Source organism: Tabrizicola sp. (assembly GCF_030373185.1).
In the GTDB taxonomy this organism is placed as follows: Bacteria; Pseudomonadota; Alphaproteobacteria; order Rhodobacterales; family Rhodobacteraceae; genus Tabrizicola.
In genome coordinates this window covers 449,711-559,040 of record NZ_JAUCZH010000004.1, presented here as the reverse complement: position 1 = coordinate 559,040, position 109,330 = coordinate 449,711, and the positions used below count along the sequence as shown (strand labels likewise).

Here is a 109,330-nt window from a genome sequence, read left to right as displayed (position 1 = left end):
CGACACCCTAGAAGACGGCCCTGCCGGCCTCAAGCAAGGTTCTTCTGACAGCGCCGTTGCGAAGATTGGCGACAAATTCCGCGTCCTCGACTTGACGGAACCTGGCACCCGAGCCGCCGTCGCAACGGCTACGACAATCAAGGCCTTGTACGAGAGCGACGCAGCTGCGGACTACCTGGCCTAGGTCGCGCTCACTTCCGATGCCAGTCGCGCTTTCGAAGCAGATGCCAAAGCGAACCTCATCATCGCGGTTGGACAAGGTTTTGTTGGCTTTCCAGGATCTTGCGGCTCTGAACCGAAAGTGGTCCGGTTAACAGGTCTGGAGAATGTCGGCCCGGAGAGAATGCGTGCCCGCATTTCGGGGCGGGGGCCGGTTAACATCCCCACCCGCATAACCCCCGAAAACAACGGAAAAATCCGGCCGCGGCCGGATCGGGAGAACGCTTTCGCTGGGTTAAGTGGCGGAGGAGGTGGGATTCGAACCCACGGTGGGCTTTCACCCACGTCGGTTTTCAAGACCGGTGCGTTAAACCACTCCGCCACTCCTCCGACAATCGCGACATATGTGCAGGCAAGTGATTCTGAAAGGGAGCATAAAGGGCGAAATCCGCTGATCGTGAAGGGGCCAGCCCGCCTCTGCCCTTTCCACCGGCCCCACAAGCCGGTATGATTATGCTAATGGCATGCGTGCCTGGACCGGACAAGGGCGACAAAGCTCGGGTGGCAGCACCTCCGGACAGGCGGGGCAACGAGAAGCGCGGCGTTCAGACTGCGCGGTTTTGAGGGCGGAAGATGGCACAGGCAGCACTTCGGCACATGATGTTCACTCTGGCAACAGCAGGGGTTCTTATGGGCTGCGTGGAAGGTTCGGGAACCGGATCTGGCACAACATCGGCCCCAGCGGTCCCGGCCAAGTCCGGCACCGGGGCTGACATCGAAGCGCCAGAAGTGTTCCAGACAACCGACAGCGCCCTTTGGGATGGCCGCCCTTCGCTGGGTGGCATCTGGGTTGCCTCGCCCAACGCGACAGACCCGGAGCGGGTGGTGATGTTCAACCCGGCTACCGGAAAATCTGTCACGGGGGCCTTGTTCAGGCGTGAGCGCGACAATCCCGGTCCTACGCTGCAAATGTCATCAGATGCGGCAGAGGCGCTGGGGATGCTTGCCGGTCAGCCGACCCAGATCCAGGTGACCGCGCTGCGCCGCGAGGTTGTCAAGGAAGCCGCCGCCCCGGAACCAGAGATTGCCGACGACGCCGACAGTTCGGAAGCGGCCGCCACCGCTGCGGCTACAACCGCCGCACTCGCTGCCGCGGATTCGGTTGGCGAAACCTTAAGCCCGGAGCCTGACAAGGCGAAAGACCCGGAAACCGCGGCCCTGCCGGATGGAGCCGAGCCTGCCACAGCCGAGCCTGCCGCAGAGGAGCCGCCCGCGCGCAAGACATGGAAAGAGCGCCGGGCCGAAGCCAAGGCTGCCCGCGAAGCAAAGAAGGCAGCGGCTGCAACTGCCGCCGCCGCAAGCATGGAACCTGCGGCCTCTGCCGAGGGTGCCGGGGTCGTTGCCGTAGAGACGGCGCCGATTGATGCGGGTTCTGCGCCGATACCAGCAACGGTTGCGGCCGAACCGGTAGCAAAGCCAGAGCCTGTGAAGACCCGCAGACAGCAAAGGGCGGAAGAAGCCGCTGCCGCGGCGGAAGCCTCGGCAACAGAGGCCCCCACGGCAGCCGTAGCGGCCGGAAGATCGATCATGGTCGCCTCGTTCTCGAAAGAGGAAAACGCGGCACGCGCCGTGGAGGCTTTGGCAAAGATCGGGGTAAGCGCCCAGCCGCGCAAGTCCGAGACCAACGGCAAGGTAGTCTGGGGGGTTGTTGCCCTTGGCGATGAAGCCATGCTTGCATCCATCAAGGCAGCGGGCTTTGCCGATGCCTATTTCCTGAAATGACCCTGAAGCGTCCAATGATCAGACATCTGCGCTCCCTTCTTGCCTGCCTTGCAATCGCGCTTGCCGCCCTGCCGGCGCGCGCTTTCGAAACAGCCGCCAGCGCAGCATGGGTCTATGACATGACGACCCAGACGGTCCTGATGGACAAGAACGCGGACGCCCCCCTGCCCCCTGCCTCCATGTCGAAGCTGATGACCATCAACATGCTGTTTGAAGCGCTCCGCGACGGGCGCGTGACGATGGAGACGGAATTTGCCGTATCCTCGCGCGCCAAGGCGATGGGTGGCTCGACGATGTTTTTGCAGGAAACGGATAGACCCACGGTGAGTGACCTGATTCACGGCATGATCGTGAATTCCGGGAACGATGCCTGTGTCGTGGTGGCAGAAGGGCTTGCCGGCACCGAAGAAGCCTTTGCCGCCCAGATGACCGAGCGTGCGCGGGCGCTTGGGATGACTTCAAGTACCCTTGCGAATTCGAGCGGCTGGCCGCACCCGGACCACCGCATGTCGATGCGTGACCTTGGAATCCTTGCCCAGCACCTGATCGAGGACTTCCCGGACTACTACACGATCTTCGCCGAGACGGAGTACGACTACAAGAACCGGGCGCCAGACAACCGCTTCAACCGCAACCCGCTTCTGAAGCTTGGGATCGGTTCGGACGGGCTGAAGACCGGCCATACCCAGGAAGCTGGGTACGGCCTTGTCGGTAGCGCAAGACAGGGTGACCGTCGGGTGATTTTCGCCATCACCGGCTTGCCATCCGAAAAGGCCCGCGCCGAAGAGGCAGAGCGCATTGTTGCCTGGGCCTTCCGGCAGTTTTCCGAAAAGACCGTCGCCCGGACAGGTGTCCGCGTGGCCGAGGCCGAGGTCTATCTGGGCGATGCCGACACCGTCGGCCTCATTCCCGCCGAGGATGTGCGGCTTCTGGTCCCCGCGCTGGTGCAGGGGGGCATGTCCGCCGAGGTGGTCTACAAAGGCCCCCTGATCGCCCCGGTCCGGGCTGGAACAGCCGTTGCTGAACTGATCGTCCATGTCCCGGACCTGCCCGACCGCCGCTTCGCCCTGGTGGCAGAGGCCGATGTCGGCAAGGCCGGCTTCTTGCGGCGCGTCACGGCCGCTGGCTGGTCGCTTTATGGCCGCTACTTTGGGTTGCCGGCCAGCTGAATGTCCGAGCTTTTCCTCAGCTTTGAAGGCATTGACGGGTCAGGCAAATCAACTCAGGCCCGCCGCCTTGCCCAGAGGCTGCGCCAAGAGGGGCATGCAGTCACCCTGACCCGCGAACCCGGGGGCAGTCCGGGGGCCGAGGAAATCCGCCGCCTGGTGCTGGAGGGTGACCCGGACCGCTGGTCGGCAGAAACCGAAATCCTCCTTTTCACCGCCGCCCGCCGCGACCATCTGGAAAAAACCATTCGCCCGGCTCTGGCCCGCGGAGAAATCGTGATCACCGACCGGTTTGCCGATTCAACCCGGATTTTTCAGGGCATCACCCGGGGCGATCTGTCAGCCACCGTGGACCGATTGCATGACCTGATGATCGGGGTGGAACCCGACCTCACCCTTCTTTTCGACCTTGACCCTGCAACTGGTCTGGCCCGCGCTACCGCCCGCGCAGGAACCGAACTGCGGTTCGAGGACATGGGACTTGCCTTCCAGCAAAAAGCCCGCGCGGGGTTCCTTGCACTGGCCGCCCGCCACCAGCGCTTCCGCGTGATCGACGCCGATGCGGACGCCGATACCGTGGCAGATCGGGTCTGGAAAGCAATGCAAACCCATTTGGCTTGAAAGCCGCCGCCTTGAAGTGCCGCCGTTTCGGGGACATCGAGCCCCCTCGACGGCCCTGCCGGGGTTCGTCACGATGCAAGAGTGGCGGTTTTCGCGCGGAATGAAGTGGCAAGATCAACCGCCGCCCCCTTCCCCCTGCCCCCAACCCTGTGCAATCTGCGCCCCATGGCTGACGCGAAGTCCGATCCCTTGCCCGAACCCGACCGCCTTGAAGGCGCCCCCCACCCGCGCGCGACGCAAGGGCTGTTCGGCCATGCCGCACAAGAAGCGGATTTTCTTGCCGCTTTCGCCACAGGCAGGCTCCATCACGCCTGGATGATCACCGGCCCCAAAGGCACCGGCAAGGCCACGCTTGCATGGCGTCTTGCCCGCTTTCTGCTGGCCACGCCCGAAGATGACGGCGGCATGTTCGCAGCCCCGCCGCCAGACACGATTGATATCCCGCCAAGCCACCCCGTGGCCCGGCGCTTGTTGCAACTGGCCGAGCCGCGAAACTTCCTGCTGCGCCGCGGGCCGAATGACAAGGAAACCGCGCTATCCCAGGTCATCTCGGTCGATGAGGTGCGCAAGATGAAATCCTTCTTCGCGCTGTCTGCTGCGGATGGCGGCAGGCGCACCGCGATCATTGACAGCCTTGACGAGATGAACACCGCCTCGGCCAATGCGCTTTTGAAATTGCTGGAAGAACCGCCCGCCAACGTCACGCTTTTCCTTGTCGCACATCAACCCGCTCGACTTTTGCCCACCATCCGGTCGCGCTGCCGCGAGCTGCGCCTGTCACCACTCGGGCCACAAGACCTTGCCGATGCTCTGACACAAGCCGGGGGGGAGGTCGCACCCGAAGACCGCGCGGCACTGGCCGAACTGTCCACCGGATCGGTGGGCGAGGCCTTCCGCATGACCAACCTTGACGGGCTGAAGCTTTACACCGCCCTTGTGCGCCTGTTTGCCACCCTGCCCCGGATGGATCGGCCACAAGCCCTTGCGCTTGCCGAACTGGCGGCGGGGAAGGGTCAGGCTGAAACCTTCGATCTGCTGGTCACCCTGATCGACCTTTTGCTTGCCCGCCTTGCCCGCCACGGTGTCACCGGCCACCCCGTCCCCGAGGCCGCCCCGGGTGAGGCAACCCTGCTGTCCCGCCTGTCGCCGAACCCCACTGCCGCCCGTGCCTGGGCTGATCTTGCGCAAAGCCTTTCGGCACGCGCAAGGCGGGGCAAGGCAGTCAATCTTGACCCTGCCGCGCTTCTGATGGATATGCTCCTGAAGGTCGACGAGACGGCGGGTTCCCTCGCCCAGAGGTAACTCCCCCCGTGGCAAACACAGCATCCCCCACCCTGCCCGATCTGGTCGACAGTCATTGTCATCTCGACTTTCCCGACCTTGCCGCCGACCATGTCGGCGTGATTGCGCGCGCAGTGGCAGCAGGCGTCAACCGCATGGTCACCATCTGCACCCGCTTGCGTAACGAACCAATCGTCCGTGCCATAGCCGAGGCCCACCCGCAGGTTTACTACGCCGCCGGCACCCATCCGATGAGCGCGGCAGAAGAACCCCTTGCCACCGTGGACGAGTTTGTCGCCCTTGCCCGCCACCCGCGCCTTGTCGGGATCGGTGAGACGGGCCTAGATTACCATTACACCGCCGACAGCAAGGCCATCCAGCAAACCTCGCTGCGCCTCCATATCGAGGCGGCGCAGGCGACCGGTCTGCCGCTGATCATTCACGCCCGCGACGCCGATGAGGACATGGAGACGATCCTTGCCGAAGGCATGGCAAGACAGCCCTACTCTTGTGTGATGCATTGCTTTTCATCCGGCCCTCGTCTGGCCGAAGCGGCGCTGGAGATGGGCTTTTACCTTTCGATCTCGGGTATCGCGGCATTCCCCAAAAGTCAGGCGCTGCGCGATATCTTCGTCGCCGCACCGCTGGACCGGCTGCTTTTGGAAACCGACAGCCCCTACCTTGCCCCGCCACCCCATCGCGGCAAGCGCAACGAACCCGCCTTTGTCGCCCATACCGCACGGGCCATGGCCCCGGTCTTTGGCCTGACGCTGGAAGATTTCGCCGCCCGGACCACCGCCAACTTCGACCGGCTTTTCACCCGCGCCCGGCCAGCAAAGGCGGCTGCGTGATGGCGCGGCTGGCGTTCACCATCCTTGGCTGCGGGTCATCGGGTGGCGTGCCACGCCTTGGCGGCGACTGGGGCGCATGCGACCCGGCAAACCCGAAGAACCGCCGCCGCCGCTGCTCGCTTCTGGTCACCCGCGAAACCGGGGCTGGCACGACCCGCGTCCTGATCGACACCTCGCCCGACATGCGCGACCAGCTCCTTGACGCGGGCGTCGGCACGCTTGATGCCGTGGTCTACACCCACAGCCATGCCGACCACATGCACGGGATCGACGATCTGCGCCAGATCGTCTTCAACCTGAACCGCCGCCTGCCGATCTGGGCCGATGGCCCGACGCAGGAATCCCTGCTGTCGCGCTTCGGCTATGCCTTTGTCCAGCCAGCAGGTTCACCCTATCCGCCCATCCTTGATCTTCTCTCGCTTGACGGCCCGGTGACGGTCACGGGAGATGGTGGCCCGATCACGCTGACCCCCTTCCGCGCCGAGCATGGCAGCATGGACGCACTTGGCTACCGCATCGGCCCACTGGCCTACCTGCCCGATGCCGTCGCAATCCCCGAAGAAAGCTGGCCGCTGCTGGACGGCCTCGATTGCTGGATCGTCGACGCCCTGCGCCGCAAGCCGCACCCGACCCATGCCCATCTTGCCATGACGCTGGACTGGATCGCCCGCGCACAGCCTGCCCGCGCGGTGCTGACCAACATGCACATCGACCTTGACCACGACACGCTTCTTGCCGAACTGCCGCCCCATGTCGTTCCGGCCTACGACGGAATGACAGTCACCTATGATGACTGATCTTCAATCTTCCTCTCTGAGAAAATATCCCACGGGGGTGCGGGGGTGTGAAACCCCCGCTCTGCGGATCAATTGAGCGCGCTCCTCGACGTCATCCTCCCGGTCTTCCTGATCATCGGCTTCGGCTACGCCGCCGCAAAACGGGGGCTGTTCGGCGAAAGTGCCGTGGACGGGGTGATGCGCTATGCGCAGAACTTTGCCGTGCCGTGCCTGTTGTTTCGGTCCATCGCCGGGCTTGACCTTGGATCGGCCTTCAACCCGGCGCTGATGCTGTCATTCTACATCGCAGCCTTCGCAAGTTTTGCTGTCGGCATGACCGGCGCGCTTGTGGTCTTCAAGCGGCCCCTGACCGATGCTGTGGCGATCGGCTTTGCCTGCCTGTTTTCAAACTCGCTCCTCCTTGGTCTGCCGATCACCGAACGCGCCTTCGGCTCCGGGGCGTTGGTCGGCAATTACGCCATCATCTCGATCCACGCGCCGTTGTTTTACGCCTTCGGGATTGCGATGATGGAATGGGCGAGGGTGCGCGGCTATGGGGTGTCACCCGGGTCGTTGAGCCTCAAGATCGGCCGGGCGATCGGCACCCAGCCCCTTGTGATCGGCATCGCGCTTGGCTTTGTGGTCAATCTGGCGGGCTTGGGGCTTTACGCCCCTCTGTCCGCCGCCGTCGACATGATCGCCTCTACCGCGATCCCGACTGCGCTTTTTGGCCTTGGGGGTGTCCTTGTCCGTTACCGGACCGAAGGCGACCGGGCGACCATTGCAATGATCTGTGGCTGTTCGCTGATCCTGCACCCGGGGCTGACATGGCTTCTGGGCCAGCATGTTTTCGATCTGGACCGTGACGGGATGCGGTCAGCCGTTGTCACTGCCGCGATGGCGCCGGGGGTCAATGCCTACATGTTCGCCCATCTCTTCGGGGTGGCCAAACGGGTCAACGCCTCGGCGGTGCTGGTGGCAACGGCGCTGTCCATCGTGTCGGTCTGGGGCTGGTTGCAGATCCTGCCTTAGCGGCCCGTCACCCCCCGCAACCGGTCTGACCGGCGGCGCAGCAATTCCACCGTCGCCAGAAGCAGGGTCGAGATCACCACCAGGATCGTCGCCACCGCCAGAATGGCCGGGCTGATCGCCTCGCGGATACCGTTGAACATCTGCCGCGGGATGGTTTGCTGGTCCGGCCCGGCGATGAACAGGACCGCGACCACCTCGTCAAACGAAGTGACGAAGGCAAAGAGCGCGCCCGAAATCACCCCCGGCAGGATCAGCGGCATGATCACCTTGAAAAACACCGTGCGCGGGTTCGCCCCCATCGATTGCGCGGCGCGGATCAGGGACTGGTCAAAGCCCGATAACGTGGCCGTCACCGTAATGATGACAAAGGGAATGCCAAGGACGGCATGGGCGACGATCACCCCAAGGTGCGAGTTTGCAAGGCAGCCCTTTTCCGACAGGAAAAGCCCCACCGTCGACTCCAACGCGCCTCCGGGCGGCACGCAGGCCTGGGCGTAGAAAAAGCTCATGCCGACCGCGATGATGATGATCGGCACGATCATCGGCGAAATCAGCAGCGCCATGATCAGCCGGCGATAAGGCATTTCCGGCCGCGACAGCCCCAGCGCTGCGATGGTACCCAGAGTGGTCGCCAGAATGGTCGCCCAAAGCCCGACCCAGAACGAGTTCTTGGCCGCCTGTACCCATGTCGCCCGTTCCCAGACCTGGCTCCACCACAGTGAATCGCGTGGCCCATCAGCGTTCGGGTGGCCAAGGGTCAGAAGCGCGTCATACCAGCGCGTGCTGTAGCCATCGGGATCGAAGGTCAGCATCCGTTCGGTAAAGGTGAAATAGGGCTCGGCGTTGAACGACAGCGGAATGACCACAAGGATCGGCGAGATCAGGAACACGAAGATCAGAACGCAGATCACCCGGTAGGTGTAATACCATACGCGTTCCAGCGGCGAGGCATAGGTTGGCAGGGCCATCGGTTCCGTCTCCTCAGCCGAACTTCAGGCGGTCGATGCCGACGAGCCGGTCATAAATCCAGTAAAGCGCCAGGATCGCGGCCAAGAGCATCGCGGCAATGGCTGCGGCCAATGACCAGTTCGACTTCGACATGTGGAACGCGATCAGGTTGGAAATCAGCTGGCCATCCGCGCCGCCGACAAGTGCAGGCGTGATGTAGTAGCCAACCGCAAGAATGAAGACCAGAAGCGACCCCGCCGCAATTCCGGGCAGCGTCTGCGGCAGGTAGACCCGGCGGAAGGTCGTCCAGGACGTCGCACCAAGGCTGCGGGCGGCACGGGCGTAGCTTGGCGGGATCACCTTCATCACCGAATAGAGCGGCAGGATCATGAAGGGCAGAAGCACATGGGTCATCGCGACGATGGTACCGGTCATGTTGTACATCATCGACAACCGACCCTTGTCATCCACCAGCCCCATGGCAACAAGCATGTTGTTGACCACACCCTGTTCCTGCAACAGCACGATCCACGAGGTCGTGCGCACCAGAAGCGAGGTCCAGAACGGCAACAGCACCAGAATCATCAAGAGCGCAGATTTTGCCATCGGCAAGGTTGCCAGCAGGTGCGCGACCGGAAAGGCCAGAAGTAGGCACAACACCGTGATGATGCCAGAGATCAGGAAGGTCTTGAAGAACAGGTAAAGATAGATCCGCTCCTTGTCCTCGCCCCGCGCCCAGCCTTCATCCGTCAGCTTGCGGTCGGCGGCCACCAGATAGAATTCCGGCGTGTAGACATGGCTGGCCGATTCCATCCCACGCCAAAGCGCCGGACTGCCCCATTTGGCATCGGCGGCAAGAAGCGCCTCCTTGAAGGGGGGCTGAAGGTCGGCTGCGGCGCGGGCGCCAGCCTTGAACAGGCTGATCGTGCCGGAAACGGAATAATTGACCCGGGTTCCGGCAATGCCGGTGGTCCGTTCAACCTGCATTCGCGCCAGATCATCGACCAGCGCGGCATAGGCCGCCTCGGGTGGATCGGCGGGATCAAAGCCGGGGTTTTCCGCGAACCATGCCCGCAGCGCCGGGGCGGAATTGGCAAAGCCGTCATGTTCGAAGGACCGTTTCAGCATGTAGCCGATCGGCACAAGGAAGGTCAGCAGGACAAAGGCCAGCAGCGGCAAGACCAGCAGGAAGGCCCGGCGCTTGGCGCGGACCTGCGCCTCGGCAAGAGCTGCCTTCAGCGGGCGGCCATCGGCAGTAGTCAGAAGTGTCGGGGTCGCCTCGGCCATCGGCTTTTGTCTCTTTTATAAGCAGGAACCGGGCGCGAGGTGACCTCGCGCCCGGGTATTTGCGATTACTGCGCCAGCCAGGCCTGGAAGCGCTCATTCAGTTCCGAGTCGAAGTCGACCCAGAAGTCGGCCGAGGTTTCAAGCGCGTTGGTCAGGTTCTCCGGTGCGGTCGGAAGGTGCGGCGCCATCACGGTCTTGCCATCCTTGAAGATGATCTCTTCCAGCATCGACGACTTGCGGGCCGGACCGTAAGAGATCTGCTGGGCCGAAGCGCGCAGACCTTCGGTCGAGGTGGCGAAGGCAATGAATTCCATCGCATCAGCCATGTTCGGGGCGCCCTTCGGCACGACAAACATTTCGTTCTCGTAGATCTGGCCGTCCCAGACGATTTCGAAGGGCTTGCCCTCGTTCTGAGCAGCGGCGAAGATCCGGCCGTTGTAGGCGGTGGTCATCACGACCTCGCCATCAGCGAGAAGCTGCGGAGCCTGGCTGCCGGCTTCCCACCAGACGACCTGATCCTTGATAGTGTCAAGCTTGGCAAAGGCACGGTCCACACCTTCGGGGGTGCGCAGCAGGTCGTAGACTTCGGCCGCCGGCACGCCATCGCCCATCAGCGCCAGTTCCAGCACCGCCTTGGCACCCTTGCGCAGGCCGCGCTTGCCGGGGAACTTCTCCAGGTCGAAGAAATCGGCAACCGAGGTCGGGCCTTCGGGCAGCTTGGAGCTGTCATAAGCGAAGACGTTCGACCAGATGTCGGTCGACACGCCGCATTCGGTCACAGCGCCGGGAAGAAAGTCTTCGGCCGCCGGGGTGCCATCAGCGCCGGCGGGCAGCAAGGACATATCGATTGGTTCCAGAACGCCCTCGTCGCAAAGGCGGATCGCGTCGGCATATTCCAGCGACGCGACGTCGATCGTCACGTTGCCGGATTCGACCATCGCCTTGATCGGGGTTGCCGGGTTGTCGCTGTCCACCATGATCGTGGCTTTGCCAGTGGCGGCGACGAAGGGCTTCACGAAGGCTTCGGTCTGGGCTTCGCCGTAAGCGCCGCCCCAGGACATCACCGTGATGTCTGCATTGGCGGCAAAGCCAAAGCTGACAAGCGAGGTTGTCAGGATCAGAGTCTTTTTCATTGTAGTCTCCCTGTGTTGGATCAGTTCAGTTCGGGCCGGTCGTCAGGCCCGTCATCAAGGGTCAAGCGCGCGGGCATCCTGGGGATGCCAGCCCACCTTGATCTTCTGGCCGGCGGTCAGACGGGTCTGCCCCAGCGTATTGCGCATTTTCATCACGAAATCATCGGACCCAGCCACCCGCAAGACGGCGCGCAGGATATCGCCCATGTAGATCACTTCCACCACCTCGGCTTCGATGGTGTGGGCGCCCTCGGGCATCATCTCGGGCTTGAATTCCACCCGCTCTGGGCGGATGGAGACCAGCGTCTGCTGCCCCTTTTCCTTGATATTCACGGCAGTCGCGTCGATCAACTCTCCGGTGCGCAAACGGACCAGCGCCTTGTCGCCCGTCAGTTCCTCGATGGTGCCAAGAAGCTTGTTGTTCTCGCCGATGAACTGGGCAACGAAGCTGTTTTCGGGGCGTTCGTAAAGATCGGCCGGGGGGGCAAGCTGCTGGATCTTGCCATCGTTGAACACAGCCACGCGGTCAGACATCGTCAGCGCCTCGCCCTGGTCGTGGGTGACGTAGACCACTGTAATCCCAAGATTTTCGTGCAGGTGCTTGATCTCGAACTGCATGTGTTCGCGCAGCTGCTTGTCCAGCGCGCCCAAGGGTTCGTCCATCAAGACCAGCGCGGGATCGAACACCAGCGCCCGGGCAAGGGCGATGCGCTGCTGCTGGCCACCGGAAAGCTGGGCCGGGCGGCGGTTGATGAAGCTGAACATCTGGACCATGTCCAGCGCGCGCTTGACCTTTGCCTCTCGGTCGGATTTCGACATGCCCCGCACTTCCAGCGGGAAGGCAAGGTTTTCGCCTACTGTCATGTGCGGAAACAGCGCGTAGTTCTGAAAGACCATCCCGATGCCGCGCTTGTGCGGCGGCACCTGATTGATCGGCCTGCCATCCAGCCTGATTTCGCCACTGGTCGCGGTCTCGAACCCCGCCAGCATCATCAGACATGTGGTCTTGCCCGAACCCGAAGGCCCAAGCATGGTCAGAAACTCACCCTTGGCGATGGAAAGATTCAGATCCTTCACCACAAGGCTTACGCCATCATAGCTTTTCTGAACGTGATCAAACGCGACGTAAGCGTCGTTTCGGGGCTCAACCGTCACCCGTGTCTCCCTGTTTTACGTGACGCTTTGCGTCTTCTTTTCTGCGTAAACTAAAACGAAAGGCCGCCGCCTTTGCAACGCACAATCCCGCTTTTCGCACAACAAACCGGAAGTGCAGGAAAATCGGGCAGGATCGCCCGCCATTGCCGGTCATTTGAACGGAAATCGACGGTCAGGCAGGAAAGTTTCCGACCTGTGGGACACGAAATGCGCCGCGCGCCGCAAAAGTGCCGCCAAGCGGTAAAAAATGCGAAGGACGCGAGGTTGCCCCCGCGTCCTTTGCTTGTCGTCCGGCAGAACCTGGTGCGGATGAAAAGACTCGAACTTTCACTCCGGTTAAGGAACAGCGACCTCAACGCTGCGCGTCTACCAATTCCGCCACATCCGCATGAGGCTCTACCGTGGACGAGCGCTGTCTAGCGGCAGTCGCAGGCGATGAAAAGGGGGATTCTCATCCCCCCTTCACGAAGTCGGTCCCAAATGCATCAGAAGCTGGAGAAGATCAGGAACGGCAACCGCGCCGCCATGATTGCGGCCTGCGCCCCGGCGTTGACCACGGATGTATCCTGCGCCCCGGGCTGTTGATCAGCCATGACGACGGCCACCGATTCTTCGATCAGTTCGGGTTCCGGGACAACGACCGGAACGGCCTCGACAATCTCGACTGGCGCGGATTCGGCAGGCGCCACAGCTTCGGGGGCCGGAGCGACATCGAACAGCGGAAGGGCCGCTTCCTGCACATTGGCTTCCGGCACAAGCTCTGCGGCACGGCCATTGATCGTATAGGCGGCCTTGCGGATCAGGCTGTCACGCCCGGGAAGGCCCGGGGCCACGACCATCTGCCCCTGCCCCATTGCATCAAGCGATATCTGATACCAATCCATCGCCAGATCGGGCCGTTCGGTCGCGCCAAACCCCCGGGCAAGGTGATGGCCCGGATATTCAGCATAGCCGCGTTCCCCCATCGCGACGAGAAGAAGCGACGACCCGATCGCCACATTCATGTCATCCTGCGCATAGCCCACCCCAAGACAGACCTTGGCGGTGCCGGACAACTGGGCCGGCGACATGCCAGAGGACAGGATGAACCCTTCAACCCCGGACAAGACGGCATCAGCCGGTTTCAGCGAAAGGGCGGCAACATGGTCCTTCAGGACAGGACCGAAGGCCGCGCATTGTTCGGCGATCTGGGCAGGGGTGAAACCGGCGATCTGGGCCGTCAGTTCGCTGCCCCGGGCCATGGCATAGCTGCGGGCAAGGCAAAACTGTTCGCCCAGCGCGAAACTTGCGTCCTGCATGCCGTCGGTCGTGGTCATACCGCCATTTGCCGCGGTGGTCAGGCTGATGGCATTGCATTCGGCGGCGAGCGACCCTTTGGCACCTGCGGGGTTCATGAAAGACGGCAACGCGGGCGCTACTGCCGTGGCCGCCATGACCTCGGGTTCCGGCTCGGGCGCGGTGGCCACCTCTGGCGCTTCGGAGACAAGCGCCGGCAAAGTTGCAAGCGTAGCCGCGGCACCTGAGCCGGGCAGAGGCTGACCCGGAACACCAGCCATTTCGTCACGCTGGGCAATAAGAACCGCCTTCAGCCCGTAGACGCTGCCTGCCACGGCAGAGGCAATCACCGGGCCGCCCGCCACGGCACGGTGGTAAGAGGTGACAAGAATTGTGCGTTCATGTTCGCTCAGTTCCCCCGTCGCGGGATAACCGATAAAGGCCTGATACTCCCTGATCGCCGCCCGCGATTTCGGGCCGATCGCGCCATCGGGCGTGCCGACCGGATAGCCGAAGTAGTTCAGCGCGGTCTGAACCTCCCGGTTCGCTTCGCGCTGCGCGGCAGACATCGTGGGTTTGGTCGACTTGGTGGCCGACTTGGTCGATTGCGCTGACTTCTTCTTGTTGTTCTCATTGGTGACGGCGCTGCCGATGATGCCACCGATAAGCGCACCGGCGATGAAATCCTTGCCATCGGCCAAGGCCGGGGCTGACAAGGGGGACAGTGGCGTCAGCGCGACGGATGCCATCAGCGCGGTGGTTGCAATTGCCTTGACCTTCATCACATCTCTCCGAAAAGGGTAGGGTTCAAACTACGTAAAGTGTAACACGGCTTTGCCGTGGCGGAAGGCAGGAATTCCGCAACAAAGGGGGTGGTTGGTGGTGGACTGGCGGCTGATTCCGGGGCTTTCGCCCTATCTGGAGACCGTGACCGCCATGGAGGCCCATGTCGCCGCGATGAACGAAGGCCGCGCCGGCGAGGCGATCTGGCTTCTGGAACACCCGCCGCTCTACACGGCTGGCACCTCGGCGAGGGTCGAGGATCTGGTGCAGCCGGACCGTTTTCCGGTCTATCCGGTCGGGCGTGGCGGGCAATATACCTATCACGGGCCGGGGCAGCGCGTGGTCTACTGCATGCTGGATGTAAAGGCACGCGGGCAGGACGTGCGCTGCTTTGTCCGAGAGTTGGAACGCTGGGTGATCGACACCTTGGCCGAGTTCAACGTGACCGGCGAAATCCGGCAGGGCCGCGTCGGCGTCTGGGTGCAGCGCCCGGACAGGCCGGGACCGGATGGCCAGCCCACGGAAGACAAGATCGCTGCCATTGGCATCAAGCTGCGCCGCTGGGTCAGCTTCCACGGCATCTCGATCAACGTGGAACCCGACCTGTCGCATTTCGACGGAATCGTACCGTGCGGAATCCGGGAACATGGGGTCACAAGCCTTGTGGATCTTGGTCTGCCAGTGACGATGGCCGACCTTGACGCCGCGCTGATGGCCACACTTTCCAAGCGGTTTCAGGGGGTCTGCCCGTAGCATGTTGCCGCATATCCTGCGGTTGCTATTGCATAACAGACCCGTTTTTCCCCATGTTGACCGGTAAGCAGCGACTCGTTGCTCCGTGACATGCGAGGACATAATGACGAAATTCATCCTTCTGGCCGCCACCGTCGTCGCGCTTGGCGCCCCGGCTTTCGCTGCGGACCCTGCGGCGGGCGAAGATGCGTTCAAGAAGTGCAAGGCCTGCCATTCGGTCGTGGCCCCCGACGGCACCGAGATTCAGAAGGGTGGCCGCACCGGTCCGAACCTTCATGGCGTGATCGGGCGCGCCATCGCGTCAGACCCGGACTTTCGCTATGGCGACTCACTTGCCGCCCTTGGTGCCACAGGCGCTGTCTGGGACGCAGCAAGTTTTGCCGCCTACACGGCTGACCCGGCGGGCTATCTGAAATCTGCACTGGGTAATGACGGGGCCAAGTCGAAGATGTCCTTCAAGCTCGCGTCGGGCGGTGAGGATATTGCGGCCTACCTCACATCGGTTTCTCAGTAATCAGCGGTCAGGCAACCTGAACGCTTTCGGGCGCGCCCCTTGCCGGGGACGCGCCCGAAGTGATTCCATCCGCGGCTTTGTTCCCGATCGGACCGGGCATGATCCGGGCATGATCCGGGTAGCCACGTCAGGCAAGTTTTCTGCCCCCTGCGGCAAAGTCATGCATTGCGACAACGGTCCGGCACGATTAAAGACGGGGATACAAGGGAACCGGGCGGGCCGTCTTTCGGTCCGTCAACCGGCATGACGCAATAAGACCAAAGCGGGAGACGCCAATGGCGGACGCAGCCATCCACGGCCATGAGCACCACAAACCCGGGTTCTTTACCCGCTGGTTCATGTCGACAAACCACAAGGACATCGGGATTCTCTACCTGTTTGCCGGTGGGCTTGTCGGCCTGATCTCGGTCATCTTCACCGTCTACATGCGGATGGAGCTGATGGAGCCGGGCGTTCAATACATGTGCCAGGAAGGCATGCGCCTGACGGCCGCCGCCGCTGGCGATGTCTGCACCCCGAACGGCCATATCTGGAACGTGACCGTGACGGCCCACGGCATCCTGATGATGTTCTTCGTGGTCATTCCCGCGCTGTTCGGCGGTTTCGGCAACTATTTCATGCCGCTGCAGATCGGTGCGCCGGACATGGCGTTCCCGCGGATGAACAACCTGTCGTTCTGGCTGTTCATCGCCGGCACCTCGCTGGCTGTGGCCTCGCTCTTTGCCCCCGGTGGCGGTGGTGACCTTGGCACCGGTTCGGGCGTGGGCTGGGTGCTTTACCCGCCGCTATCGACCACCGCCGAAGGCGGTTATGCGATGGACCTTGCGATCTTCGCGGTCCACCTGTCGGGTGCCTCGTCGATCCTTGGTGCGATCAACATGATCACCACCTTCCTGAACATGCGCGCGCCGGGCATGACCATGCACAAGGTGCCGCTGTTTGCCTGGTCGATCTTCGTGACCGCGTGGCTGGTCCTGCTGGCGCTGCCGGTGCTGGCCGGTGCGATCACCATGCTTCTGACCGACCGCAACTTCGGCACGACCTTCTTCTCGCCCTCGGGCGGCGGTGACCCGGTGCTTTACCAGCACATCCTTTGGTTCTTCGGCCACCCGGAAGTCTACATCATCATCCTGCCGGCCTTCGGGATCATTTCCCAGGTCATCGCCACCTTCTCCAAGAAGCCGATCTTCGGCTACCTGCCGATGGTCTATGCGATGGTGGCAATCGGGGTGCTGGGCTTCGTGGTCTGGGCGCACCACATGTATACCGCCGGTCTCAGCCTGACGCAGCAAAGCTACTTCATGCTGGCCACCATGGTCATCGCGGTGCCGACCGGCATCAAGGTGTTCTCGTGGATCGCAACGATGTGGGGCGGCTCGGTAGAGTTCAAGACACCGATGCTTTGGGCCTTCGGCTTTCTGTTCCTGTTCACCGTCGGTGGCGTGACCGGGATCGTGCTTTCCCAAGCGCCGGTGGACCGGGCCTATCATGACACCTACTATGTCGTGGCCCACTTCCACTATGTGATGTCGCTTGGCGCCGTGTTCGGGATCTTCGCCGGGGTTTACTTCTGGATCGGCAAGATGTCGGGACGGCAGTATCCGGAATGGGCGGGCAAGCTGCACTTCTGGATGATGTTCATCGGCTCGAACCTAACGTTCTTCCCGCAGCACTTCCTTGGACGTCAGGGCATGCCGCGCCGCTACATCGACTACCCCGAGGCGTTCGCCTACTGGAACTGGTTCTCGTCCATCGGTGCGTTCATCTCTTTCGCCTCCTTCGTGTTCTTCATCGGGATCGTGGTCTACACACTTCGTTGGGGCCAGCGCGTGACCGAAAACAACTACTGGAACGAATACGCCGACACGCTGGAATGGACCCTGCCTTCGCCGCCGCCCGAGCACACGTTCGAGCAGCTGCCAAAGCGCGAAGACTGGGACAAGAGCCACGCCCACTAAGGCGCAGCATACAGACCAAGAGGCCCTGGGATATGTCCCGGGGCCTTTTGCATTTGGGCGCAACTCCCACAAGCCTGCACTGATGACGCAAGCAAAAGCGGCGGCGCATGCGGCATCAGGGGGCATTTACCCTGCAAACTCCTGCGCTATTTTCCGCGATCACAGCAAACATGGCTCAAGTCCTGCACCATGCCCTACGAATGGATCCCCGCCCCGGCCGACCGTCAGCGCCTGCATCTGTGGCCACACAGATCGCTGACCCAGCGCGGCTTTGTCTGGTTCGTCGGTGGCACGGCCGCACTGATCACGGTGCCACTGGTCGGCGTGCTGGGGTCACCCGTGGTCTGGGCGCTGTTGCCGTTTCTTCTGGGGACAATCTGGGCCATCTGGTTTGCCCTGCGCAAGAACGGCCGCGACCGCGATATCGTCGAGGATCTGACCCTGTCGCCCGATCACGTCACCCTGACGCGCCACGGCCCCAAGGGCGAGCGGCAGGACTGGGAAGCAAACCCCTACTGGCTGCGCGTGACGCTGCACCCCACCGGTGGGCCGGTGCCGAACTACCTGACCCTGAAGGGCGAGGGGCGAGAGGTGGAACTGGGCGCGTTCCTGTCCGAGGAAGAACGTATCGCCCTAAGCCGTGACTTGAGCGAAAGACTGGCCGCGCTACGCTAGCCGCCCCTTGACCAGCGCGCCGACCGCGCCGAAATCCATCTGGCCGGTATACTTGCCCTTCAGCGCAGCCATGACCTTGCCGCAGTCCCGGATGCTGGCCGCCCCGGTTTCAGCCACGGCGGCAGCGATGGCGGCGTCAATCTCTTCGTCCGAAAGCTGGCGCGGCAGGAATTCCTGAATCACGCCGATTTCGGCCAGTTCCTTTTCCGCCAGTTCCAATCGGCCACCCTCTTCGTAGGCGCGGGCGGATTCCTGACGTTGCTTGACCATCTTGCCCATGATCTGAAGGATTTCAGGCTCACCAACCTCGCCTGCGTCGGCTTCGCCACGCAGGGCAATCTCGCGGTCCTTGATGGCGGCGTTGATCAGGCGAAGGGTAGACAGGCGATCTGCCTCTTTCGCTTTCATCGCGTCCTTCAAGGCCGCTTGCAAACGGTCTCGTAGCAGCATCGGTCATCCATCCCCATGGTTTTTCCCCGAAGTTCGCACCATAGCTTGAACCCCCGCCAACCGCAACCGGGGCCATCTTTTGCAAGCCTTTGTTTTTTAAACACAAAGCTTTTGTCACGCAGCCTTGACCCCACGCGGCCCTGCCCTTAGGTTCGCGCCAATTTGCCGAAGATGGAGTCGTGTCATGCCTGCACCGCAGAAGCCTACCGCCTGCCTTGCACTTGCCGATGGCACGCTGTTTTACGGGCACGGCTTCGGTGCCACGGGTGAGACGATCGCCGAACTGGTGTTCAACACCGCGATGACCGGCTATCAGGAAATCATGACGGACCCGTCCTATGCGGGTCAGGTCGTGACCTTCACCTTCCCCCATATCGGCAACACTGGCGTCACGCCCGAAGACGATGAGACGCAGACCCCCTCCGCCGCCGGAATGGTCGTCAAATGGGATCCGACGGAACCCTCGAACTGGCGCGCGACCGGGAATCTGACCGCCTGGCTGACCAAGATCGGCCGGATCGGCGTGGGCGGGATAGACACCCGCCGCCTGACCCGGGCCATCCGCCAGCAAGGCGCGCCGCATGTGGCACTGGCCCATGACCCCGAGGGCAGGTTCGATATCGAGAAGCTGGTCGCCAAGGCACGGGCGTGGAAAGGTCTTGTGGGTCTTGATCTGGCCAAGGACGTGACCTGCGCCCAAAGCTACCGCTGGGATGAAAAGCGCTGGGCCTGGCCGGAAGGCTATACCCGGCGCGAAGGTCCGGGCCTGCGCGTCGTCGCCGTGGATTACGGCGCGAAACGCAACATCCTGCGCTGCCTTGCCTCGGTTGGCTGTGAAGTGACCGTTCTGCCCGCCACCGCCACCGCCGAAGACGTGCTGGCCCTGAACCCCGAAGGCGTATTCCTGTCGAACGGCCCCGGCGACCCGGCAGCGACGGGGGCCTATGCGGTGCCGATGATTCAGGACGTGCTGGCCAGGAACCTGCCGGTCTTCGGCATCTGCCTTGGCCATCAGATGCTGGCCCTGGCGCTTGGTGCCAAGACACGCAAGATGAACCACGGCCACCACGGCGCTAACCACCCGGTGAAGGATCTGACCACCGGCAAGGTTGAAATCACCTCGATGAACCATGGCTTTACCGTGGACGCCGACACCCTGCCCGCTGGCGTGGTGATGGAAACCCATGTCAGCCTTTTTGACGGCACCAACTGTGGCATCGCCATGGTGGATCGGCCGGTGTTCAGCGTACAGTACCACCCCGAGGCCAGCCCCGGCCCGCAGGACAGCTTCTACCTCTTTGAACGCTTCGCAGCTGCGATGCAGGCGCGCCGCGCCGCCTGAAGCCCTGTTAACATCGCATTAACCCGGCGGGCGCATGCTGCGCATTTGGCAATGGCCAGGGGCAGCGCATGGCAAGGGCAGAGCGTCAGATCTTCGCAGAGGCAGCGGTTGGGCAAACCAGCCCACTCCGCGCAGACTTGCCCTCGGGGCAGAACTCCTGCGGACCGGGGCGGTGTCAGCCGATGACATTGTCTCGGCATTGGCGCATCAGGGGCGCGAAGCAGGACGGCTGCCTGAAGTGCTGCGCGCGCGAGGCCTTGTCGTCGAACGCGATCTTCTGGATGTCGAGGCGCGCAATTGGGGGATCCGGGTCATCGACCTTGCCGCCACCCTGCCCGACCCGCGCCTGATTGATGCTGTGGGCGCGGCAGATTGCCTGCGCTACGATCTTGTGCCTTGGCGGCAGGTAGGGGGCGTCACCGTGGTCGCGCTGTCACGCCCGGAAATGTTTCGCCAACTTCGCCCGATGCTGGAGGCGCGCCTTGGCCCGGTCAGTGCCGGGCTGGCCTCTGAACGTGCAATCGTCGCGGCCATCCATGCCTGTCGCGGCCCACGCCTTGCCCAGGCCGCCGAAAACCGGGTTTCCGCAGCGGAAAGCTGCCGGGGGTGGCCCAAGATCTCTCGTGCGCCACGAATTCTGACCGGCATCGTCGCGGGGTTGAGCCTTGCCCTTGCAGCGCCTGTTGGCTTCGGGCTGGCGGTCGTGGCATTTGCGCTGGTTTCTCTGGCGCTGATCGTCGGATTGAAGTTCGCCGCTACGCTGGCAGCGCTGATTCCACCTGCCGTTGAAATCGGACCGGCGCCGGATGGCATCCCGCCCATCGTTTCAATCATCGTTGCGCTCTACCGCGAAGGTGACATCGTCGGCCGGCTGGTGCGCAGGCTGGCGCGGCTGGACTACCCCGAGGAATTGCTGGATGTCATCCTTGCGGTTGAAGCAGACGACCATGTCACGCGCAACGCCCTAGCCACGGCAGAGCTGCCGCGCTGGATGCGGGTGGTTGTTGTCCCGGAAGGGAAGGTAAAGACCAAACCGCGCGCGCTGAACCATGCGCTTTACTACGCCAAGGGTGCCATCATCGGCGTCTACGACGCCGAAGACGCCCCCGATCCGGATCAACTGCGGCAGGTCGTGGCACGGTTTCACCGGTCCGGCCCCGAAGTTGCATGCCTGCAAGGCGTGTTGGACTATTACAACCCCCGGACCAACTGGCTGTCACGCTGCTTCACTATCGAGTATGCGGGCTGGTTCCGGTTGATACTGCCCGGCATCGCGCGGCTTGGTCTTGTGGTGCCACTTGGTGGCACAACCCTGTTCTTTCGCCGCGAGGTGCTGGAGTCTCTGGGCGGCTGGGATGCCCACAATGTCACCGAAGACGCCGATCTTGGGATTCGCCTTGCCCGCCACGGCTACCGGACAGAGTTGATCGCCACCGTCACCGAGGAAGAGGCGAATTGCCGCGCGTTGCCTTGGGTGAAACAGCGGTCTCGCTGGATCAAGGGTTACATGATGACATGGGCGGTCCACATGCGCGCGCCGGGACTGCTGTGGCGACAGCTTGGCCCACGGGCCTTTCTGGGCTTTCAGGTGATGTTTCTTGGCACGATCGCGCAGTTTCTTCTGGCACCTCTGTTGTTGTCCTTCATGGTTGTGCCTTTCGGCATTGCCCATCCGCTTTTTGACGTCCTGCCCTCGCCCGCCGTATGGACGATGGCAGGGATCTTCATCCTGTCCGAGATTGCGAACCTGATGATCGGCATGATCGGCACCAGCCGGACGCGGCATGGGCTTAGCCTGTGGTGGGTGCCGACAATGAAGCTCTATTTCCCCCTCGCCTCGCTCGCGGCCTACAAGGCCTTGGTTGAATTGGCGACGAAGCCCTTCTTCTGGGACAAGACCACGCATGGGCTGTTCGACCATGTGCCGGAAAAATCCTGACTGAAGCAAAACTGGCTGGCCGAAAAATGGCCAGCTACCGAAGCATGTGCCTCAATCACTTCCGGAAACGGTCGCGGGCTTCGCATCAACTTCTGGCCCAATGGGGCTTCAGCGCAACCGCAATTCACCTGCATCAACCCGAAGCCGGGTTTCAAACGCGCGGCTGATATGCGTCTTAAGCGCCTCGTAGGCGGCGTCGCCATCACCGGCCTCGATCGCAGCGACGATATGGTCATGCTCATCCAGCGCCACCTCATCCCGACCTTCCGCCGCGAATGAGGTATTGGCCATCAGCGCCATCGACCGATGCACCAGATCAAGCTGCTGGACCAGATACCGGTTGTGGCTGGCCAGATGAATCTGCTTGTGAAACCGCTTGTTCGCCCGTGACAAGGCGCGCGGGTCTCCGCCCACCAGCGCCCGATCCTCGGCCACCATGCTGCGCAAGACCCGGACTTCCTCAGGCGTTGCATGCCGGGCCGCCAAACGCGCTGCCAGCCCTTCCAGTTCGGATCGCACCGCGTAAAGTTCGGCCAACTGGTTGTGGTCAAGGCTGGCCACGATCAGGCTGCGCCCGTCGCGCGTCAGCATCGACTGCGTTTCCAACCGCTGCAATGCCTCGCGCACCGGGGTGCGCGAAACCCCGAGCCGTTCCGCAAGTTCGCTTTCAACCAGACGGTCGCCCGGCTTGTAAAGCCCGGCGTCAATCGCCTCGAGGATCAGGGTATAAGCGTCCTTCTGCACCGTCCGGCCTTCCTTTACTGCGCGCCGGACCCTAGCGCGCCGGACGCCCTGCAATCAACCCTTCCCAAGACCCGGCACAGAGGCTAGATCAGGCCCATGCCAGAACAGGATTTCGCACAGGTCACGACTTGGGTCTTTGACCTCGACAACACACTCTATCCCCCACACATGCGCCTCTTTGACCAGATCGAGGTGAAGATGACAGATTGGGTGATGACGGCGCTTAATGTGGACCGCGCCCGGGCCGACCACTTGCGCGCGCATTACTGGCAGACCTACGGCACCACCCTGGCCGGTCTGATGACGGAACACGGCGTCGATCCTGGCCCTTACCTGAACGAAGTCCATGACATCGACTTTTCGGTCCTGGCCCCCGACCCGGACCTTGCGCAGGCCATTCGCGCCCTGCCCGGCAGGCGGATCGTCTATACCAACGCCTGCGCCCCTTATGCCGAAAAAGTCCTTTCCGCCCGTGGCCTTGGCGGGCTTTTTGACGCGGTATACGGGGTCGAGCACGCGAATTTCCACCCAAAGCCCAGCGCCCGCGCCTTTGAGACGGTCTTTGCCCAGGACGGCCTGACCACGGCCGCGGCCGCAATGTTCGAAGATGACGCCCGCAACCTTGCCGTGCCGCATGCCCTTGGAATGCGCACCGTGCATGTGGCCCCCATCCCCGAACCCGCTTCACATATCCATCATCACACCGACGATCTTGCCGGATTCCTGCGTTTGCTTCCGGGGTGACCAAGCGTCGCATCCCCTGACGCAGTCCTGCCGCTGCCCTATCTTGCCGTAAGGACAGCGAAGGATACAGCGATGACCGGACAAAGCCTTGCCAGCAACCATGCCCCAGGGCTTGCCGATCGTGCATGGAACCTGATCCGCGCCTTGCCCGTCATCGGCCGGGTAATCCGCGACATCGAACGCGAGATTGACACGGTCTATTACCTGTTCGTCATTCTGTTGACCGCGCTTGTGCTGGCTGTCCAGGCTTGGGGCCTGCCCGCGCTGGTTGTGACGGCGGTTGCGCTTGTGCCGGTGATCTTTGTCCTTCTGATCTGGGTCACTCTGCCCTGAACGGCTGCCGGGACAACCTGTCCTCTGGCTCATCGCCCACGCTAGGCCTATCCTTGGGGTAATGGAGGCAGCCAGCATGCGCGAGACGACAGATATCCTGATTTCCGGCGGCGGCGTCGCCGGGCTGACGGCGGCAGCGGCCTTGGGCAGCGCGGGCTTTCGCGTAATCTGTGTCGACCCTACCCCCCCTGTGACGACCGCAGAGGATGATAACGCCGATCTGCGGACGACGGCCTTTTTGCAGCCGTCGATTCCGGTTCTTGAACGTGCCGGCCTGTGGGAGCGCCTTCAACCCCATGCCGCACCGCTTCAGGTGATGCGGATCGTCGACGCAGGAGGGGTGGACCCAGTCGCGCGGCTGACCAAGGATTTCAACGCCGCCGATATCTCTGACGCACCCTTTGGCTGGAACCTGCCCAACTGGCTTTTGCGCCGGGAAATGGTCGCGCGGCTGGCTGAACTGCCGAATGTCAGCTTCCGCCCCGGCACTGGTTTTCTGCGGATCTTGCCGCGTGAGACCGAAGCGCTGGTCACCTTGTCGGACGGCAGCCAGATCGCGGCACGGCTGGTCATAGGCGCTGATGGCCGCGCCTCACCGCTGCGTGAGGCGCTCGGGATTGGCGCCCGCACCATGCGCTATGGCCAGAAGGCGCTGGCCTTCGCCGTGGCGCATGACATGCCACATGAAAATGTATCGACCGAAGTTCACCGCTCTGGCGGGCCTTTCACCCTTGTCCCCCTGCCCGACCGAGATGGACAGCCTGCCTCGGCCGTAGTCTGGATGGAAACGGGGCCGGAGATCGCCCGCCTTGCCTCCCTGCCCCAACCTGCTTTCGAGGCTGAAATGACGGCCCGCTCCTCTGGCATCCTCGGGCCATTGCGGCTGATGAGCCGGCGTTCGGTCTGGCCGATCATCAGCCAGATCGCCGACAGCATGTCTGGCCCGCGCGCCATTCTGATGGCCGAAGCCGCCCATGTGGTGCCACCGATTGGCGCACAAGGGCTGAACATGAGCCTTGCCGACCTTGCCTGCCTACTGGAGCTTGCCCAATCCAACGCGCAAGACCCTGGCATCCGTGCTGTTACCGATGCCTATCACCGGCGGCGCCATTGGGAAGTCCAGGCCCGGGTCGCCGGAATCGACCTTCTGAACCGCACGTCGATGGCCTCGGCACCGGGCTTGCGCGACCTGCGGGCAAAGGCGCTGGAAGCATTGTATTCCGCCGGTCCGGTCCGGAAAACCTTGATGCGTGCTGGCCTTGGGGTTCGCAAGGTTGCCCCTGCGGTCGAAAGCCCCTGAAGTTTCGTGCATTTTTGCACATAAGTGCCGCAGTCCCGCCGCTCTGCGTGAGGCACTGAAACATGTGACCGTATTGTAACGGAAGACCCTACTGAACCCGCAGGATTCTGCCTCGTGCGGCTGCAAGACCAGCGGACAGTCACAACTGGGCGGGGGGCAGAGAGCAAGGCGTGATTTTCCATTCCGCGGCCCATGCCCCATCTCTGTTTCACCGCCCCAAGGTAGGGGCGGGCAGAAACCGAAACAAAAGTATTACAACATGAAACGCATCGTTCTTGCCGCTGCTCTGGTCGCCGCCTCTACCGTTGGCACTTTGGCCCAGACAGCTCCAGTCGCCCTGTCCTCGTCCATCCAGTCGCAAATCATGCTGCTGGTTCCGGGTGCTGATCTGTCGAACCTGACCAACTCGCAATATGCGCAACTGGTCACCTTCTTCGGCGACTCGGAAAACCTGCGCACGCGTTCTGGTGCCGCACAGCAGGTCTCCGTGATCCTTGGCGTTCAGTGAGCCTCAACTGAGAGGTCAGAAATGCACAGGTCGGATTCTCGCTTCCGGCCTGTGCATCTTGCAGTCCTGATCGATCAGAGGACAGCATCAACCGCCCGGCGCAGCCGTGCGACGGTCGCAGGAACATCAGCCAGCTTGTCCAAGCCGAAAAGCCCGATGCGGAAAGTGCGGAATTCCAAGCCCTCGCCCACCTGCAACGGCACGCCCGCCGCAATCTGCAACCCTTCCGCCCGGAATTTCGCCCCGCTCTGCACGTCAGCGTCGCTGGTGTAGCTGACCACCACACCCGGTGCCTGGAAGCCTTCGGCGGCGACGGACGGCACGCCCTTTTCCGCCATCATGTCGCGCACCGCCCGGCCAAGCGCCCATTGCGCGGCCTTGGCAGCCTCGAACCCCATTGCCTTGGTTTCCAGCATCGCATCGCGGAATCCCACGATGGCATCGGTCGGCATGGTGGCATGATAGGCATGCCCGCCACCCTCATAGGCCGCCATGATGCTGCGCCATTTCTTCAGGTCGATGGCAAAGGAATTGCTGGTCGTCTCGGCCAGCCGCGCCTCGGCCCGGGGCGACAGCACCACAACGCCGGCTGAAGGTGAAGCCGACCAGCCCTTTTGCGGGGCCGAGATCAGCACATCCACCCCGGTCGTCGCCATATCTACCCAGACGCAGCCGCTTGCGATGCAGTCCAGCACCATCAGCGCGCCCACCTCATGTGCAGCCTCTGCCACCTTGGCGATATAGTCATCCGGCAAGATGATCCCGGCGCTGGTTTCGACATGCGGCGCGAACACGGCTTCGGGCCGCGTCTCATGGATTTTCGCCACGACTTCTTCCACCGGCGGCGGCGCATAGGCCGCCTGCGCGCCATTCCCGGTCTGCCGCGCCATCACGACGGTCGTCTCCTCGGCAAATCCGCCGGCATCAAAGATCTGCGTCCAGCGATAGCTGAACCAGCCGTTGCGCACGACAAGAACCCGGCCCTGTCCGAACTGGCGCGCCACGGCTTCCATCGCGTAAGTGCCGCCACCGGGGATCAGCGCCACGGCCGAGCCCTTGTAGACCTCTTTCAACAAGCCAGACACCTCACGCATCACGCCCTGAAACCGGGCCGACATATGGTTCAGGCTGCGGTCGGTGAAGACGACCGAGAACTCTTCAAGACCGTCAGGGTCGATATGGGCGTGCAGTCCGGGCATGGGCAATTCCTCCTCAACTTGCCCCCAACCTAGCCTATTTGCCCGCTTCTCAAATACTCAATTGCGACATTGCCGCTATCCCAATGGCCCGGGGCGGCGCTCTTCGGTCAAAAGCACGTTGGCTTCCACGTTGCCGACGCCCGGAAGGGTCATGATCCGGCGGCGCAGGACGCGCTCGAAATCAGCGATGTCGCGGGCCACGACGCGCAGGCGATAGTCGAACAGGCCCAGCACATGCTGCACCACCTGAACTTCCGGGATCGCCGTCACCGCGCGCTCAAAGTCTTCAAGGCTGACCCGCCCCTTTGTGGCCAGCTTCACGCCCAGAAACACGGTCACGCCAAAGCCAAGCCGTTCGCGGTCCACCTCGACCCGCTGCCCGGCCAGCACCCGCGCCTCTTCCAAGCGCCGCACCCGGCGCCATGCGGCGGGTTGGCTTATCCCCAGCCGCCGCCCCAGTTCCCCGGCCGAAAGCGCGCCATTGCCACCAAGCTCGCGCAAGATCGCCCGGTCAATGTCATCAAGATCAATCAAAGCGGCAGCCCCCCGCTGTCTTTTATGGTCGCAACCAGCATCAGCGCCTCGACCTCGGCGATATGCGGCAGGGTCAGGATCCGGTCACGGTAGATGCCGGTCCAATGCCCCATGTCGCGCGCCAGAACATTCAGACGCACATCAACGCGGCCAAGGAAGGTTTCGATCCCGATCACCTCTGGCACCTCGCGCGCGGCGGCGATGAATTCGTCAAAGGCGCGCGGGTTGGTCTTGTCGAGGGTGAAGCGCAGGCTGACCTCCACCTCATAGCCAAGCGCGCGCCAGTCGATCACCGCGGTCTCCGACCGGATCGCCCCCGCGCCGCGCAGCCTGTCCAGGCGCCGCCAAAGCGTGGCCGGGGTCACCCCCGCGCGTTCAGCAAGAGCCGCACGTTCCAGCCCCGGTTCGGCCAGCCAGTGCCGCAGGATGCGGCGGTCAGTGTCGTCGATCCGCATGATTTTTTCGTGATATGGTCAAATGGAGAATGCTCCTTCGCACATATGCAGAAAATCGTCAAACATTGCACGAAAGAACCGCCGTTTCGGTCTATTGTGCCGCCATCAACCAACACAAAGGATACGCCCATGCGCGTTTACTATGACCGCGATTGCGATGTGAACCTGATCAAGGACAAAAAGGTCGCCATCCTTGGCTACGGCTCTCAGGGTCACGCCCACGCGCTGAACCTGCGCGATTCGGGCGCCAAGAACGTCGTCGTGGCGCTGCGCCCTGGCTCGGCTTCGGCCAAGAAGTGCGAAGCCGAAGGTCTCAAGGTCATGGACATCGCCGCCGCTGCCGCATGGTGCGACGTGATCATGTTCACCATGCCGGATGAGCTTCAGGCCGAAACCTACAAGAAATACGTTCACGACAACCTGCGCGAAGGTTCGGCCATCGCCTTTGCCCACGGCCTGAACGTGCATTTCGGTTTGATCGAGCCGAAGCCCGGCGTTGACGTCATCATGATGGCCCCAAAAGGCCCGGGCCACACCGTGCGCGGCGAATACACCAAGGGCGGTGGCGTGCCGTGCCTTGTGGCCGTCCATCAGGACGCGACCGGCAAGGCGATGGAAATCGGCCTCTCCTATTGCTCCGCCATCGGTGGCGGCCGGTCCGGCATCATCGAGACCAACTTCCGTCAGGAATGTGAAACCGACCTTTTCGGCGAACAGGCAGTCCTCTGCGGTGGTCTGGTCGAACTGATCCGCATGGGCTTCGAGACCCTCGTGGAAGCCGGCTACGAGCCGGAAATGGCCTATTTCGAGTGCCTGCACGAAGTGAAGCTGATCGTCGACCTGATCTACGAAGGCGGCATCGCCAACATGAACTACTCGATCTCGAACACGGCCGAGTATGGCGAATACGTCTCCGGCCCGCGCATCCTGCCTTATGCTGAAACCAAAGCGCGGATGAAAGAGGTTCTGACCGACATCCAGACCGGCAAGTTCGTGCGTGACTTCATGCAGGAAAACGCCGTCGGCCAGCCGTTCTTCAAGGCCACCCGCCGCATCAACGACGAACACCAGATCGAACAGGTCGGTGAAAAGCTGCGCGCCATGATGCCGTGGATCTCCAAGGGCAAGATGGTCGACAAGGCCCGCAACTGACCCTTCGCAAGATCAAGTCAGGGGGCGTTCATCGCCCCCTGAACCTTTGCCTGGTCAATCGTCAAGCCCGCTTGGCAGGCTTGCGATGTAACGCATGACACTGATCCGATCATCCAGCGAAAACGCGCGAAGGTTGATCATGGCCGCCCCCGGATGGGCGTTCGAGATCTTGTTGTAGACCTCGTCTGGAAGCTCCCTTGCCTCGGTGCCGACGAAATTGTGGTCGTCCCCTGCGCCCCAATCCATTGCCCGCCCGTCAAATCCGTGACAGGCAGCACAGGTTGTCTGGAAAATGGCCCTGCCGCGATCCGTATCGCCAACCCCGGCGATGACGGTGCGCGTGTCATAGTCGATGAAGGCCCGCATATCCGTCAGCCCTTCACTGACAAAATGGGCGACACGAAGCATCTCGTCATCCGTGATCATGTCGGTCGTGTAGGGATGGCTCTCGTTGCGCAAGATCGGCATGATCTCTTCGATTGGCGCACCACGCATCCCCATGATGCCACTTATCCCGGTAAAATGGCTGCCCTGCGAATAGATACCGCCGGCCCCCTGATAATCCCAGCCATGGCATTCCTTGCAGCGCCATGTTCCGGATCCGGTCTGCTGATCATTCACCGACACCGGATAGGCCGGGTTGATCCCGTCCGGCTCGGGGCGATCAAGGGCTTCCCACCAGTTGTCATAGATCCGTCCACCTGCCGCGAGCGTCCATTCCTTTGACGGCACCTGCGGCGATCCGTGAACAAACTCTTGCTGCTGAGCCCCATGCTCTTGAGGCGCGATGGCGCGCAAAGTGTCGGTAAAGCCAGCGTTTGGCGTCGCAAGGATTGCGGCAAGGGCCACTTTAGGCAAGATTTGATGATGTCTCTTCATGTCACTTCCTCCCGTCAAGCCTGAGGTGTTCCACCCGAACCGACCGTCCTCTGTCAGTAGCCAGCAAGGACCGCACCCACCTCTTGATTGGCCTGCACATTCGGAAATTCTCATAGCAGAAGCCGGCAGAACCTTGCCGATCCGCGGGACCGGAAAGCCACTATTGCACTTTGGTTGAGGATCATGCTCCTATGGTTTACACCATCGGAGCATGCGATATGGCCGAGGATTCAATCTCTGGTTTATCTGCGAACCCGACGATACGAAGCACACGCCTGATGCGGCTTGCTTCATCGATCGTATTTGTGTGCGGCCTGATCCTGTTCTTTGACATCGGAGGTGAGCTGCACGCGGCCTTCATCTACCGCGACAGCCTTTCTGTGCTTTCCCTCATGCATGTGGGTACAGAGCTTCTGGCCTCTGTCGCCCTCGCTGCGGCCTTTGTGATCATTCGGCACGAGATCAGGCTTGTCGAACGCATGCGGCATGGCAGCAACCAGAAACTGGCCGCACTGCGCGAGGATTTCGATGGTCTTGTCCGTCAGAAATTCGCCGAATGGAAACTGACACGCTCGGAAGCCGACATCGCCCTTCTGACCTTGCGCGGGTTGAAGATTTCAGAAATTGCAGCCGCGCGCCAAACGCAGATCGGCACGATAAAATCGCAGCTTTCGACAATCTTCCGCAAGTCCGACAAGTGCAGTCGTACCGAATTCGTCGCCAGCTTCATTGATGAGTTTCTGGACTTCGCGGCCGCGCCCCAAGGCCAACAGCCTCGACCAGATCAAACGGCGGCCTCGACCGCGCCCACGATCTCGGCGACCACCTGAAGCAGCATTTCCTCGTCCTCGCATTCCGCCATCACGCGGATCAGGGGTTCTGTCCCGGACTTGCGGATAAGGATGCGGCCAAGCCCCTTGATACGGTCAGTGTTGGCGGCGATGACCTGCTGCACGGCTTTCGCATCCAGGGGCTGTGCGCCGTCCGGGTAGCGGACATTCCTCAACAACTGCGGCACGGTTTCAAAGTTGCGGGTCAAGGTGCTGGCGGGCTGGCCTGTGCGCACCATTTCGGCCAGAAATTGCAGCCCCGCCAGAAGCCCGTCGCCGGTGGTGGCATAATCGGTCATCACGATATGGCCGGATTGTTCGCCGCCAAGGTTGTAGCCGCCGGCGCGCATCCGTTCGACGACATGGCGATCCCCGACCGAGGTTCGTTCCAGACGCAAGCCGCGAGCCTGCAAGAACCGCTCCAACCCAAGGTTCGACATCACTGTCGCGACCAATGCCCCCCCCGCAAGCCGGCCGTCGTCGGCCCAGCGGGCTGCAAGCAAAGCCATGATCTGATCGCCGTCGGCAACGCGGCCTGTCTCATCAAGGATCATCACCCGGTCCGCGTCGCCATCAAGGGCAATCCCAACATGCGCCCCATGCGCCACGACCGCCTCGGCCGCAGTTTCAGGATGGGTCGATCCGCAGCGGTCGTTGATGTTGGTGCCATTGGGCGCGACCCCGACAGCGATCACCTCAGCCCCCAGTTCCCACAGCACTTCGGGCGCAGCCTTGTAGGCGGCCCCGTTGGCACAGTCGATCACGACCTTCAGCCCATCCAGCCGCAAGCCGTTGGGAAAGCTGGTCTTGACGAATTCCTGATACCGGCCCCGGCCATCTTCAATCCGCTTGGCCCGGCCGATGTTTTCGGGCTTTGCCGGCGCGATATCGCCTTCCAGCATCGCCTCGATTTCAGCCTCGGCGGCATCGGACAGCTTGAATCCGTCGGGGCCGAAGAACTTGATCCCATTATCCTGATGCGGGTTATGAGAGGCTGATATCATCACCCCCAGATCGGCCCGCATGCTGCGCGTCAGGTAGCCGACCGCAGGCGTCGGCACCGGCCCCAGCAGAAGGACGTTCATCCCGGTCGAGGTCAGTCCCGCTGTCAGTGCGTTTTCCAGCATGTAGCCCGACAGCCGTGTGTCCTTGCCAATCACCACCCGGTGCGCGGCGCTGCCGTCGCGGCGGAAGTAGCGCCCGGCGGCGGCCCCAAGTTTCAGCGCCAGTTCGGCCGTCATCGGCCAGCTGTTCGCCCGCCCGCGCACACCATCGGTTCCGAAAAGCTTCCGGCTCATGCCAGCACCTCCTGTGGTTCGCCCTGCATCGCTTGCCACAGCAGCAACGCCTGCCGCGTCTCGGCGACATCATGCACGCGGGTAATCTGCACCCCTTGGGCAAAGCCCGAGAGCGCCACGGCAAGCGATCCCGGCATCCGCGCTTCGGCCAGATCGGCACCCCCGATGCTGCCAATGAACCGCTTGCGCGACGCACCAAGCAGGATCGGGCAGCCCAGTCCGTGCAATAGCGACAACCCGCGGATCAGCGCAAGGTTATGCGCGGCAGTCTTGCCAAAGCCGATCCCGGGATCAACGGCAATAGTCTCTTGGTCGATGCCAAGCGCCACGGCCGCCGCAACCCGGGCCGCCAGCGCGTCATAGACATCCAGCAGCACATTCCCATAGTTCGGGTCGTCCTGCATCGTGGCAGGCGCTCCCTGAGCATGCATCAGCACCACCGGGACGCCTTCGCGGGCCACCAGCGGCCCCAGCGCCGGATCAAACCCAAGGGCCGAGACATCGTTGACCAGTGTCGCCCCCGCCGTCAGCGCCGCAGCCGCCACCGGCGCCTTGCGCGTGTCGATGGAAATCGGCCCCTGCACGCCCGCCTTGCGCAGCGCCTCGATCACCGGAACCGTGCGCGCAATTTCGTCTGCCACTTGCACCTCGACCGCGCCGGGCCGGGTGCTTTCGCCACCGATATCGACGATTTCCGCCGCCTTGGCGATCTGGCACCCCTGAGTCAGCGCAGCCGAGGCCGCCACGAACCGGCCTCCGTCGGAAAAACTGTCTGGCGTTACGTTCAGGATGCCCATCAACCGGGGGCGCTCCATCGTCAACCCCGCGAAGGCAGGACGGCGGCCAGTCAGTCGGCGCAGTACCTCTGGCGGGCAATCGGCAGCCGGAATCAGGCGCGGCGCCGCGCTCCGCGACAGCACCTCGACCCGGTCAAACCAGCACCAGCCCCCGGCAAGGGTCAAGGCACCCGCAGGACGCGCGGCATCGGTCATTGCAATCGGTCTGAAATAGTCCATGGCCATCGGATTGGCCGAACCGACGCCCCTTGGCAAGGGGGAAGGATCAGGCTCTTCTGACCTGCACGCGGCTTCCTGCCGGGACTGCAACCTCGCCGTGAACAATCAGCGCCGTTGCAGACATTGTCTCTGCCAGCCAAAGCGCCAGCGTCACCGGCGCGCTGCCTTGCGGCCCATCCACCGCATCCAGCACCAGCTTGGAGGGCGCCCAGACCACAGTCTGACCGCGCTTCATCGCCCAGTCGATTTCGGTCCGGGTCGCCACGACGACACAGCGGTCATCACGCGCCGCCAGCGCCCATGCGTTCTGCTCCATGGCAAGCAGGTCGATGCGCCGCTGGGTCGGCCGGTGGCCTGTCATGGGGCGCGGCAGGTCTGGAAGGCCCACGGTCAGGATCAGCGGCGGTCCCTCGGCCTGCAAGGTATCCAGCCGGGCCGAAAGATCGGGGGCTGCGATGGCATCGTTGTCCAGATAGACCACAAGCGGATGCACCGCAGCCTCCAGCCCGTCAGCACCCGTTCGCTGCACCGGGCGCTCGGCCCGCGACCGGACAATCTCGACACCCAGCGCATAGGGGCCGACGTCCAGCTTTTCGATCCGGATGAAGGCCCGCATTGCAGCCGGCTCTGCCAAGATCCGATCCGCCACCCTTTCTGCAAGCGTTTCCAGAAGGTTAAGCCGTTCTGCGGCAAGTTCAGTGGCGATGGATTCAGTGATCCGGTCATAGGACAGGATCCGGTCCACATCATCTTCAAGCGGCTCTGCGACCGGACGCACTTCGACGACAACATTGAACCGCAGGCGCTGTTTGTGGCCGCGTTCCTGCTGGAATGCGCCAATATCGGCCTCAACCAGATGATCACGAAGCGAAATCCGGTCGCGTGGGTTACCCACTGCCGAAGCCTCCGCCCGCGCCTCGGGATGCGCAAAGGCAAGTTCGGTATCGGTGGTTGTCATGAGATTCCCCTGCGCGGTCGGGCCAATTGTCGGGCCAGCTCTCTGGCCAGCTTTCTGGCCGCTCATACCACGCCCAGTGAGAGTTCTTCCAGCGCAGGCGGCATGACAGGGTCTTGACGCGACAAGAAGCGCGGAACCCTACCCGCTTGCCCCCGGTTGGCGATAGAACACATGCGCCCCGATTGACGCGGTATGGGCAAAGCGCTTGGCCCACCTTGGCCGGACGCTTCGGGTGTGAAAATGAGTGGCCCCGTCCGTCAGAAGGCGCGGCGCGCCGTCCAGCATGGCGCGCGCGATACGACCCGCCAGATCTGCCGCGTCGTGTTCGCGCATCCGATGCGTCCGGCCATTGCAGACATACGAAAACTGGCAGCCACCGCCGCCACGCTGTTTGACCACACCGCAGACTGTGCGCGGATAAAGCGGGCTGTCGACACGGTTAAGGATGACTTCTGCCACGGCAACCTGGCCTTCGAGGCTTTCACCGCGAGACTCGAAGTAAAGCGCCTCGGTCAAGCATTGCCATTCCGCGCCACCCTCAGGTGCTGGCTGCGCGGAGAGCCAGGCCTCGTTCAAGCCGTCGGCCGGGGGGGCGCCCGCGACAACCGCAGGCGAAAGATCAGGGGCCGGCAAAAGGCCCAGTGGCACGACAACCGACCCAGCCGAAGCGCTGACCAGTATCGCCCCCGTTCCATCAGCCCGGGTGGCCGGATCTACATCTGCCATCGCCGCACCGGCAAACAGCATGAGCGCAACACAGCGCGTCACCATTCCACATCGCATTTGACTGTTCCGTCATTGTTTCGACAACGGCGGGACAGGACCCGCCATGCAAGCAGACGGGGAGGTAGTGACAGGGGCCGGGACGGTCTACCGCTGTTGCAAAATTAACACGAATAATGGCAAAATTTCGGCAAGAACCCGCCGACGCACCTCATGTGGTTAGTTAACTAAATGCCGCAAAATGCTGTTTTAAATTATTTTTCTTCGATCTGCAACCGCAAGATGAGCAGCCGCCAATCGCGCCATTGGCACCCGATAGGGGGAACAGGAAACATAGTCGAACCCTGCCTTCCGGCAAAATTCTATCGATTCCGGGTTGCCGCCATGTTCACCGCAAATCGACAAGGTAAGATCAGCCCGGGTCTTCCGGCCACGCTCCGCACCGATATGCAGCAGCTCTCCCACCCCGTCGACATCAAGAATGTGGAACGGGTCCTCCGGGAAAACACCTTGACGGACGTAGGTGTTCATGAATCGCCCCGCATCATCGCGCGACAGCCCATAGGTCATCTGCGTCAGGTCATTGGTCCCGAAGGACAGGAAGGACGCGTGCTGGGCAATGTCGCCCGCGCGCAGGGCGGCCCGGGGGGTTTCCACCATCACGCCCAGCTTGAAATCGAAATTCGCCCCCGCCTTGGTGCGAACCATGGCGGCCACGGCATCGATCCGGGTCTTGACCAGTTCCACCTCACGCCGGGCCGAGACCAGCGGGATCATGATTTCCGGCACGACCGGCGCCCCTCGGCGCGCGCTTTCCAGCGTGGCTTCGAAGATCGCCTGTGCCTGCATGTCATAGATTTCCGGCAAGACCACGCCCAGCCGCACACCTCGCATCCCAAGCATTGGGTTGACCTCGGTCAGCGCCTCGGCCCGGCGGACAACTTCGGACAGCGGGCGATCCAGCGCTTCGGCCAGTTCCCGCAGGCCTTCACGCGACTGCGGCAGGAATTCATGCAAGGGCGGGTCGAACAGACGAATGCAGACTGGCAGGCCCTGCATGATCTCAAAGAGTTGCACGAAATCATCCCGCTGCATCGGCAGCAGTCTGGCCAACGCGGCCGCGCGGTCCTGGGGCGTGTCGGCAAAGATCATCTCGCGCATCACGATCAGACGGTCTTCGTCGAAGAACATGTGTTCTGTCCGGCACAGACCGATTCCCTGCGCCTCGAACTTGCGCGCTGTCTCGGCATCGGCGGGCGTGTCGGCATTGGCGCGAATGCCGATATCGCGCAGCTCATCCGCCCAGGACAGCAGCCTGCGGAAACTGTCGTCCAGCGCCGGAGGCAGCATCTCCGCCACACCGGCCAGCGCCTCGCCCTTGGAGCCGTCCAGCGTGACGACATCCCCTTCGCAAAACACGCGCCCATCCGACGCGATCAGCCTTTTGTCGCGCGCATCCAGCCGCATGTCCGACGCACCGACGACGCAAGGCAAGCCCAGCCCCCGGGCGATCACTGCCGCGTGGCTGGTCATGCCGCCACGTTCGGTCAGCACCGCCGCCGCCGAATGCATGCCGCGAATATCCTCGGGCGAGGTTTCGCGACGCACAAGGATACACGCCTCACCGCGCGACGCGCTGGCCTGCGCGGCCGATGATGAAAACACCAGACGCCCAGTGGCAGCCCCCGGACTGGCCGCAATGCCGCGTGCAAACACATCTCGCGCGCCGCGCGGATCGACCTGATGGTGCAAAAGCTCCGACAGGGCGCGCGGCTCAACCCGCATCACCGCTTCTTCGCGCGGAATCACCCCGTCTTCGGCCAAAGCCACCGCGATCCGCAGGTTCGCCCGGGCCGAGCGCGGCACCTTGACCGCATCCAGCACCGCAAGGCGCCCGTCTTCCACCGTAAATTCGATCTGCATCTCTTCGCGCAGCCGGGCGCGGCAGGTGGCACCATAATCCACCAGCGTGGCAAAGATATCCGGTGCCACTTCCTCCAGCGAGGATCCACGCGGGTCACGCGTCAGATAAAGCGCCTTGGTCGCCCGCAGCGCGTCGCGGCCCTGCGACTGGCCCAGATAGCGCCCGGTGATCTGGCGCTGCCCGGTCACCGGATCGACAAACTGGATCACGCCGGACCCGGATATGCCGACCCCGATACCCTGCGCCATTTCCTGCACCACAAGACCCAGCGCCGCCTCGTCCGGGGCGCCCTTGGCCTGACGCAGCAGGCGCGCCGATGTCCCTTCCCAGGCCCGGGCCATGCTGCGCAGCACTTCGGACAATTGCCGCGCGGGGTCTTCGGGGAACGGCTCGTCGGTTTCCACCTCATATTGCCGCAGCGCCTCGCGCAGCGCGCCGGGGCCGGGTTTCAGCCCGTCAAATTCTTCCGGGTCCAACCGCGCAACATGAATCGCATAGGCCTGAATGAAGCGCAGGAACAACTCATCCGCCGCCGCCTCGCCATGGGTTTCGGCAAGGCGGGCGTGGCGTTTGGCATTCAGCCCGATGTTGAGAATGGTGGCCGGGCCGCCCCAATCGGGGTTGGCCGGGCTGGGGCGCACCGATATCAGCGGGCCATCGCCAAAATGGTCAAGGATTCCAGAGGCATCCACCCCATGCCCCGCCGCTATGGCGCGCACGGTCGCCGCTGGCAGCGCCACGGATTTCGGCACCGGCAGGTCAAGCCGCACCAGCCGTTGCAGGCATTTCGCCCGCCAGCCATGCGTAGCTGTCGCGATGGCAGCCGAAGGGCTGACCTGTGCAAATTCCGGGATCGGATCGTATTTCTGCACCGCAGCACCTTTTGTTCAGGCGCAGCATACGCCGAAAGGCCCGTCAATCAAGCCTGACATGTCAGCTTTATGACGAATATTTGGGCAAAGAAGAACCCGCCCCGGATCATGTCCGGGGCGGGGTTCAGCCTTCTATCCGCGTCAGATCGGCCACCCCGGAACAGACCGCCCGGATCCGGTGCAGCAGGTTCAACCGGTTGCGCCGGATCACCGGATTGTCACTGTTCACCTGCACGGCAGTAAAGAAGGCGTCAATCGGCGCGCGCAAGGAGGCCATCGCGGCCATTGCGGCGGCAAAATCCTCGGCTGCCATGGCGGGGGTGATCGTCGCCTCTGCCGCGTCAAGGGCGACAAACAGCGCGCGTTCCTCATCGGTTTCGGCAAATTTGATATCGGCACCGTAGGAATATTCGACCCCATCCTTCGCTTCGGCCTGCGCAAGGATATTGTTGGCCCGCTTGAACCCCTGAAGCAGGTTCGCGCCGTCTTCGGTCTTGAGCGTGGCGGCTAGGGCCGTCGCGCGCTTGACGAGGAGGGCGAGGTCATCATTGCCGGGCATGGCGAGGCAGGCGTCGATGATGTCATGCGACACGCCCTGGTCGCGGAGGGTGACCTTGAGGCGGTCGTGAAAAAACTCCAAGGCATCTCGCGCTACAAACCAGCCCAAGTCTTTTTCGCCTAGAATTTCGTTAGCCCCCCACGCGGACGAACCTTTCGTCGGTTCAGGGTGGCGGCTCGCAGCATGCTTGATCATTGTAAGCAATGAGCTTCGCACCCCATTCGCAACCACCAACCGGATCACCCCCAGCGCCGCCCGCCGCAGCGCGTAGGGATCCTTCGACCCCGTCGGCTTTTCGTCAATCGCCCAGAAGCCGGTCAGCGTGTCGATCTTGTCGGCCAGCGCCACGGCGACCGAGACCGGATCGGTCGGCACCACGTCCGACGGCCCAAGCGGCGAATAGTGGTCGCGGGCGGCGTCTGCCACGGCAGCCTTCTCACCCGCCTCCAGCGCGTAATAGCGGCCCATCACGCCTTGCAACTCGGGGAACTCGCCCACCATGGCAGATCTCAGATCGAGTTTGGCAAGCCGTGCCGCGCGTTCGGCATCGTCGGCAACGGCCCCGACCAAGGGCGCAATCTCGCGCGTGAGCGCCGCGATGCGCTCCACCCGCTCGGCTTGTGACCCCAGCTTGTTGTGGAAGGTCACGGCCTTCAGCCCCTCCACCCACTCGCCCATTCCCGCCTTCGCCACCCGCAAGTCATTCTCCCAGAAGAACTTCGCGTCGGAAAGCCGCGCCGACAGCACCTTCTGGTTGCCCTTCAGGATCACCGCGCCGCCATCCGCCGCCTCGATATTGGCGACGGTGACAAAGCCCTCGATCCGGCCGGTCTTGGGGTTCTTCACCGAGAAGAACTTCTGGTGTTCCTTCATGCTGGTCTGCAGCACCTCGGGCGGCAGGCCAAGAAAATCCTCGCCGATCCGACCCATCAGGGGGACGGGCCATTCAACCAGCCCCGCGACCTCGGCCAAAAGGCCCGCATCCGGCACCACTTCCATCCCGGCGGCGAAGGCAAGGTTCTGCGCGCCCTGCCAGATCGCCGCCTCACGCTCGGCCGCGTCCAGCACCACCTTGGCGCGCTTGAGCTTGACGGCGTAATCGTCAAAGCCTGAAACGGTGAACCGCCCGATCCCCATGAAACGGTGGCCTTCGGTGGTATTGCCAGCCACGATCCCGTCTACGGTCAGCGGCACGACATGGGCGCCGGACTCATCGGTCAGGATGCAGAGGATGGATTGCAAGGGCCGCACCCAGCGCAAGGCGCCGTTGCCCCAGCGCATCGACTTCGGCCAGGGGAAATTGCGGATCACGCCTTCCAGCACTTCGGCCACGATCGCCGCCGCCGCACGCCCCGGCTTTTCGACCACGGCATAGAAAACCTCGCCCTTCTTGTCGGCGCGGCGTTCCAGCTGGTCCAGCGTCAGCCCGGTCGACCGCAGGAAGCCTTCCACCGCCGCAGCGGGCGCCGAGGTGTTCGGCCCCTTGCGTTCTTCGCGCACCGCCCGGCTTTCCGCCGTCAACCCGTCCACCGACAAGACCAGCCGGCGCGGCGTCGAGAACGCCCCGGCGCTGGCATAGGTCAGCCCCGCCTCGACCAGACCGTCGGTCATGAGTTTCTTCAGATCCTCCCGCGCGCGGGCCTGCATCCGGGCGGGGATTTCCTCGGAAAAGAGTTCAATCAGCAGGTCGGCCATGGGATCAGTCCTTGGGGCTGTCATTCAACTGGTGCCAGGCGAAGGCCCGGCCATCGGGGAAGACCGCGACGACCCGGTCAACACCGGGCTGAATCTGCGCTTCTGACAGGAAGGCCAGCGCCTCTCCCCGTTCCAGCGCGGTGCCGATGGCCTGGGCATCGAAGCAATCGAACCAGCCGGGGGCGACCAGCGGCTCAGGCCCCTCATAGGCGACATAGGTCTCGGTCAGCATGGCCAGGCTCAGCGGCGTGGTAAAGCAGGCCCGGAACCGGATCGGAGAGCTGTCGCTGTCGATCCCCGACACATCTTCGGCCAGGATCGGCTCGGGCATGGCCCCGATGATCGGCGTCAGGCGGATTTCCTGTCCGGGCTGGAAGGCCACGGGTTCATAGAAGGCGTAGACCTGCAAATACCACATGGCCACGCCACCAAGCGCTCCGATCACCACCAGAAACCCCGCTGCAATGCGCCCGACATTCACAGATCCGCCCCCGCTGGTGTCTGCCGGAAGGCATCGGCGCATTTCTTGGCCAAGGCGCGGACCCGGCCGATATAGGCCTGCCGTTCGGTGACAGAGATCACGCCGCGCGCGTCCAGCAGGTTGAAGATGTGGCTGGCCTTGATCGTCTGGTCATAGGCCGGATGCGCCATCACGATGATGCGTCCGGCCTTGTCGGGCTGGGCGGCGGCAAGGATGCGGTCACATTCGGCCTCGGCGTCCTTGAAGTGCTGAAACAGCATTTCCGTGTCGGCCTGATCAAAGTTGTGGCGGCTGTATTCTTCTTCGGTCTGGCGGAAGACATCGCCGTATTTCAGCGGGATCGGGCTGTCAGGATCGTTGAAGGGCATGTCCATCACATGATCGACGCCCATCACATACATCGCCAACCGTTCCAGCCCATAGGTCAGCTCGCCCGACACCGGCTTGCAGTCATGCCCGCCGACCTGCTGAAAATAGGTGAACTGGCTGACCTCCATCCCGTCGCACCACACCTCCCAGCCCAGACCCCAGGCGCCAAGGGTCGGGCTTTCCCAGTCGTCCTCGACAAAGCGGATGTCATGGACGCCAAGATCAATCCCGATGGCGGCCAGGGAACCGAGATAGAGTTCCTGAAGGTCGGGCGGCGAGGGTTTGATGATCACCTGATACTGGTAATAATGCTGCAACCGGTTCGGGTTTTCGCCGTAACGCCCGTCGGTTGGCCGGCGTGAGGGCTGAACATAGGCCGCCGCCCATGGCTTCGTGCCAAGGCTGCGCAAGGTGGTTGCCGGGTGGAAGGTGCCAGCCCCCACCTCCATGTCATATGGTTGCAGGATCGCGCAGCCCTTGGCCGCCCAATAGCCTTGCAGGCGCAGGATGATTTCCTGAAAGCTGCGGGGTGTCGTCGTGGCTTCGGTCATGGGCGCACCGTTCGGGCAGAGCATGGATAGAAGGGTCGCGCTCTCCCTATCCATTGGGCTGCAAAGGGTCAATTCCGGAAAGCGCCGCAGCCGACCTGCGCGATTGTGACCGGGGCCGTCCCAGTTAGACCCTTGCCGAGCGCAGCCTGATCCGTAATGTCAGGCCGAATGACCCCGAAAGTTCAGGATTTTCCCGTGATCTTCAAACCCGTTGCCGTGCTTGCGCTGTTTCTGTCCGCCATGTTGTCCTTTGCCCCGTCTGCCCCCGTGCAAGCTCAGGACGCCAGTGTCTGGTTGCAGATCGAGGCGCAGCCAGACCTTGCCGGGGCCGAAGACCGCGCCCGGGCCTATGCGTCGGTCTTTGCGGACACCAACGGGTTTCGTCTTCGGTCCGGCTGGTATGGCATCATGCTTGGCCCCTACCCTGCTGATGAGGCTGCCCTTCGCCTTGGCAGCCTGAAGCGCGAGGGTCTGATCCCGGGTGACAGTTTTATCGCGCTAAGCCGGGACTTTGGCCTGCAATACTGGCCGCCCGCAGGGTCGGCCGCCGCGGTACCTGATCCGGTCACGCCCGAAATTGCCGCTCTGCCGGAACCTGCCCCCCTTGCCCTGGCCAGCCCCGACGAAACCCGGACCGAGGCCCGCGACAGCGAGGCGCTGCTGACCGCCGATGACCGCAAGGCGCTGCAAACGGCGTTGCAGTGGTTCGGCCTTTATCGCGGCGCGATTGACGGTGCCTTTGGCCCCGGCACCCGCAACTCCATGTCGGCATGGCAGGCGGCACAGGGAATTGACCCGACCGGCATCCTGACCAGCCGCCAGCGCGCGGCCCTTCTGGCCGCGTATGGCGATGACACAGCCGCCTTCGGATTTGCCACGGTAGCGGATCAAGAGGCCGGGATCACCGTCACTCTGCCGCTTGGTCTGGTAGAGTTTGACCACTACGAACCGCCCTTCGTTCATTTTCGGCCAAGGAATGCGACCGCTCCGCGGATCATCCTGATCTCGCAGCCCGGTGATCAGGCGGCGTTTTACGGGCTGTATGACATTCTTCAGACGCTGGAATCGGTTCCCATGACCGGCGATCGGTCGCGCGACGAACGGAAGTTCCGCATCGAGGGTCGGTCGGACACTGCCTCGACCACCGCTTATGGCGAGTTGCGCGGGGGCCTGATCAAGGGCTGGATGCTGATTTCCACCCCCGGCAACCAAGACCGTGATGCCCGTATCCTGCAAGCTATCGAAGCAAGTTTCGCCACCGACAGCACCCGCGCCCTTGACCCCGGCATGGAGCCGATGGGCGCAGAAGCCCGCGCCGGGCTTCTATCCGGGCTGGAGGTACGCAAGCCGCGTTTCAGCCGGTCCGGCTTTTTCGTCGATGCCAGCGGCACTGTCCTGACCACGGTCGATGCGGTCGCGTCCTGCGGACGGATCACGCTTGACCGTGCCACCGAAGCCAGCGTGACCCTGACCGACGCAGCCAGCGGCCTTGCGATTCTGTCGCCGGCCACACCGCTTTCCCCGCGGATGATTGCACGTCTGCAACTCAGCGCCGAACGGGTCGGGACCGAAGTCATGGTCGCGGGCTATTCCTACGAAGACCGCCTGCCCGCCCCGGTGATGACCTTCGGCACCCTTGAAGCCGTGACCGGCCTGAACGGAGAAACCGGGCTGAAGCGTTTGGCGATCGAAACCCTTGCAGGTGATGCCGGCGGGCCGGTTCTGGACGCGACGGGTGCAGTGATCGGGATGCTATTGCCCGCCGCTACGTCAGGCCCCCGGCAACTGCCCGCAGGTGTGCAGTTTGCCGCCTCGGCCGCCGAAATCGCGCGGATCATTGCCCCCGGCGGCATCGCCCCCCTGCCTGCCTCGCCCGGCGGCGCGCTGCCCCCTGCCGAGTTGACCGAGACCGGCAGCGGGATGACCGTTCTGGTATCCTGCTGGGATTAGCGGCGCCAGAAACTTGGCAGGACCAGCACAAGAATGGCCAGAATGCCCAGCCGGCCAAGGATCATGCAAAGGGTCATGATCGCAATGGCCCCCGGCGGGAAGTCGATGAAGGTTCCCGTCCGCTCCACCAGCGGGCCGAAGCCGTAACCGACGTTGCCAAGCGTGGTCCAGACAGCAAACAGGGCGGAAACGGAATCGACGCCAAGAAGGGTCATAGCCACACTCATCACGCCTAGGATCAGGATGAAGCTGGACAGAAACAGGATCAGCGCGTTCAGCACGTCATCGGTCACCGGACGGCCGTCATAGCGGATCGGGTCCACGCTGGACGGGCTGCCGATCCTGCGCACCTCACGGATCAGGGCGGCGAAGGCCACCTGCACCCGAAAGACCGAAAGCCCCGCCGCTGTTGACCCCGAACAGGCCCCGATCACGCCCACCACATAGGCGATCACCAGAACAAAGGCCCCCCATGACGAAAAATTGCCGACACCGAACCCGCTCGATGACATGATCGAGGTGAGGTTGAACAGGCTTTCGCGAAACGCCGTTTCCCATGACGCGCCCGAGGTCATGATCCGGAATGCGGTTGCCATCAGCACTGCCGTCATCAGCCAGCGGAAATAGGCCCGCGCCTGCACGTCGCGCCACAAGGGACCGCTGGTCCCGTTGACCAGTTGCACATAGCGGATGAACGGCAGGCTCGCGAGGAACATGAAGACAGCGGCGGCATACTGGATCGACCGGCCATAGCCGGAAAACGAGCTGTCATTTGTCGAAAAGCCACCGGTGGCCACCGTGGTCATGCCATGCACGATCGCCTCGACCGGGGGCATGCCAAGGATGCTGTAGACCACCATGATCAGCACCGTCAGGATCGAATAGATCAGCAGCAATTGCCGCGCGATGTCGGTCGCGCGTGGCAAGGCCTTGCCGAAGGTGTCAAAACCCTCGGTCCGGAAGAATTGCATCCCCCCGATCCGCATCAGCGGCAAGAAGATCATCGCGATAAAGGCGATGCCAAGCCCGCCCAGCCAGTTCAGCATCCCTCGCCACAAATTAAGCCCGGTTGGCAGGCTTTCCAGCCCGGAAATCACCGACGCCCCGGTGGTGGTGATGCCGGAAACCGCCTCGAAATATGCGTTCTGAAGGCTCAGGCCCGGCGCCCCGATGTAGAAGGGCAGCGCGCCAAAGGCCGGGATGACAAACCAGATGCAGGCCGTCAGCAGATAAGCCTGCCGCGTATCCAGCGCCCGGCTCAGCGAATTGCTGGTGGCAAGCGTCACCGCACCGCCGACCACCCCGGTGATTGCGGCAGCGGCGGCAAAGGCTGCGCCATTGTCCAAGCCCGCCCGCCAGTCAATGACAGCCGGGGCAAGCATCAGGATCGCAAGCACGATCAGAATGCGGCCGATGACGTAGGCGACGGGGCGGAAGTCAACCATGGTGCGGCATGGCTACGCGGCCCCGGGCCTTGCGTCAATCGACATGGGCTCAGCCCGCGTGGATCAGGCTTTGAAACAGACGCGGGTCAAGACTGTCGGCGGCGAAGGTTTCGCCTTCGGTCAGCAGGCTGATCGCGTCATGGCTGTGCAGCGATTCCTGATGGCTGGCAATGACCCGGAAATCCCCGATCCGGGCATCGGCCCGCAAACCCTCGCAGAACAGACGCGCGGCGTCTTCGACGAAGATCGGGTTGGCGGCATTCAACTCGGCAAAGGCCTGTTCATCCTCGCGTTTGACCATGACCTGCGTCTCGGTAACCACCGCAGTCCGGGCGATTTCCACCAGATCCTCGACCGAAAGGTCCGCCCCCGGTGCAACCACCACGGACAGCCGCGCCACCGACCGCTGCGAATGTGGCGTGGCCAGTTGCCCGCGCGTCGACCGGGCATGTTCGCTCAGTTCCAGACTGCATGGGCAGGTCGAGCTGTAGACATAATCCAGATGCAGGATCCGCGTCCGCACCCCGGCCCGTTCCACCAGCTCCAGCGCCAGATCGTAATACTGCCAGCCCGACAGTCCCGACCGCAGCGACGGCACACGCATCGGGTAAGACAGGCGCAGCTGGATACGGGCATCAAAGCTGCCAAGGTCGGCGATGTAGTCATCGAGCGCCGCTTCGACCACGGCGAAAGAGAACTGCTTTTCGGCATGCACATAGAACGACCGCATGATGCGGCTCATGTTGATGCCCTTCTTTTCCGCCTCAAGGCTGACGGTCCCGGTCACACTGGTTTCCAGCATGACCTCGCCCCCGTCGCGGGTCTGGTAACGCAACGGCAGGCGGAAGTTGGAAATCCCTACATGCTGGATCTGCGCCTTCGCCCCGCGGATCAGGCTGGACGGACCGTTCTGAAGATCGGGCAGCGAGACCAGATACTCTGCATCGGCCCGAAACGCGGCCGGATAGGCACGCGACAGCACAGGACAGCCCTGCCCCGGCACCAGATGGCCCACGGCCGAATCCAGCTTGGCGATTTCCTCGTCAGAAGATTTTCCCGCCCATTGCCGCAAAACGGCCAGCGCCGCCGCCGCCTCGTCACGCGAAGGCTTGCGGTCAAAATCGGGGGTGTGAATGTTCATGGGGAGTCCCTTCGGTTCAGGCAGGCCTCGCGGCACTACCGTCAATTTCAGACAAGTATACGCGGGAAGCCCGCCCCCGGATCACCCTGGTCCGCGACAAGCATGGACAGAAAACACCCTTGCCGCCCCAACCGCAAGCCTTTTCAGGCCACAGATCAGGCTACAGACAGCGCCTGATGCAGATCGGCAATCAGGTCGCCCACATCCTCCAGCCCCAAAGACAGCCGGATCAGCCCGGGCGTGATGCCCAGCGCGTCCTTCTGGTCTTGCGGCAGACGCTGGTGCGTTGTGGTCGCCGGGTGGGTGGCGATGGTCTTGGCGTCCCCCAGATTGTTGGAAATCTTGGCAATCTCCAGCGCGTTCATGACGCGGAAGGCCGCGTCCTTGCCGCCCGCCACCTCGAAGGTCACCAAGGTTCCGCCCGACCCCATCTGATCCATCGCCAGCGCGTGCTGGGGGTGGCTGGGCAGACCGGGGTAGATCACCTTCGACACGCTCGGATGCGATTCCAGCGCCTTGGCCACCGCAAGCGCGGTATCGGCCATGGCCCGGCAGCGCAGGTCCAGCGTCGCCATGCCGTTCAGATGCATCCAGGCGGTAAAGGGGCTCATCGAGCCGCCGGTGTGTTTCATATAGGGTTCCAGCACCTTGCGAACAAAGTCCTTCGTGCCGCAGACCACGCCGCCCAGCGCGCGGCCCTGCCCGTCAATGTGCTTGGTGGTGGAATAGACCACCACATCGGCCCCCTGTTCGACGGCGCGCGAAAAGATCGGGGTGGCAAAGACGTTGTCGCAGATCACCAATGCGCCGGCCTTGTGGGCAATCTCGCTGACGCTGCGGATATCCACCAGTTCCAGCGCCGGGTTCGACATGGATTCAAAGAACACCGCCTTTGTCCCCGGCGTCACGGCGCTGCGCCATTGGTCAAGGTCAGCGCCATCGACGAAGGTGATCCGCACGCCAAACCGCCCAAGCACCTCTTCCAGAACGTAAAGGCAAGACCCGAACAGCGCCCGCGCCGACACCACATGATCCCCCGCCCGCAGGCAGGACATCAAGGCACCCGATACTGCGGCCATGCCGCTTGCGGTGGCAAAGGCGTCTTCTGTCCCCTCCAAAGCCGCGATGCGCTCTTCGAACATCCGGGTCGTGGGGTTGCCATAGCGGGCATAGATGAACTCGTCCTCACCCGCCTTGACGAAACGCGCCTCGGCGGCTTCGGCGGTCGGGTAGACGAAACCCTGCGTCAGGAAGATCGCCTCGGCCATCTCGCCATACTGGCTGCGGCGGCTGCCTTCATGCACAAGGCTTGTGCGGGTCTTCCAGTCTTTCGTCATCGTTTCGGCCCCCCGGCCAAGAAAAAACCCCGGCAAACCAGAAGGTGCCGGGGCCATTGCCCTTCACCTCTTTAGCGGCTTGTTTAACGTGGCCCGCAATCCGGTAACAAAGCGCCACGGAAGGTGCATACGCCCCGTGCCGGGCGGGGTCAAGCCACGCGGCCGGGTGTGGTGATGCGCGGGTAATTGGGCGCGAGCGGCAATGGACAGATGTCCAGCCGATCAGGCGTAAGGCGGTAAATCAATTTCCGGGTCGTCAGTCAGGCCTTGCGAGGGCCGTTACGGACGGGTTGACCTCAGACGGGTTGGCCTCAGACCGGTTGGCCTCAGACCGGTTGACCGTCGTCATCCAGATTGATGACCGTAAGGACCAGCGCGCGCAGAACCATGTGGCCCAGCACCGGCAGCACCGCCCAGAACATCAGCCAATGCGATGCATCAACCGCGTGGATCATGGTTTCGTTCAGCAGAAGGAAGCTGAAGTTGTAGACCACCATCATCCGGGTCAGGTTCGGCAGATGGTCATGCATTTCGGCAGACGGCCAGAAACTTGCGGCCGTGGCGGTGCGGCCCTTCACGACATCCATCAGGAAGACCCCGCCAATCGCCACATAAAACGCGCTTTGCATCCGCTGGCACCAGAGCGGATCGTCCGCCCCCACCAGCACCAAAAGCGGCAGGCCCGCAAACAGGAAAGCCAGCATCGCAGTCTGCACAGGCGAATAGCGTGTCAGCATCCGGCGCACCATGCCTTCGAACCCCATGGCAATCCGCACCGCCAAAGCCGCAAGAAAGGCGGTCACGAACGCCTGCCCATCATGATCGGGGCCAAGCAGCACCGACAGGACAGGATAACCCACAAGAAGCACCGCGCCCGGAACATAGAGGCTGCGAGACAGGGGCGGCATGTCCTGAAACAGGCTCAGGAACAGGCGAACAAGGTCAAATGGATGACGATACATGACGAACCCCTTCAAGCTCGTCACAAGGGTTAACGGCGGATCAAGGCAGCGCTGGGGCAGGAACCCGACCGTTGCGAGGCAATCCCGCGCAATGCATCACGATCCGTCTTCCGGCGGTTCGATCATGTAGCGGTTCAGCATCGTGATCTGCACCATCAGGAAAACGAACAGTGCCACGGGCATGGCGAACGTCTCCAGCTTGACCCAAAGCTCAGTGCTTTGCGTGCGCCAGATCGCCTCGTTCGCAACCGCAAGGGCGGTGAACATCAGCGCAAGCCGACGGGTCAGGATCATCCAACCCTCTGGTTTCATGGGCAAAGCCTCGGCCATCACCCATTGCAGCAGGCTGACACCGCGCAAAAGTCCCGTGCCAAGGATCACGGCGAAGGTGCCGTAGACGATCGTCGTCTTCATCTTGAAGAAGCTTTCGTCGTTGAACCATGCGGTCAGCCCGCCAAAGAAGATCACCATCACCGCGACGAAGATCTGCATCCGGCTCAGACTGCCCGTCAGCCACCACAGCGCCGCAATTGAGGCCAAAAGCAGCGGTACGAGAATCACGGCTGACACAATGAAGCCCGAATACTCGACGCCGCCCAGCAGATAGGTTTCATCCTTGATCCACATGTAGATCACGAAGAAGACCAGCGTCGGCCCCAGTTCCAGCGCCTGCTTGATCACCGGATTTATCTTGCGTTCGGCCATGACTGATGCCGGTCCTTCCCTGACAATTGCGCGGCCAGATAACGGCCCCGCCCTGTCATGTGGCGCGAAACCGCCCCCGGATCAAGGCGGCGAGTCGGTTTCCTGCCGTCAGGGGGCCAAACCCGGCCGCCATGCCGCCGTCAGGCGCACCCCGGACAGAAGCCTTTCAAGTGCGGCCGCACCGCGGGGGTCTTCCGACAGCCCCGCCACCAGAAGCCGTGCCGCACCGATCCCTTCGCTGGCCGTCAGCGATAGCCGCAACCGGCCCCGGCCCTGCGGCAACGAGGCGACCATCCGTGCCAGCGCCGCCCGGTCATCGCCAGAAAGGACCGTCTCGGGCAAGGTGGCAATCAGGTCGCCAAGGGCCAACCGCGCTGCTTCGACGGACCCGGTGCCATTCGGTGCGGCCGGAAGACGCTGGCCCGCCAGTTCCATCAACGGGCGGGGCAGTCGCCCGTCGTTGCGCCATTCAAGGTCCAGTGCGGTCAGTCTTCCACCGGCAAGCGAGGCCAGCGTCAAGCCGCCCCCCTTGATGTCGGCGGACAGCACAAGCTCGGTTCCCCCGGACAGACGCAGCAATCCCTCGCGGATTTCCAGCGTGTCGGTCGCGGGGTTCAGTATGACACGCAGTCCAATGTCTGCCGATTGAAGCCGGAAGATCGTGCGCAGCCGGTCCTCCCCAGCCTGCACGCCCGCCTTGGATCGAAGCCGCAGGCCCGTCACCTGCACCTCAAGCGATACCGCAACACCCTTGGCCTCTGTCCCCCGAAGGCGCAGGCCTTCGGCCGAAAACTCGGGCGCTACCTCAGACCCGGAAGCGGCCCGCAGCACCGCCCGGTCCAGAACACACCACCCCGCGTCTGCACCGGCGGGCGGGGCCGTCACGGCGTAACCGCTGACAGTCTGCACCGCCGCGACCAGTGCGGCACAGTCCGCCGGTCCCGTTTCAGCCCCCGCTGGCAGCGACAGGCCAAGGCAGACAAGCAAGGCGTCAAGGCGCATCCGCATGGGGCCATCCGATATCAAGCGCCCCTCCGTCCAGCACAGAGGCCGCATGTGCCAGCATATCAGGCACCCCGTTCATCGCATAGCCCATCAGAAAGGCAGAGAGTTCAGAACAGACCGTATTGTCCGGCACAATTGTCCGGCACATGACTGATCCGGGCCTTAAGGAAAGGTCAGCGCCGAAATCCTGCGGATCACGCCCCTGCTCCGACCAGCGCGCGGGCAAAGTCTTCGGGGTCGAAGGGGGCAAGATCGTCGATCTGCTCGCCCACACCGATTGCGTGGATCGGCAGGCCGAACTTGTCGGCCAGGGCCACCAGAACCCCGCCCTTGGCCGTGCCGTCCAGCTTGGTCATGACCAGCCCCGACACATCGGCGATCTTGCGGAAGATCTCTACTTGCAGCAGCGCATTCTGGCCGGTGGTGGCATCAAGGACCAACAGGGTGTTGTGCGGCGCTGTCGGATCGACCTTGCGGATGACGCGAACGATCTTGGCCAGCTCTTCCATCAGATCTTGCCGGTTCTGCAAGCGGCCTGCGGTGTCGATCATCAAAAGGTCCGCGCCATCTTCCCGCGCCTTGGTCAGCGCATCGAAGGCCAGCGAGGCCGGGTCGGATCCTTCGGGCGCGGTCAGGACCGGAACCCCTGCCCGTGTTCCCCAGATCTGCAACTGTTCCACCGCCGCCGCGCGGAACGTATCGCCGGCGGCAATCACCACCGTCTTGCCCGCCGCCTTGAACTGGCTGGCCAGCTTGCCGATCGTGGTGGTCTTGCCCGACCCGTTCACCCCCACCACCAGCACAACCTGCGGCTTTTGCGGATAAAGCGGCAGCGGCCGCGCGACCGGGGTCATGATCCGCGCCACTTCCGCCGCCAGCGCGTCGCGCAGCTCCGAGGTGGAAATCTTCCTGCCAAACCGCCCTTCAGCAATGTTTGCCGTCACCCGGACCGCGGTATCCACCCCCATGTCCGCCTGAATGAGCAATTCCTCAAGGCTTTCCAGCATCGCGTCATCCAGCACCCGGCGCGGCTCTTCGCTACGGCCAAGGATGCGGCCAAGCAGGCCGGGTTTGGGTTCTGGTTTGGGTTCGGCAGTTCCTGTGGTCGCTGGCGCGGGTGGCGCTGCGGCAGGCGCGCTTGCCGACCCGCTCGCTGGTGCGCTTTCAGGCGGGGCAGCATGGATGTCCACCTCGCCAACGCTGTCGGAAGGCCTGTCGTCCTGCCCGGATACCTCTGCATCGACGCCATCAGCGACCAGCGCCTCAAGTCCTTCGCCGATCTTGTCCGAGGACCGGAACAATTTGTCCTTGAGTTTCTTGAAAAAGGACATCCCGTCGGTCTCCTGCTGCCCGATACAACATCTAATCGCTTTGGCGCAGCGTTGTAAGGGTTGCAAGCCCGACCTGCGGCAATCTCGGGGCTGGCGGGGCAATGTGCGCGTGCTACCCTTGGCAGATGACTGACCATACCCGCCCGTTACCACCATTTCCCGTCGCCGCCTTTGCAGTCGTGGCGCTGCTGCCGCTGCCGCTGATTGGTCTTGGGGCCATGCAAGGCGGCCTCTGGCTGTGGCTGGCGTTCCTTTACATGGCCGTTCTGACGCTGGTGCTGGATCAGTTGATCCCGTTGACGTCCGGCTCCGCCGAAGGGGCCGAGTTTCCCGCCGCCGACGCGCTGCTGGTCAGCGTGGCGCTGGGGCAACTGGCAGCGCTGCCGGTGGCGGTCTGGGCCATCGCGGGCGACAGCGGGCTGTCGGCGCTTGAACGGGTGCTGTTGTTCCTTGCCGCCGGGTTCTGGTTCGGACAGGTCGCCCATCCCGCCGCGCATGAACTGATCCACCGCCCCCGGCGTGAACTCTTCCGGCTCGGGGCTGCGGTCTATGTCTCGCTTCTGTTCGGCCAGCACGTCTCGGCGCATCGGCTGGTACATCACCGCCATGTCGCCAGCCCGCAAGACCCCAACACCGCCAGGGCCGGGGAAGGTTTCTACCGGTTTGCCCTGCGCGCGTGGCGCGGCAGCTTTGTCCAAGGCATGCAGGCCGAAACCGACCTGCGCGCCCGGTCCAGTTGGTCTGGATCATGGCCGACGCCGCACCCGTTTGCGGTCTATCTGGCGGGCAGCGTGGTGGCGCTGGCTTTGGCCATGATGATCGCGGGACTGCCGGGCCTAGCGGTCTGGGTCGGACTGGCGCTCCATGCCCAAAGCCAGATCCTGTTGTCGGATTATGTCCAGCATTACGGCCTGACCCGCGCCACAAGGCCGGACGGGCGGCTGGAACCTGTCGGGCCGAAACACAGCTGGAACACGGCGCATTGGTTTTCCTCGGCACTGATGCTGAACGCGCCGCGCCACTCCGACCATCATGCCAACCCCTCGCGCCCCTTCCCCGCCCTGCGCCTGCCGCCAGAAGACGAGGCCCCACGCCTGCCATGGCCCCTGCCCCTTGCCTGTGCGATGGCGCTTAGCCCGCGCCTTTGGCGTCGTGCGATCCGGCCCCATCTGGCAAAGTGGCGGCCATCGCCTGCCCCCGCCAAGGACACGGCACCTTGACTGGAATTCGCCGGTCACCTCTGGCACTGTCGCCCCCACGCCTTGACCGGAGCCATTGATGCGACCCTTGATTGCCGCCTTGATCCTTGCCACCACCCCGGCCCTTGCCGAAACCCCGATGACCGGGGCCGAATTCGAGGCGAACACGACCGGAGAGATCATTACCTACGACTACGGCAACGGCCTGTTCGGGACCGAGGAATATCTGCAAGGCCGCAAGGTCCGCTGGGCGTTTGACGGTGACCTTTGCATCTATGGCGAATGGTATCAGCAGGGCGACGAAATCTGCTTTGCCTATGAAAATGACCTGACCCCGGCATGCTGGCTGTACTTCCTGGAGGATGGCCGGATCCGGGGGCGCTACATGGGCGAAGGCGGCGGCTGGGAGATCCTGGAATCGTCCCGCGATGGCGGGCCGCTGCCCTGCGCCGGCCCGGATGTGGGTGTCTGACCGAATGCGATTTGTCCCACATGGCCGTGCCGCGTGCCTTTGCCTTGCCGTTCTGGCCACAACCGCCTCAGCCTCGGCGCAGACCCCGCTTGCCGCCGAAGAATTCGAGGCCCATGTCACCGGCAAGACCCTGACCTACAGCCAGTTCGGCACCCTTTTCGGGATCGAGGAATATCTGCCAGGGCGGCAAGTCCGGTGGAGTGTCGCTGAAAACCAGTGCCAGTATGGCAGTTGGTATCCGCAAGGCAGCGCGATCTGTTTTGTCTATGAATACGACCCGACCCCGCATTGCTGGACCTTCTGGATGGAGGGCGGCGCCCTGGCGGCGCTGTCCGTCGACAGCCAGCCGGGGGCCGAACTCTATGAGGTGGACAGCACCGACAAGCCGCTGGCCTGCCCCGGCCCCGATGTGGGGGTGTAAGTTGCGTGGCTGCCTTGCTTCGCTATGCCTCGCCGCCCTGCCCTGCGTGGCCGTGGCCGAAACCGACCCGCCGCTGACCGCCGAAGCTTTCGAGGCGATTGTCGAAGGCAAGACAATGGACACTCATGATTCAGGCGGAATCTACGGGGTGGAAACCTTCCTGCCCGGCCGCCGCGCAATCTGGCGCGATGCGTCGCAATGTCTGGAAGGCCGCTGGCGACCGGAAGGCGAGATGATCTGTTTCGACTATATCGGTGACCCCTTGCCGCATTGCTGGACCTATCATGACCGGGGCGGCTGGCTGATGGGCTGGCTGAACGGCGACCGGGACAGCGACCCGATCCTGCTTTACCCGTCACAGGATTTCGTGACCTGCGAAGGCTTCCTTGGGGCCTGAGGGCATAGCCCCGCTTGACCGAAACCGAAGCCTCAGAACAGACTGCCCTGCCCGCCCCCAGTATCGCCTTTTGGCCGCTTTGGTCCGCGCCCGGCAAGGCTGATGCGGCCATCCTGAAACTCGATCTCAAGCGCGGTCGCGCGCTCTGCCGCAGCCTTTCCGGTGATCACCGCCCCATCGCCCCGCACCACTGCATAACCGCGCTTCAGCGTTTGTGCGTAGCCCAGCGTCAGGCGCATGCGGTCCAGCGCCTCCAGCCGGTCCGAGAGCCGCGCCAGCCGGCCTGCGGGAGCCGCGTCAAGCCGGTCCGACAAGGCGGCAAGCCGCGCCTGCCCCTCGCCCGTACGCCGTGCCGCGTCACCCAGCATCCGCGCCAAGGCCGGGGCCAGCCGCGCCGCAACATCATCAAGTCTGCCCCGCCGCCGTTCCAGCCGGTCGCGCAGCACCCGGTCCAGAAGCTCGCCCCGACCTGTCAGCAGGTCACCCTGCCGCACCAGCACCCCGCGCAACAGCACCGGCTGCATCCGCCCGGCCACCCGGTCAAACCCGCCGCGCTTGCGCGCCACCGCCAGCCCCAGACCCGCCGACAGCCGCGTGGTCGCCGCGTCAAGCCGCTGGCGTGGCGTGGCAAGCAGCGTTTCCAGGCGGGGCAACGCCCGCCCCAGATCGCGCAAGCGCTGGCCGCGCGTGGTCACACCCTGCACAACCCCCCGCGTCAGCCTTGCGCCCAGCGCGTCCAGCGTCGCCAGCAGTTCCAGCCGCACCGGCACCGCCAGTTCCGCCGCCGCCGTGGGGGTCGGCGCGCGCAGATCGGCGGCATGGTCGATCAGCGTGGTGTCGGTCTCATGCCCGACGGCACTGATCAGCGGGATGTCAGACGCTGCCGCCGCGCGGACCACGATTTCCTCGTTGAAGCCCCAAAGGTCTTCAAGACTGCCACCGCCCCGCGCCACGATCAGCACATCGGGCCGCGGGATCGGGCCACCGGGCGCAATCGCATTGAAGCCCTTGATCGCCGCCGCCACCTGCGCCGCGCAATCCTGCCCCTGCACCGCGACCGGCCAGATCAGCACATGCCGGGCAAAGCGGTCGCGCAACCGGTGCAGGATATCGCGGATCACCGCGCCCGAAGGCGAGGTCACGACGCCGATCACCTTTGGCAGATAGGGAATCGGCTTCTTGCGCGCGGCATCAAACACCCCTTCCGCCGCCAGGGCCGCCTTGCGCTTTTCCAGCATGGCCATCAAGGCACCCGCCCCCGCCGGGGCCACATCATCAACGATCAGCTGATATTTCGACTGGCCGGGAAAGGTGGTCATCCGGCCGGTGGCCACGACTTCCATCCCCTCCTCGGGGCGCACCTGCATCCGGGCGACCTGACCCTTCCAGCTGATCGCGGCTATGACGGCCCGATCATCCTTGAGGTCAAAGTAAAGATGCCCTGAGGCCGGGCGGCTGACCCGCCCCACCTCACCGCGGACGCGGACAAGGCCAAATTCCCCCTCGATCACCCGCTTAACCGCACCAGAAAGCTCTGACACGGTGTATTCGGGCTGGTTGCCCGTGGGCTGGCTGCCCTGCGGGGCCGAGTCGTCGATCAGGTCCATGCTTGCCCTCCGTTCGCCCCGACCCTATGACGCGCAACAGAAAAGGCCAAGCGGGGGACGCGCCCATGAATATTCTGATCCTTGGCTCTGGCGGGCGGGAACACGCGCTGGCCTGGGCGGTAAAGCAGAACCCCAAGACCGACCGGCTGATCGTGGCCCCCGGCAATGCCGGCGTGGCCCAACTGGCCGAGGTGGCGGACCTCGACATCCTCGATGGTGCCGCAGTGGTGACCTTTTGCGCCGAGAACGCCATCGACTTCGTGATCATCGGCCCCGAAGCCCCCCTTGCCGCAGGCGTGGCCGATGCTTGCCGCGCGGCGGGACTTCTGACCTTTGGCCCCTCGGCGGCTGCGGCCCGACTTGAGGCGTCAAAGGCCTTCACCAAGGAAATCTGTGACGCCTGCGCCGCCCCCACCGCAGGTTACGCCCGCTTTACCGAAGCCGCCCCCGCCCGCGCCTATATCGCCGCCAAGGGCGCGCCCATCGTGGTCAAGGCCGACGGTCTGGCAGCGGGCAAGGGCGTGATCGTGGCGCTGAGCGAAGCCGAAGCCCTTGCCGCGATCGACGACATGTTCAGCGGCGAATTCGGTGCGGCCGGGGCCGAAGTGGTGATCGAGGACTTCATGACCGGCGAAGAGGCCAGCTTCTTCGTGCTGACCGACGGGATCAGCGCCCTGCCGATCGGCACCGCACAAGACCACAAGCGCGTGGGTGATGGCGACACCGGGCCCAACACGGGCGGCATGGGGGCCTATTCCCCCGCCCCCGTGCTGACCGAAGCCGTCCAGAAACAGGCAATGGACGAGATTGTGCTGCCAACCATTGCCGAGATGGCCCGCCGTGGCACCCCCTATCAGGGCGTCCTTTACGCAGGCCTGATGATAGAGAACGGCCGCGCCCGTCTGGTGGAATACAACGCCCGCTTCGGCGACCCCGAAACGCAGGTTCTGATGCTGCGCCTCGGGGCGCAGGCGCTGGACCTGATGCTGGCCTGCGCCGAGGGCCGGCTGGCCGAGGCACAGGTGAACTGGGCCGATGACCACGCCCTGACCGTGGTGATGGCCGCGAACGGCTATCCCGGTCCTTACGCCAAGGGCAGCCAGATCCGCGGCCTTGAAGAGCTGCCCGAAGACAGCAGACACATGGTGTTTCACGCCGGCACCGCCGAACGCGACGGCAGCACCATCGCCGCAGGTGGTCGCGTGCTGAACGTGACCGCGCGGGGCGCGACGCTGGCTGACGCACAGAAGGCCGCCTATGCCATGGTCGACGCCATCGACTGGCCGGGAGGGTTCTGCCGCCGCGACATCGGCTGGCGCGCGCTCTGACCAGATTGCACGCGTTCCGCACAAGCCTTTCCTCTCGTCGTCGCGTGCCGCTCCTTCTCGGCTGACGAGGGGCCAGCCCCTCGAGCTCCCCGGAGTATTTGCAAAAAGCGCAATCGACTTGCTCTTTTCAGAAATACTCTCAGTGGGTTTGGGGGCAAAATGCCCCCATCGTCCGAGCCGGTTGCGCGCCTGCGCGCAGAGGCGAGGGGAAAGCCGTGCGCGCCAGCGCTCCATTCGGTGTCCACCGGGGTCTTGCGCCCAACGCAGGCCTTGCATAAGACACGCGCGGATCGGGACAGCCCGAATTGGACGGCTCATGGGGGGGACCATGCCGCTTCTGGTGATGAAATTCGGCGGCACTTCGGTGGCCGACCTTTCGCGGATCAAGAACGCCGCCGCCAAGGTCAAGACCGAGGTGGAACGCGGCTATGACGTGATCGTCATCGTCAGTGCCATGTCGGGCAAGACCAACGAGTTGGTGGGCTGGGTCGAAAGCACCTCGCCGCTTTACGATGCGCGCGAATATGACGCCGTGGTCTCTTCGGGCGAGAATGTGACTGCGGGTCTGATGGCGCTGACCTTGCAGGAAATGGACATCCCGGCGCGGTCATGGCAGGGCTGGCAGGTGCCGATCCAGACCACCTCGGCCCATGCCGCAGCGCGGTTTGTCGACATTCCCCGGGCCAATATGGACGCGAAGTTCGCCGAAGGCTTCAAGGTTGCCGTTGTCGCGGGCTTTCAGGGCGTCTCGCCCGAAGGCCGGATCACCACCCTTGGCCGTGGCGGGTCCGACACCACCGCTGTCGCCTTCGCCGCCGCTTTCGGGGCCGAACGTTGCGACATCTACACCGATGTCGATGGCGTCTATACCACCGACCCCCGCATCAGCCCCAAGGCCCGCAAGCTTGACAAGATTGCCTTCGAGGAAATGCTTGAACTTGCGTCGCTTGGCGCCAAGGTCCTGCAAACCCGCTCGGTCGAACTGGCGATGCGCTACAAGGTGCGGCTGCGTGTGCTGTCTTCGTTCGAGGATACGGACGAAACCTCTGGAACCCTGGTCTGCGACGAGGATGAAATCATGGAATCGAAAGTTGTGTCCGGCGTCGCCTACAGCCGGGATGAAGCAAAGATGACGCTGATCCGGGTGGCCGACCGCCCCGGGGTTGCCAGTGCAATCTTCGGGCCGCTGGCCGAGGCGGGGGTGAACGTGGACATGATTGTCCAGAATATCTCGGAAACGGCGGCGGGCCACAGTGGCGCGACCACCGACATGACCTTTTCGGTCCCGGTCAATCAGGTCGCCCGCGCCCGCAAGGCGATGGAAGAGGCCCGCGCGACCGGCAGCATTTCCTATGACGAACTGGTCGAGGATACCGATGTCGCCAAGGTCTCGGTCGTGGGCATCGGCATGCGCAGTCAGGTCGGCGTCGCCGCCCGGATGTTTGCCGCCCTGGCCGCCGAGAACGTGAACATCAAGGTCATCGCCACGTCCGAGATCAAGATCTCGGTGTTGATCGACCGCAAGTATATGGAACTCGCGGTTCAGGCGTTGCATGACGCCTTTGAACTGGAAAAGGCCTGAAGACCGCTGCCCCCCCTGCCCTGAGTGATCCTGGCGGGTGCTGGCATCGGTCGCCCAAACCTGCCCGGCCCAAACCTGCCCGGACGGGTTCCGCCGATCTTTCAGGCATCCCTGCCGAAGCTGCAGTCCAAGATCACATGCCCGGTTCCGTTGTGCCGCGCCTTGTGTTCTAACGGCGCAAACAACCTCTGGGGTGGACAATGCCCGAACGCAGCGAAAGCGACAGCCGCAAGCTTCTGCGCCGGTTGCGTGACACCCTTGCCGTGCCGGGTGGCGGGCAGGACCGGCTGGATCAGATCACCCATCTGATCGCGGACAGCATGGGGACCGAGGTTTGCTCGATCTACCTTTTCCGCGATGAAGACACGCTGGAACTTTGTGCAACCCAAGGCCTGAAAAAGGCCGCTGTCCACAAGACGCGGATGAAGTTGGGCGAAGGTCTTGTCGGTCGCGTTGCGCGCACCGGCCAGCCGGTGAACACCGCCGATGCGCCCGGTGAAAAGGGTTTCCGCTACATGCCGGAAACGGGAGAAGAGCTGTTTTCCTCGTTCCTTGGCGTGCCTATCCAGCGGGTCGGCGAAAAGCTTGGCGTGCTGGTCGTGCAGTCAAAAACCGCCCGGCAGTTTTCCGATGACGAGATCTACGCGCTGGATGTGGTGGCCATGGTGTTGGCCGAGATGACCGAACTTGGTGCCTTCACCGGTGGTGAAGGCGGGATGATGGCCCTCCACAAGCAGCCGGTGATGCTGCGCGGCACCTCAGGGCAAGAGGGCGCTGCCGAAGGTCGGGTCTGGCTGCATGAACCGCGCGTCGTCATCACCAACCCGGTCGCCGATGACCCCCTGACTGAAATCGACCGCATCCGCGAGGCGGTGGGCCAGCTGCGGGTGTCGGTGGATGACCTTCTGTCAGCTGAAAGCCTCGACAAGGACCAGAAGGCGGTGCTGGAGGCTTACCGGATGTTTGCCCATTCCCGCGGCTGGCTGCGGCGTATGGAAGAAGACATCATGCGCGGTCTGTCGGCCGAGGCGGCGGTGGAAAAGGAACAATCCGCCGCCCGGTCGCGGCTGGAACAGGTGCCGGATGCCTATCTGCGCGAAAGGTTGTCAGACCTTGATGACCTGTCCAACCGCCTTTTGCGCATCCTGACGGGCCAAGGCAAGGATACCGGAGCCGAGATGCCGGAAAACCCGGTGCTGGTGGCCCGCAACATCGGTCCGGCGGAACTGCTGGAATATGGCCGCAAACTGAAAGGGCTGGTGCTGGATGAAGGCTCGGTCGGCAGCCATGCTGCCGTGGTGGCGCGGGCGCTGGCCATTCCCCTTGTCATCAACACCGAACGCATCACCGCCGAAGCGCTGAACGGCGACCAGATCCTTGTGGACGGCGATCAAGGCATCGTCCATCTGCGCCCCGAGGAAACCGTCGCCCGCGCGTTCCGCGACAAGATCGCCATGCAGGCCGAGGCGCAAAAGCGCTATGCCAGCTTGCGCGGTCTGCCTGCGATCACGATCTGCGGCACGTCGATTGCGCTGCACATGAATGCCGGTCTGATGGCCGATCTGCCCAGCCTTGAAAACTCGGGGGCCGAAGGGGTGGGCCTGTTTCGCACCGAACTGCAGTTCCTTGTCCGCTCGAAAATGCCGCAGCGGGCGGAACTTGCCCGACTTTACGCCCGGGTGATGGACGCGGCCAAAGGCAGGCGGGTGGCCTTCCGCACGCTTGATATCGGGTCCGACAAGGTGCTGCCCTACATGAAGCCGCAAGATGAGCCGAACCCCGCGATGGGCTGGCGCGCGGTGCGGGTGGGCCTCGACAAGCCCGGCGTGTTGCGGATGCAGCTTCAGGCTTTGATCCGGGCGGCAGCGGGTCGCCCGCTGACCGTCATGTTCCCGCTGATCACCGAGATGACCGAATTCCAGCAGGCCCGCAGCCATGTCCTGCGCGAGCTGCACCGCGAAAAATCGCTGGGCCACCGGGTGCCGGAAACCGTGGAAATCGGCGCGATGATGGAAACGCCAAGCCTTGCCTTCGCGCCCCGCGCCTTTTTCGAGCTGACGGATTTCGTATCCGTCGGCGGCAATGACCTGAAGCAGTTCTTCTTTGCTGCCGACCGGGAAAACGAACTGGTCCGCCGTCGCTATGATACGCTGAACCTGTCCTTCCTGACCTTCCTTGAACAGATTGTCGCGCGCTGCGCCGAGACGGGAACCCCGCTGTCATTCTGCGGTGAAGATGCAGGCCGCCCGATCGAGGCGCTGGCGCTGGCGGCGATCGGCTTTCGGACGCTGTCAATGCGCCCGGCCTCGGTCGGGCCGGTCAAGGCCCTGTTGCGCCGGGTGAACCTTGCCGAGGCACGCGACGTGATCAACCGCTCTCGGGACGTTGGCGCGGAAAGCGCCCGACCGCATCTGATGGAATGGTTGGCCAGCGTCGGCGATTGATCCGCAAGCCAATGCTGGCAAGGGCGGCCGACCGAAACCCCCGACGTCAGGTCCGACCGCCAACCTCAAGCAGTCCTGCCAGTGACAAGCGCTCCAACAGACTGTTAAGATCAAGGGCGATCTGGTCAGGGTCCGCTTCGGGGAAGGCGTCGGCCAACAGTGTTTCAATCGCCTCCGGCGTCACCGGGTCGGCCAGCACCTCCCAGATCGCTGCGGCAAGCTGATCCATCCGGTGAATCGCGCGGCCTTCGGGGTCGGCAAGGTAAAGCGTGTTGCCGATGGTTTGCGCCAACGTTCCCCCGCGCTGTCGAATAGCTGAACCGTCAGAACCGACCGGCAGATCGCCACTGAAATCAGCCATCCGGAACGCAACAGCCGCCCCAGGCCCGGCAGGTGGGGCCGGCTCGGGCCACTGGTGAAAGGCGGCCTCCAGACAGGCCACCGCCTCGGCAAGACCAGAGTAGGACAGCCGGAACACCGGCCGATTCGACAAGGTTGCCGCCATCACCTGAAGGACGTCGGCCGAATGCCGGTCACGGGTGAAATTCTGGTGCAAGAGAGCATCCATCGCGACATCGGGCGCAACCTGCAACAGGTGGGCCGGTGCAGGCTCATCCTGCCGGTCCAGAATGACGAAGGCGCCGACCGGCAGCGAAGCGCCCCGCGCGTGCTGGCCGGCAAGCTTCAGATAGCTGTATTGCGGGTTTCGGATCGTGGCCCTCGCTTCTGCCCAATCCCGAAAATCCGCAGGAAGCGTCTCCGGCAACGGGAGCCGAAGGCGCGGCGCGGTCCCCATCGCATGACCATGGGCAACGTGGTCCACCGTGACGGAAAGGGGCAGCACGTCGTCGCTGTAAAGCCCATGTCCGGCTTGGGCCAAGGCAACGGCAAGTGTGCTTTTCCCCGCTCGCCGAACGCTTGGAAAGACCACAAGCCGACCTGCCATTGCAACAGCGGCTGCGTGCAGGCAGATCAATCCCGGATCTTCCGCCGGCAGGGCCAGCGCAAGCGCCGCCATCGCGTCACAAAGGGCATTCACCGGATCAAGCCGAAGCGCAGGCTTTGGCTCCACATGGCTTTGGCACAGGAACAGACCGGCGTCAGGGGTTCCGCTGATCGAAAAGAACGGCGCGATGCCCGGGTTTTCCGCGCGGATGTCATAGGGCCAGCCGACCACGATCCTTGCCAGCAGCGGCAGCACAGCCTCGGCCCCATGCAGGCGAAGCGGCGAAGTCAGCCCCCGAAAGACGATATCCTGTGCCACCCGTACCGCCCCTTGATCCCCGTTGACCCGGCCTGCCGCGTCAACGGGGAGCTTTCACGCAATCAGGGCTGCACACAGCCGGAGTCAGACGGTCCCGAGCAGACGCTTGGCCCGCTGGACGAGCTTGACGAGGATGCCTTGCTGGCCTCCGACGCTGCGCTGGCCTTGGAGGCGTCACTTGAGCCGCTGGAGCCACTTGAGCCACTTGCGCCGCTGGAGCCGCTGGACCCGCTGGAGCCACTGGACCCGCTTGAACTGCTGGCGCCGCTGGCACGGGCTACACTCAACGTGGTCATCGCGGGTGCAGCGTAGACGGCAAGAGCCAGGCCTGCGATCTTGGTAAACGCCTTGCGGCGCGAGAGGGTGTTTTCGTCCGAAGCACTCATTTCGATCTCCTCATTTTCAGTGCGGTTTCCAGTGCGGGTTGCGACAGCGCAAAGCCATCATTGCCCGCCAGTGCATTCTTGATTGCTGGATCAAAACCGAAAATCTACCGAACAATGGTTTATTTGGGCCGTATAAACCCAAGGTATAGGGCCGATTGGCAAGGGTTCGCCACAAGCCGCGTGAACAGTCCCCGTTTCGGGCGTCAGTTGGCGCCGAACAGCCCTGCAAGGGCTTTTCTCAACTCTGCCTTCTGGACCTTGCCCATCGCGTTTCGCGGAAACTCTGCCATCACCAGCACCCGTTTGGGTATCTTGAAGCCCGCCAACCGGTCGCGAAGGGTGTGGCGAACCTCTGCTTCGTCCAACTCAGCACCAGCCGAGCGAATCAGGCAGGCCACCACCGCCTCACCAAAGTCCGGATGCGCCACGCCGATCACGGCCGATGCCGCGACCCCCGGCAGATCATCCAGCGCTGCCTCAACCTCGGCCGGATAAACATTGAGCCCACCAGTGATCACCAGATCCTTCGCCCGGCCCAGAATCGAAAGATAGCCTTCGGCGTCAATTGCCCCCAGGTCGCCAGTGACGAACCAACCATCCCGAAATTCCCGCGCTGTCTGTTCGGGCATCCGCCAGTAGCCGACAAAGACATTCGGCCCCATCACCTCGATCGACCCGGCTTCGCCCGCGGGCAGGACGGCCCCATCCGGCCCGGTGATCCGCACCTTCACCCCCGGCAAGGGCATCCCCACGGTGCCAGCCCGCCGGTCCCCGTCATAGGGGTTGGAGGTGATCATGTTGGTTTCCGTCATCCCGTAGCGTTCAAGGATGGTGTGACCGGTGCGCACCCGCCATTCGGCATGGGTCGCCGGTGACAGCGGGGCGGACCCGCTGATGAACAGCCGCACCCGGGCGCAGACTGCCGGGGTCAGACGCGCATCAGCCAGCAGGCGGGAATAGAACGTCGGCACCCCCATCATCACAGTGACCTCTGGCAGCGCCGCCAGCACCGCATCAGGGGAAAAGGCGCGCTGGAAGATCATCGACGCCCCCGCGAAAAGCACGCAGTTTGTCGCCACGAACAACCCATGCGTATGAAACACCGGCAAGACATGCAGAAGGACGTCGTGTTCGGTGAACTGCCACAATTCCACCAGAGCTTCGGCGTTCGAGGCAAGGTTTTCGCGGCTGAGGCAGACGCCCTTCGACCGCCCCGTCGTGCCAGAGGTGTAAAGGATCGCGGCCAGATCCTCCGGCGCGTGGGCAGGATCGGCGAAGTCCGCCTGACCGGCTGCGACAAGATCAAGAAACGCACCCAGGCCAATGGCTTTCGCGCCCCGTTCGGCAATCGCCTGCTGCCGCCTGTCTTCCACCAAGGCCAGCGCCGGTTCGGCATCGGTCAGGAAATGCGCGGTTTCGGCAATCGTGTAACCGGGGTTCACCGGCAGAAAAACCACGCCCAGTCGCAGGCAGGCAAGGTAAAGCGACAAGACTGCCTCGGATTTGTCGAGCTGCACCAGAAGCCGGTCACCCTTGGCAAGTCCAAGCCCGGCCAGCGCATTGGCCATGCGCCCGGTTTCGGCCAGAAGGTCGCCATAGGTCACGGGATGGCCGCCACGCATCCAGACCCGTCCGGGCGTTGCGGCCATCGCCTGCAACCGGTCAATCACATCGACGCTCATCCTGTCCCCCTGTCCGTCCAGCCTGCCGCCGATCTACCGCCGCCCGCCGCCGAACCCAAGATTTTTCGTCGAGGAATCTTGTGGTCAGCCGATTGTGCCGGCCTCAGGCCCGGACGATCCGTGGCGGTGCGACCGCAGCGGCAAAGGCCGCCAGCACCGGTTCCGCGCCATGAACCTCGGCCAGCTTCAGAAGCGCAAAACGGATGCGCGCCACCTCGCGGTAATAGTTCAGGAAGGCCGCGTTCAGCGCCGCCCCGGTCAAGGCCCCCAGAACCGGCACCGCCTGCGCGGCCAGCTTCTGGCCCAGCACCGCCGCCAGTTTCGGGGCGACCGCCGCGATCAGATTCTGCACCGCAGTCCCGGTCATTGTCAGCCGCGCGGTCACGAACGAGGTGTTCACCCCGTCATCCGCCGCCAAGGGGCTGCCCGCGCCAAACACGCGCAGACATTCCGCCTGCACCCATGGCTCATCGGGGTCAAATCCCGCTTCAGCCGCAGCCGCGCGGATGGCATTCAGGATCACCGTGACCGTCACCGGGAGTTCGGCAAGTGAGGTCGCAATTCCCCCCGCCCCCCCTGCCGCGCCCGAGGCAAGCACCGCCACCATCGGCCCACGCGCGCCCATGTCAGGCGCACGCCCGGCAAGCCCGTAAGAGGTTTCAAGCGCCCGGGCCACGATGCGCTCGATCTGTTGGCGCACCGGGTCAGGCACCAGCGCCATCTGGCTTTCCAGCTTGCCCCCCAACCGGTTGACCAGCCCCATCACCGGGCCATTGGCCCGCCGATACCGCAAGGCGAGTGCGGCGATCTGGTCTTCAGGGTCGTCTTGCCGGATTACCGGGTGCATGATCTGATCCATTCCCCGAATATGGCCCCTGCCGGCCCGGGTGCAATGGCGTCAGGTGGCTTTCGTCACAAGGCCCGTGACACCCTTCCACGCCCCTGCCTTGAGTTCCAGTCCCAGCACGCGGTCAGGGTTGGTGGGAGGCGGCATTTCCACGCCCTCAAGCTTGCGAAACCCGAAGCGGCCGTAATAGGGCGCGTCCCCGACCAGAAGCACCCGTTCCCAACCCAGCCGCCGCGCCTCGGCAAGGCTTTCATTGATCAAAAGTCCGCCCAGTCCTTCGCCCTGACGGGTCGGGTGAACGGCGATGGGGCCAAGCAGCAAGACATCCTGTTCGCCAATCAGCGCGGGCCAATACCGGATCACGGCGGCAAGGGTGCCGTCATCGTCGCGCAAGGTCAGGCACAGAGACGCCACCGTCGGCACCCCGTCGCGCAGGCGGTAAGACGAAAGCGCCGTGCGACCGGGCGCAAAGCAGAGGTCGTAAAGCGCCTCCACTTCCCACCAGTCGGCCTCGGTTTCTTCTTCAAGCCGATACACGCCGCCCGCCCCCATTCCGCCTGAAGCCGAATCTGCTTGAAGCGGGCCGTAACATGCGCCCATGTCAGGATCAAATCGTGAAAGGCTGATCCATGTTCTACCGCCCCGCCGAAGGCCACGGCCTGCCCCACAGCCCCTTTGCCGCAATCGTCTCGCCCCGGCCGATCGGCTGGATTTCCACCCGGTCCGGCATGGGCGACAACCTTGCCCCCTATTCCTTCTTCAACGCCGTGGCCTATCATCCGCCGCAGATCATGTTCTCCGGCGATGTCCGTGACAGCATGGAAAACGCACTGGAAAGCGGGGTTTTCGCGGTCAATGTCGTGCAGGCTTCGGCGCTGCACAATATGAACGCCACCTCGGCCCGGTTTCCGCGCGGCACCGATGAGTTTGTGGCCGCGGACGTCGCCAAGGCGGAATGTGTGGCCATCGACTGCCCCCGCGTTGCCGATGCGCCGGCCACGCTGGAATGCCGGGTCGTGAAACTGGTGGACCTTCTGGGCGACGAACGGATGCTCGTGGGCGAGGTGGTGGGCATCCACATTCGCGACGATTGCCTGATTGACGGCCGTTTTGACGTGACCCGCTACAATCCGGCAGCGCGCCTTGGCTATCACGACTACACCTTCGTGCGAGAAGTCACGGCGCTCCGCCGTCCCTGAGACCCACGCCAGGCGGTTCAGGCCTTCGCAGGCTCGTGTGATTCCGCGGCAAAGACGGCGGCGGTTTCGGCAAATGCCGGTTCGGCGACGGTTTCCGATGTCTCGAACAGCACCTGCTCAGGCTCAATCGCTGGAAGCCCAGACTCTGACGATTGAAGAAAATCGAGCAGCAAATCCGGCGTGTCGAAATCGTCAGGCAGTTGCATCGCCGCCTCGAAAGCTTCCCGGCAGGCTTCTTCGTCAAACGACGCGTCCTCGATTGCAAATCCGCCTGCCCCGGAGAACACGCCCGAGAACGGCTTTTCCGCGATCAACAGATCAACGGGGGCCTCGAAAAGCGCTGACAGGGCGCGCATGCAGCCAATTGCCGGATCAACCGATGCGCTATCATGGCGGAAGTCAAAGACCTGCTCATCGCAATCGGGAAGATTGAACCGCGCCGACAAAAGACGCCGGTTCGCCACAACCAGCCGCGCCGAGCGGTCCATGCCGGACAGCGTCACCTCGTTCGGGTCATGCACAACCCCCAGTCGGCGCAGGACAATGGCCTGCCGTTCCCCGACCGGCGCTTCACCGCTGAGCATCAATGTGGAAAACCGGCCAACGACAACTGCTGAAATCCCAGTTTGATCATCATCCGGCGCGTGGTCGGACGGGATGTCCCCGAGAACCTTGGCTGCATCCTCGGCGCTAACAACCTTTGCGATGCCATCGGTCCGGTCCAGATCCGGCACCCGGCCGGAAATGGCCTTGGTGCCGGCCTCGGCCTCCACCTTTTCAACGGGAAGACCAGACAGGTCCACGACGCCGCGCTGGCCCTTGCGGCCAAAGAACAGGGCTAGGAGTGACATGCAGTCCCCTTTCGAGTTGCAATATGCCAAAGCATCGGTTGCCCGCAGGCAGAAGTGGGTCGCATGCCAATGACGCGAAACACGGACGGCCAGTCACGCGCTGCTCGGGCTGCCGATGTCGCAGCGCCGGTCCCCGGTGCCTGCAATGCGGCGAGGGTTGCTTCCCGGACGGACATCACGTCTCCTCTGCGTCGCATGGCTTCCCCATGATCAGATTGCCAAGACAAGGGCGGCACCGGCAAAAGTCACGGAAACATTCGACCCCTGGTCTTGGTTCCCGCAGGCCGGGTGATATGTTCGCGTCCGCCCGCTAAAGTTGTATCAACAGTTTGTCCGACCGGATTGCGGCAGGAGTTTGTCCGAAACTTGTTCCCAATCGGCACCAAAGCCGCCCAGACGCAACCGGATCAACGACAGCACCGTTTCCGCTGCCGCTGTCAGACGCGCGGCCTTGCGGGTCAACAGGCTGAAAGGGGCCACGGCAATCGACAGGTCAAGCGCGATCTGTACAAAGGGGGCCGCTGGACCACTGGCAAACTCGTCAGCAACTGCCTTGGCCATCGGGGCAACCGCATCGGCCTGTTGCAGCGCGGCCAGCGTCAGCAGGAAGGACGAGGTTGACAGATGCTGGACCGGTCGTGGCAGGCCAAGCTCTGCCAGCCGCGCCAGAACCGCCTGCGCCAGCGGGCTGTCTTCGCCCGGCATCACCCAGTCATGCGCGAAAAGGGCCATCGCATCGCGTGGCGGCGCTTCGGCAAGCGGATGCCCACGCCGCACCACCAGCGCCACCGGTTCGGGCGCAATGACCACCGCCTCGAACAGGGCAGGATCCACAGTTGGCGGCACCCGCCCGATCGCCATGTCCAGCGCGCCCGAGGCAAGCTGCCCACAAAGAACATCAGACCCGGCGACGACCACGTCGCAGGCGATGGCGGGGTGCGACGTGCGGGCCTGCCGCAGGGTCGGCAACACGATGTCCAGCGCAGGGGCAGTTACCGCCCCGATCTTCACCCGCCCGACGCCGCCTCCCGCGATCTCGGCCACCTCGCGCGCGGCCTCGGCCAGTTCCTGCAACACCCGCGCGGCCCGATCGGCAAGGCTGCGCCCGGCCTCGGTCAGGATCACCCCACGGCCCGACCTTTGCCGGACCGGCAAGCCCAGCATCACCTCGACTTCCGACAGCAGCCGCGAGGCGGCGGGCTGTGCAATACCCACCTGCACCGCTGCGGCGCCGATCTGACCCGTTTCGGCAAAGGCGGCCAATATCTGCAGATGGCTGAGCTTGATGCCCCGGCTCAGAAGGGACTGCGGCAGATTCATGGCTGTTCCGTTATGACATGATCCATAAACATGATTTGACGGATATGGCCCCGCGTTGCAAACAGCAAAGGTCAACCACGCCTGCGCCGTCGCAGGCGACGGCACCAAAGCCCAGAACCCGATGAGGAACCGATGACCTTCAAACCCGCCAAATGGCCCCGCAAACTGCGTTCGCAGGAATGGTTCGCCGGCACTTCGAAGGACGCGATCTATCACCGGTCCTGGATGAAGAATCAGGGCCTGCCAGCCGACCTTTTCGATGGCCGTCCGGTGATCGGCATCCTGAACACCTTCAGCGAGCTGAACCCTTGCAACGCCCACCTGAACGACCTTGCCGAGAGGGTGAAGCACGGCGTCTACGAGGCGGGCGGGTTTCCGGTGATCGTTCCGGTCTTTTCGGTAAGCGAATCCGCGTTCCGCCCCACGGCGATGATGTTTCGCAACCTTGCCGCCATGGCGGTCGAGGAATCCATCCGGGGCCAGCAGATGGATGGCGTCGTCTGCCTTGTCGGCTGCGACAAGACCACGCCCTCGCTTCTGATGGGGGCGGCAAGCTGCGATCTGCCCACCATCATGGTCTCGGGCGGGCCGATGCTGAACGGCTATTTCCGGGGCGAAAGGGTCGGGTCCGGCACCCACCTGTGGAAATTCTCCGAGGCCGTGAAGGCCGGAGAGATGACCGCCGAAGAATTTGTCGAGGCAGAGGCCTCGATGTCGCGGTCCCCGGGGTCGTGCAACACGATGGGAACGGCCAGTACGATGGCAAGCATGGTCGAGGCCTTGGGGATGACCCTTTCGGGCAATGCCGCCATCCCCGCCGTGGACAGCCGCCGCCGCGTGATGGCGCATCTGACCGGGCGGCGTATCGTGCAGATGGTGAAGGATGACCTGAAGCCCTCCGACATCCTGACCCGCGACGCTTTCATGAACGCTATCCGCACCAATGCGGCCATCGGTGGTTCCACCAACGCGGTCATTCACCTTCTGGCCATCGCGGGCCGCGTCGGCATCCCGCTGACGCTGAATGACTGGGACGAATGGGGCCGCAATGTCCCCACCATCGTCAACCTGATGCCTTCGGGCAAATACCTGATGGAGGAATTCTTCTACGCCGGGGGCCTGCCCGCCGTGATCAAACGGCTTGGCGAAGCCGGGCTCTTGGCGCGTGAGGCGCTGACCGTCAGTGGCGGCCCGATCTGGAACGAGGTTAAAGACGCCCGCATTGACAATGACGACGTCATCCTGCCTGCCGAAAAGGCGCTGACACAATCGGGCGGCATCGTGGTCGTGAAGGGCAATCTGGCCCCGGATGGCGCGGTTCTGAAACCCTCGGCCGCCTCGCCGCATCTGATGAACCACCGGGGCCGCGCCGTCGTCTTCGAGGATATCGACGACTACAAGGCCCGGATCGAGGACGAGGGCCTCGATATCGACGAGACCTGCGTGATGGTCCTCAAGAACTGTGGTCCGCGCGGCTATCCTGGCATGGCCGAGGTCGGAAACATGGGCCTGCCGCCCAAGGTGCTGCGCAAGGGGATCACCGACATGGTCCGCATCTCCGACGCGCGGATGTCTGGCACCGCCTACGGCACCGTGGTCCTCCATACCTCGCCCGAGGCGGCGCGGGGCGGCCCCCTTGCCGTGGTGCAAAGCGGCGACATGATCGAACTGGACGTGGAAAACCGCCGCCTGCATCTGGATATCCCCGAGGCAGAACTTCAGGCCCGCCTTGCGGCATGGACGCCCCCGGTGGAACCGCCTGCCTCTGGCTATGCAAAGCTTTACCATGACCATGTCGAGGGTGCGGACAAAGGTGCGGACATGGATTTCCTGATCGGCTGCCGGGGCAACGCCGTGGCGCGGGAAAGCCACTGATGCAGGTAGCCCCACCGATGCAGATAGCTCTTGTCGGCATCGGCAAGATCGCGGTGGACCAGCATGTCCCCGCGATTGCCGGCTCACCGGACTGGACCCTTGCCGCCACGGTCAGCCGCAAGGGGTCCGTCCCCGGCAGCCCAAGCTTCACCACGATGGAAGACATGCTGGCCGCACGGCCGGACATATCCGTGGTCTCGCTTGCCCTGCCGCCCGTCCCGCGCTTTGCCTATGCCAAGGCCGCACTTGATGCCGGCCGCCACGTGATGCTGGAAAAGCCCCCCGGCGCGACACTGGCGGAAATCCATGCGCTTCATGCCCTTGCGGCGCAAAAGGGTCTGACCCTTTACGCCACATGGCACAGCCGGATGGCCCATGCCGTGGCCCCGGCAAAGGCATGGCTTGCCGCCAAGACCATCACCCGCGCCCATATCACCTGGCGTGAAGACGTGCGCAAATGGCACCCCGGTCAGGACTGGGTCTTTGAACCGGGCGGCATGGGCGTGTTTGATCCCGGGATCAACGCGCTCTCGATCCTGACGGAAATCCTGCCGATGCCGGTCCATCTGACCGCTGCCACCCTGACCTTTCCGGAAAACCGCCAGACCCCGATCGCCGCTGCCCTTGCCTTCAGCAACAACGTGACCGCCGATTTCGACTGGCGCCAAACCGGCCCGCAAACTTGGGATATCGAAGTTGAAACCCCCGACGGACTCCTTGCCCTGCGCATGGGCGGCAACGTGCTGGAAATCGACGGCACGCCCGTGCAGGGCGAAAACTCGATCATGGGAGAATATCCTGCGCTTTATGCCCGGATGGCCGATCTGGTCCGCAGCAGGACCGGCGAGGTTGATCTGGCCCCCATGGTCCATGTGGCCGACGCTATGACGCTGGGGCGGCGCGAGGTGACCGAAGCCTTCCACTTCTAGCCGCATTTCTGGCAGCCCGCAGCCTGGCGGTCAGTTTGCGGCCCAAACTCCGGGAGAAGAAACTTGGCCCAGATCGAAACCATCGGCACTGTCGGCGGCAAGCCCGTCCATGCCGCCACCCTGACCAGCCAAGTCGGGCTGCGGCTGCGGCTGATGTCCTTTGGCGCGCGCCTGACCGAACTTTGGGTGCCAGACCGCGCCGGGGTTCCCGCCGACGTGGTGCTGGGGCTGGACCGGCTGGAAGATTATGTCAGCCACGGCGCCTATATGGGCGCGACTTGCGGCCGCTTTGCCAACCGCATCGCCGGCGGGCGCTTCGTGCTGGACGGGGCCGATGTGCAGCTTGACCGGAATGAAGGGCCAAACCAGCTTCATGGCGGTCCTCTGGGCTTTGACAACCTGAACTGGGATCTGGCCGACAGTTCTGACAGCCATGTCAGCTTTTCGCTCACGTCACAGGCTGGCGACATGGGCTATCCCGGCACGGTTCAGGCCCGCTGCACCTACCGGCTGGACGGGCAACGCCTGCTGATCGAGATGTCGGCAACCTGCGACACACCAACCATGGTGAACCTTGCGCATCACACCTATTTCAACATGGCCGGGCAAGGGTCAGGCGATGTGCTGGAACAGGTCTTCCAGATCGCGGGGCAGCACTATCTGCCCGTCGATACCGCCAACATTCCGACCGGCGCGGTGCTGCCGGTGGCAGGAACGCCCTTTGATTTCACCCAACCCCGCCCCATCGGGCAGGCGATGCCGGGGCCAGCGGGGTTTGACCATTGCTTCTGCCTTGCGGCCCCCTTGCGCGCCATGGAGGGCCACTTGCTGCGCCCCTGCGCCACGCTGCGCGATCCAGCCTCGGGCCGCCAGTTGCGGATCTGGACGAACGAGATCGGGCTGCAAGTCTATACCGGGGTGCATTTTGACGGATCAGCGGGCAAGGCGGGCGCGCGCTATCACAGCTTTGGCGGTGTCGCGCTGGAAACCCAAGGCTTCCCTGACAGCCCGAACCACCCGCAGTTTCCGTCCGCCCGGCTGGACCCCGGCCATAGTTACCGGCACCTGATGCTGTGCGATTTCTCACCAGACGCAGGCTGACCACATGAAAAGACCGCGCCCCGGGTGGGGCGCGGCCAATGGTCCTTGCTTCGATATCAGCGGTAGGGGTAGCCCGCCTTTTCCATGGTGTCGGCGTATTTCTTGAACGCCTCGACCACCCGGGCCGAGCGCGGCGAGGATGCCGCAACTTCGTCCCAGAAGCCGTTGGAATCAGACACGACCTGCGCCCACTCTTCATCAGGAAGCGAGGTCAGTTCCATCTTCTCACCCTCGACGCGCAGCTTGGCCTCGCCGCCCCAATACCAGACCTGCCGGTAGTAGTGCGACTGGTCGATGGTGATCTTGAACAGTTCCTGCAGATGCGGCGGCACTTTCTGCCAGCTTGCGGTATTGGCAAAATAGCTGCCGAACCACGCCCCGGTCACCGAGTTGCTGAGCGCGTATTTGCAAACGTCCGCCCAGCCCACCTCATAGGCCTCGGTGAAGCCGCACCATGCCACCCCGTCGATCTCGCCGGTCTGCATCGCGACTTCGACGTTGTCCCACGGGATTGTCACCGGGATCAATCCGTATTTCGACAGGAACTTGCCCGCCGTCGGCACCCCGAACACGCGCAGGCCCGCCATGTCGGCAAGGCTGCGGATCGGCTTGTCTACGGTGAAGATGTGCAAGGGATCCCATGCCCCGGCAGAAAGCCATGTAACGCCCTCAACCTCGGAATAGGCCTCTTCCCAGATTTCCTTCAGCCCGTAATACTGAAACAGCGCCGGCACATCGAGGCTGTAGCGGGTCGCAAAGGGGAAGTAGCCGCCGAAGACATTGATATCGACGGGCGAGGCCATCGTTGCCTCGTCCGACTGCACCGCGTCCAGCGTACCGTTTTGCAGGGCGCGGAACAGGTCTGCGGTGGGAACTAGCTGGTCGGCGTAGTATAGCTCGATCTCCATCTCGCCATTCGCGGCGGCGTTGAAGGCGTCGATCTGCGGCTTGATCACATGGGCGCCAAGCGGCGCGCCGGAATAGGTCTGGAGCCGCCACTTGATCGGACCGCTTTGCGCGTTGACGTAAGGTGCGGCCAGCGTGGCACCAGCCACGGCCCCCGCCCCTACGACCGACTGGCGCAGGAAGTTCCGGCGCGAGGCAAGGATCGCGTCGGACGGGCTTTGCGGTTTTTTCGGGTCTGTCATGTCCATCTCCTGTCGTGGTTGCGGGCTTCTTTGGCCCTGGGTGGTGGTTGGTTTGGTCAATCAGCCTCGGACGTTGATCTGCTCGGGCAACCAAAGAGCAATTTGCGGGAACAGCATCAAAAGCACGATTGTCAGCATCATCATCGCCGCGAAGGGCCAGATCGAACGGTAGATGTCGGCAAGCGAGATTTCCCTTGGCGCCAGCGACCGCATGAGAAACAGGTTATAGCCAAACGGCGGCGTTATATAGGCAATCTGGCAGGTGATCGTATAAAGGATTCCGTACCAGATCAGCTGATTTTCAAAGCCAAGGTCCAGCATCCCCACCAGCGGGATGTAAAGCGGCGCCACGATCACCAGCATCGCGGTATCGTCAAGGAACATGCCCAGCAAAAGAAAGCTGAGCTGCATCATGATGATGATGGTCCATGGAGAAAGATCCCACTGGGTGATGAACAGCGATTCAATCGCCTTGACCGCGCCCAGCCCATCGAAGACCGACCCGAAGGCAAGGGCTGCCAGAATCAGCCACAGGAACATGCAGGACACCGCAAGGGTCTTCATCGAGGTCTCGCGGATCATCCGCCAGCTGAACCGCCCCTTGACCACCGCCGCCAGCGTGGCGCAGGTCGCCCCCACGGCAGAGCTTTCGACAAGGCTGGTATAGCCGGTCACGAAAAGGCCGGTCATGAAGAAGAAGATCGCAAAGGGAATGATCCCAGCCCTCGCCAGCGCCAGCTTTTCGCCGAAAGACATGTTCAGCTCTTCAGCCGGAACCGGCGGGGCCAGCTTGGGGTTCAGCCGGGCGCGGATCACGATGTAGATGATGAACATGGCCGCCATCATCAGCCCCGGCACCAGCCCGGCAAACCACAGCTTTGACACCGGCTGGCGCGCAATCATGCCGTAAAGCACCAGCACCACCGAAGGCGGGATCAGAATGCCCAGCGACGATCCGCCCTGTACCACGCCGGAAATCAGCACCTTGTCATACCCGCGCCGCAACATCTCGGGCAGGGCTATCGTGGCACCAATCGCCATGCCCGCGACCGAAAGCCCGTTCATCGCCGAGATGATGACCATCAACAGGATCGTCCCGATGGCCAGCCCACCGGGGATGCGCCCGAACCAGACATGCAGCATCTTGTAAAGGTCTTCGGCGATCCCTGATTCCGCAAGGATATAGCCCATGTAGATGAACATCGGCAGCGTCAGCATCGCGTACCAGTTAAAGAGCTTGAAGACCTGATTGTAGGGCAGCTCGATCGCCCCGTTGCCGTAAAGCAGAAGCGCCGCGCCGGACGCGACAAAGCCGATGGCGGCAAACACCCGCTGGCCGCTGACCAGCAAAAGCGCCATCGAGGCGAACATGAGAAGCGCGATCATCTCGTAAGACATCAGAGAGTTTCCCCGCGCAGCGTGGCGATATGCTTGAACACCAGCGACACCGCCTGCATCAGCATCAGCACCAGACAGACCGTCAACAGCGCCTTGATCGGAATGACCGAGGGGTTCCACATGGAAAACCGCTTCTCATTGGTATCGATCGCGTATTGCAGGCTGGAAATGCTGCCGACCAGCATCACCGAAAGATAGAAGATCAGGCAGCCCACGGTCAGAAGATCAAGCCGCGCCTTGCCCTTGTCTGACAGGTTCGCGTACCAAAGATCCATCCGCACATGGCTGTTGTTCTTCAGGGTGATCGGCCCGCCCATGAAGTAATAGGCCGCCAGCGTGAACTGCGTGAACTCGATGGCCCAGTGGACCGGGATGTTCAGCACGTTGCGGGTAACAGCATCGAACAGCAGCGTTGCCACCATCACGAATATCAGCGACGCGGCGAAATAGCCGACAAGGTCGGAAATCCTGTCGATCAGGCGCACATAGGCCCGGATTATCTGCGGCATGTCACCCCCGCCTGCCCTCGCGTTTGCGGCCTCAGGTCCATAGCTCCACCCCCCTGTCGGCCAGTGCTTCGGCCTGTGCCTTGTCCAGTTGTCCATCACTGATCAGAAGGTCGATGTCTTCAGTCGCGCAGACCGCATAGGCCGCCTGCCGCCCGAACTTCGAGGCATCGGCCAGCACGGTCAGGCTGCGGGCGTTGCGGATCATCGCGCGGGCGATCTGGGCCTCATCAAGGCTTGCGTCCATTGCGCCGATGGCAGGGTCGATGGCCGCAACGGTCAGGATCGCACGGTCGGCCCGGAACCCCTGCAACTGTTCGATAACCGCGCTGCCGATGGTCTGTGCGTTGTCAGCCCCATAGCGGCCACCCAGAAGATGTATCGTTGCCTCTGATCCGGCCTGCGCCAGCCGGTCCGCAAGCCGGCAGGAATTGGTGACGATCGTCAGGCCCGGAATGGCGGCCAACGCATCAGCGGCGGCAAGGGTGGTCGATCCGGTGTCGATGAACAGCGTTTCACCGGGGGTGATGATGCGGCCCAGCCTGCGGCCGATCTCGGCCTTGGCTGCGGCCGCCCTGCCCTGCCGTTCGCCAAAACTTGGCTCGGCGACAAGAAACGGTCGCCGCGCCCCGCCATGCACCTTCTGCACCCGGCCACGTTCGGCCAGCGTTCCCAGATCGCGGCGGATCGTCTCGGACGAAACGTCGAAGCGTGCTGCAAGCATTTCGACCGACACTTCCCCTTCGCGCCGGATGATCGCCTCGATCTGAGGCTGTCGTTCGTGCGGCTTCATTGTCATCCCCGCCCCAGCCGACCGTTGAAGGCGGCCAAGGTCAACAGTTTTTTTGACCGGACGGTGAAAAAGCAGGCCCGGCGACTTTGGGCTCAGCTTGACACGAATGCCCGAATAGTCAATTCATGATGAAAACCACAAGGCTTGTGGATGATGGACAGCGCTGACCTGGCGGCCAATGCCCAAGGATATGACGTCGCGGTCATCGGGGCCGGGGTTGTGGGCTGCGCGCTTGCGCGGGCCTTCACGCTGGCGGGTGCGCGGGTGGTCGTGCTTGAAAAGGCGGCGGATGTGCTGGATGGCGCGTCCAAGGGCAACTCGGCGATCCTGCACACCGGGTTTGACGCGCCTGAAGGGTCGCTGGAACTGGCCTGCGTGCGTGAAGGCTATGCGCTTTACCACCAGATTCGCGAAAGGCTGGGCCTGCCGGTGATGCGCTCTGGTGCCATGGTGCTGGCCTGGTCCGAGGCCGAGGTGGCCGAACTTCCCGCCCTGATGGCGCAGGCGCGCGCCAATGGCGTGACGGATGTTCAGGCGGTGACGGCAGCTGAAGCCCTGCGTCTTGAACCCCACCTGTCCGCCAATGTGATGGGCGGATTTCGCGTGCCGGGCGAACACCTGATCGACCCATGGTCGGCGGCGCATGGTTACCTGCTGCAAGCGCTGGAAAACGGCGCCACACTGATGCGGCAGGCCGAGGTTCTGACCGGCAGGCGGTCGCATGGCGTCTGGCATCTGGCCACCACGGCGGGCGCGGTGCAGGCGGATCTTGTGATCAACGCCGCTGGCCTTTGGGGCGATGAGGTTGACTTGCGCGTGACCGGGGAAAGCTGGTTCACCATCAAGCCCAGGAAGGGCCAGTTCGTGGTCTACGACAAGTCCGCCGCAAGCCTGTTGGGCCATATCCTGTTGCCGGTGCCGACGAAGATCACCAAGGGCATCGTCGTTTGCCGCACCGCCTATGGCAACCTTCTGGTCGGTCCAACGGCGGAAGAACAGGACGACCGCGAACACGCCATCCTTGACCGCCCGACCCTGCAAGCCCTGATGCGCCGCGGCGAGGAAATTCTGCCAGCCCTCGCGGGGCATGAGGTTACAGCGGTCTATGCGGGCCTTCGCCCCGCGACCGAGGAAAAGGAATACCGCATCCGCACCGATCTGGCCGAGGAGTACATCTGCGTCGGCGGCATCCGCTCTACCGGCCTGTCGGCGGCCTTGGGGATTGCCGCGCATGTCCTGCGGCTTGCCGACCGCAGCTATTCTGCCTTGGAAAACCCGGTCTGGCGGCAGATGCCGTCCCTGACCGATGAAGCCGCGCGCGACTGGCAAAAGCCCGGCCATGGCGGCATCCTTTGCCATTGCGAACTTGTGACCCGCCGCGAGGTTGAGGCAGCGCTGACCGGCCCCATGGCCGCTGGCAGCATGGGGGGCCTGAAGCGCCGCACGCGGGTCACGATGGGGCGCTGTCAGGGGTTCTACTGTTCGGCCGAACTGGCGCGGATCACCGAGGGCCGCCTTGCGCAACCGATGCTGGGGGGCGGCGATGGCGCAGATTGAGGCCCAGACTGACGTCATCGTCATCGGCGCGGGTCCAGCGGGCCTGTCGGCGGCCACCGAACTCGCCCGGCTTGGGGTTTCGGTCACCGTCCTTGACCGCGAGGCTGAGGCTGGAGGCATCCCGCGCCACTGCAACCACCCGCCCTACGGCTTGCGCGAATTCCACCGCCTGATGCGCGGGCCAGCCTATGCCCGCCGCCTTGTGGCCAAGGCGCTGGCCGCAGGCGTCACCATCCGCACCCGGACAACCGTCACCGCGCTCCACCCCGGCGGCAGCATTGACGTGTCCAGCCCCGAGGGCCTTCAGACCCTGGCCGCCCGTGTGGTCCTCATCGCCACCGGCGTGCGTGAGACCAGTCGTGCCGCGCGTCTTATCGGCGGCGAAAAGCCGGGGGGCATCCTCTCCACCGGCGCCTTGCAGGGGATCGTCCACCTGAACGGCCAGCGCCCGTTTCAGCGCCCCGTGATCCTTGGGACCGAACTTGTCGCCTTCTCGGCCCTCCTCACCTGCCGCCATGCCGGGATCACCCCGGTCGCGATGATCGAACCTGCGCGCCGCATCTCCGCGCGCAGCCCCGCGATCTGGTTGGCGCGCCTCATGCGGGTGCCAGTCCTGCTGCAAAGCACCCTCGACGCGATCCACGGTCGCACCCGGGTGGAAGCCGTGCGGGTCGACCGTCGCGGGCAGATGCAGGACATTGCGACCGATGGCGTCATCGTCTCGGGCGGGTTCCGGCCCGAGGCGGCACTGTTGCGCACCAGCCATCTGGAGGTGGACGCAGGCAGCGGCGGACCCGTGATCGACGTCTGGGGCAGACTTTCCGACCCCACCTATTTCGCCGCTGGCAACCTTCTGCGCGGGGTGGAAACCGCCGGCTGGTGCTGGGCCGAAGGCCGCCGTGTGGCCCGCGCCATCCACGCCGCCTTGCAGGGCAAGCTGCCTGATCCGGGCGGGGCGCGGCTGCGCTTGGCCTCGGACGCGGTGCGGCTGGCATTGCCACATGTCCTGCCGATGACCACCGGGCAGGATTCTGGCGTGGCAAACCGCCTCCAATTGCGCCTTGCCCGCCCCGCCAAGGGCCGCTTGCGCCTGATGCAGGACGGGCGGTGTCTCATTGAACGCAAGATCGACAGCCTGCCCGAACGCCGGATCACCCTGCCCCTGCCCGCCTTGCACAGCGGCTCGGATATCTCCCTGACGCTTGAGGAAGCCCGGTGAGGATTGTCGCAATCGACCAAGGCACCACCAGCACCCGCGCCCTTGCGCTTGATCCTGACGGTCGCCTGCAACCCATCCTGTCGCTGCCCCACGCGCAAACCACCCCCGCCCCCGGCCATGTGGAACAGGACGCGCAGGAACTGCTGACCAATGTCCTGCGCTGCCTTGATGCCTCCGATGCCGATATCGTCGGGCTGTCCAATCAGGGCGAAAGCTGCCTCGCATGGGACGCGCGCGATGGCCAACCACTTGGCCCGGTGATCACATGGCAGGACGACCGCACCGCCGATGTGACCGAAGGGCTGGAGCGGGACGGCGCCGGGCCGATGGTTATGACCCGCGCCGGGCTGCCGCTTGACCCCTATTTCTCGGCCTCGAAACTGGGCTGGATGGTCCGCCACCTGCCCCGCGTGGCTGACGCCGCGCGGCAAGGCTACCTGCGTCTTGGCACCACCGACGCCTTTTTCCGAGACCGGCTGACCGGGCGGTTTGAAACCGACGTGGCCACCGCCTCGCGGACATCCCTGATGGACCTTGCGACCGGGCGATGGGACGCGGAGCTGTGCCAGCTTTTCGGCGTGCCGATGACGGCCCTGCCAGAGATCGGCCCGACTTCTGGCGATCTTGGCACCCTGCCCGGTGGCGCACGGCTGGCGGCCTCGATCGTGGATCAACAGGCAGCGCTTTTCGGGCATGGTTGCCGGGAACCGGGCCAGACCAAGGTGACCTTCGGCACCGGGGCCTTTGCGCAATGCGTGACTGGCGGGCTGGTGGTACCCGGTGCCTCGGGCGTTCTGCCCACAGTCGCATGGCAGGCGGCTGGCGAGCCCGTGACCTATGCGCTGGACGGGGGCGTCTATGCGGCGGCCAGCGCGGTGAACTGGGCGCGGGGATTGGGGCTTTTCGCCGATTACGCCCAGATTTCCACCTTCAACGGCACCGCCATAGACCGGGGCCTCGCCTTCGTGCCAGCCCTAGTCGGGCTAGGTTGCCCGCATTGGAACCGTCAGGCGCGCGGGGCGTGGCTTGGCCTTGGTCTGGCCGACGGGAAGGCCGACCTGATGCAGGCGCTTCTGGAAGGGATCGCGCTGCGCACAGCTGAAGTTCTGGCGGCGATGGCGACCGTGCAGCCCGTGACCGGACAGGTGTCCATCGACGGCGGCCTGTCGCAAAACGCCTATTTCACCGGCTTTCTGGCCGACACGCTGGGGCGCGACCTTTTCCTGTCCGATGAAGCCGAACTGACTGCGGCCGGCCTCGCCCAAATGGCCGCAATGGCGGCCGGCGTGCAGGTGCCGCAGGTCCATCCGGGCCGGGTCTTGACCACCAACCCGACGGTGCAGCGCCATGACCGGACAACCCGCTTTGCCACCGCGCGCCGTGCAGTGGAAAGCTACGCCAAGGGGGCCTGATCGCGGGTCAAGGGTTGGTCGCAGCTTCGCCTGCCGGATCATCGGCGGCTGGGGTTTCGGCGGCTGGGGTCTCGGCGGCTGGGGTTTCGGCTGCTGGGGTTTCGGCTGCTGGGGTCTCGGCAGCCAGCGCGTCCAGTTCTGCCTGCAAGGCTGCGGCCGCTTCCGCCAGACTGGCCTTTTCGGCCTCAAGCCCGGCAGCCTGCGCAGCCAGCGCGGCCTTGTCCGCCTCCAGCGCGCTGACTTGCCCGGCAAGGGCTTCCACCTCAGCCTCAAGCGACAAGACCTGCGCGGCAGAGCCGGCAAGCGCGGCTTCCAGGTCGGACGCCTTATCAGCCAGCGCCCCCAAGGCCGAAACCTCGGAGTCCACTTCCTGCGTCCGCTGGTCCAACAAGCCCTGCAATCTGGCCACTTCGGCGGTCAGCGCGGCCTTCTCGGCCTGAAGCGTATTGCCCTGCTGACTGCTTTGATAGCTGAAGAAGCCCAGAATGGCGACGGCTGCCACCAGAATGCCAAGGATCAGGTTCCGCATCGTCTTGCCTCGTCGGTTACGTCAGACTGACGCGAACCTCACCACAACCCCCCGCGCCGCACAACCCTTTTGCCCAAGGTCATGCGGCCCCGGTTCAAGCTTGCCCTGCCTTTCGGCAGAAACCGAACCTGCGAAAGCCGCGCCCGTCTTCGGGCCAATGGGCGAAAAGCACCGCAGACGATACGGGCCGGGGCAGGCAAGGCGGATACGCGAAGGGCCTGCGGTTGTTGGCAGACTCCACGTCCCGGCTGTCACGGAACGGACAGGGTTCGATTGTGGCGGCGTTACAATCCGGCGGCATGGTTCGCGCCATCGCAACCTTGGAAGACAGACAATGACAACGCTCCCGATTCTTGGTGCCGCCCTTGGCCATGACGATCTTGCAGCCCACCGCGACTGGCTGCTCGAGGCCCCCCGCGATCTGGAACTTCAGACCTTTGTCGAGGCGCGGGTGCTGGACGGCGACTGGTCCGGCCTTGCCGCCGAAACGGTCAAGCTGCTGGACGGACACGCTGGCCGCCTTGGGATTCACGGGCCATTCTGGGGTTTCACCATCGCCTCTTACGAGCCAGAGGTCCGCAAGATCGTGACCCGGCGCCTGCATCAGGCGCTGGATGTCTGCGCTGCCGTCCGAGGGACGCATGTGGTGATCCATTCGCCTTTCACCACATGGGGCTACAACCATCGCGGGCTTTATCCCGGCGACGGCGCCCGTCTGATCGAGGCGGCCCGCGATACGCTGGCCCCGGTTCTGACCCGGGCTTCCGACATGGGCGTGACCTTCATGCTGGAAAACATCGAGGATGTGGAACCCGCCGACCGCGCGGCCCTTTGCGCCGAACTGGGCTGGCAGGCGCTGGAGCTGTCGGTCGATACCGGACATGCGCATTATGCCCATGTCTCGACCGGCGCACCGCCGGTTGATTTCTACCTGCGCGCGGCAGGCGCGCGGCTTGGCCATGTGCATTTGCAGGACGCCGATGGTTTTGCCGACCGACATTGGCAGATCGGGCATGGCACGATCCTTTGGCCTTCGGTCTTCAAGGCAATTGCCGAAACCGGGGCAAACCCGCGCCTGATCCTTGAACTGCGCGACAAGTCCGGGGTGATCCCCTCGGCCCGCCATCTGACAGCTCTGGGGCTGGCGCAATGAAATTCGTCGTCCTTTCAGACCTGCACCTTGGCCCACCCGGAGCGGCGGTCAACGGTCTGGACCCTGCCGCGCGGCTGGCGGCAGCGGTTCAGGCGATCATGCGTGACCATGCCGACGCCGAATTCGTGGCTATCGCCGGGGATCTGGCCGACCTTGGCGAGGTCGCCGCCTATGAGCTGCTGCACGACCTGCTGGCCCCGCTGCCGATGCCCTGCCACATCACCCTTGGCAATCACGACGACCCGGCGGCCTTCCTGTCGGTCTTCGGGCAAGACCTGTCCCATCCCGAGGGGCGGGTATCCAAGGCGCTGGATCTCGACGGCTACCGGGTGATCCTGCTGGACACGACCACCCCCGGCACCCATGGCGGCGCCCTTTGCGCGGGGCGGCGTGACTGGCTGGCCGCGCGGCTGGACGAAGCGGCGGACCGCCCTGTCATCGTGGTCATGCATCACCATGCCAATCGGCTGTCCCTGCCGGTGGATGCAATTCCCCTTGCCGATGGCGCGGGGTTCGCGCGGCTTTTGCAGCGCCACCCGGATGTGCGGATGGTGATCTCGGGCCATGTGCATCTGACCACCTCCGGCCTTTGGCACGGGGTGGCGATGACCACGCTTGCGGGCAGCCACTATTCGGTCAACGCGCATCTGCCGGGGATGGCGGGCAGCCAGCTGCGGCTGGAAGGCCCGGCGGAAATTGCCGTGGTGCTGGCCGATGCCGACGGCGTGACGGTGCATTTCCAGCACTATCTGCCGCGCCATGTCGAACTTGCCTCGGGCCTGTTTGCGCAAGACTGAGGCGCCGCATTTCAGTCAGCCTGGCGCACCGGGAAAACCTGGTGCTCCTGCTGGCATGAAACATGCAAGTCATTTTTATCATTAGATAAAACTTCACACAGCCATCAAGAACCTGTCACCTTCCCCCCCCATTCCGTCACCCACGCCGCAGCCGAACTGCGGCCCCCGACTGCGACCCCCATTTGTGGCCCTTTTGACGGAGACAGGGAAAATGAAACTCAAGCTAGCGACCACTGCCATGGCGCTTTGCGCCGCCGCCGGAGCCGCCTCGGCGGAAAAGGTGAAGTTCGAATACTGGTATGGCCTGACCGGCGATCTTGGGGCCGTCGTGGCCGAGACCTGCAACCGCTTCAACGCGGCGCAGGACATGTATGAGGCCGTCTGCGTGGGTCAGGACGGCTATGAAAAGGCGGTGCAGAACACCATCGCTGCCTTCCGCGCGGGCAAGCACCCGACGCTGGTGCAAAGCTTTGACGCAGGAACCGCCGATCTGATGCTGTCGGGCGAGTTCTACCCGGTGAAGAAGTTGATGGAAGATGCGGGCTACGACATCGACTGGGCCAACTACTTCCCCGGCATCGCAAACTATTATTCGGCAACAAATGGCGATTTCTTCTCGATGCCGTTCAACTCGTCGACCCCGGTCTACTATTACAACAAGGACCATTTCGACAAAGCGGGCATTGCCGAAGCACCACTGACCTGGGAAGGCATGGAAGTCGCCTTCAAGGCGTTGAACGCCAGTGGCCAGACTTGCGGCCTTGCCTATGCGCCTTCGACCTGGATCGACCTGGAACAGTTCTCGATGGCGCATAACGTGCCGGTCGCGTCGAACAACAATGGGTATGACGGGCTGGACAGCGAGTTGCTGTTCAACACCACGCTGCATGTCACCCATATGGAAAACCTCCAGCGCTGGATGAATGAAGGCCATGCGATGCTGCGCACGCCGGCGGCGGGCAAGTCGGCGCGCGACAGCTTTGTCGAAGGCGAATGCTCGGTCTTCTTCTCGTCGATTGCCGACCACGCCACTGTCCACAAACTGACGCCCGCCTTCGCCTGGGATGTGCAGATGATCCCGACCTATGAAGGGTCCGATCGTCACAATACCGTTGTGGGCGGCGCATCGCTTTGGGTGCTGTCGGGCAAGGCAGATGAGGAATACAAGGCTGCGGCGGCGTACCTCGCCTTCCTTGCCACGCCGGAATCGGAAGAGTTCTTCGTGTCCAACACCGGCTATATCCCGGTGACGAAGACAGGCTATGACGCGCTGCTGGCCAAGGGCTTTTACGCCAACCAGCCCTATGTGAACCGCGACATTGCCCTGACATCGCTGACCTTCACCGAGCCAGGCCCTCTGACCCGCGGCATCCGTCTGGGCAGCTTCATCCAGATCCGCGCCGAATGGCTGGCAGAGGTGGAAGCCGCCATTGCCGGACAGAAAACGATGCAACAGGCGCTGGATACCGCCGTGCAGCGTGGCAATGACCAGTTGAAGCGCTTTGCCCAGACCTATGCCGGCAAATCTTTTCCCTGACATCAGAACATGACGGGCGCGGCCCCCAATTGCCGGGGCCGCGCCCTGCCCTTTTCCTGCCGGAGGTCCGATGCGCCGCGCCTATTTCAAGTTCAGCTGGATTGCCGCCGCCCTCTTGGCGCCGCAGCTACTCATCATCTTCGTCTTCTTCTACTGGCCGTCGATGCAGGCGCTTTACTGGGCCTTCACGCTGGAACAGCCATGGGGCGGCGGCAATACCTGGGTGGGCTTTGACAACTTCACCAAGGTATTGTCAGACCCCTATTACTGGGGATCGGTCCGGGTGTCGGTGATCTATGCGCTGGCCACTACGGTGCTGGCGATGACCATGGCGCTGACGCTGGCGATCTTCGTGGACCGGCAACTGGCCGGCTACCGGGTCTGGCGGGTCGGGATCATCTGGCCCTATGCGGTGGCCGCCCCCGCCGTGGGGCTGGCGTTCCAGTTCGTCTTCAACCCCGGCGCGGGGATCTTCAGCTATATCAACACCATTGCCCCGGGCTGGTGGGATCTGTCGAAATACCCATGGCAAGCCGTCACCGCCATCGTCATCGCGGGCGCGTGGAAGCAGGTGGCCTACAGCTTCATCTTCTTCCTGGCCGCCCTGCAATCCATTCCCCGCAGCCTGACCGAGGCCGCCGCGATGGATGGCGCGCGCCCCCTGCGCCGGATGGTCGATCTGCAACTGCCCTTGCTGACGCCCACCTTTTTCTTCCTGCTGGTGATCAACATCACCGACAGCTTCACCGACAGCTTCGGCATCGTCGACACGCTGACCGGCGGCGGGCCGTTCCGGGCCACGGACCTGATGGTCTACAAGATCTACACCGACGGCTTCCGGGGCTTTGATTATTCCGGTGCCGCCGCCCAATCCATCATCCTCATGCTTCTTGTCATGGCGCTGACCTTCGTTCAGTTCCGCTATGTCGAGCGGCGCGTGCATTACACCTGAGAGGGCCGCAATGATCGAACGCACGCCCATCCTGAACATCGCGACCCATGTGATTCTGGCCTTCGGCCTGATCGTCATTCTGGTGCCGATCTGGCTGGCCTTTGTCGCCGCTACCCATACGCTGCAAGCCGTCAACTCGGCCCCGGTCGAGTTCTGGCCGGGCGACCAGCTTTGGGTGAACCTGCAACAGGCCTGGGCGCAATCGGACTTCGGGCCGAAATTCGTCAACACGCTGATCGTGTCCATCGGCGTGGTGGTGGGCAAGATCACGCTGGCCTGCATCACCGCCTTCGCGCTGGTTTTCTTCAACTTTCGCGGTCGGATGCTGATCTTCTGGATGATCTTCATCACCCTGATGCTGCCATTGGAGGTGCGGATCGTGCCAACCTATGCCGTGGCCGCCAACGCGCTGACACCGTTCCAGACGATCATGGACTGGACCGGGATCAACTGGCTGATCGCCACCCTGTCGGGGGTAGAGGTGAAGCTGGAATGGAACCTCCTCAACTCCTACACCGGCCTCATCCTGCCATTGGTTGCCACGGCCACCGGCACCTTCCTTTACCGGCAATTCTTCCTGACCATCCCCGATGAACTGGTCGAGGCCGCGCGGATGGATGGCGCCGGCCCGCTGCGCTTTCTGTGGGACGTGCTGATCCCCCTGTCCAAGACCAACATCGCGGCCTTGGCCACGATCATGTTCGTCTACGCCTGGAACCAGTATCTCTGGCCGCTTCTGGTGATCACCGACCGGGCGAATTACGGGATGGTGGTCGTGCAGCTTTCCGACCTTGTGCCAGACCAACTGACCACCGGCGGCGGCACACCCACATGGCACCTTGCGATGGCTGCGACACTGGTTGTCATGCTGCCGCCCATCGCCATCGTCATCCTCATGCAGCGCTGGTTCGTGCGCGGCCTGATCAACACCGACAAATGAGGCACCCATGGCCGAAATCATCATCCGCAACGTCGCCAAGACCTACGGCAAAACCACGATCATGGACGGCGTCAACCTGACGATCCGCAACGGCGAGTTTGTCGTGATCCTCGGTCCCTCGGGCTGCGGAAAGTCCACCCTTCTGCGCCTGATCGCGGGGCTGGAAGACATCACCGACGGCGAAATCGAGATTGGCGGCCAGATCGTCAATCAGCTTGAACCGCGCGAACGCGGCTGCGCGATGGTGTTTCAGAACTACGCGCTCTATCCGCATATGACGGTGGCCGAAAACATCGGTTACGCGCTGAAGGTCGCAGGCGTGGCAAAGGCCGAGCGGCTGGCCCGGATCGAGGCAACAGCCAAGGCCGTGGGCCTTGCCGATTTTCTGGACCGCAAGCCCGGCCAGTTGTCCGGCGGTCAGCGCCAGCGCGTCGCCATGGCCCGCGCCATCATCCGCGAACCGAAGGTGTTTCTGTTCGACGAACCGCTGTCGAACCTCGACGCCAAGCTGCGCGTCCAGATGCGCCACGAGATTCGCCGGATCCACAACGCGGTGGGGGCAACCAGCGTCTTTGTGACCCATGACCAGCACGAAGGCATGACCTTGGCCGACCGGCTGGTGATCATGAACAAAGGCACCATCGAACAGATCGGCACCCCGGAAGACATCTACGAACACCCCGCCTCGCTTTACGTTGCAGGCTTCGTGGGCAGCCCGGCGATGAACATCCTGCCAGGCAGCCTGGATGCAACCGGCCTTTCCGTGCTGCTGGCCGATGGGCAAGGTCTGGATATCCCGTCCTCGTTCAAGGCGCGGGCTGGCCAGTTGGTGCAGATCGGTCTTCGGCCTGAAAAGCTGTCGATCCTGCCAAAGGGCCACGGTCAGCTATCCGCGACCTTCCAGTTCTTTGAAGAGCTTGGATCGGCCCGCATCTATCATCTGCTGATCGAGGACATACCGCTTGGCGTCGTGTCGGAACACAAACTGTCGCTGACCGAAGGCGAGACGGTCGGCATCGGCTTCCCGACCTCGGCGCTGCATGTCTTTGACGGGCCAAGCGGGCGAAGTCTGGACCGGCCCGGCGTTGCCGAACGGGTTGCCGAGCTGGTCTGACCAGCCGGCCGCAATGGCACCCCGGCAGGCCAGCCCTGCCGAGGTCTTTGCGTCAGGCGCGAAACAGATCCTGTTCCACATTCGCGGCCTCGAACAGATAGTCGCGGCTGGCCTCCAGCTCGGCGCGCAGCTTGGCGATGTCGTGACCCAGCACCGCGCCTTGCCATTTGCGCACCACGCCCGCGCAGATCACGGTGGACACGTTTGACCGCTCCATCAGCGTCACCACCGCCCCCGGCACATGGTTCAGGGGGGCCACGTTCAGCGCGGTGGCGTCCAGCAGGATCACGTCCGCCTCTTTGCCCGGGGTCAGGGTGCCGGTCTTGTGGTCCAGCTTCAGCCCCTTGGCGCCCTCGACGGTGGCAAAGCGGATCACGTCCAGCGCCGACAGAAGCTTCGGGTAATCCTCGCCCCGCAGCGCCTTTTCGTTGGCGATCATCCGTTGCAGCGTGACGGTGGACCGCATCTGGGTGAACATGTCGGCGGTCATGGTGCATTCCACATCGGTGGACAGCGACGGCTGCATCCCCATATCCAGCGCCTTTTGCAGGGGCGGCTCGCCGTGACGCATCTGCATCTCGATCGGGACGGAAAGCGAGATATGCGACCCCGCATCCGCCGCCGCCTGCCATGCCATTTCGGACATGCCGGTCATGTGGATGAAGATGTTGTCGGGGCCGAACTTGCCCGCCGCCGCCAGCCCGTCAAAGGTTGGCTGCATGCCGAAGGTGCCGACGACGTGGAGCGCGATCGGGATGTTCAGCTCGCGCCCGATGGCCCAGGCTTCTTCGTGGAACGGCAGGTAGATCTCGCCGCCCATGATCATGGTCAGAAGCTGGTCGTCGCTGGCGAAGTGTTCTGCCTTCACCCGGCGCGCATCGCCGGGGTATTTGGCCGCGTCGCCCCAACCCTCGAAATAACCCAGCACGGCGCGGCGGCCGGTATCGCGCAAGGCGCTGATCGCGGCGTCGGTGTGTTCGGGGCTGTGGTGGATCTGGCTGACGTCCATCACCGTGGTCACGCCCGCGTCGATCTGGGCGATGCCGCCGAACAGTTCCGAGATATACACATCCTGCGGGCGGTAAAGAACCGAGAACTTCTGCAGCATCCATTCGTAGTAGTTGGCCGTGCTTTCCGGTCGGCCATCGTTCACCAGAATCGCGTCGGACAACAGGCTGCGCAGCGCGGTTTCGAACTGGTGGTGATGGGTGTCGATGAAACCCGGCATCACGACATGACCGGTGGCGTCAATCACCGCCGCATCGCCCGCGTCGATCTGCGCGCCAACCGCAAGGATCTTGGACCCTTCGATCAGTACATCGCCCTTGGCAAAATTTCCGACATCGGCGTCCATCGACAGGACATGCCCGCCCCGGATCAGCGTCTTGCGCCCCGGCTGGCCAATGCCCGCAGGCATCAAGCCCGCCGACACGCGCGGCGCAGCCGTCCCACCGGTATCGGCCGGGGCCTTCACGCGGGTATCACAGAATTTGCACATCGGTTCCTCCTCCCATATTTCGCTATGCGAAGTTTTATTCGCAAAGAATTCAAGACGAGCGCCCCCCTTTGCTGGGGAAGCGCGGTTTAACTTGCGTCGAAGACGGCAGACAAGGCGGGAACCCTCGCAGCGGCGGCCCCGATCCGGCTGGCGGCGGCGCGCAGGTCAGCAAGGCGGCTTTCGACCATCTGCCCCGGCGTGACCATCCCCGAATAGCCAGACGAGTTCAGCGCCGCGACCACCCGGCCATTCGCCCCCCGGATCGGCACGGCCAGCGCGGTGATCCCGTAATCCAGTTGATCGACCGTGGTGGCAAAGCCCGCCGCCCGCGCCTCCAGCACCACATGGCGCAGCGCCGCCTTGTCGGTCAGCGTGCGCGAGGTCAGCGCGACCGGCACCATCGCGGCAAGGGTGCGGTCCAGATCCTCATCCGTCAGGCCAGCCAGCAGCACCCGGCCAAGGCTGGTGGCATGCGCCGGATAGCGCGCACCGACAACCGCCGTTGCCCGCCGCGCGCGCTGGGTGGAATGGTGGGCGATGTAGATCACATCGGCCCCGTCCAGCATGGCGACGGATGCGGCATCGCCATGCGCTTCGACGATCTGGCGCAGTTCGGGCAGCAAAAGCTCGTCAATCCGGGCGGCGAAGTAGAAGCCCGACCCAAGGCTCATCACCTTGGGGCGCAGATGGAAACGCTTGCCGTTCCGCCCGACATAGCCCAGCGCCCCAAGCGTGATCAGGCTGCGCCGGGCGGCGGCGGGCGACAGGCCCACGCGGCGGGCAATTTCGGACAGGGTCATGTCGGGATGTGCGGCGTCAAAACATTCCAGCACGGCAAGGCCCTTGGCCAGGGCCTCGACAAATTCCGCCGGCCGTTCCAAATCGTCCATCACGCCGCCCCCATCCAAGGTTCAACCCTCCGGTGCCAGAATGAAGTCGAAGCGGCACTTGGCGTCCGGCTTCTTTTCGGTGGCGGGCAAGGTGTCGGTCTTCTTGACCGGTTCCAGCTTGGCGATCAACGATTTTCGCACACCGAAAACCGCGTCATTGTCGATGTATTCGGTGTTTTCGAAGAAAAGCTCGGTGGTGATGGCGCGGTAGCCCTTGGCGCGCACGATGTAATGCAGATGCGCCGCCCGCCACGCATGCCGGTCACCGGCGCGCAACAGACGGCCAACGGGGCCATCGTAAGGCACGGTGTAAGACTTGGGCAGAACCGTCGTATACCAGTATTCGCCGTTATCATTCGTGGTGATCAGCCCGCGCAGGTCATACTTGTCCTGGCCGGATGCCTGTTCCTGAATCGGATAGGTGCCAGCGCCATCGGCCTGCCATGTATCGACCAGCGCGCCCGCAAGGGGGTTACCCAGAGAATCGCGCACGACCCCATGGACCAGGATCGTTGCGCCATCCCGGTCCTTGGCCAGATCGCCGCCAAGCTCCAGCTTCGGCGCGTTGTCGAGGTAGAACGGCCCAAGGTTCGACCCCTCGGTCGCCCCCCCGCGTGAGTTGATCATGTCCACCAGCGCCGACAGGCCCAGCACGTCGGACAAAAGAATGAACTCATGCCGCTCGGGCGTCGATATCTGCCCGCAATCATAGAGGAACATGAGAATACCCATCCATTCCTCATGGGTCATGTTCACTTCGCGGGTGTAGTCGTGCAGATGGTCGATGAAGCCTTCCAGCAGGAACTTGAAGCGGCTGCCTTCCTCGGTCTTGAACGAGGCTTTGACGGCCTCGGTCAGCGTGAACTGGTTGATGTCTTTCACGGCGCATTCCCTCCCTGAAATCGCGGGTTGACGGAAAGCTAGAACGTCCCATAATGTTCGGCAAGAGAATTTTTCTTCGCTATGCGAAAAAAGGAAGGCGTCATGAGAATCGGCAAGCAGGACAATGCCGTCACGGCCATTGCCACTTCGGATGAACATTCGATCACCGTCCGGGGGCATGATCTGGTGTCGGACCTGATCGGCCAGATCGACTTTACCGATTACTTCTGGCTTCTGGTCTGCGGGCTGCGCCCGAGCGATACGCAAAAGGCAATGATGAACGCCTGCCTTGTCGCCATTGCCGAACACGGGCTGGTGCCTTCGGTGCAGGCCGCCCGGATGACGCTGGCCGCCGCCCCCGAGGCGTGGCAGGGCGCGATGGCGGCAGGCCTTCTGGGGATGGGGTCGGTCGTGGCCGGGTCGTCGGAAACGGCGGGGCGCTATCTGGTTGAAGTGGTGGCGGCTGGTGGGGATGAGGCCGCCGCGATTGCCTCGCTGGAAGGATTGAAGGCGGCGCGGCGCAAGGTGCCCGGGCTTGGCCATCCGCAGCACACGGCGGGCGACCCGCGCGCCGACAAGCTGTTGGAAATCGCCGACCGGCTGGGCGTGTCCGGCCCGCATGTCGCGGCCCTGCGCCATCTTGGCACCCATGCCCCGCGCATCATGAACCGTCCCCTGCCAATCAACGTCTCGGGCGCGATCCCGGCGGTTATCCTTGATGCTGGTTGGCCGATCGAGGCGATGAAGGCGGTGCCGCTTCTGGCGCGCGCCGGGGGTCTTGCCGCGCATCTTTATGAGGAATCTCAGCGCCCCATCGGCTTCATCCTGTCGCACAACGCCGATCTTGCGATCTGCTATGACGGGAAACCCGCCAAATGAGGCCGCTGAAGAACATCCGCGTCATCGAGATGGGAACCTACATCACCGGTCCTGCAGCCGCGATGCAACTGGCCGACCTTGGCGCTGACGTGATCAAGGTCGAACGCCCCGGCGAAGGTGACCCGTTCCGCGCCTTCAAGGGCGGGCTCTATTCCCCGCATTTCCAGACCTACAACCGCAACAAACGCTCCATCGCGCTGGATACGAAAGAGCCCGACGATCTGGCGGTGTTCAATGACCTGATCGCGGGTGCGGATGTGTTCATCCAGAACTTCCGCCCCGGCGTGGCAGAAAAGCTGGGCGCGGGTGAAGATGACCTGCGCCGGATCAACCCGCGCATCATCTACTGCGCCATCTCGGGCTTTGGCACCACCGGCCCGGCCCGCGACCGGCCGACCTATGACACGGTGGCGCAGGCTGCCAGCGGCTTTCTGCGGCTGATGACGCCGCCCACCGCCCCCCGGGTGATCGGCCCCGCCATCGCCGACGCCGTAACCGGCCATTACGCCGCCACCGGCATCCTTGCGGCACTGGTCGAGCGGGGCCAGACCGGCACGGGCAGCAGGCTCGATATCTCGATGCTGGAGGCGATGTGCCACTTCAACCTTGACAGCTTTACCCATTTCTACAGCGCGGGCGAGGTGATGGGGCCATTGTCGCGCCCTGTCGTCAGCCAATCCTACACCTTTGAATGTGCGGACGGAAAATGGGTGGCGATCCACATGTCCAGCCCGCCGAAGTTCTGGACGGGTTTCCTTGAGGCGACGGGCCAGACCCAGCTTGCCACCGACCCGCGCTTTGCCGAACGGCTGGAGCGGATCAAGCATCAGGATGACCTGATCGAGATCATGACCCCGATCTTCCGAAGCCAGCCCCGCGACCACTGGTGCGCTGCGCTGGAGGCGGCAGAGGTGCCATATTCCCCCGCCTATGACAGTGACGAGGCGCTGGAAGACCCACAGGCGCAGCACCTTGGCATCAAGGTCAGCGCCGATCACGCCCAGATGGGCCGCTTCACCACCGTGCGCGCACCCTACAGCTTTGACGGGGCAGCAGACGCGACCGTGCTACCGCCGCCGATGCTGGACGAGCATGGCACGCAGATCCGTGACGAGTTGCAGCGAAAGAAGGCGGGCTGATCCGCAAATTCACATCCTGGGGAGGAGAAACCATGAAACTGACAACCCTGCTTCTGGCCGGCACCATCGCAGCACCATCCGCATTGCTCGCGCAGGAAAACATCGACCTTACCATCGCCGCCAGCCATCCGACCGCGATTCCGTGGGTCGGCATGATGCAGACGCATTTCATGGCCGAAACAGATCGGCTTCTGGCCGAGACCGGCAATTACCAGATCACCTGGAACGAAGCCTTCGGCGGCGCGCTTTACAAGGCCAATGCCACGCTGTCCTCGGTTGAACAGGGCGTGACGGATATCGGCTGGGTGTTCTCGCTTCTGGAAGGGGCGGAACTGCCGCTTTCGCAGGTATCAAGCTACGCGCCCTTTGCCACCAACAACCCACCCGTGCAGCTGGCCACGATGCAGGAGATGATCAACACCATCCCCGAGCTGAAGGCGGAATGGGATGATCACAACGTGGTGGTGCTGGGCCTGACCGGCACCGACAGCTATGACCTTTACACCAAGAAGCCGATCACATCGCTGGCCGATCTGAACGGCATGAAGATCTCGGCCCCAGGCGTTCTGGGAACCTGGCTTTCTGGAACGGGGGCGAACCCTGTCGACGGGTCGCTCACCACCTACTACACCGACATCCAGACCGGCGTTTCCGATGGGGTGCTGTCGCTGGCACTGGGCGTGTTCCCGTCCAAAGTCTATGAGGTCGCGCCCTATGTGACCAAGGTGCAGATGGGGACCGCGTTTTCCGGTGCCATCGCCGCAAACAAGGACAGCTGGGATGCCCTGCCCGCTGAAGTGCAGGACGCCATGATCAAGGCCGGGGCCTATTACACCGAAGCTCATGGCAAGGATCTTCTGGAACGTCCTGTCATCGTGATGGACAAGATCGTCGAGGCCGGGGCAACCCAGAACCCGCCCGTCACCGTGACCGAAATGGCGCAAGACCAGCGCACGGCCTGGGTGAACGTCCTGCCGGACCTTGCTGGCAACTGGGCGCGCGACATGGACGCCAAGGGCATGCCCGGAACCGCAGTGCTGACTGCCTATATGGCAGGGCTCAAGGCACGCGGCGAAACCCCGGTGCGTGACTGGTCGGCGTCGGGCCAGTGACCGAAGCGGACCTTTCCAGGGGTCGCAGACCCGGCCCCGTGATGCGGGGCTGGGCGCGGCTGGGCGACGGCCTGGCCGCCATCTCGACCCTGCTGATCGGGGTGCTGATGCTTCTTATCTGTGCCGATGCCTTTGCGCGCAACATCCTTGGCGGGTCGTTGCCGCTGGTATCGGAACTTGGGGCGGCACTTCTGGTGGTCATCGTCTATCTGGCGCTGGCCACCACCATCCGCCACAACCGCCTTGCCCGCACGGATGTGTTCCTCGGCTGGCTCGCGCGGAAAAGCCCGCGTGCGGCGGCTGTCCTGTCGGCGGTCTATGACCTGATCGGGGCGTTTCTGCTGGCGTTGATCGGTTGGGCCGGGATGCTGACGCTGGCGCGCGATTTTGCCGGGGGCAAATACCTTGGCATTCAGGGCGTTCTGACCTTTCCACTCTGGCCCTTTGGCGCGGCCTTCGTGATCGGCCTTCTGGTGGCTGCGGTGCAATGCCTGCTGCAAGCCCAGCACGCCCTGCGTGGCGGGGCAGCGCAAACCGGCGGGGGGCTGGAATGACCGGGCTGGAAATCGGCATCGCCGCGATCATCCTGCTTATCGTGCTGATCTATCTTGGCATGCCGATCGGGGTTGCCATGCTGCTTGTCTCGCTTGGCGGCGTGGCCCTGATCCGGGGCGAGGGCGTCGCCTTCCGCATGGCAGGATCGGTCGCCCGCGACAGCCTTAAGGACTATCTTTTCGCCGTCGTGCCGCTGTTCGTGCTGATGGGCCTTTTGGTCACCGTCTCGGGCGTCGGCAAGGACACCTTCGACGTGTTCCAATCCGCGCTGCGCCGGGTGCGGGCGGGCCTCGGCGTGGCGACTGTCTTTGCCAATGCGGTCTTTGCCTCGATCACCGGGATCTCCATCGCCTCGGCTTCGGTGTTTTCCCGGGTCGCCGTCCCGGAAATGGTCCGCCACGGCTACAGCCGCAAATTCGCCACCGGAGTGGTCGCCGGATCATCCGTGCTGGGCATGCTCATCCCGCCGTCGCTTCTGATGATCGTCTACGCCGTGCTGGCCGAAGAATCCGTGGGCCGGATGTTTCTGGCCGGCATCGGGCCAAGTCTCTTGCTGGCCGCGCTCTTTTCGCTGGTCATCATCGGTCTGGCAACCTTCCGCCCCGGCTTTGTCTACGACCGGACCGAGCAGCATGACGCCGCCGCCCTGACGATCCCGCAGATGGCGGGCAAGGGCTTGCCGATCCTTGCGCTGATGGGACTGGTGCTGGGCGGCCTGTATGGCGGCTTTCTCAACCCGACCGAGGCCGGGGCCATCGGCGCCCTTGGCGCGCTTATCATCGCCACGCTGCGCCGGTCGCTGGGGGGTGGCACCCTATGGAGGCTTCTCGTGGAAACCGGGCAGATCACGGTTTCGGTGCTGTTTCTGGTCATGGCCGCATCGTTCTTCAGCCGGATGCTGGCCATGTCGGGCCTGCCCGCCGCCCTTGGCGATGCGCTTCTGTCCGGCCCCATCGGCCCTTGGGGGTTCTTGGTGCTTTACCTGATGGTTGTGGTAGCACTTGGCTGCATCATCGATTCCATCTCGATCATGCTGATCTTGCTGCCGATTGCCGTGCCGGTGGCACAGGCGGCGGGGTTCGACATGATCTGGTTTGGCGTGATGACCGTGATCGCGGTCGAGATCGGCCTTCTGACCCCGCCGTTCGGGCTGTCGGTCTTTACCATCAAATCCGCGCTGAATGACCCGACCCTCGCCCTGGGCGACATCTTCCGCGGCACCTTTCCCTTTGTGCTGGCGATGATTGCCTGCCTTGCCATCCTGACCCTGTTTCCCGGCATCGCCACTTGGCTTGCCCGTCTGTGAAGGACCACTCCATGCCCCGCCTTCTGTGCTTTCCCGGTTCGCTGCGCGCCGCCTCTTCCTCGACCGCCCTTCTGAAGGCGCTGGTCGCCCGGATCGGTACGGAGGCAGAGGTGGAGCTGGCCGATATCGCAGCCCTGCCCCATTACAACGCCGACCATGACGGCGGCGCGGCGGTGGCCCGGCTTGTGGCGCAACTTGCGGCGGCGGATGGCGTCTTGTTCGTGACGCCCGAGTATAACTATTCGGTCCCCGGCGTGTTGAAGAACGCGATCGACTGGGCCTCGCGCCCGGCCTACCAGTCCGGCTTTCGCGGCAAGCGCTGCTTCTGCATCTCGGTCTCGGGCGGGGCGATGGGCGGGGTGCGCGCACAAGGCCACCTGAAATACATCCTGAACGGGATGCTGGCCGAGGTCTTTGCCTGGCAAGAGATCATCGTCACCACCGCCCCGAAGCGGATGACCGATGGCGTCTTCACCGATACCGAGGTGCTGGATTTCGCGATAACCGGGGTGACGGCCTTTCTGCAATCCTTGCCAAGGGCCTGACCCGGATCAGACCGTGGGGGCCATCGTCGCGATCGCCCGAGCGTTCCCCAAGCCAGTTAAGGTATTGCAGTAGGATAGCCGTATAGAGGCTTGATAAAGATTGATAATATGAATTCCACAATCGCCATGAAAACAGATTTCCGGTCAGGATGCCCCGGCCCGGAAACCGCGACCTCCGCACCTTTATCCTGGCCCTGATCCCGGCCGTTCAAACGCGGATGGGTTCCTGACAGCTGATGCTTGGACGGGCGCCACCTGGCCTAGGCCTGGTCGCCCTGCCGGTTTCCCGCAGCGTCATGCCACCAGCAGACCACCCGGCCTTCGGCGCGCAGCCGGTCGCTTTCCGCCGCTTCCGGGTGGATCAAGGCGCGAAAGCAGCGAACCCCGGCAATCTGCATCTCTGCCGAGGCATCATGCCCAAGCCGGGCCGCAATCACCTTGTCTATCAGATAGGGCGAAAGCTCGTCCGGGCGGGCAAGACCGGGGTCGGCGACAATGGCCGCCAAACGCGTCCGCCGCGCATCTTCGGCAGCAAGGATCACATCCACCTCGGCGCGAAAGGCGGCTTCGGTTGCGATATAGGCGTCCAGCGCTGGCAGCGGCTTTGGCCCCGGCTTTTTGACCTTGAGATGCCCACCGAGGTAAAGCGTCTTCAACACCCGCGCCCCGATGGGCGAGGTCAGCTGCACCGCCGCGTCATGAAACGCCAGTTCCCTGTCTTCAGCCGACAGACGAAATGTCGCGGGCCGCCCCTCCAGAACCGCCCGGCGCAAGGCCGCAAGCGCCGGGGTGCGGTGGACATGCGGGATCAGGTCGATGATCGACAGCGCCGGCTTCATCCGCGCCCGGATTTCCCACAGCATGTTGGCCCCCTGCATAGACGGCGGCAGACGCCGCAAGCCTGCCGTCATAGCGGCGTGGGGGATGGGCGTCCATCCGCTGTGCAACCTTTCTGCCCGCGCCAGACCTCGACACACCACGTCAGACGGCGGCATCTTTTGCACGGCAGGCCTTGCATAAGACCGCAGGCACGCGCAATCAGTAGGGGTGAGCGACGCATCTGATCAGACAGCGCAGTCCCTGGCGGCCCTTGGCTGGTCGGAGTTCTTTGACACCCAGCTTGCGCCTGATGATGCAGGCCTGGAGCCGATGCGGATTGCCACTGTCCACCGCGCAAGGATGACGGCCCAAGCGATCAATGGCCCGGTCCGGCTGCGCCTGCCGCCTTTGGCCAATACGGCGGAGTATGCGGTGGGCGACTGGGTTCTGGTTGACCCCGCCACGCAACAACCGGTCCGCAGGCTTGACCGCAAGACCCTCTTGCAACGGCGCACCGAAGGCGGGCAGGCACCGCAGCTGATCGCGGCCAATGTCGATACGCTGTTTATCGTGACATCCTGCAACGACGATCTGAATCCGGCCCGGCTTGAACGCTATCTTGCCCTTGCCAATGAGGCCGGAACCGATCCGGTTGTCGTACTGACCAAGGCCGATCAGGTACCGGACCCCCAACCCTATCTGGATCAGGTGACCGGGTTGCAGCGCGGCCTTCCGGTCGTGACATTGAACGCCAAGTCGCCCGAGGCCGTGCAGGCGCTCGCCCCATGGTGCGGGGTGGGGCAGACGGTGGCGCTGGTCGGGTCTTCCGGGGTGGGCAAGTCTTCGCTTTTGAACACGCTGGCCGAAAAGTCCGGGGATGAGGCCCAGCTTACCGGCGACATCCGCGAATCTGATGCCAAAGGGCGTCACACCACCACCTCACGCTCGCTGCACGGCATCGCCGGGGGCGGCTGGGTGATCGATACGCCCGGCATCCGCACGCTGCATGTCAGCGACCTGTCGACCGGGCTTGACGTGCTGTTTGCCGAAATCGCCGAACTTGCCCCCGCCTGCCGCTTTCGGGATTGCACCCATGCCCATGAACCCGGTTGCGCGGTGCAGGCGGCGGTGGCCGCAGGCAAGCTGGACCAGACCCGGATCGACAGATGGCGCAAGCTTCTGGACGAAAACCGCAGCAACACCCCGGTTGCACGGGGTCCACGCGGTAACAAGACCACAAGCCTGCCTGGCAAGCGGCGCTGAAGTCCCGGACTACATCCGTCAGTCAAGTGAGGGAAGTGGTGGCGAGGGAGGGACTCGAACCCTCGACCTTGCGATTATGAGTCGCACGCTCTAACCAGCTGAGCTACCTAGCCACGCTGGGCGGATTAAGCGGGCGGCCACCCAAGGTCAAGGGCCAATCCGCATCTGTGTTGCCAGACGGTGCATCGCCGTTGTCCAGAGCCCCTGGTTGCCATCCAGGCACGGGGCCGCCATCGGCAGCGACAAGCGGCGCTCAGCGCGCCACCCGGGGCCTGCCCGAAGCGGTGGCCGTCACCGTGGCTTCGATGAACATGCGGCGGCCCTCGATCTCTACCTCTTTCACGGCCCGGTCCACCGAGACCCGCAAATCCACCGCACCCGCCTGCCGCGCCCGATCCGAGGCCTCGATGACCAGCGCTTCTTCCGCGGCCTCCAGTGCTGCCGCGGCGCTGGAGAAGACCTCCAGCCCGGTGGCAAGGTGGGCCACGAAACGCCCTTCTGCGGGCGATGACACCACGGCTTGCGCCCGCTGGCTGATCTGGCCTGCGACCGCGCCGATGGCATTGGCCACGCCTGCATGTTCGGGCAGGATCATCTTGCAGCCCAGCCGATCGCCTACCGCGCCATACCAAGACGGGGCCGAGGCACCCAAGCCGATCACCGGCACCCCAAGGCGCAGCGAAACCTCGACCACGCCCCGGTGCTGCGCAAGCCCAGCCACCGCAAGCGGATGTCGTGCAAGGTCTTCGGCCACTTGCCCAGCAAAGCCCGCATCCTCGCCGAAGGCGGCTTCCAGCAAGCAATCCACCGTCTGCTGGGTCAGCTGATCGACCACGGATTGCGCAAAGATCTCGGGTCCGGCGGCGAAGCGTTCGCCTGCCCCGGTCCGGCGCCGCGCGATCAGCCGCAAGGCCTTTTCCGCCGCACCGGCGTCCCATGTCTCCAGCCGGCCCAGCACATGCGCCGCATCCGACGGGGTGACGCCGGAAATCATAACCAGCCCGCGCGCCACCAGCCGCTCCAGCGCCGCCACCTCAAGGCGAGAGGTCAGCGCCCCCGCCATCGTCATCGGCCTGTCGATCCGGTCCAGCACCGCCAGTTCGCGCGCGGTCAGCCCGCCGCGCTGGCCCCCCATCGGCACGACAAAGCGGCCATCCATCTCGCCCACCGCGTCGGCCGAGAGCCAGCGGTCAAGGGCGGCATGCACCATCGGGCTATGATCCACCGCCAGCAGCGACACCGGCAACAGCCGCCGCGGGCCAAGCCGCAGGCCACCGGTCAGACCTTCGGTCACCAGATGCACCTCGCTGTCACCGCCAAGCCCCGTGGTGCGCATCGCCACCGCCTCGACCATGGTGCGGAACCCGCCGACGCGCGCGCCTTCAGGGTCAATCTCGGGCAGACCACCGCGCAAAAGCGCCACATCCGTCGTGGTGCCGCCGATGTCGCTGACCAACGCATCACTGGCCCCCGTCAGCCAGCGCGCGCCGACGATGCTGGCCGCGGGGCCGGAGAGGATGGTCTCGATCGGGCGTTCGCGCACCATGGCCGCCGAAATAAGCGCCCCGTCACCGCGCACCACCATCAGGGGAGCGTCGATGCCGACCTGCACCAGATGGCGTTCACAAGCCGCGACCAGCCGGTCGATCATCCCGATCAGCCGGGCATTCAGCACCGCCGTCAGCGCCCGCTTCGGGCCGTTGAGGTTGGCCGAAAGCTCGTGGCTACAGGTCACCGGCCGCCCCGTCACCCGACGGATCAGATCACGCGCGGCCAGTTCATGCGCCGGGTTGCGCGTGGCAAAGCGGGCGGCAATGGCAAAGCCCGACACCTCATCTCCCAAGGCCCGCACGCCGTCTTCCAGCGCGGCAAGGTCCAGCGGCGCGGCCTCGGTTCCCGCATGGCTATGCCCGCCGGAAAGTTGCAGCACCGGATCGCCCTTCAGCGCCTCGGTCAACCCGCCCCGGCCCAGATCGCCCGCGTCAAAGCCGATGAAGACCAGCGCCACCCGCGCGCCCTGCCCTTCGACCAGCGCATTGGTGGCAAGGGTGGTCGACAGCGACACCAGCGCCACATCGCCCACGGCCACGCCGGCCGCCGCAATGGCCGCATCAACGGCCTGCCCGATCCCAACCGCCAGATCCTGCCGGCTGGTCAGGGCCTTCGCCTTGCCAAGGATGCGGTTCGCCGCCTCGTCAAGGATCACCGCATCGGTATAGGTGCCACCGGTATCCACACCCAGAAAATAGGCCATGCTGCGTTTCGTCCCTGCACAGTGTCCGGCGCCTGCTGTCCTGCGCCTCTTTCCTGCCAGCTAGTGCAGCCGCCCCGCCCTGTCAGCCCCGGAAACGACATCTCCCGCCCGATCAAGTCGCTGCCTAACGCCGCCTTCTGCGCCCGGCAGGGGGCAGCTTCAGCATCGCGCGGTATTTTGCGACCGTCCGCCGGGCAATCGGCGCGCCGCTATCGGACAGTGCTTCGGCAAGTGCTGCATCCGACAGGGGGGCGACAGGGTCTTCGCCGGCAATCATCTGCGCCATCCGTTCGCGCAAGGCCCCTGCCGCCGGGCCGCCGTCTTGCGCGGACCGGGTGAACAGCGCGCGCAGCCACCACGTTCCGCGTGGGGTGTCCACCGCCGTTCCCGCGACCACCCGGCTGACGGTGCTTTCATGCAGACCGACCGCCTCGGCCACCTCGGCCATCGTCATCGGCACCAGCCCGGCCATCCCGTCGTCCAGCGCCGCAACCTGCCGCCGCAGGATTTCCTGACCGACCGACAGAAGCGTCACGTTGCGCCCTTCCACCATGCGGATGATCGCCCGCGCCTCGGCCCGGCCCTTGCCCTTGCTGTCAGCCAACGTGACCGAGGGCAGCGCCGAACGGTTGATCGACACCGTCCAGCCCGACGGCCCCTTTTCAGCCACCAGATCCGGCTCGCGGATCGGGGCGACATAGGGCTCGAACCCGCTGCCGGGCTTCGGATCATAACCGCGCAAGGCCCGGATCCGGGCGCGGATATCGGGTTCGGGCAGGCCCGCCTCACGCGCGATCCGGTCGGCCTCGCCGCGCGCCACCAGATCCAGCCGATCCAGAACGGCGACCATCGCCGCATCAAGTTCACCCGCGTCCGCCGCCTGCAGGCGCAGACAGTCCGCCAGATTGCGCGCGAAAAGACCGGGCGGGTCGGCTTCTGCCTGCAAGCGGTGCAGAACCGCCTCTACCTCGGCCAGCCGCGCGCCGGTCTCTGTCGCGATCCAAGGCAGCGGACGGCCAAGCCAGCCCGAAGGCTCCAGCGCCTCGGCCAACGCCTCGGCGATGCGCGCCTCTGGGGCGGGCAGACGCAAGCCAGAGATCAGGCCAAAGACATGCGCCATCAGGCTTGCACCCGCCGCCGCCTGCTCTGGCACATCACCCGACGCCCCCAGCACCGATTTCCAGCGCGGCAGCCAATCCTGCCCTTGCGGCCGGGTCAGCACCAGTTGCGGGTTTTCCGCCGCCTGTTCCTCCAGATAGCGCGAAAGCCCCTGCGCATCGCTGCGCAGAATGCGGATCGATGCCTGAAGCCCCATCGTCAGCTTCAGCCGCTGGGTCTGCTGGATCGAGATGCGGGTTCTGGACTTCATTGCGGCCTTTTCGGTTCCCCCGAATGGTTCCCACGGACAGACAGGCATCGCAAGCCCAGCATCGCAGCCCCGGCAACCGGGCAGCGGTTCAGGTAAAGACGCCCTCGCAATACCAGCCATCCGTCACCGCCCCGCCCTGACCGAAGAACAACCACAGCCGCGCGCCGCCCTCGACCTCGATCCGCCAATAGTCGCGCATCCCGCCGCGCCAGTCGGGGTCTTCCAGCCACCACTCCGGTTGCAGTCGCTCGGGTCCGACCGCCATACGCAGCGCAAACTCACGTCGCCGCCAGCGGAACCGGGCGGGCGGCTCGCGCAGGGCGGGGGCATCTACCGGTTCGGGGCGGAACAGCAAAAGCGGGCGCGGCGCCGATGGTGCGGGCCATGGGCCGTCATGTGGCTGGCTCCACGCGGCCATCAACACCTGCGAGGACCGCGCCGGCACATGGCTGTCCGCCGGATGAAGCCGCGTCACCGCCGTATCCCCCAACCGCGCGCAAAGCCGCCCGATCAGGTCATCCAGCGCATGCGGATTGCCCACCGACCCAGACGCCCCCCCCGACGTTTCCCGCGCCATAGCACTTGCCGCAGCCTCGATATGGCCCCGGTGCTGCACCGCCGTCATCGCCTCGGTCGCCAGCGCCTCCAGCCGCAGACAATCGATCCCGAAGCCCGCGTCGATCTGATCCAGCTTCAGGTGCAACAGCGGCCGGATCCGGTCCGGACTGTCAGCGGCGCGCGCCAGCCCCACCTCGACCGAGGCCACCCCGCCATCGGACCGGAACGCCTGCAAGGCCAGCCGCCGCACCCCCCGCCCCCGGGCCTTGAGCTTGGCGCACAGGGGCGGCAAAAGCCGGTCCAACCCCGCCTCCACATCCGCGCGCAGTCCGATCGGGTCGGGAAAGGTCAGCCGCACCGCAAAATGCATCGGCGGGCGCGCGGGGCTGACGGGTTCCGGCTCCATCCCCAGCGCCTGATCCAGCCGACGCAGCGTTTCCAGCCCGAAGCGCCGCGCAAGGGCGGCACGCGGCAGCGCAATCAGATCCGACACCTGCCGCAGACCCAGCCGCAGCAACCGATCAACTGTCCCGGCCTCCAGCCGCAGCGCCGCCAGCGGCAGGTCTTCCAGCGCCGCGCGCGCGCCACCGGGGGGCGAGATCACCGCCAGTTCCGCCCCCTTGGCCACCATCGGGCGCGGCGCGGCCCCGCCGCGTTCCCAGCCCCGCCGCTTGGCCGCGCGTGACCTTGTGGCCCGCGCCTCTTGTTCGATGGCGTCGCCAGACCGCCTTGCTGCCGTCAAGGGTGCCGCCCCCAGCCGAGCATAGCGCGCCAGCGCCCAGGCCGCACCCGGCGTATCGGCGATCCCCGCCCGCACCGTCAGGCCCAGTTCGGCGCAATCTTCGGCCACCCGCGCCAGAACCGCCTCTTCGCCGCCGAAAAGATGGGCCGTCCCGCTGAGATCCACCAAAAGCCCGGCCGGGGCTTCTTCGGCCACCCAAGGCGAAAACTGCCCGACCCAGCGCCGCAAGCTGGCCAGAAACCGCGCCTCGTTCAGCGGGTCGGCCGGCACCGTCAGCAGGTTCGGGCAGATCGCCGTCGCATCGCGCAAACCCTGCCCTTCGGACAAACCCGCCGCCGCCGCCTCCACCGAGACCGAGGTCAGGATCTGCGCCCCGCCAACCTCGGCCACCACGGCAAGCGGCAAGGGCAGCACATCGCGCCGCAAGCGCTGTACACGCTCCACCGCCAGCCGGGGAAACCAAAGCGAAAGAATGCGTCGTGCCGCCATGCCGCCGCCCAAATGTTCACTAATTGTTCACGTCATGCCAGTCAACTGGCCCGAAGTCGAGTCCCCCCGGCCACCGAAGGATACCCCGGATGACAATCGCGTGAGACGGCGCCGCACCTGCACAAACCCGCTTCCGGGACAGATTGCCGCGCCTATAGTGGCCCGCATTATCCAACATGGAGCCAGAAGAATGAAATTGATCAAAGCCTTCACGATCGGGGCCATTCTGGCCGCCGGTGCCGCCTTTGCCCAGGAAGACCCGACTGATCCGAACGCGATCGCCCGGTCGGACCTGATGAAGATGGTCGGCATGAATACCGGCATTCTTGGCAACATGGCCAGCGGCAAGGAAGCCTTTGACGCCGCCAAGGCCGAAGGGGCCAAGGCTGCCCTGATCGAGGCTTCGGCCAAGATCGAGGCCACCTTCATGGAACAGGGCGGCGCCGACCCGGCCAGCGAATCCAAGGCCGAGATCTGGGCGAACTGGGAAGATTTTCTCTTGAAAGCAAAGGCGCTTGGCGACGCGGCGGGGACGGTCGACGTCGCCTCGGCCGAAACAATCGGCGCGGGCATGGGGGCCATCGGTGGTGCCTGCAAGGACTGCCACACCACTTTCCGGGTAATGAAGTAAATCCCTGCCATGAGCGGGACAAAGGCCCCGGCCAGTCGGCCGGGGCCTTTGCTATCCGCAGCCCAGACCAAGAATGATATCGGCCTCATCCACGGTCACCCGCAGCCGGTCAGGGAAATCTTCCAGCGTGACCGTCCCGTCAGGCAAGGGCCGGTCGACCTTGAAACTGTCCCGTGGCACCCGCGCCTCCAAGGCGGCAAGCGGCTGACCCACAAGCGATTGAAGCGCCCGATCACGGCAATCCGGCACCACCGGCCCGGAGACACAGCCCGCAAGACCCACCACAAAGGCCAGCGCCAGCCACCTCATCCGCAGGTCACGCGCTCGATCACGTCGCGGCGGTCCAGCCAGAAGTTCAGCCGGTCAGCGCGATAATCCATGGTCATCGCCATGCCATGCCGGATCACCCGCACATCCTGACTGAACCGCATGCCGTCCAGCATCACCCCCGGCTTGCCAACCAGATCCTGATACCCCGCCGCACCACATTCATCGTTCGCAACGGGGTCGGTTCCCGGCTCCACACAGGCCGAAAGCAGCAGCGAGGCGCAGAAAAGAGCGGCAAGAGTGTGTTTCATCGGTCGTTTCCTGCGTTGCGTTTGCACGAAGTTTCGCACAACTTGGCCGAAAGTCTAAGGGAGGAATACCATATGCGCACCCGTGCCGCCGTCGCCGTCGCCGCCGGAAAACCGCTTGAAATCATGGAAGTGAACCTTGATGACCCCAAAGAGGGCGAGGTTCTGGTTGAAATCAAGGCCACCGGCATCTGCCACACCGACGAATTCACCCTGTCGGGCGCCGACCCCGAAGGCATCTTTCCCGCGATCCTTGGCCATGAAGGCGCGGGCGTTGTGGTCAAATGCGGCCCCGGCGTCAAATCGCTGAAACCGGGCGATCATGTCATCCCGCTCTACACGCCGGAATGTCGCGAATGCCCGTCCTGCCTGTCGCGCAAGACCAACCTCTGCACCGCGATCCGCGCGACGCAAGGCCAGGGCCTGATGCCCGACGGCACCACCCGGTTTTCGATGCTCGATGGCACGCCGATCTATCACTACATGGGCTGCTCGACCTTTGCCCAGCACACCGTGATGCCGGAAATCGCGCTGGCCAAGGTCCGCGACGACGCCCCCTTCGACAAGATCTGCTACATCGGCTGCGGTGTGACCACCGGGATCGGCGCGGTGCTGAATACCGCACAAGTGGAGATCGGGGCCAAGGCCGTGGTCTTCGGCCTTGGCGGCATCGGGCTCAACGTCATCCAGGGCCTGAAGATGGCCGGGGCCGACATGATCATCGGCGTTGACCTCAACAACGACAAGAAGGAATGGGGGATGCGCTTCGGCATGACCCATTTCGTCAACCCCAAGGAAATCGAAGGGTCCGTGGTCCAGCATATCGTCGACCTCACCAAGACCCCCTTCGACAAGATCGGCGGCGCGGATTACTCGTTCGACTGCACCGGCAACGTCAAGGTGATGCGCGACGCGCTGGAATGCACCCACCGCGGTTGGGGCCAGTCGATCATCATCGGCGTGGCCCCCGCGGGCGCCGTCATCGAGACCCGCCCCTTCCAGCTGGTCACCGGCCGCATCTGGAAAGGCACCGCCTTCGGTGGCGCGCGCGGCCGGACCGACGTGCCGAAGATCGTCGACTGGTATATGGACGGCAAGATCGAGATCGACCCGATGATCACCCATATCCTCAAGCTGGAAGACATCAACAAGGGCTTCGACCTGATGCATGAAGGCAAGTCGATCCGCGCCGTCGTGGTCTATTGATGGCCCGCGATGGCGCGAAGCTTCTTGCCGTCCTGATCGACGCCGACAACGTGCTGGCCAAGCACGCCGAGGCGATCCTGAAGGAAATCAGCACCATAGGCGAACCGGCGCTCCGCCGCGTCTATGGCGACTGGTCCAGCCAGCAGCTTGCCGGCTGGAAGAACCAGGCCCGAGATCTGGGCCTTGTGATGCACCAGCAATCGGCCAACACCAAGGGCAAGAACGCCTCTGACATCGGCCTTGTCATCGACGCGATGGACATCCTGCATCAGGGCAAGTTCGACGGCTTCGTGCTGGTTTCCTCCGACAGCGACTTCACCCGCCTCGCCAGCCGCATCCGCGAGGAAGGGCTGGAAGTCGTGGGCATCGGCGAGGCCAAGACCCCCGAGAGCCTCCGCAAGGTCTGCAACCGCTTCATCCTGATCGAGAATATCATCGGCGATGCAGCCCCCGAGCTTGTCCGCGAACCGAAGCCCGCCGCCGCCAGGGCAGACCCCGCGCCCGCCCCCGTGAAACGCCCCGAGACCGAGGCGATCCCCCTGATCCGCAAGGCAATGACCAACATCGACCCTGACGGCGAATGGTATTCGCTGGGCCAGCTTGGGCAATACATGGTCCGCGCCGACCCCGACTTTGACGCCCGCACCTACGGCAGCGCAAGGCTCTCGGATCTGGTCAAGCGACTGACCCAGCGGTTCGAGGTGCGCAAGGATGGCAATCAGGTCATGGTGCGCGACATCGCCTGAGCTTACCGCCTCAGAACAGCGTTCTGACCCAGTCCACAAAAGCCCTGGTCGCGGCGCGGCGCGGGCCGCTTGGCATCGTGGCAAAATAATGCGTCTCGGGAAAACCGGACACGTCAACCTCGCGCAACCGACCCGAGACCAGTTCGGCCCGGATGATGGCTTCCGTGGCAAGGGTCAGGCCCAACCCCGCTACTGCCGCCGAAATTTCCAGATACGGGCTCCCGACACTCACATTCAGTAACGGATCAAGTTCGATTCCGGCTTGCCGAAGACAGTCCAGAAGCCCCTCGTCCGGCACGATCCAGGGCAGTTTCCGCACATCGACCGGCCCGTCCCCCAACAGCGACGGCGCCCCCGCCACCACCCAGCGCGTCTGGGCAAGATGCTCTGTCTCGATTCCCGGCCCCTCTGTCCGCCAGCCACGAATGGCCAGGTCATAGCCCTCTGCCAGCAGATCGACCGTCTTGAATCCGGGCGTCATCGCAACTTCGATGCCGGGATGGATGGCCCAGAATTCCGGCAGGCGCGGCAGGATCAGCGCCTGCGCGATAAAGGCGGTTGTCGCCACCCGCAACACGCGCCGGTCCTCATGTCGCCGCAGATCCTCGATCCCGCTGGCGATGGTGCCGAACCCTTCACTCAGGCTTTTCGCCAGCCGCTGTCCGGCTTCGGTCAGCGCGACCGTCCGGCCATTGCGTCGCACCAGCGCGACGCCCAGATCCGCCTCCAGCCCGCGCACCGCCTGCGACACGGCCGCATGGGTCACGTTCAGCGCCCGCCCGGCCTCGGCAAAGCTGCCGTGCTGCGCGGTCGCGTCAAAAGCCCGCAGCGATGACAGGGACGGAAGATCACGCCAACGCGACATGCAAGTTCAACTTTCGTCCCAAGGATTTTCCTGATTCGGAATCCTACAGGATTCATGGCATTTCAAACAGGCCATCGCAGCACGGGACGAAAGCCATGCACAGCGTCAACCTCGACCTTCTCAAGACCACGCCGCACCATCCCGATGGTCGGCCGCGCGATGCGCATGCCCGGCACCGGGTTGAACATCTGGTCATCCGGCGCGCCGCCCGTCGGGCGCGCTGGCAGGCGGCCCTGGCCCGGGTTCTGGCGCTGCTTCCGGCTCTCCGGGCAAAGCCGATCCCGCGCAAGGCGGAACAAGTCGCCCGCCCCTGACGCTCGTCGATGGCTTCGCCAACCGCGACGAGGCATCAAGGACGCACGAGGAGCCGTCCCCTACTCAACCTCCACCGTGACCCAGGTCTCGAAACACACCCCTCCGGCCAGCGCCATCACGCCAATCGTCGCCCGGCCACCCAGCCCCCGCTCAGGCCCGAAGACCTCGACAAAAAGGTCCGACAGCCCCGACGACACTTTATGGACATCCTCATAATCCGGCGTGCAGACCACAAAATTCAGGCTGCGCACGATCCCCTTCACCCGGTCCAGCGACCCCACCGCCTGCCGGATCCCGCCCAGCACGTTCAGGCCCGTCCGCCGCGCGGCCTGATAGCCCTGATCCGTCGTCAAATCCGCCCCAAGCCGCCCCTTGTGGGTAATCTCGGCACCGATCTGCGCCACATGACCAGAGAGGAACAAGAGGCTTCCCACCCGGTGAAAGGGTTTCATCGTGCCATAGTCCGCCCCGTAATATCCCATCACATCGAAGTCGGGGATATCGAGGCCCATCTGCAAGGCCAGCTTTTCGGGTGATGTCATCGCGGTCTCCTTTCCGGCCATCCTGCAACCGTTCCTCGATTCGCCGCCATGGTTAATTCCCCGTGGCACCAAAAGCACGTAGAGACGGATGGAAGACGCGGGAAAGAGGGATGCAAGATGGCTGAAAGACCAATCGGAAAGCCGATTAACCTTGCGTTCGCAAAGGTTTGCGCCCTCCGTGCAGCCTTGAACTGCGGCTCTCTCGAAATCCACATTCATTTGTTGTGAGCGAGCCCCTACTTTGGCCGCAAAGGAGCGCGTCATGACCACCATTTCCCTCGGCCTCGACACTTTTGGCGACGTCACCCAAGGCCCCGACGGCCAGCTGCACCCCATGGATCAGGTTCTGCGCGAGGTTCTGGACCAGGCCACGCTCGCCGACGAAATCGGGATCGATTTCATTGGCCTTGGCGAACATCACCGCAGCGATTTCGCCATTTCCGCACCGGAAATCGTGCTTGCCGCCATCGCCGGCCGGACCCGGCGGATCAAGCTTGGCACCGCCGTCACGGTCCTGTCCACCGATGACCCCGTGCGCGTCTTCCAGCGCTTTTCCACCCTGAACGCGCTGTCGAACGGCCGGGCGGAACCCATCCTCGGGCGCGGGTCATTTACCGAAAGTTATCCTCTCTTCGGGCATGATCTGAACGAATATGAACAATTGTTCGAGGAACGCCTGGACATCTTTGCAAGGCTCTTGCGCAATCCCCGCATAAGCTGGTCCGGCCAGACCCGCAGTCCTTTGGAAAACCAGCAGGTTTTCCCGCCGCTCGGCCAGCCGATGACCGTCTGGGTCGGCGTGGGCGGCAGCCCGGAAAGCGTCGTCCGCGTGGTCCGGCAGGATCTGCAACTGATGCTCGCCATCATCGGCGGCGATGCCGCGCGCTTTGCCCCCTACATCGACCTCTACCAACGCGCCTGCGCTCAACTTGGCCGCCCCGTCCGGCCCGTGGGGGTGCATTCGCCCGGTTTCGTCGCGGAAACCGATGAAATCGCGCAAGAAAGACTTTGGCCGCACTATGCCGACATGTTCGGCCGGATCGGGCGAGAACGCGGCTGGCCCCCGGTCACCAAGGACCGTTATCTGGCCGAGGTTCACCACGGCGCACTTTACGTCGGCAGCCCCGAGACGGTGGCCCGCAAGATCGTGCGCACCGTGCAAACCCTTGGGCTACAGCGCTTTGACATGAAGTATTCCACCGGCCCCGTGCCGCATGGCGACCTGATGACCTGCATCGGGCTCTATGGGGAAAAGGTGATCCCGATGGTGCGCGACATGTTGTCAGACAGGGCGGCCTAAGACCCCAGATG

General features: G+C 63.9%; 104 protein-coding genes, 3 tRNA genes, 1 pseudogene and 1 riboswitch (1 of these 109 only partly in view). Of the genes and pseudogenes, 54 read left to right on the top strand and 54 right to left on the bottom strand.

Annotated features, from left to right (window positions below; all coding sequences use genetic code 11):
* The coding region (locus QUV21_RS10990) for a hypothetical protein (RefSeq protein WP_300854881.1) at positions 1 to 184 on the top strand (184 nt) is incomplete at its 5' end.
* Positions 185 to 459: 275 nt separating this feature from the next.
* On the opposite strand, the gene QUV21_RS10985 is transcribed toward QUV21_RS10990, so the two are convergent.
* Positions 460 to 549, bottom strand: a tRNA-Ser gene (locus QUV21_RS10985).
* 300 nt (positions 550 to 849) lie between these two features.
* Here QUV21_RS10985 and QUV21_RS10980 point away from each other — a divergent pair.
* From QUV21_RS10980 to QUV21_RS10950, 7 genes and pseudogenes are all read left to right on the top strand, one after another.
* A pseudogene (locus tag QUV21_RS10980) lies at positions 850 to 1,248 on the top strand (SPOR domain-containing protein); the annotation flags it as partial.
* Between the two features lie 707 nt (positions 1,249 to 1,955).
* Positions 1,956 to 3,110 carry a D-alanyl-D-alanine carboxypeptidase family protein gene (locus QUV21_RS10975; protein WP_300854880.1) on the top strand — a complete coding sequence of 385 codons (1,155 nt, stop codon included), beginning with the start codon at positions 1,956 to 1,958 and terminating at the stop codon, positions 3,108 to 3,110.
* A complete protein-coding gene (tmk, locus tag QUV21_RS10970; protein ID WP_300854879.1) occupies positions 3,111 to 3,728 on the top strand; it encodes a dTMP kinase in 618 nt (205 codons plus the stop codon).
* Positions 3,729 to 3,893: 165 nt separating this feature from the next.
* Positions 3,894 to 5,030 carry a DNA polymerase III subunit delta' gene (locus QUV21_RS10965; RefSeq protein WP_300854878.1) on the top strand — a complete coding sequence of 379 codons (1,137 nt, stop codon included), beginning with the start codon at positions 3,894 to 3,896 and terminating at the stop codon, positions 5,028 to 5,030.
* 8 nt (positions 5,031 to 5,038) lie between these two features.
* On the top strand, positions 5,039 to 5,860 hold the full coding sequence (locus QUV21_RS10960) for a TatD family hydrolase (RefSeq protein ID WP_300854877.1): 822 nt from the start codon (positions 5,039 to 5,041) through the stop codon (positions 5,858 to 5,860).
* Positions 5,860 to 6,657 carry an MBL fold metallo-hydrolase gene (locus QUV21_RS10955; protein ID WP_300854876.1) on the top strand — a complete coding sequence of 266 codons (798 nt, stop codon included), beginning with the start codon at positions 5,860 to 5,862 and terminating at the stop codon, positions 6,655 to 6,657. The genes QUV21_RS10960 and QUV21_RS10955 overlap by 1 nt, the downstream gene beginning before the upstream one ends.
* A gap of 72 nt (positions 6,658 to 6,729) precedes the next feature.
* Positions 6,730 to 7,668: an AEC family transporter gene (locus QUV21_RS10950; protein ID WP_300854875.1), complete on the top strand. Its 939-nt coding sequence runs from the start codon at positions 6,730 to 6,732 to the stop codon at positions 7,666 to 7,668.
* On the opposite strand, the gene QUV21_RS10945 is transcribed toward QUV21_RS10950, so the two are convergent.
* From QUV21_RS10945 to QUV21_RS10920, 6 genes are all read right to left on the bottom strand, one after another.
* On the bottom strand, positions 7,665 to 8,636 hold the full coding sequence (locus QUV21_RS10945) for an ABC transporter permease (protein WP_300854874.1): 972 nt from the start codon (positions 8,634 to 8,636) through the stop codon (positions 7,665 to 7,667). The two genes, QUV21_RS10950 and QUV21_RS10945, sit on opposite strands and share 4 nt — an antisense overlap.
* Positions 8,637 to 8,649: 13 nt before the next feature.
* Positions 8,650 to 9,903: an ABC transporter permease gene (locus tag QUV21_RS10940; protein WP_300854873.1), complete on the bottom strand. Its 1,254-nt coding sequence runs from the start codon at positions 9,901 to 9,903 to the stop codon at positions 8,650 to 8,652.
* Positions 9,904 to 9,968: 65 nt separating this feature from the next.
* Positions 9,969 to 11,036, bottom strand: coding sequence for an ABC transporter substrate-binding protein (locus QUV21_RS10935; RefSeq protein WP_300854872.1), 1,068 nt, complete (start codon positions 11,034 to 11,036; stop codon positions 9,969 to 9,971).
* Between the two features lie 54 nt (positions 11,037 to 11,090).
* On the bottom strand, positions 11,091 to 12,191 hold the full coding sequence (locus QUV21_RS10930; RefSeq protein ID WP_300854871.1) for an ABC transporter ATP-binding protein: 1,101 nt from the start codon (positions 12,189 to 12,191) through the stop codon (positions 11,091 to 11,093).
* Between the two features lie 301 nt (positions 12,192 to 12,492).
* A tRNA-Leu gene (locus tag QUV21_RS10925) sits at positions 12,493 to 12,579 on the bottom strand.
* A gap of 97 nt (positions 12,580 to 12,676) precedes the next feature.
* Positions 12,677 to 14,248 (bottom strand): peptidoglycan-binding domain-containing protein, encoded by a 1,572-nt coding sequence (locus tag QUV21_RS10920; RefSeq protein WP_300854870.1) that lies wholly within the window; start codon positions 14,246 to 14,248, stop codon positions 12,677 to 12,679.
* 100 nt (positions 14,249 to 14,348) lie between these two features.
* Here QUV21_RS10920 and lipB point away from each other — a divergent pair, with 100 nt between their 5' ends.
* The 4 genes from lipB to QUV21_RS10900 all read left to right on the top strand — a co-directional run bounded on the left by lipB (position 14,349) and on the right by QUV21_RS10900 (position 18,149).
* Entirely contained in the window at positions 14,349 to 15,002 is a 654-nt protein-coding gene (lipB, locus tag QUV21_RS10915; protein WP_300854869.1) for a lipoyl(octanoyl) transferase LipB, read from the top strand.
* A gap of 103 nt (positions 15,003 to 15,105) precedes the next feature.
* On the top strand, positions 15,106 to 15,516 hold the full coding sequence (locus QUV21_RS10910; protein ID WP_300854868.1) for a cytochrome C: 411 nt from the start codon (positions 15,106 to 15,108) through the stop codon (positions 15,514 to 15,516).
* 275 nt (positions 15,517 to 15,791) lie between these two features.
* Positions 15,792 to 17,474, top strand: a complete 1,683-nt coding sequence (ctaD, locus tag QUV21_RS10905; protein ID WP_300854866.1) for a cytochrome c oxidase subunit I — start codon at positions 15,792 to 15,794, stop codon at positions 17,472 to 17,474.
* Positions 17,475 to 17,663: 189 nt separating this feature from the next.
* Complete coding sequence (locus QUV21_RS10900) at positions 17,664 to 18,149, top strand: DUF2244 domain-containing protein (protein WP_300854864.1); 486 nt, start codon at positions 17,664 to 17,666, stop codon at positions 18,147 to 18,149.
* On the opposite strand, the gene QUV21_RS10895 is transcribed toward QUV21_RS10900, so the two are convergent.
* Positions 18,141 to 18,599, bottom strand: a complete 459-nt coding sequence (locus QUV21_RS10895) for a GatB/YqeY domain-containing protein (RefSeq protein ID WP_300854862.1) — start codon at positions 18,597 to 18,599, stop codon at positions 18,141 to 18,143. The genes QUV21_RS10900 and QUV21_RS10895 overlap by 9 nt on opposite strands.
* A gap of 184 nt (positions 18,600 to 18,783) precedes the next feature.
* Between QUV21_RS10895 and carA the strand changes: the two genes are divergently transcribed.
* Positions 18,784 to 19,941, top strand: a complete 1,158-nt coding sequence (gene carA, locus QUV21_RS10890) for a glutamine-hydrolyzing carbamoyl-phosphate synthase small subunit (RefSeq protein WP_300854861.1) — start codon at positions 18,784 to 18,786, stop codon at positions 19,939 to 19,941.
* A gap of 157 nt (positions 19,942 to 20,098) precedes the next feature.
* On the top strand, positions 20,099 to 21,880 hold the full coding sequence (locus tag QUV21_RS10885) for a glycosyltransferase (RefSeq protein ID WP_300854915.1): 1,782 nt from the start codon (positions 20,099 to 20,101) through the stop codon (positions 21,878 to 21,880).
* Between the two features lie 108 nt (positions 21,881 to 21,988).
* On the opposite strand, the gene QUV21_RS10880 is transcribed toward QUV21_RS10885, so the two are convergent.
* On the bottom strand, positions 21,989 to 22,624 hold the full coding sequence (locus QUV21_RS10880; RefSeq protein WP_300854859.1) for a GntR family transcriptional regulator: 636 nt from the start codon (positions 22,622 to 22,624) through the stop codon (positions 21,989 to 21,991).
* A gap of 96 nt (positions 22,625 to 22,720) precedes the next feature.
* Between QUV21_RS10880 and QUV21_RS10875 the strand changes: the two genes are divergently transcribed.
* From QUV21_RS10875 to QUV21_RS10860, 4 genes are all read left to right on the top strand, one after another.
* Complete coding sequence (locus tag QUV21_RS10875; RefSeq protein WP_300854857.1) at positions 22,721 to 23,368, top strand: pyrimidine 5'-nucleotidase; 648 nt, start codon at positions 22,721 to 22,723, stop codon at positions 23,366 to 23,368.
* Between the two features lie 72 nt (positions 23,369 to 23,440).
* The gene (locus QUV21_RS10870; RefSeq protein ID WP_300854856.1) at positions 23,441 to 23,701 is read left to right on the top strand and encodes a hypothetical protein; all 261 of its coding nucleotides are present in this window, start codon (positions 23,441 to 23,443) and stop codon (positions 23,699 to 23,701) included.
* A 76-nt stretch (positions 23,702 to 23,777) separates the two neighbouring features.
* Positions 23,778 to 25,001, top strand: coding sequence for a UbiH/UbiF family hydroxylase (locus QUV21_RS10865; protein ID WP_300854854.1), 1,224 nt, complete (start codon positions 23,778 to 23,780; stop codon positions 24,999 to 25,001).
* A gap of 259 nt (positions 25,002 to 25,260) precedes the next feature.
* A complete protein-coding gene (locus QUV21_RS10860) occupies positions 25,261 to 25,509 on the top strand; it encodes a hypothetical protein (RefSeq protein ID WP_300854853.1) in 249 nt (82 codons plus the stop codon).
* Positions 25,510 to 25,583: 74 nt separating this feature from the next.
* Here QUV21_RS10860 and QUV21_RS10855 read toward each other — a convergent pair whose 3' ends face one another.
* The 3 genes from QUV21_RS10855 to QUV21_RS10845 form a co-directional block, all read right to left on the bottom strand.
* Positions 25,584 to 26,708 (bottom strand): aminotransferase class V-fold PLP-dependent enzyme, encoded by a 1,125-nt coding sequence (locus QUV21_RS10855; protein ID WP_300854851.1) that lies wholly within the window; start codon positions 26,706 to 26,708, stop codon positions 25,584 to 25,586.
* Between the two features lie 75 nt (positions 26,709 to 26,783).
* Positions 26,784 to 27,242, bottom strand: a complete 459-nt coding sequence (locus QUV21_RS10850) for an Lrp/AsnC family transcriptional regulator (RefSeq protein ID WP_300854850.1) — start codon at positions 27,240 to 27,242, stop codon at positions 26,784 to 26,786.
* Positions 27,239 to 27,697, bottom strand: a complete 459-nt coding sequence (locus QUV21_RS10845) for an Lrp/AsnC family transcriptional regulator (RefSeq protein ID WP_300854849.1) — start codon at positions 27,695 to 27,697, stop codon at positions 27,239 to 27,241. Before QUV21_RS10845 ends, QUV21_RS10850 begins: the two co-directional genes overlap by 4 nt.
* Positions 27,698 to 27,826: 129 nt before the next feature.
* Between QUV21_RS10845 and ilvC the strand changes: the two genes are divergently transcribed.
* Positions 27,827 to 28,849 (top strand): ketol-acid reductoisomerase, encoded by a 1,023-nt coding sequence (gene ilvC / locus QUV21_RS10840; RefSeq protein ID WP_300854847.1) that lies wholly within the window; start codon positions 27,827 to 27,829, stop codon positions 28,847 to 28,849.
* Positions 28,850 to 28,903: 54 nt separating this feature from the next.
* Here the strand turns inward: ilvC and QUV21_RS10835 are convergent, their stop codons facing one another.
* A complete protein-coding gene (locus QUV21_RS10835; protein ID WP_300854844.1) occupies positions 28,904 to 29,728 on the bottom strand; it encodes a c-type cytochrome in 825 nt (274 codons plus the stop codon).
* Positions 29,729 to 30,006: 278 nt separating this feature from the next.
* Here QUV21_RS10835 and QUV21_RS10830 point away from each other — a divergent pair, with 278 nt between their 5' ends.
* Positions 30,007 to 30,558, top strand: a complete 552-nt coding sequence (locus tag QUV21_RS10830; protein WP_300854843.1) for a hypothetical protein — start codon at positions 30,007 to 30,009, stop codon at positions 30,556 to 30,558.
* Here QUV21_RS10830 and glmM read toward each other — a convergent pair.
* The 8 genes from glmM to QUV21_RS10790 form a co-directional block, all read right to left on the bottom strand.
* A complete protein-coding gene (gene glmM / locus QUV21_RS10825; RefSeq protein ID WP_300854841.1) occupies positions 30,513 to 31,856 on the bottom strand; it encodes a phosphoglucosamine mutase in 1,344 nt (447 codons plus the stop codon). The two genes, QUV21_RS10830 and glmM, sit on opposite strands and share 46 nt — an antisense overlap.
* Positions 31,853 to 32,872 carry a dihydropteroate synthase gene (gene folP / locus QUV21_RS10820; protein ID WP_300854840.1) on the bottom strand — a complete coding sequence of 340 codons (1,020 nt, stop codon included), beginning with the start codon at positions 32,870 to 32,872 and terminating at the stop codon, positions 31,853 to 31,855. Before folP ends, glmM begins: the two co-directional genes overlap by 4 nt.
* Positions 32,873 to 32,918: 46 nt before the next feature.
* Positions 32,919 to 33,830, bottom strand: a complete 912-nt coding sequence (locus tag QUV21_RS10815; protein WP_300854838.1) for a dihydroneopterin aldolase — start codon at positions 33,828 to 33,830, stop codon at positions 32,919 to 32,921.
* Positions 33,831 to 33,968: 138 nt separating this feature from the next.
* Positions 33,969 to 34,601 (bottom strand): cell wall hydrolase, encoded by a 633-nt coding sequence (locus QUV21_RS10810; RefSeq protein WP_300854836.1) that lies wholly within the window; start codon positions 34,599 to 34,601, stop codon positions 33,969 to 33,971.
* Positions 34,602 to 34,802: 201 nt separating this feature from the next.
* Positions 34,803 to 37,349, bottom strand: coding sequence for a putative PEP-binding protein (locus QUV21_RS10805; RefSeq protein WP_300854835.1), 2,547 nt, complete (start codon positions 37,347 to 37,349; stop codon positions 34,803 to 34,805).
* Positions 37,350 to 37,473: 124 nt separating this feature from the next.
* Positions 37,474 to 39,603, bottom strand: a complete 2,130-nt coding sequence (gene glyS, locus QUV21_RS10800) for a glycine--tRNA ligase subunit beta (protein ID WP_300854834.1) — start codon at positions 39,601 to 39,603, stop codon at positions 37,474 to 37,476.
* A 4-nt stretch (positions 39,604 to 39,607) separates the two neighbouring features.
* The gene (locus QUV21_RS10795; protein ID WP_300854914.1) at positions 39,608 to 40,021 is read right to left on the bottom strand and encodes a DUF6446 family protein; all 414 of its coding nucleotides are present in this window, start codon (positions 40,019 to 40,021) and stop codon (positions 39,608 to 39,610) included.
* 59 nt (positions 40,022 to 40,080) lie between these two features.
* On the bottom strand, positions 40,081 to 41,004 hold the full coding sequence (locus tag QUV21_RS10790) for a glycine--tRNA ligase subunit alpha (RefSeq protein ID WP_300854833.1): 924 nt from the start codon (positions 41,002 to 41,004) through the stop codon (positions 40,081 to 40,083).
* A 195-nt stretch (positions 41,005 to 41,199) separates the two neighbouring features.
* Between QUV21_RS10790 and QUV21_RS10785 the strand changes: the two genes are divergently transcribed.
* Positions 41,200 to 42,954 (top strand): serine protease, encoded by a 1,755-nt coding sequence (locus QUV21_RS10785; RefSeq protein WP_300854832.1) that lies wholly within the window; start codon positions 41,200 to 41,202, stop codon positions 42,952 to 42,954.
* Here QUV21_RS10785 and QUV21_RS10780 read toward each other — a convergent pair.
* From QUV21_RS10780 to ftsY, 8 genes are all read right to left on the bottom strand, one after another.
* On the bottom strand, positions 42,951 to 44,399 hold the full coding sequence (locus tag QUV21_RS10780; RefSeq protein ID WP_300854830.1) for a TrkH family potassium uptake protein: 1,449 nt from the start codon (positions 44,397 to 44,399) through the stop codon (positions 42,951 to 42,953). The two genes, QUV21_RS10785 and QUV21_RS10780, sit on opposite strands and share 4 nt — an antisense overlap.
* 49 nt (positions 44,400 to 44,448) lie before the next feature.
* Positions 44,449 to 45,540: a GTP cyclohydrolase FolE2 gene (folE2, locus tag QUV21_RS10775; protein WP_300854828.1), complete on the bottom strand. Its 1,092-nt coding sequence runs from the start codon at positions 45,538 to 45,540 to the stop codon at positions 44,449 to 44,451.
* A 155-nt stretch (positions 45,541 to 45,695) separates the two neighbouring features.
* Positions 45,696 to 46,877 carry an O-succinylhomoserine sulfhydrylase gene (gene metZ / locus QUV21_RS10770; protein ID WP_300854827.1) on the bottom strand — a complete coding sequence of 394 codons (1,182 nt, stop codon included), beginning with the start codon at positions 46,875 to 46,877 and terminating at the stop codon, positions 45,696 to 45,698.
* A gap of 50 nt (positions 46,878 to 46,927) precedes the next feature.
* A riboswitch (SAM riboswitch) is annotated at positions 46,928 to 47,005 on the bottom strand.
* Between the two features lie 198 nt (positions 47,006 to 47,203).
* On the bottom strand, positions 47,204 to 47,839 hold the full coding sequence (locus QUV21_RS10765) for a hypothetical protein (RefSeq protein WP_300854826.1): 636 nt from the start codon (positions 47,837 to 47,839) through the stop codon (positions 47,204 to 47,206).
* Positions 47,840 to 47,935: 96 nt separating this feature from the next.
* Complete coding sequence (locus QUV21_RS10760) at positions 47,936 to 48,544, bottom strand: inner membrane-spanning protein YciB (RefSeq protein ID WP_300854824.1); 609 nt, start codon at positions 48,542 to 48,544, stop codon at positions 47,936 to 47,938.
* Between the two features lie 108 nt (positions 48,545 to 48,652).
* Complete coding sequence (locus tag QUV21_RS10755; RefSeq protein ID WP_300854823.1) at positions 48,653 to 49,552, bottom strand: hypothetical protein; 900 nt, start codon at positions 49,550 to 49,552, stop codon at positions 48,653 to 48,655.
* Positions 49,536 to 49,697, bottom strand: a complete 162-nt coding sequence (locus QUV21_RS10750; protein WP_300854821.1) for a hypothetical protein — start codon at positions 49,695 to 49,697, stop codon at positions 49,536 to 49,538. The genes QUV21_RS10755 and QUV21_RS10750 overlap by 17 nt, the downstream gene beginning before the upstream one ends.
* A gap of 46 nt (positions 49,698 to 49,743) precedes the next feature.
* On the bottom strand, positions 49,744 to 50,880 hold the full coding sequence (gene ftsY, locus QUV21_RS10745) for a signal recognition particle-docking protein FtsY (protein WP_300854820.1): 1,137 nt from the start codon (positions 50,878 to 50,880) through the stop codon (positions 49,744 to 49,746).
* 125 nt (positions 50,881 to 51,005) lie between these two features.
* On the opposite strand from ftsY, the gene QUV21_RS10740 reads away from it, so the two are divergent.
* The 4 genes from QUV21_RS10740 to QUV21_RS10725 are packed head-to-tail and all read left to right on the top strand — an operon-like array spanning position 51,006 to position 53,369.
* Positions 51,006 to 52,100: an alkane 1-monooxygenase gene (locus QUV21_RS10740; protein WP_300854819.1), complete on the top strand. Its 1,095-nt coding sequence runs from the start codon at positions 51,006 to 51,008 to the stop codon at positions 52,098 to 52,100.
* Positions 52,101 to 52,158: 58 nt separating this feature from the next.
* Positions 52,159 to 52,551, top strand: coding sequence for a hypothetical protein (locus QUV21_RS10735; RefSeq protein WP_300854818.1), 393 nt, complete (start codon positions 52,159 to 52,161; stop codon positions 52,549 to 52,551).
* A 4-nt stretch (positions 52,552 to 52,555) separates the two neighbouring features.
* On the top strand, positions 52,556 to 52,972 hold the full coding sequence (locus tag QUV21_RS10730; protein WP_300854817.1) for a hypothetical protein: 417 nt from the start codon (positions 52,556 to 52,558) through the stop codon (positions 52,970 to 52,972).
* A gap of 1 nt (position 52,973) precedes the next feature.
* Complete coding sequence (locus QUV21_RS10725) at positions 52,974 to 53,369, top strand: hypothetical protein (protein ID WP_300854816.1); 396 nt, start codon at positions 52,974 to 52,976, stop codon at positions 53,367 to 53,369.
* Between the two features lie 32 nt (positions 53,370 to 53,401).
* On the opposite strand, the gene xseA is transcribed toward QUV21_RS10725, so the two are convergent.
* Positions 53,402 to 54,976 carry an exodeoxyribonuclease VII large subunit gene (xseA, locus tag QUV21_RS10720; protein ID WP_300854815.1) on the bottom strand — a complete coding sequence of 525 codons (1,575 nt, stop codon included), beginning with the start codon at positions 54,974 to 54,976 and terminating at the stop codon, positions 53,402 to 53,404.
* A 65-nt stretch (positions 54,977 to 55,041) separates the two neighbouring features.
* On the opposite strand from xseA, the gene purD reads away from it, so the two are divergent.
* The 3 genes from purD to ptsP all read left to right on the top strand — a co-directional run bounded on the left by purD (position 55,042) and on the right by ptsP (position 60,330).
* Complete coding sequence (purD, locus tag QUV21_RS10715; RefSeq protein WP_300854814.1) at positions 55,042 to 56,304, top strand: phosphoribosylamine--glycine ligase; 1,263 nt, start codon at positions 55,042 to 55,044, stop codon at positions 56,302 to 56,304.
* 328 nt (positions 56,305 to 56,632) lie between these two features.
* Complete coding sequence (locus tag QUV21_RS10710) at positions 56,633 to 57,886, top strand: aspartate kinase (RefSeq protein WP_300854813.1); 1,254 nt, start codon at positions 56,633 to 56,635, stop codon at positions 57,884 to 57,886.
* Positions 57,887 to 58,086: 200 nt separating this feature from the next.
* Positions 58,087 to 60,330 carry a phosphoenolpyruvate--protein phosphotransferase gene (gene ptsP, locus QUV21_RS10705; protein WP_300854812.1) on the top strand — a complete coding sequence of 748 codons (2,244 nt, stop codon included), beginning with the start codon at positions 58,087 to 58,089 and terminating at the stop codon, positions 60,328 to 60,330.
* 46 nt (positions 60,331 to 60,376) lie between these two features.
* Here the strand turns inward: ptsP and QUV21_RS10700 are convergent, their stop codons facing one another.
* The gene (locus QUV21_RS10700) at positions 60,377 to 61,594 is read right to left on the bottom strand and encodes a PqqD family protein (protein ID WP_300854810.1); all 1,218 of its coding nucleotides are present in this window, start codon (positions 61,592 to 61,594) and stop codon (positions 60,377 to 60,379) included.
* Positions 61,595 to 61,606: 12 nt separating this feature from the next.
* On the opposite strand from QUV21_RS10700, the gene QUV21_RS10695 reads away from it, so the two are divergent.
* The gene (locus QUV21_RS10695) at positions 61,607 to 61,906 is read left to right on the top strand and encodes a hypothetical protein (protein ID WP_300854808.1); all 300 of its coding nucleotides are present in this window, start codon (positions 61,607 to 61,609) and stop codon (positions 61,904 to 61,906) included.
* Between the two features lie 277 nt (positions 61,907 to 62,183).
* Here the strand turns inward: QUV21_RS10695 and QUV21_RS10690 are convergent, their stop codons facing one another.
* The 3 genes from QUV21_RS10690 to QUV21_RS10680 form a co-directional block, all read right to left on the bottom strand.
* The gene (locus tag QUV21_RS10690; RefSeq protein ID WP_300854806.1) at positions 62,184 to 63,662 is read right to left on the bottom strand and encodes an AMP-binding protein; all 1,479 of its coding nucleotides are present in this window, start codon (positions 63,660 to 63,662) and stop codon (positions 62,184 to 62,186) included.
* A gap of 103 nt (positions 63,663 to 63,765) precedes the next feature.
* A complete protein-coding gene (locus QUV21_RS10685; protein ID WP_300854805.1) occupies positions 63,766 to 64,509 on the bottom strand; it encodes an EcsC family protein in 744 nt (247 codons plus the stop codon).
* Positions 64,510 to 64,560: 51 nt separating this feature from the next.
* Complete coding sequence (locus QUV21_RS10680) at positions 64,561 to 65,046, bottom strand: N-acetyltransferase (protein ID WP_300854804.1); 486 nt, start codon at positions 65,044 to 65,046, stop codon at positions 64,561 to 64,563.
* Positions 65,047 to 65,138: 92 nt separating this feature from the next.
* Between QUV21_RS10680 and QUV21_RS10675 the strand changes: the two genes are divergently transcribed.
* Positions 65,139 to 65,708, top strand: a complete 570-nt coding sequence (locus tag QUV21_RS10675; RefSeq protein ID WP_300854803.1) for a flavin reductase family protein — start codon at positions 65,139 to 65,141, stop codon at positions 65,706 to 65,708.
* A gap of 17 nt (positions 65,709 to 65,725) precedes the next feature.
* On the opposite strand, the gene QUV21_RS10670 is transcribed toward QUV21_RS10675, so the two are convergent.
* Together QUV21_RS10670 and QUV21_RS10665 are read right to left on the bottom strand one after the other, a co-directional pair.
* Positions 65,726 to 66,559 (bottom strand): hypothetical protein, encoded by an 834-nt coding sequence (locus QUV21_RS10670; protein ID WP_300854802.1) that lies wholly within the window; start codon positions 66,557 to 66,559, stop codon positions 65,726 to 65,728.
* Between the two features lie 321 nt (positions 66,560 to 66,880).
* On the bottom strand, positions 66,881 to 67,879 hold the full coding sequence (locus tag QUV21_RS10665; RefSeq protein ID WP_300854801.1) for a LysR substrate-binding domain-containing protein: 999 nt from the start codon (positions 67,877 to 67,879) through the stop codon (positions 66,881 to 66,883).
* A gap of 132 nt (positions 67,880 to 68,011) precedes the next feature.
* On the opposite strand from QUV21_RS10665, the gene araD reads away from it, so the two are divergent.
* The 3 genes from araD to QUV21_RS10650 all read left to right on the top strand — a co-directional run bounded on the left by araD (position 68,012) and on the right by QUV21_RS10650 (position 71,784).
* The gene (gene araD, locus QUV21_RS10660) at positions 68,012 to 69,754 is read left to right on the top strand and encodes an L-arabinonate dehydratase (RefSeq protein WP_300854800.1); all 1,743 of its coding nucleotides are present in this window, start codon (positions 68,012 to 68,014) and stop codon (positions 69,752 to 69,754) included.
* Positions 69,754 to 70,683, top strand: coding sequence for a Gfo/Idh/MocA family oxidoreductase (locus tag QUV21_RS10655; protein ID WP_300854798.1), 930 nt, complete (start codon positions 69,754 to 69,756; stop codon positions 70,681 to 70,683). Before araD ends, QUV21_RS10655 begins: the two co-directional genes overlap by 1 nt.
* Before the next feature lie 63 nt (positions 70,684 to 70,746).
* Positions 70,747 to 71,784, top strand: coding sequence for an aldose epimerase family protein (locus tag QUV21_RS10650; protein WP_300854797.1), 1,038 nt, complete (start codon positions 70,747 to 70,749; stop codon positions 71,782 to 71,784).
* A 56-nt stretch (positions 71,785 to 71,840) separates the two neighbouring features.
* On the opposite strand, the gene dctP is transcribed toward QUV21_RS10650, so the two are convergent.
* Genes dctP through QUV21_RS10630 form a run of 4 tightly spaced genes read right to left on the bottom strand, consistent with a single transcriptional unit; the run spans position 71,841 to position 75,629 of the window.
* Complete coding sequence (gene dctP, locus QUV21_RS10645; protein WP_300854796.1) at positions 71,841 to 72,932, bottom strand: TRAP transporter substrate-binding protein DctP; 1,092 nt, start codon at positions 72,930 to 72,932, stop codon at positions 71,841 to 71,843.
* A 60-nt stretch (positions 72,933 to 72,992) separates the two neighbouring features.
* A complete protein-coding gene (locus tag QUV21_RS10640; RefSeq protein WP_300854795.1) occupies positions 72,993 to 74,330 on the bottom strand; it encodes a TRAP transporter large permease subunit in 1,338 nt (445 codons plus the stop codon).
* Positions 74,330 to 74,839 (bottom strand): TRAP transporter small permease subunit, encoded by a 510-nt coding sequence (locus tag QUV21_RS10635; protein WP_300854794.1) that lies wholly within the window; start codon positions 74,837 to 74,839, stop codon positions 74,330 to 74,332. The genes QUV21_RS10640 and QUV21_RS10635 overlap by 1 nt, the downstream gene beginning before the upstream one ends.
* A 31-nt stretch (positions 74,840 to 74,870) precedes the next feature.
* Positions 74,871 to 75,629 carry a DeoR/GlpR family DNA-binding transcription regulator gene (locus tag QUV21_RS10630; protein ID WP_300854793.1) on the bottom strand — a complete coding sequence of 253 codons (759 nt, stop codon included), beginning with the start codon at positions 75,627 to 75,629 and terminating at the stop codon, positions 74,871 to 74,873.
* A 153-nt stretch (positions 75,630 to 75,782) separates the two neighbouring features.
* On the opposite strand from QUV21_RS10630, the gene QUV21_RS10625 reads away from it, so the two are divergent.
* Genes QUV21_RS10625 through QUV21_RS10615 form a run of 3 tightly spaced genes read left to right on the top strand, consistent with a single transcriptional unit; the run spans position 75,783 to position 79,817 of the window.
* Entirely contained in the window at positions 75,783 to 77,186 is a 1,404-nt protein-coding gene (locus tag QUV21_RS10625; protein WP_300854792.1) for an NAD(P)/FAD-dependent oxidoreductase, read from the top strand.
* Positions 77,173 to 78,405, top strand: a complete 1,233-nt coding sequence (locus tag QUV21_RS10620; RefSeq protein WP_300854791.1) for an FAD-dependent oxidoreductase — start codon at positions 77,173 to 77,175, stop codon at positions 78,403 to 78,405. Before QUV21_RS10625 ends, QUV21_RS10620 begins: the two co-directional genes overlap by 14 nt.
* Positions 78,402 to 79,817, top strand: coding sequence for an FGGY family carbohydrate kinase (locus tag QUV21_RS10615; protein ID WP_300854790.1), 1,416 nt, complete (start codon positions 78,402 to 78,404; stop codon positions 79,815 to 79,817). Before QUV21_RS10620 ends, QUV21_RS10615 begins: the two co-directional genes overlap by 4 nt.
* Before the next feature lie 7 nt (positions 79,818 to 79,824).
* Here QUV21_RS10615 and QUV21_RS10610 read toward each other — a convergent pair whose 3' ends face one another.
* Positions 79,825 to 80,346, bottom strand: a complete 522-nt coding sequence (locus tag QUV21_RS10610) for a hypothetical protein (protein ID WP_300854789.1) — start codon at positions 80,344 to 80,346, stop codon at positions 79,825 to 79,827.
* A gap of 334 nt (positions 80,347 to 80,680) precedes the next feature.
* Between QUV21_RS10610 and QUV21_RS10605 the strand changes: the two genes are divergently transcribed.
* From QUV21_RS10605 to ugpC, 6 genes are all read left to right on the top strand, one after another.
* Complete coding sequence (locus QUV21_RS10605) at positions 80,681 to 81,499, top strand: sugar phosphate isomerase/epimerase family protein (RefSeq protein ID WP_300854788.1); 819 nt, start codon at positions 80,681 to 80,683, stop codon at positions 81,497 to 81,499.
* A complete protein-coding gene (locus QUV21_RS10600) occupies positions 81,496 to 82,296 on the top strand; it encodes a metallophosphoesterase (protein WP_300854787.1) in 801 nt (266 codons plus the stop codon). The genes QUV21_RS10605 and QUV21_RS10600 overlap by 4 nt, the downstream gene beginning before the upstream one ends.
* Positions 82,297 to 82,507: 211 nt before the next feature.
* On the top strand, positions 82,508 to 83,833 hold the full coding sequence (locus tag QUV21_RS10595) for an extracellular solute-binding protein (RefSeq protein ID WP_300854786.1): 1,326 nt from the start codon (positions 82,508 to 82,510) through the stop codon (positions 83,831 to 83,833).
* 70 nt (positions 83,834 to 83,903) lie between these two features.
* Positions 83,904 to 84,785 (top strand): ABC transporter permease subunit, encoded by an 882-nt coding sequence (locus tag QUV21_RS10590; RefSeq protein WP_300854785.1) that lies wholly within the window; start codon positions 83,904 to 83,906, stop codon positions 84,783 to 84,785.
* A gap of 10 nt (positions 84,786 to 84,795) precedes the next feature.
* On the top strand, positions 84,796 to 85,725 hold the full coding sequence (locus tag QUV21_RS10585; protein WP_300854783.1) for an ABC transporter permease subunit: 930 nt from the start codon (positions 84,796 to 84,798) through the stop codon (positions 85,723 to 85,725).
* Positions 85,726 to 85,732: 7 nt separating this feature from the next.
* Positions 85,733 to 86,839, top strand: coding sequence for a sn-glycerol-3-phosphate ABC transporter ATP-binding protein UgpC (gene ugpC, locus QUV21_RS10580; RefSeq protein WP_300854781.1), 1,107 nt, complete (start codon positions 85,733 to 85,735; stop codon positions 86,837 to 86,839).
* A gap of 52 nt (positions 86,840 to 86,891) precedes the next feature.
* Here the strand turns inward: ugpC and QUV21_RS10575 are convergent, their stop codons facing one another.
* From QUV21_RS10575 to QUV21_RS10565, 3 genes are all read right to left on the bottom strand, one after another.
* The gene (locus tag QUV21_RS10575; protein ID WP_300854779.1) at positions 86,892 to 88,337 is read right to left on the bottom strand and encodes an amidohydrolase family protein; all 1,446 of its coding nucleotides are present in this window, start codon (positions 88,335 to 88,337) and stop codon (positions 86,892 to 86,894) included.
* 86 nt (positions 88,338 to 88,423) lie between these two features.
* Complete coding sequence (locus QUV21_RS10570; RefSeq protein WP_300854778.1) at positions 88,424 to 89,227, bottom strand: IclR family transcriptional regulator C-terminal domain-containing protein; 804 nt, start codon at positions 89,225 to 89,227, stop codon at positions 88,424 to 88,426.
* Between the two features lie 21 nt (positions 89,228 to 89,248).
* The gene (locus tag QUV21_RS10565) at positions 89,249 to 90,109 is read right to left on the bottom strand and encodes a dioxygenase (RefSeq protein ID WP_300854777.1); all 861 of its coding nucleotides are present in this window, start codon (positions 90,107 to 90,109) and stop codon (positions 89,249 to 89,251) included.
* 102 nt (positions 90,110 to 90,211) lie between these two features.
* On the opposite strand from QUV21_RS10565, the gene QUV21_RS10560 reads away from it, so the two are divergent.
* From QUV21_RS10560 to QUV21_RS10535, 6 genes are read left to right on the top strand one after another with little or no spacing between them, the layout of a single operon-like run.
* Positions 90,212 to 90,988, top strand: coding sequence for a citryl-CoA lyase (locus tag QUV21_RS10560; protein WP_300854776.1), 777 nt, complete (start codon positions 90,212 to 90,214; stop codon positions 90,986 to 90,988).
* Entirely contained in the window at positions 90,985 to 92,127 is a 1,143-nt protein-coding gene (locus tag QUV21_RS10555; RefSeq protein WP_300854775.1) for a CaiB/BaiF CoA-transferase family protein, read from the top strand. The genes QUV21_RS10560 and QUV21_RS10555 overlap by 4 nt, the downstream gene beginning before the upstream one ends.
* 32 nt (positions 92,128 to 92,159) lie before the next feature.
* On the top strand, positions 92,160 to 93,239 hold the full coding sequence (locus tag QUV21_RS10550; RefSeq protein ID WP_300854774.1) for a C4-dicarboxylate TRAP transporter substrate-binding protein: 1,080 nt from the start codon (positions 92,160 to 92,162) through the stop codon (positions 93,237 to 93,239).
* Entirely contained in the window at positions 93,236 to 93,793 is a 558-nt protein-coding gene (locus QUV21_RS10545; RefSeq protein ID WP_300854773.1) for a TRAP transporter small permease, read from the top strand. The genes QUV21_RS10550 and QUV21_RS10545 overlap by 4 nt, the downstream gene beginning before the upstream one ends.
* Complete coding sequence (locus QUV21_RS10540; protein ID WP_300854772.1) at positions 93,790 to 95,100, top strand: TRAP transporter large permease; 1,311 nt, start codon at positions 93,790 to 93,792, stop codon at positions 95,098 to 95,100. The genes QUV21_RS10545 and QUV21_RS10540 overlap by 4 nt, the downstream gene beginning before the upstream one ends.
* Before the next feature lie 11 nt (positions 95,101 to 95,111).
* Positions 95,112 to 95,645, top strand: coding sequence for an NAD(P)H-dependent oxidoreductase (locus QUV21_RS10535; protein ID WP_300854771.1), 534 nt, complete (start codon positions 95,112 to 95,114; stop codon positions 95,643 to 95,645).
* A gap of 260 nt (positions 95,646 to 95,905) precedes the next feature.
* Here QUV21_RS10535 and QUV21_RS10530 read toward each other — a convergent pair whose 3' ends face one another.
* A complete protein-coding gene (locus QUV21_RS10530; RefSeq protein ID WP_300854770.1) occupies positions 95,906 to 96,508 on the bottom strand; it encodes a hypothetical protein in 603 nt (200 codons plus the stop codon).
* Positions 96,509 to 96,692: 184 nt separating this feature from the next.
* On the opposite strand from QUV21_RS10530, the gene rsgA reads away from it, so the two are divergent.
* A complete protein-coding gene (gene rsgA, locus QUV21_RS10525; protein ID WP_300854769.1) occupies positions 96,693 to 97,727 on the top strand; it encodes a ribosome small subunit-dependent GTPase A in 1,035 nt (344 codons plus the stop codon).
* 36 nt (positions 97,728 to 97,763) lie between these two features.
* On the opposite strand, the gene QUV21_RS10520 is transcribed toward rsgA, so the two are convergent.
* The 4 genes from QUV21_RS10520 to QUV21_RS10505 all read right to left on the bottom strand — a co-directional run bounded on the left by QUV21_RS10520 (position 97,764) and on the right by QUV21_RS10505 (position 103,139).
* A tRNA-Met gene (locus QUV21_RS10520) sits at positions 97,764 to 97,840 on the bottom strand.
* A gap of 140 nt (positions 97,841 to 97,980) precedes the next feature.
* Entirely contained in the window at positions 97,981 to 99,981 is a 2,001-nt protein-coding gene (locus QUV21_RS10515; RefSeq protein ID WP_300854768.1) for a hydantoinase/oxoprolinase family protein, read from the bottom strand.
* A 124-nt stretch (positions 99,982 to 100,105) separates the two neighbouring features.
* Positions 100,106 to 101,350, bottom strand: a complete 1,245-nt coding sequence (locus tag QUV21_RS10510; protein ID WP_300854767.1) for an RNA polymerase sigma-54 factor — start codon at positions 101,348 to 101,350, stop codon at positions 100,106 to 100,108.
* Positions 101,351 to 101,438: 88 nt separating this feature from the next.
* Positions 101,439 to 103,139: a DNA polymerase Y family protein gene (locus QUV21_RS10505; protein WP_300854766.1), complete on the bottom strand. Its 1,701-nt coding sequence runs from the start codon at positions 103,137 to 103,139 to the stop codon at positions 101,439 to 101,441.
* Between the two features lie 190 nt (positions 103,140 to 103,329).
* Between QUV21_RS10505 and QUV21_RS10500 the strand changes: the two genes are divergently transcribed.
* Positions 103,330 to 103,770 (top strand): cytochrome c, encoded by a 441-nt coding sequence (locus QUV21_RS10500; protein WP_300854765.1) that lies wholly within the window; start codon positions 103,330 to 103,332, stop codon positions 103,768 to 103,770.
* Positions 103,771 to 103,821: 51 nt separating this feature from the next.
* Here QUV21_RS10500 and QUV21_RS10495 read toward each other — a convergent pair whose 3' ends face one another.
* The gene (locus QUV21_RS10495) at positions 103,822 to 104,079 is read right to left on the bottom strand and encodes an I78 family peptidase inhibitor (RefSeq protein ID WP_300854764.1); all 258 of its coding nucleotides are present in this window, start codon (positions 104,077 to 104,079) and stop codon (positions 103,822 to 103,824) included.
* The gene (locus QUV21_RS10490) at positions 104,076 to 104,348 is read right to left on the bottom strand and encodes an I78 family peptidase inhibitor (RefSeq protein WP_300854763.1); all 273 of its coding nucleotides are present in this window, start codon (positions 104,346 to 104,348) and stop codon (positions 104,076 to 104,078) included. Before QUV21_RS10490 ends, QUV21_RS10495 begins: the two co-directional genes overlap by 4 nt.
* Positions 104,349 to 104,420: 72 nt before the next feature.
* Between QUV21_RS10490 and QUV21_RS10485 the strand changes: the two genes are divergently transcribed.
* Positions 104,421 to 105,551 carry an S-(hydroxymethyl)glutathione dehydrogenase/class III alcohol dehydrogenase gene (locus QUV21_RS10485; RefSeq protein WP_300854761.1) on the top strand — a complete coding sequence of 377 codons (1,131 nt, stop codon included), beginning with the start codon at positions 104,421 to 104,423 and terminating at the stop codon, positions 105,549 to 105,551.
* Positions 105,551 to 106,297 carry an NYN domain-containing protein gene (locus tag QUV21_RS10480; RefSeq protein WP_300854758.1) on the top strand — a complete coding sequence of 249 codons (747 nt, stop codon included), beginning with the start codon at positions 105,551 to 105,553 and terminating at the stop codon, positions 106,295 to 106,297. Before QUV21_RS10485 ends, QUV21_RS10480 begins: the two co-directional genes overlap by 1 nt.
* 10 nt (positions 106,298 to 106,307) lie before the next feature.
* On the opposite strand, the gene QUV21_RS10475 is transcribed toward QUV21_RS10480, so the two are convergent.
* Positions 106,308 to 107,162 (bottom strand): LysR substrate-binding domain-containing protein, encoded by an 855-nt coding sequence (locus QUV21_RS10475; RefSeq protein ID WP_300854757.1) that lies wholly within the window; start codon positions 107,160 to 107,162, stop codon positions 106,308 to 106,310.
* Between the two features lie 95 nt (positions 107,163 to 107,257).
* On the opposite strand from QUV21_RS10475, the gene QUV21_RS10470 reads away from it, so the two are divergent.
* Entirely contained in the window at positions 107,258 to 107,476 is a 219-nt protein-coding gene (locus QUV21_RS10470) for a hypothetical protein (protein ID WP_300854755.1), read from the top strand.
* 60 nt (positions 107,477 to 107,536) lie between these two features.
* On the opposite strand, the gene QUV21_RS10465 is transcribed toward QUV21_RS10470, so the two are convergent.
* Positions 107,537 to 108,019 carry a RidA family protein gene (locus QUV21_RS10465; RefSeq protein WP_300854754.1) on the bottom strand — a complete coding sequence of 161 codons (483 nt, stop codon included), beginning with the start codon at positions 108,017 to 108,019 and terminating at the stop codon, positions 107,537 to 107,539.
* Positions 108,020 to 108,281: 262 nt separating this feature from the next.
* Between QUV21_RS10465 and QUV21_RS10460 the strand changes: the two genes are divergently transcribed.
* On the top strand, positions 108,282 to 109,319 hold the full coding sequence (locus QUV21_RS10460; protein ID WP_300854753.1) for an LLM class flavin-dependent oxidoreductase: 1,038 nt from the start codon (positions 108,282 to 108,284) through the stop codon (positions 109,317 to 109,319).
* Here QUV21_RS10460 and QUV21_RS10455 read toward each other — a convergent pair.
* Positions 109,316 to 109,330: the 3' end of a rhodanese-related sulfurtransferase gene (locus QUV21_RS10455; RefSeq protein ID WP_300854752.1), read on the bottom strand. The gene runs 888 nt beyond the window's last position; 15 of the gene's 903 nt are visible here — the last part of the coding sequence; its start codon lies beyond the right edge, outside the window; the stop codon is at positions 109,316 to 109,318. The genes QUV21_RS10460 and QUV21_RS10455 overlap by 4 nt on opposite strands.

What these genes read in the sequence shown, in the direction of transcription:
- QUV21_RS10975 (WP_300854880.1), top strand. Translation starts at nt 1,956, where the DNA reads ATGATCAGACATCTGCGCTCCCTTCTTGCCTGCCTTGCAATCGCGCTT.
- tmk (WP_300854879.1), top strand. Translation starts at nt 3,111, where the DNA reads ATGTCCGAGCTTTTCCTCAGCTTTGAAGGCATTGACGGGTCAGGCAAA.
- QUV21_RS10965 (WP_300854878.1), top strand. Translation starts at nt 3,894, where the DNA reads ATGGCTGACGCGAAGTCCGATCCCTTGCCCGAACCCGACCGCCTTGAA.
- QUV21_RS10955 (WP_300854876.1), top strand. Translation starts at nt 5,860, where the DNA reads ATGGCGCGGCTGGCGTTCACCATCCTTGGCTGCGGGTCATCGGGTGGC.
- QUV21_RS10945 (WP_300854874.1), bottom strand. Translation starts at nt 8,636, where the DNA reads ATGGCCCTGCCAACCTATGCCTCGCCGCTGGAACGCGTATGGTATTAC.
- QUV21_RS10940 (WP_300854873.1), bottom strand. Translation starts at nt 9,903, where the DNA reads ATGGCCGAGGCGACCCCGACACTTCTGACTACTGCCGATGGCCGCCCG.
- QUV21_RS10935 (WP_300854872.1), bottom strand. Translation starts at nt 11,036, where the DNA reads ATGAAAAAGACTCTGATCCTGACAACCTCGCTTGTCAGCTTTGGCTTT.
- QUV21_RS10920 (WP_300854870.1), bottom strand. Translation starts at nt 14,248, where the DNA reads ATGAAGGTCAAGGCAATTGCAACCACCGCGCTGATGGCATCCGTCGCG.
- QUV21_RS10910 (WP_300854868.1), top strand. Translation starts at nt 15,106, where the DNA reads ATGACGAAATTCATCCTTCTGGCCGCCACCGTCGTCGCGCTTGGCGCC.
- ctaD (WP_300854866.1), top strand. Translation starts at nt 15,792, where the DNA reads ATGGCGGACGCAGCCATCCACGGCCATGAGCACCACAAACCCGGGTTC.
- QUV21_RS10900 (WP_300854864.1), top strand. Translation starts at nt 17,664, where the DNA reads ATGCCCTACGAATGGATCCCCGCCCCGGCCGACCGTCAGCGCCTGCAT.
- QUV21_RS10895 (WP_300854862.1), bottom strand. Translation starts at nt 18,599, where the DNA reads ATGCTGCTACGAGACCGTTTGCAAGCGGCCTTGAAGGACGCGATGAAA.
- carA (WP_300854861.1), top strand. Translation starts at nt 18,784, where the DNA reads ATGCCTGCACCGCAGAAGCCTACCGCCTGCCTTGCACTTGCCGATGGC.
- QUV21_RS10875 (WP_300854857.1), top strand. Translation starts at nt 22,721, where the DNA reads ATGCCAGAACAGGATTTCGCACAGGTCACGACTTGGGTCTTTGACCTC.
- QUV21_RS10870 (WP_300854856.1), top strand. Translation starts at nt 23,441, where the DNA reads ATGACCGGACAAAGCCTTGCCAGCAACCATGCCCCAGGGCTTGCCGAT.
- QUV21_RS10865 (WP_300854854.1), top strand. Translation starts at nt 23,778, where the DNA reads ATGCGCGAGACGACAGATATCCTGATTTCCGGCGGCGGCGTCGCCGGG.
- QUV21_RS10860 (WP_300854853.1), top strand. Translation starts at nt 25,261, where the DNA reads ATGAAACGCATCGTTCTTGCCGCTGCTCTGGTCGCCGCCTCTACCGTT.
- QUV21_RS10855 (WP_300854851.1), bottom strand. Translation starts at nt 26,708, where the DNA reads ATGCCCGGACTGCACGCCCATATCGACCCTGACGGTCTTGAAGAGTTC.
- QUV21_RS10845 (WP_300854849.1), bottom strand. Translation starts at nt 27,697, where the DNA reads ATGCGGATCGACGACACTGACCGCCGCATCCTGCGGCACTGGCTGGCC.
- ilvC (WP_300854847.1), top strand. Translation starts at nt 27,827, where the DNA reads ATGCGCGTTTACTATGACCGCGATTGCGATGTGAACCTGATCAAGGAC.
- QUV21_RS10835 (WP_300854844.1), bottom strand. Translation starts at nt 29,728, where the DNA reads ATGAAGAGACATCATCAAATCTTGCCTAAAGTGGCCCTTGCCGCAATC.
- QUV21_RS10830 (WP_300854843.1), top strand. Translation starts at nt 30,007, where the DNA reads ATGCGGCTTGCTTCATCGATCGTATTTGTGTGCGGCCTGATCCTGTTC.
- glmM (WP_300854841.1), bottom strand. Translation starts at nt 31,856, where the DNA reads ATGAGCCGGAAGCTTTTCGGAACCGATGGTGTGCGCGGGCGGGCGAAC.
- folP (WP_300854840.1), bottom strand. Translation starts at nt 32,872, where the DNA reads ATGGACTATTTCAGACCGATTGCAATGACCGATGCCGCGCGTCCTGCG.
- QUV21_RS10815 (WP_300854838.1), bottom strand. Translation starts at nt 33,830, where the DNA reads ATGACAACCACCGATACCGAACTTGCCTTTGCGCATCCCGAGGCGCGG.
- QUV21_RS10810 (WP_300854836.1), bottom strand. Translation starts at nt 34,601, where the DNA reads ATGGTGACGCGCTGTGTTGCGCTCATGCTGTTTGCCGGTGCGGCGATG.
- glyS (WP_300854834.1), bottom strand. Translation starts at nt 39,603, where the DNA reads ATGGCCGACCTGCTGATTGAACTCTTTTCCGAGGAAATCCCCGCCCGG.
- QUV21_RS10795 (WP_300854914.1), bottom strand. Translation starts at nt 40,021, where the DNA reads ATGTGGTATTTGCAGGTCTACGCCTTCTATGAACCCGTGGCCTTCCAG.
- QUV21_RS10790 (WP_300854833.1), bottom strand. Translation starts at nt 41,004, where the DNA reads ATGACCGAAGCCACGACGACACCCCGCAGCTTTCAGGAAATCATCCTG.
- QUV21_RS10780 (WP_300854830.1), bottom strand. Translation starts at nt 44,399, where the DNA reads ATGGTTGACTTCCGCCCCGTCGCCTACGTCATCGGCCGCATTCTGATC.
- folE2 (WP_300854828.1), bottom strand. Translation starts at nt 45,540, where the DNA reads ATGAACATTCACACCCCCGATTTTGACCGCAAGCCTTCGCGTGACGAG.
- metZ (WP_300854827.1), bottom strand. Translation starts at nt 46,877, where the DNA reads ATGACGAAAGACTGGAAGACCCGCACAAGCCTTGTGCATGAAGGCAGC.
- QUV21_RS10765 (WP_300854826.1), bottom strand. Translation starts at nt 47,839, where the DNA reads ATGTATCGTCATCCATTTGACCTTGTTCGCCTGTTCCTGAGCCTGTTT.
- QUV21_RS10760 (WP_300854824.1), bottom strand. Translation starts at nt 48,544, where the DNA reads ATGGCCGAACGCAAGATAAATCCGGTGATCAAGCAGGCGCTGGAACTG.
- QUV21_RS10755 (WP_300854823.1), bottom strand. Translation starts at nt 49,552, where the DNA reads ATGCGGATGCGCCTTGACGCCTTGCTTGTCTGCCTTGGCCTGTCGCTG.
- QUV21_RS10750 (WP_300854821.1), bottom strand. Translation starts at nt 49,697, where the DNA reads ATGTGCCGGACAATTGTGCCGGACAATACGGTCTGTTCTGAACTCTCT.
- ftsY (WP_300854820.1), bottom strand. Translation starts at nt 50,880, where the DNA reads ATGTCCTTTTTCAAGAAACTCAAGGACAAATTGTTCCGGTCCTCGGAC.
- QUV21_RS10740 (WP_300854819.1), top strand. Translation starts at nt 51,006, where the DNA reads ATGACTGACCATACCCGCCCGTTACCACCATTTCCCGTCGCCGCCTTT.
- QUV21_RS10735 (WP_300854818.1), top strand. Translation starts at nt 52,159, where the DNA reads ATGCGACCCTTGATTGCCGCCTTGATCCTTGCCACCACCCCGGCCCTT.
- QUV21_RS10730 (WP_300854817.1), top strand. Translation starts at nt 52,556, where the DNA reads ATGCGATTTGTCCCACATGGCCGTGCCGCGTGCCTTTGCCTTGCCGTT.
- xseA (WP_300854815.1), bottom strand. Translation starts at nt 54,976, where the DNA reads ATGGACCTGATCGACGACTCGGCCCCGCAGGGCAGCCAGCCCACGGGC.
- purD (WP_300854814.1), top strand. Translation starts at nt 55,042, where the DNA reads ATGAATATTCTGATCCTTGGCTCTGGCGGGCGGGAACACGCGCTGGCC.
- QUV21_RS10710 (WP_300854813.1), top strand. Translation starts at nt 56,633, where the DNA reads ATGCCGCTTCTGGTGATGAAATTCGGCGGCACTTCGGTGGCCGACCTT.
- ptsP (WP_300854812.1), top strand. Translation starts at nt 58,087, where the DNA reads ATGCCCGAACGCAGCGAAAGCGACAGCCGCAAGCTTCTGCGCCGGTTG.
- QUV21_RS10690 (WP_300854806.1), bottom strand. Translation starts at nt 63,662, where the DNA reads ATGAGCGTCGATGTGATTGACCGGTTGCAGGCGATGGCCGCAACGCCC.
- QUV21_RS10685 (WP_300854805.1), bottom strand. Translation starts at nt 64,509, where the DNA reads ATGCACCCGGTAATCCGGCAAGACGACCCTGAAGACCAGATCGCCGCA.
- QUV21_RS10675 (WP_300854803.1), top strand. Translation starts at nt 65,139, where the DNA reads ATGTTCTACCGCCCCGCCGAAGGCCACGGCCTGCCCCACAGCCCCTTT.
- QUV21_RS10670 (WP_300854802.1), bottom strand. Translation starts at nt 66,559, where the DNA reads ATGTCACTCCTAGCCCTGTTCTTTGGCCGCAAGGGCCAGCGCGGCGTC.
- QUV21_RS10665 (WP_300854801.1), bottom strand. Translation starts at nt 67,879, where the DNA reads ATGAATCTGCCGCAGTCCCTTCTGAGCCGGGGCATCAAGCTCAGCCAT.
- araD (WP_300854800.1), top strand. Translation starts at nt 68,012, where the DNA reads ATGACCTTCAAACCCGCCAAATGGCCCCGCAAACTGCGTTCGCAGGAA.
- QUV21_RS10655 (WP_300854798.1), top strand. Translation starts at nt 69,754, where the DNA reads ATGCAGGTAGCCCCACCGATGCAGATAGCTCTTGTCGGCATCGGCAAG.
- dctP (WP_300854796.1), bottom strand. Translation starts at nt 72,932, where the DNA reads ATGACAGACCCGAAAAAACCGCAAAGCCCGTCCGACGCGATCCTTGCC.
- QUV21_RS10640 (WP_300854795.1), bottom strand. Translation starts at nt 74,330, where the DNA reads ATGTCTTACGAGATGATCGCGCTTCTCATGTTCGCCTCGATGGCGCTT.
- QUV21_RS10635 (WP_300854794.1), bottom strand. Translation starts at nt 74,839, where the DNA reads ATGCCGCAGATAATCCGGGCCTATGTGCGCCTGATCGACAGGATTTCC.
- QUV21_RS10630 (WP_300854793.1), bottom strand. Translation starts at nt 75,629, where the DNA reads ATGAAGCCGCACGAACGACAGCCTCAGATCGAGGCGATCATCCGGCGC.
- QUV21_RS10625 (WP_300854792.1), top strand. Translation starts at nt 75,783, where the DNA reads ATGGACAGCGCTGACCTGGCGGCCAATGCCCAAGGATATGACGTCGCG.
- QUV21_RS10620 (WP_300854791.1), top strand. Translation starts at nt 77,173, where the DNA reads ATGGCGCAGATTGAGGCCCAGACTGACGTCATCGTCATCGGCGCGGGT.
- QUV21_RS10610 (WP_300854789.1), bottom strand. Translation starts at nt 80,346, where the DNA reads ATGCGGAACCTGATCCTTGGCATTCTGGTGGCAGCCGTCGCCATTCTG.
- QUV21_RS10605 (WP_300854788.1), top strand. Translation starts at nt 80,681, where the DNA reads ATGACAACGCTCCCGATTCTTGGTGCCGCCCTTGGCCATGACGATCTT.
- QUV21_RS10600 (WP_300854787.1), top strand. Translation starts at nt 81,496, where the DNA reads ATGAAATTCGTCGTCCTTTCAGACCTGCACCTTGGCCCACCCGGAGCG.
- QUV21_RS10595 (WP_300854786.1), top strand. Translation starts at nt 82,508, where the DNA reads ATGAAACTCAAGCTAGCGACCACTGCCATGGCGCTTTGCGCCGCCGCC.
- QUV21_RS10590 (WP_300854785.1), top strand. Translation starts at nt 83,904, where the DNA reads ATGCGCCGCGCCTATTTCAAGTTCAGCTGGATTGCCGCCGCCCTCTTG.
- QUV21_RS10585 (WP_300854783.1), top strand. Translation starts at nt 84,796, where the DNA reads ATGATCGAACGCACGCCCATCCTGAACATCGCGACCCATGTGATTCTG.
- ugpC (WP_300854781.1), top strand. Translation starts at nt 85,733, where the DNA reads ATGGCCGAAATCATCATCCGCAACGTCGCCAAGACCTACGGCAAAACC.
- QUV21_RS10575 (WP_300854779.1), bottom strand. Translation starts at nt 88,337, where the DNA reads ATGTGCAAATTCTGTGATACCCGCGTGAAGGCCCCGGCCGATACCGGT.
- QUV21_RS10570 (WP_300854778.1), bottom strand. Translation starts at nt 89,227, where the DNA reads ATGGACGATTTGGAACGGCCGGCGGAATTTGTCGAGGCCCTGGCCAAG.
- QUV21_RS10560 (WP_300854776.1), top strand. Translation starts at nt 90,212, where the DNA reads ATGAGAATCGGCAAGCAGGACAATGCCGTCACGGCCATTGCCACTTCG.
- QUV21_RS10555 (WP_300854775.1), top strand. Translation starts at nt 90,985, where the DNA reads ATGAGGCCGCTGAAGAACATCCGCGTCATCGAGATGGGAACCTACATC.
- QUV21_RS10550 (WP_300854774.1), top strand. Translation starts at nt 92,160, where the DNA reads ATGAAACTGACAACCCTGCTTCTGGCCGGCACCATCGCAGCACCATCC.
- QUV21_RS10540 (WP_300854772.1), top strand. Translation starts at nt 93,790, where the DNA reads ATGACCGGGCTGGAAATCGGCATCGCCGCGATCATCCTGCTTATCGTG.
- QUV21_RS10535 (WP_300854771.1), top strand. Translation starts at nt 95,112, where the DNA reads ATGCCCCGCCTTCTGTGCTTTCCCGGTTCGCTGCGCGCCGCCTCTTCC.
- QUV21_RS10530 (WP_300854770.1), bottom strand. Translation starts at nt 96,508, where the DNA reads ATGCTGTGGGAAATCCGGGCGCGGATGAAGCCGGCGCTGTCGATCATC.
- QUV21_RS10515 (WP_300854768.1), bottom strand. Translation starts at nt 99,981, where the DNA reads ATGGCCTATTTTCTGGGTGTGGATACCGGTGGCACCTATACCGATGCG.
- QUV21_RS10510 (WP_300854767.1), bottom strand. Translation starts at nt 101,350, where the DNA reads ATGAAGTCCAGAACCCGCATCTCGATCCAGCAGACCCAGCGGCTGAAG.
- QUV21_RS10505 (WP_300854766.1), bottom strand. Translation starts at nt 103,139, where the DNA reads ATGGCGGCACGACGCATTCTTTCGCTTTGGTTTCCCCGGCTGGCGGTG.
- QUV21_RS10500 (WP_300854765.1), top strand. Translation starts at nt 103,330, where the DNA reads ATGAAATTGATCAAAGCCTTCACGATCGGGGCCATTCTGGCCGCCGGT.
- QUV21_RS10495 (WP_300854764.1), bottom strand. Translation starts at nt 104,079, where the DNA reads ATGAGGTGGCTGGCGCTGGCCTTTGTGGTGGGTCTTGCGGGCTGTGTC.
- QUV21_RS10490 (WP_300854763.1), bottom strand. Translation starts at nt 104,348, where the DNA reads ATGAAACACACTCTTGCCGCTCTTTTCTGCGCCTCGCTGCTGCTTTCG.
- QUV21_RS10485 (WP_300854761.1), top strand. Translation starts at nt 104,421, where the DNA reads ATGCGCACCCGTGCCGCCGTCGCCGTCGCCGCCGGAAAACCGCTTGAA.
- QUV21_RS10480 (WP_300854758.1), top strand. Translation starts at nt 105,551, where the DNA reads ATGGCCCGCGATGGCGCGAAGCTTCTTGCCGTCCTGATCGACGCCGAC.
- QUV21_RS10475 (WP_300854757.1), bottom strand. Translation starts at nt 107,162, where the DNA reads ATGTCGCGTTGGCGTGATCTTCCGTCCCTGTCATCGCTGCGGGCTTTT.
- QUV21_RS10470 (WP_300854755.1), top strand. Translation starts at nt 107,258, where the DNA reads ATGCACAGCGTCAACCTCGACCTTCTCAAGACCACGCCGCACCATCCC.
- QUV21_RS10465 (WP_300854754.1), bottom strand. Translation starts at nt 108,019, where the DNA reads ATGACATCACCCGAAAAGCTGGCCTTGCAGATGGGCCTCGATATCCCC.
- QUV21_RS10460 (WP_300854753.1), top strand. Translation starts at nt 108,282, where the DNA reads ATGACCACCATTTCCCTCGGCCTCGACACTTTTGGCGACGTCACCCAA.